Origin of the sequence: Enterococcus sp. DIV0970a (genome assembly GCF_051711265.1) — a bacterium.
GTDB classification, from domain to species: Bacteria; Bacillota; Bacilli; order Lactobacillales; family Enterococcaceae; genus Enterococcus_D; species Enterococcus_D casseliflavus.
The window spans coordinates 692056-807398 of the sequence record NZ_JBIOMF010000001.1 but is presented as its reverse complement, the minus strand read 5'-3'; the positions used below and the strand labels follow the sequence as shown (position 1 = coordinate 807398).

103 protein-coding genes, 1 tRNA gene and 4 pseudogenes (2 of these 108 only partly in view) are annotated in these 115343 nt (G+C 41.1%); 27 read left to right on the top strand and 81 right to left on the bottom strand.

Annotation, left to right across the window (positions count from 1 at the left end):
• Positions 1-625, top strand: the 3' portion of a protein-coding gene (locus IGK14_RS03795) for an AraC family transcriptional regulator (protein WP_060791726.1). 257 nt of this gene lie to the left of the window's left edge; only the last 625 of its 882 coding nucleotides appear in the window; the start codon falls outside the window, past its left edge; the stop codon is at positions 623-625.
• A 108-nt stretch (positions 626-733) separates the two neighbouring features.
• Here IGK14_RS03795 and IGK14_RS03790 read toward each other — a convergent pair whose 3' ends face one another.
• The 7 genes from IGK14_RS03790 to IGK14_RS03760 form a co-directional block, all read right to left on the bottom strand.
• On the bottom strand, positions 734-1588 hold the full coding sequence (locus IGK14_RS03790; RefSeq protein WP_081116834.1) for a GRP family sugar transporter: 855 nt from the start codon (positions 1586-1588) through the stop codon (positions 734-736).
• A gap of 102 nt (positions 1589-1690) precedes the next feature.
• Positions 1691-4276, bottom strand: a complete 2586-nt coding sequence (locus IGK14_RS03785) for a glycoside hydrolase family 38 C-terminal domain-containing protein (RefSeq protein ID WP_081116835.1) — start codon at positions 4274-4276, stop codon at positions 1691-1693.
• Between the two features lie 2 nt (positions 4277-4278).
• Positions 4279-5415, bottom strand: a complete 1137-nt coding sequence (locus IGK14_RS03780; RefSeq protein WP_438711614.1) for a PTS fructose transporter subunit IIC — start codon at positions 5413-5415, stop codon at positions 4279-4281.
• Positions 5405-5722: a PTS fructose transporter subunit IIB gene (locus IGK14_RS03775; protein WP_008380922.1), complete on the bottom strand. Its 318-nt coding sequence runs from the start codon at positions 5720-5722 to the stop codon at positions 5405-5407. The genes IGK14_RS03780 and IGK14_RS03775 overlap by 11 nt, the downstream gene beginning before the upstream one ends.
• A gap of 23 nt (positions 5723-5745) precedes the next feature.
• Positions 5746-6195, bottom strand: a complete 450-nt coding sequence (locus IGK14_RS03770) for a PTS sugar transporter subunit IIA (RefSeq protein ID WP_060791722.1) — start codon at positions 6193-6195, stop codon at positions 5746-5748.
• 1 nt (position 6196) lies between these two features.
• Positions 6197-8101 carry a BglG family transcription antiterminator gene (locus IGK14_RS03765; RefSeq protein WP_438711612.1) on the bottom strand — a complete coding sequence of 635 codons (1905 nt, stop codon included), beginning with the start codon at positions 8099-8101 and terminating at the stop codon, positions 6197-6199.
• Between the two features lie 303 nt (positions 8102-8404).
• Positions 8405-10234, bottom strand: a complete 1830-nt coding sequence (locus IGK14_RS03760; protein WP_081116836.1) for a lantibiotic ABC transporter permease — start codon at positions 10232-10234, stop codon at positions 8405-8407.
• Between the two features lie 319 nt (positions 10235-10553).
• Between IGK14_RS03760 and IGK14_RS03755 the strand changes: the two genes are divergently transcribed.
• Positions 10554-11741: an IS110 family transposase gene (locus IGK14_RS03755; RefSeq protein WP_010748508.1), complete on the top strand. Its 1188-nt coding sequence runs from the start codon at positions 10554-10556 to the stop codon at positions 11739-11741.
• 377 nt (positions 11742-12118) lie between these two features.
• On the opposite strand, the gene IGK14_RS03750 is transcribed toward IGK14_RS03755, so the two are convergent.
• From IGK14_RS03750 to IGK14_RS03685, 14 genes are all read right to left on the bottom strand, one after another.
• A complete protein-coding gene (locus tag IGK14_RS03750; protein WP_438711610.1) occupies positions 12119-12694 on the bottom strand; it encodes a GGDEF domain-containing protein in 576 nt (191 codons plus the stop codon).
• 15 nt (positions 12695-12709) lie between these two features.
• Complete coding sequence (locus IGK14_RS03745) at positions 12710-13294, bottom strand: hypothetical protein (protein ID WP_241508391.1); 585 nt, start codon at positions 13292-13294, stop codon at positions 12710-12712.
• Between the two features lie 4 nt (positions 13295-13298).
• Positions 13299-14006, bottom strand: coding sequence for an EAL domain-containing protein (locus tag IGK14_RS03740; protein WP_074932405.1), 708 nt, complete (start codon positions 14004-14006; stop codon positions 13299-13301).
• Between the two features lie 375 nt (positions 14007-14381).
• Positions 14382-14789, bottom strand: a complete 408-nt coding sequence (locus IGK14_RS03735; RefSeq protein WP_005237322.1) for a NusG domain II-containing protein — start codon at positions 14787-14789, stop codon at positions 14382-14384.
• A gap of 25 nt (positions 14790-14814) precedes the next feature.
• Positions 14815-15210, bottom strand: a complete 396-nt coding sequence (locus tag IGK14_RS03730; RefSeq protein ID WP_005225342.1) for a hypothetical protein — start codon at positions 15208-15210, stop codon at positions 14815-14817.
• A 37-nt stretch (positions 15211-15247) separates the two neighbouring features.
• A complete protein-coding gene (gene rpmF / locus IGK14_RS03725) occupies positions 15248-15418 on the bottom strand; it encodes a 50S ribosomal protein L32 (RefSeq protein WP_060792875.1) in 171 nt (56 codons plus the stop codon).
• 29 nt (positions 15419-15447) lie between these two features.
• Complete coding sequence (locus IGK14_RS03720; RefSeq protein ID WP_005237325.1) at positions 15448-15582, bottom strand: putative metal homeostasis protein; 135 nt, start codon at positions 15580-15582, stop codon at positions 15448-15450.
• A 15-nt stretch (positions 15583-15597) separates the two neighbouring features.
• Positions 15598-15867 carry a 30S ribosomal protein S14 gene (gene rpsN / locus IGK14_RS03715; RefSeq protein WP_005225340.1) on the bottom strand — a complete coding sequence of 90 codons (270 nt, stop codon included), beginning with the start codon at positions 15865-15867 and terminating at the stop codon, positions 15598-15600.
• Positions 15868-15883: 16 nt separating this feature from the next.
• Positions 15884-16036, bottom strand: coding sequence for a 50S ribosomal protein L33 (gene rpmG / locus IGK14_RS03710; RefSeq protein WP_005225339.1), 153 nt, complete (start codon positions 16034-16036; stop codon positions 15884-15886).
• A 299-nt stretch (positions 16037-16335) separates the two neighbouring features.
• A complete protein-coding gene (locus IGK14_RS03705; protein WP_060792876.1) occupies positions 16336-18315 on the bottom strand; it encodes a S9 family peptidase in 1980 nt (659 codons plus the stop codon).
• A gap of 90 nt (positions 18316-18405) precedes the next feature.
• Positions 18406-19350, bottom strand: coding sequence for a tocopherol cyclase family protein (locus IGK14_RS03700; protein WP_081117322.1), 945 nt, complete (start codon positions 19348-19350; stop codon positions 18406-18408).
• A gap of 118 nt (positions 19351-19468) precedes the next feature.
• Positions 19469-20302 carry a hypothetical protein gene (locus tag IGK14_RS03695; RefSeq protein WP_060792878.1) on the bottom strand — a complete coding sequence of 278 codons (834 nt, stop codon included), beginning with the start codon at positions 20300-20302 and terminating at the stop codon, positions 19469-19471.
• A 6-nt stretch (positions 20303-20308) separates the two neighbouring features.
• Positions 20309-20626 (bottom strand): PadR family transcriptional regulator, encoded by a 318-nt coding sequence (locus tag IGK14_RS03690; protein WP_008377296.1) that lies wholly within the window; start codon positions 20624-20626, stop codon positions 20309-20311.
• Between the two features lie 154 nt (positions 20627-20780).
• Positions 20781-21818 carry an NADH:flavin oxidoreductase/NADH oxidase gene (locus IGK14_RS03685; protein WP_081117323.1) on the bottom strand — a complete coding sequence of 346 codons (1038 nt, stop codon included), beginning with the start codon at positions 21816-21818 and terminating at the stop codon, positions 20781-20783.
• A gap of 263 nt (positions 21819-22081) precedes the next feature.
• On the opposite strand from IGK14_RS03685, the gene IGK14_RS03680 reads away from it, so the two are divergent.
• Entirely contained in the window at positions 22082-24223 is a 2142-nt protein-coding gene (locus IGK14_RS03680) for a HelD family protein (protein ID WP_081117324.1), read from the top strand.
• A gap of 149 nt (positions 24224-24372) precedes the next feature.
• On the top strand, positions 24373-25668 hold the full coding sequence (locus IGK14_RS03675; protein ID WP_249850485.1) for an ISL3-like element ISEfa11 family transposase: 1296 nt from the start codon (positions 24373-24375) through the stop codon (positions 25666-25668).
• Between the two features lie 237 nt (positions 25669-25905).
• Here the strand turns inward: IGK14_RS03675 and IGK14_RS03670 are convergent, their stop codons facing one another.
• The gene (locus IGK14_RS03670; protein WP_060792881.1) at positions 25906-27282 is read right to left on the bottom strand and encodes a CHAP domain-containing protein; all 1377 of its coding nucleotides are present in this window, start codon (positions 27280-27282) and stop codon (positions 25906-25908) included.
• 391 nt (positions 27283-27673) lie between these two features.
• Here IGK14_RS03670 and IGK14_RS03665 point away from each other — a divergent pair, with 391 nt between their 5' ends.
• The gene (locus IGK14_RS03665; protein WP_060792882.1) at positions 27674-29074 is read left to right on the top strand and encodes a metallophosphoesterase; all 1401 of its coding nucleotides are present in this window, start codon (positions 27674-27676) and stop codon (positions 29072-29074) included.
• 451 nt (positions 29075-29525) lie between these two features.
• Here the strand turns inward: IGK14_RS03665 and IGK14_RS03660 are convergent, their stop codons facing one another.
• From IGK14_RS03660 to IGK14_RS03640, 5 genes are all read right to left on the bottom strand, one after another.
• On the bottom strand, positions 29526-29879 hold the full coding sequence (locus tag IGK14_RS03660; protein WP_060792883.1) for a nuclear transport factor 2 family protein: 354 nt from the start codon (positions 29877-29879) through the stop codon (positions 29526-29528).
• A 496-nt stretch (positions 29880-30375) separates the two neighbouring features.
• Positions 30376-30576, bottom strand: a complete 201-nt coding sequence (locus IGK14_RS03655) for a cold-shock protein (protein ID WP_005225331.1) — start codon at positions 30574-30576, stop codon at positions 30376-30378.
• A gap of 247 nt (positions 30577-30823) precedes the next feature.
• Complete coding sequence (locus IGK14_RS03650) at positions 30824-32284, bottom strand: glycoside hydrolase family 1 protein (protein ID WP_081117307.1); 1461 nt, start codon at positions 32282-32284, stop codon at positions 30824-30826.
• Between the two features lies 1 nt (position 32285).
• Positions 32286-33728, bottom strand: coding sequence for a glycoside hydrolase family 1 protein (locus IGK14_RS03645; RefSeq protein ID WP_438711604.1), 1443 nt, complete (start codon positions 33726-33728; stop codon positions 32286-32288).
• On the bottom strand, positions 33725-35596 hold the full coding sequence (locus IGK14_RS03640) for a beta-glucoside-specific PTS transporter subunit IIABC (protein WP_081091758.1): 1872 nt from the start codon (positions 35594-35596) through the stop codon (positions 33725-33727). Before IGK14_RS03640 ends, IGK14_RS03645 begins: the two co-directional genes overlap by 4 nt.
• A gap of 107 nt (positions 35597-35703) precedes the next feature.
• Between IGK14_RS03640 and IGK14_RS03635 the strand changes: the two genes are divergently transcribed.
• The gene (locus tag IGK14_RS03635; protein WP_015509153.1) at positions 35704-36513 is read left to right on the top strand and encodes a MurR/RpiR family transcriptional regulator; all 810 of its coding nucleotides are present in this window, start codon (positions 35704-35706) and stop codon (positions 36511-36513) included.
• 245 nt (positions 36514-36758) lie between these two features.
• Positions 36759-37343 (top strand): polymer-forming cytoskeletal protein, encoded by a 585-nt coding sequence (locus tag IGK14_RS03630; RefSeq protein WP_010747631.1) that lies wholly within the window; start codon positions 36759-36761, stop codon positions 37341-37343.
• A 193-nt stretch (positions 37344-37536) separates the two neighbouring features.
• On the opposite strand, the gene IGK14_RS03625 is transcribed toward IGK14_RS03630, so the two are convergent.
• The 5 genes from IGK14_RS03625 to IGK14_RS03605 form a co-directional block, all read right to left on the bottom strand.
• The gene (locus tag IGK14_RS03625) at positions 37537-39201 is read right to left on the bottom strand and encodes a peptide ABC transporter substrate-binding protein (protein WP_010747630.1); all 1665 of its coding nucleotides are present in this window, start codon (positions 39199-39201) and stop codon (positions 37537-37539) included.
• Positions 39202-39429: 228 nt separating this feature from the next.
• Positions 39430-40038 carry a hypothetical protein gene (locus IGK14_RS03620; RefSeq protein ID WP_231435822.1) on the bottom strand — a complete coding sequence of 203 codons (609 nt, stop codon included), beginning with the start codon at positions 40036-40038 and terminating at the stop codon, positions 39430-39432.
• A 12-nt stretch (positions 40039-40050) separates the two neighbouring features.
• Positions 40051-40377: a hypothetical protein gene (locus tag IGK14_RS03615; protein ID WP_241508377.1), complete on the bottom strand. Its 327-nt coding sequence runs from the start codon at positions 40375-40377 to the stop codon at positions 40051-40053.
• Between the two features lie 108 nt (positions 40378-40485).
• Complete coding sequence (locus tag IGK14_RS03610; protein WP_179135483.1) at positions 40486-41325, bottom strand: Cof-type HAD-IIB family hydrolase; 840 nt, start codon at positions 41323-41325, stop codon at positions 40486-40488.
• Positions 41326-41481: 156 nt separating this feature from the next.
• Positions 41482-42105 carry a GNAT family N-acetyltransferase gene (locus IGK14_RS03605; RefSeq protein ID WP_081117210.1) on the bottom strand — a complete coding sequence of 208 codons (624 nt, stop codon included), beginning with the start codon at positions 42103-42105 and terminating at the stop codon, positions 41482-41484.
• A 73-nt stretch (positions 42106-42178) separates the two neighbouring features.
• Between IGK14_RS03605 and IGK14_RS03600 the strand changes: the two genes are divergently transcribed.
• Positions 42179-42967: a MerR family transcriptional regulator gene (locus IGK14_RS03600; protein ID WP_081117211.1), complete on the top strand. Its 789-nt coding sequence runs from the start codon at positions 42179-42181 to the stop codon at positions 42965-42967.
• A gap of 86 nt (positions 42968-43053) precedes the next feature.
• Here IGK14_RS03600 and IGK14_RS03595 read toward each other — a convergent pair whose 3' ends face one another.
• On the bottom strand, positions 43054-44826 hold the full coding sequence (locus tag IGK14_RS03595; protein WP_438711599.1) for an oleate hydratase: 1773 nt from the start codon (positions 44824-44826) through the stop codon (positions 43054-43056).
• Between the two features lie 244 nt (positions 44827-45070).
• Complete coding sequence (locus tag IGK14_RS03590) at positions 45071-46717, bottom strand: SH3 domain-containing protein (protein WP_438711598.1); 1647 nt, start codon at positions 46715-46717, stop codon at positions 45071-45073.
• 611 nt (positions 46718-47328) lie between these two features.
• On the opposite strand from IGK14_RS03590, the gene IGK14_RS03585 reads away from it, so the two are divergent.
• The gene (locus IGK14_RS03585) at positions 47329-47469 is read left to right on the top strand and encodes a hypothetical protein (RefSeq protein ID WP_005237363.1); all 141 of its coding nucleotides are present in this window, start codon (positions 47329-47331) and stop codon (positions 47467-47469) included.
• Positions 47470-47543: 74 nt separating this feature from the next.
• Here IGK14_RS03585 and IGK14_RS03580 read toward each other — a convergent pair whose 3' ends face one another.
• The gene (locus IGK14_RS03580; protein ID WP_081117214.1) at positions 47544-48422 is read right to left on the bottom strand and encodes a DMT family transporter; all 879 of its coding nucleotides are present in this window, start codon (positions 48420-48422) and stop codon (positions 47544-47546) included.
• A gap of 114 nt (positions 48423-48536) precedes the next feature.
• Between IGK14_RS03580 and IGK14_RS03575 the strand changes: the two genes are divergently transcribed.
• Positions 48537-49376 (top strand): AraC family transcriptional regulator, encoded by an 840-nt coding sequence (locus IGK14_RS03575; RefSeq protein ID WP_081117215.1) that lies wholly within the window; start codon positions 48537-48539, stop codon positions 49374-49376.
• Between the two features lie 256 nt (positions 49377-49632).
• Here IGK14_RS03575 and IGK14_RS03570 read toward each other — a convergent pair whose 3' ends face one another.
• The 4 genes from IGK14_RS03570 to IGK14_RS03555 all read right to left on the bottom strand — a co-directional run bounded on the left by IGK14_RS03570 (position 49633) and on the right by IGK14_RS03555 (position 53320).
• Positions 49633-50091: a GNAT family N-acetyltransferase gene (locus IGK14_RS03570; RefSeq protein ID WP_081117216.1), complete on the bottom strand. Its 459-nt coding sequence runs from the start codon at positions 50089-50091 to the stop codon at positions 49633-49635.
• A 72-nt stretch (positions 50092-50163) separates the two neighbouring features.
• Positions 50164-50463, bottom strand: coding sequence for a MazG-like family protein (locus tag IGK14_RS03565; RefSeq protein WP_081117217.1), 300 nt, complete (start codon positions 50461-50463; stop codon positions 50164-50166).
• Between the two features lie 152 nt (positions 50464-50615).
• A complete protein-coding gene (locus IGK14_RS03560) occupies positions 50616-51929 on the bottom strand; it encodes a PTS sugar transporter subunit IIC (protein WP_438711594.1) in 1314 nt (437 codons plus the stop codon).
• A gap of 11 nt (positions 51930-51940) precedes the next feature.
• Positions 51941-53320, bottom strand: coding sequence for a glycoside hydrolase family 1 protein (locus IGK14_RS03555; protein WP_154694189.1), 1380 nt, complete (start codon positions 53318-53320; stop codon positions 51941-51943).
• Positions 53321-53519: 199 nt separating this feature from the next.
• Between IGK14_RS03555 and IGK14_RS03550 the strand changes: the two genes are divergently transcribed.
• Positions 53520-54218 carry a GntR family transcriptional regulator gene (locus tag IGK14_RS03550; protein WP_034858220.1) on the top strand — a complete coding sequence of 233 codons (699 nt, stop codon included), beginning with the start codon at positions 53520-53522 and terminating at the stop codon, positions 54216-54218.
• A 65-nt stretch (positions 54219-54283) separates the two neighbouring features.
• Here the strand turns inward: IGK14_RS03550 and IGK14_RS03545 are convergent.
• The 3 genes and pseudogenes from IGK14_RS03545 to IGK14_RS03535 form a co-directional block, all read right to left on the bottom strand.
• Positions 54284-55602: pseudogene (locus IGK14_RS03545) on the bottom strand (glycosyltransferase family 2 protein).
• Positions 55602-56108, bottom strand: coding sequence for a hypothetical protein (locus IGK14_RS03540; protein WP_060792899.1), 507 nt, complete (start codon positions 56106-56108; stop codon positions 55602-55604). The pseudogene IGK14_RS03545 and the gene IGK14_RS03540 overlap by 1 nt, the downstream one beginning before the upstream one ends.
• A gap of 96 nt (positions 56109-56204) precedes the next feature.
• Positions 56205-56951, bottom strand: coding sequence for a YcjF family protein (locus IGK14_RS03535; protein WP_154694188.1), 747 nt, complete (start codon positions 56949-56951; stop codon positions 56205-56207).
• Positions 56952-57350: 399 nt separating this feature from the next.
• On the opposite strand from IGK14_RS03535, the gene IGK14_RS03530 reads away from it, so the two are divergent.
• From IGK14_RS03530 to IGK14_RS03510, 5 genes are all read left to right on the top strand, one after another.
• Positions 57351-57548 (top strand): hypothetical protein, encoded by a 198-nt coding sequence (locus tag IGK14_RS03530; RefSeq protein ID WP_016610551.1) that lies wholly within the window; start codon positions 57351-57353, stop codon positions 57546-57548.
• Between the two features lie 425 nt (positions 57549-57973).
• Positions 57974-58303 (top strand): hypothetical protein, encoded by a 330-nt coding sequence (locus IGK14_RS03525; RefSeq protein WP_128489035.1) that lies wholly within the window; start codon positions 57974-57976, stop codon positions 58301-58303.
• Between the two features lie 11 nt (positions 58304-58314).
• A complete protein-coding gene (locus IGK14_RS03520) occupies positions 58315-58605 on the top strand; it encodes a DUF5960 family protein (protein ID WP_154694187.1) in 291 nt (96 codons plus the stop codon).
• Positions 58606-58793: 188 nt separating this feature from the next.
• Entirely contained in the window at positions 58794-59048 is a 255-nt protein-coding gene (locus IGK14_RS03515; RefSeq protein WP_194186232.1) for a hypothetical protein, read from the top strand.
• A gap of 736 nt (positions 59049-59784) precedes the next feature.
• Positions 59785-60552, top strand: a complete 768-nt coding sequence (locus IGK14_RS03510) for a hypothetical protein (RefSeq protein ID WP_142962773.1) — start codon at positions 59785-59787, stop codon at positions 60550-60552.
• Here IGK14_RS03510 and IGK14_RS03505 read toward each other — a convergent pair whose 3' ends face one another.
• The 4 genes from IGK14_RS03505 to IGK14_RS03490 form a co-directional block, all read right to left on the bottom strand.
• Positions 60553-60711: a hypothetical protein gene (locus tag IGK14_RS03505; protein ID WP_154694185.1), complete on the bottom strand. Its 159-nt coding sequence runs from the start codon at positions 60709-60711 to the stop codon at positions 60553-60555.
• A gap of 144 nt (positions 60712-60855) precedes the next feature.
• On the bottom strand, positions 60856-61779 hold the full coding sequence (locus IGK14_RS03500; protein WP_218568741.1) for a peptidoglycan amidohydrolase family protein: 924 nt from the start codon (positions 61777-61779) through the stop codon (positions 60856-60858).
• A 53-nt stretch (positions 61780-61832) separates the two neighbouring features.
• A complete protein-coding gene (locus tag IGK14_RS03495; RefSeq protein WP_154694184.1) occupies positions 61833-62213 on the bottom strand; it encodes a transcriptional regulator in 381 nt (126 codons plus the stop codon).
• A gap of 45 nt (positions 62214-62258) precedes the next feature.
• The gene (locus IGK14_RS03490; protein ID WP_154694183.1) at positions 62259-63020 is read right to left on the bottom strand and encodes an N-acetylmuramoyl-L-alanine amidase; all 762 of its coding nucleotides are present in this window, start codon (positions 63018-63020) and stop codon (positions 62259-62261) included.
• A gap of 12 nt (positions 63021-63032) precedes the next feature.
• Here IGK14_RS03490 and IGK14_RS03485 point away from each other — a divergent pair, with 12 nt between their 5' ends.
• Both IGK14_RS03485 and IGK14_RS03480 read left to right on the top strand, forming a co-directional pair.
• A complete protein-coding gene (locus tag IGK14_RS03485; RefSeq protein WP_231435117.1) occupies positions 63033-63974 on the top strand; it encodes a DUF5067 domain-containing protein in 942 nt (313 codons plus the stop codon).
• A 103-nt stretch (positions 63975-64077) separates the two neighbouring features.
• The gene (locus IGK14_RS03480; protein ID WP_154694181.1) at positions 64078-65217 is read left to right on the top strand and encodes a tyrosine-type recombinase/integrase; all 1140 of its coding nucleotides are present in this window, start codon (positions 64078-64080) and stop codon (positions 65215-65217) included.
• Positions 65218-65301: 84 nt separating this feature from the next.
• Here IGK14_RS03480 and groL read toward each other — a convergent pair whose 3' ends face one another.
• On the bottom strand, positions 65302-66930 hold the full coding sequence (gene groL / locus IGK14_RS03475) for a chaperonin GroEL (protein ID WP_154694180.1): 1629 nt from the start codon (positions 66928-66930) through the stop codon (positions 65302-65304).
• A gap of 32 nt (positions 66931-66962) precedes the next feature.
• Positions 66963-67247 carry a co-chaperone GroES gene (groES, locus tag IGK14_RS03470; protein WP_005225291.1) on the bottom strand — a complete coding sequence of 95 codons (285 nt, stop codon included), beginning with the start codon at positions 67245-67247 and terminating at the stop codon, positions 66963-66965.
• Positions 67248-67464: 217 nt separating this feature from the next.
• Between groES and IGK14_RS03465 the strand changes: the two genes are divergently transcribed.
• The gene (locus IGK14_RS03465; protein ID WP_154694179.1) at positions 67465-68109 is read left to right on the top strand and encodes a CPBP family intramembrane glutamic endopeptidase; all 645 of its coding nucleotides are present in this window, start codon (positions 67465-67467) and stop codon (positions 68107-68109) included.
• A 42-nt stretch (positions 68110-68151) separates the two neighbouring features.
• Here the strand turns inward: IGK14_RS03465 and IGK14_RS03460 are convergent, their stop codons facing one another.
• The 12 genes from IGK14_RS03460 to IGK14_RS03405 form a co-directional block, all read right to left on the bottom strand.
• Positions 68152-69582: a 6-phospho-beta-glucosidase gene (locus tag IGK14_RS03460; protein WP_154694178.1), complete on the bottom strand. Its 1431-nt coding sequence runs from the start codon at positions 69580-69582 to the stop codon at positions 68152-68154.
• A gap of 25 nt (positions 69583-69607) precedes the next feature.
• Complete coding sequence (locus IGK14_RS03455; RefSeq protein ID WP_005225288.1) at positions 69608-70900, bottom strand: PTS sugar transporter subunit IIC; 1293 nt, start codon at positions 70898-70900, stop codon at positions 69608-69610.
• Positions 70901-71055: 155 nt separating this feature from the next.
• A complete protein-coding gene (locus IGK14_RS03450) occupies positions 71056-71793 on the bottom strand; it encodes a MurR/RpiR family transcriptional regulator (protein WP_010747610.1) in 738 nt (245 codons plus the stop codon).
• Positions 71794-71836: 43 nt separating this feature from the next.
• Positions 71837-72643, bottom strand: a complete 807-nt coding sequence (locus IGK14_RS03445) for an MBL fold metallo-hydrolase (protein WP_005231151.1) — start codon at positions 72641-72643, stop codon at positions 71837-71839.
• Between the two features lie 55 nt (positions 72644-72698).
• The gene (locus IGK14_RS03440) at positions 72699-73553 is read right to left on the bottom strand and encodes a two-component system regulatory protein YycI (protein ID WP_154694177.1); all 855 of its coding nucleotides are present in this window, start codon (positions 73551-73553) and stop codon (positions 72699-72701) included.
• Positions 73554-74864: a YycH family regulatory protein gene (locus IGK14_RS03435; protein WP_154694176.1), complete on the bottom strand. Its 1311-nt coding sequence runs from the start codon at positions 74862-74864 to the stop codon at positions 73554-73556. It abuts the gene before it with no gap.
• Positions 74861-76702 carry a cell wall metabolism sensor histidine kinase WalK gene (gene walK, locus IGK14_RS03430; RefSeq protein ID WP_005225283.1) on the bottom strand — a complete coding sequence of 614 codons (1842 nt, stop codon included), beginning with the start codon at positions 76700-76702 and terminating at the stop codon, positions 74861-74863. Before walK ends, IGK14_RS03435 begins: the two co-directional genes overlap by 4 nt.
• 3 nt (positions 76703-76705) lie before the next feature.
• Positions 76706-77410 (bottom strand): response regulator YycF, encoded by a 705-nt coding sequence (gene yycF / locus IGK14_RS03425; RefSeq protein ID WP_010747607.1) that lies wholly within the window; start codon positions 77408-77410, stop codon positions 76706-76708.
• A 132-nt stretch (positions 77411-77542) separates the two neighbouring features.
• Entirely contained in the window at positions 77543-78403 is an 861-nt protein-coding gene (locus IGK14_RS03420; protein WP_010747606.1) for a DegV family protein, read from the bottom strand.
• Positions 78396-78962 (bottom strand): DUF1836 domain-containing protein, encoded by a 567-nt coding sequence (locus tag IGK14_RS03415; RefSeq protein WP_010747605.1) that lies wholly within the window; start codon positions 78960-78962, stop codon positions 78396-78398. The genes IGK14_RS03420 and IGK14_RS03415 overlap by 8 nt, the downstream gene beginning before the upstream one ends.
• Before the next feature lie 495 nt (positions 78963-79457).
• Positions 79458-80645, bottom strand: a complete 1188-nt coding sequence (locus tag IGK14_RS03410; protein WP_223347065.1) for a tyrosine-type recombinase/integrase — start codon at positions 80643-80645, stop codon at positions 79458-79460.
• Positions 80646-80705: 60 nt separating this feature from the next.
• A complete protein-coding gene (locus tag IGK14_RS03405; RefSeq protein ID WP_010747603.1) occupies positions 80706-80942 on the bottom strand; it encodes a helix-turn-helix domain-containing protein in 237 nt (78 codons plus the stop codon).
• A gap of 78 nt (positions 80943-81020) precedes the next feature.
• Here IGK14_RS03405 and IGK14_RS03400 point away from each other — a divergent pair.
• The 3 genes and pseudogenes from IGK14_RS03400 to IGK14_RS03390 all read left to right on the top strand — a co-directional run.
• Positions 81021-81093: transfer RNA gene (locus tag IGK14_RS03400), tRNA-Lys, on the top strand.
• Between the two features lie 224 nt (positions 81094-81317).
• Positions 81318-82480, top strand: a protein-coding gene (locus tag IGK14_RS03395) for an IS3 family transposase (RefSeq protein WP_154694175.1) whose coding sequence is annotated in 2 segments (ribosomal slippage) — positions 81318-81594 and positions 81594-82480 — 1164 coding nt in all. Because the reading frame shifts where the segments join, the coding sequence is not laid out codon by codon here.
• 280 nt (positions 82481-82760) lie between these two features.
• A pseudogene (locus tag IGK14_RS03390) lies at positions 82761-83957 on the top strand (ISL3-like element ISEfa11 family transposase); the annotation flags it as partial.
• 501 nt (positions 83958-84458) lie between these two features.
• On the opposite strand, the gene IGK14_RS03385 reads toward IGK14_RS03390, so the two are convergent.
• The 9 genes from IGK14_RS03385 to IGK14_RS03345 form a co-directional block, all read right to left on the bottom strand.
• On the bottom strand, positions 84459-85997 hold the full coding sequence (locus tag IGK14_RS03385; protein ID WP_154694174.1) for a glycoside hydrolase family 43 protein: 1539 nt from the start codon (positions 85995-85997) through the stop codon (positions 84459-84461).
• A 17-nt stretch (positions 85998-86014) separates the two neighbouring features.
• Positions 86015-86914 (bottom strand): alpha/beta hydrolase, encoded by a 900-nt coding sequence (locus IGK14_RS03380; protein ID WP_010747595.1) that lies wholly within the window; start codon positions 86912-86914, stop codon positions 86015-86017.
• A gap of 21 nt (positions 86915-86935) precedes the next feature.
• Entirely contained in the window at positions 86936-88099 is a 1164-nt protein-coding gene (locus IGK14_RS03375; protein ID WP_010747594.1) for a GDSL-type esterase/lipase family protein, read from the bottom strand.
• 94 nt (positions 88100-88193) lie between these two features.
• Positions 88194-89294 carry a glycosyl hydrolase family 8 gene (locus IGK14_RS03370; protein ID WP_010747593.1) on the bottom strand — a complete coding sequence of 367 codons (1101 nt, stop codon included), beginning with the start codon at positions 89292-89294 and terminating at the stop codon, positions 88194-88196.
• Between the two features lie 12 nt (positions 89295-89306).
• Complete coding sequence (locus IGK14_RS03365; RefSeq protein ID WP_141873758.1) at positions 89307-91433, bottom strand: glycoside hydrolase family 3 C-terminal domain-containing protein; 2127 nt, start codon at positions 91431-91433, stop codon at positions 89307-89309.
• Between the two features lie 267 nt (positions 91434-91700).
• A complete protein-coding gene (locus tag IGK14_RS03360) occupies positions 91701-92309 on the bottom strand; it encodes a YesL family protein (RefSeq protein WP_081117184.1) in 609 nt (202 codons plus the stop codon).
• A 38-nt stretch (positions 92310-92347) separates the two neighbouring features.
• The gene (locus IGK14_RS03355; RefSeq protein WP_010747590.1) at positions 92348-93244 is read right to left on the bottom strand and encodes a carbohydrate ABC transporter permease; all 897 of its coding nucleotides are present in this window, start codon (positions 93242-93244) and stop codon (positions 92348-92350) included.
• Between the two features lie 18 nt (positions 93245-93262).
• The gene (locus tag IGK14_RS03350) at positions 93263-94228 is read right to left on the bottom strand and encodes an ABC transporter permease (RefSeq protein WP_080646945.1); all 966 of its coding nucleotides are present in this window, start codon (positions 94226-94228) and stop codon (positions 93263-93265) included.
• A gap of 89 nt (positions 94229-94317) precedes the next feature.
• Positions 94318-96015, bottom strand: a complete 1698-nt coding sequence (locus IGK14_RS03345) for a sugar ABC transporter substrate-binding protein (protein WP_154694173.1) — start codon at positions 96013-96015, stop codon at positions 94318-94320.
• A 219-nt stretch (positions 96016-96234) separates the two neighbouring features.
• Between IGK14_RS03345 and IGK14_RS03340 the strand changes: the two genes are divergently transcribed.
• Positions 96235-97065, top strand: a complete 831-nt coding sequence (locus IGK14_RS03340; protein ID WP_010747587.1) for a helix-turn-helix domain-containing protein — start codon at positions 96235-96237, stop codon at positions 97063-97065.
• 65 nt (positions 97066-97130) lie between these two features.
• Here IGK14_RS03340 and IGK14_RS03335 read toward each other — a convergent pair whose 3' ends face one another.
• The 3 genes from IGK14_RS03335 to IGK14_RS03325 are packed head-to-tail and all read right to left on the bottom strand — an operon-like array spanning position 97131 to position 100200.
• Positions 97131-98147 (bottom strand): Gfo/Idh/MocA family protein, encoded by a 1017-nt coding sequence (locus IGK14_RS03335; RefSeq protein WP_010747586.1) that lies wholly within the window; start codon positions 98145-98147, stop codon positions 97131-97133.
• 15 nt (positions 98148-98162) lie between these two features.
• Positions 98163-99356 (bottom strand): Gfo/Idh/MocA family protein, encoded by a 1194-nt coding sequence (locus IGK14_RS03330; protein WP_230209428.1) that lies wholly within the window; start codon positions 99354-99356, stop codon positions 98163-98165.
• Positions 99325-100200 carry a sugar phosphate isomerase/epimerase family protein gene (locus IGK14_RS03325; RefSeq protein WP_010747584.1) on the bottom strand — a complete coding sequence of 292 codons (876 nt, stop codon included), beginning with the start codon at positions 100198-100200 and terminating at the stop codon, positions 99325-99327. Before IGK14_RS03325 ends, IGK14_RS03330 begins: the two co-directional genes overlap by 32 nt.
• A 152-nt stretch (positions 100201-100352) precedes the next feature.
• Between IGK14_RS03325 and IGK14_RS03320 the strand changes: the two genes are divergently transcribed.
• Complete coding sequence (locus IGK14_RS03320) at positions 100353-101198, top strand: AraC family transcriptional regulator (protein ID WP_326848717.1); 846 nt, start codon at positions 100353-100355, stop codon at positions 101196-101198.
• Positions 101199-101283: 85 nt separating this feature from the next.
• Here IGK14_RS03320 and IGK14_RS03315 read toward each other — a convergent pair whose 3' ends face one another.
• Both IGK14_RS03315 and IGK14_RS03310 read right to left on the bottom strand, forming a co-directional pair.
• Entirely contained in the window at positions 101284-103053 is a 1770-nt protein-coding gene (locus tag IGK14_RS03315; RefSeq protein ID WP_154694171.1) for a family 43 glycosylhydrolase, read from the bottom strand.
• 92 nt (positions 103054-103145) lie between these two features.
• Complete coding sequence (locus tag IGK14_RS03310; RefSeq protein ID WP_081117181.1) at positions 103146-104627, bottom strand: GH39 family glycosyl hydrolase; 1482 nt, start codon at positions 104625-104627, stop codon at positions 103146-103148.
• Between the two features lie 174 nt (positions 104628-104801).
• On the opposite strand from IGK14_RS03310, the gene IGK14_RS03305 reads away from it, so the two are divergent.
• Positions 104802-105971: an ROK family protein gene (locus IGK14_RS03305; RefSeq protein ID WP_010747580.1), complete on the top strand. Its 1170-nt coding sequence runs from the start codon at positions 104802-104804 to the stop codon at positions 105969-105971.
• A gap of 227 nt (positions 105972-106198) precedes the next feature.
• Here IGK14_RS03305 and xylB read toward each other — a convergent pair whose 3' ends face one another.
• The 5 genes from xylB to IGK14_RS03280 all read right to left on the bottom strand — a co-directional run bounded on the left by xylB (position 106199) and on the right by IGK14_RS03280 (position 113992).
• Positions 106199-107695, bottom strand: a complete 1497-nt coding sequence (xylB, locus tag IGK14_RS03300) for a xylulokinase (protein ID WP_096742306.1) — start codon at positions 107693-107695, stop codon at positions 106199-106201.
• Positions 107696-107713: 18 nt separating this feature from the next.
• On the bottom strand, positions 107714-109243 hold the full coding sequence (locus IGK14_RS03295; protein ID WP_081117180.1) for a glycoside hydrolase family 43 protein: 1530 nt from the start codon (positions 109241-109243) through the stop codon (positions 107714-107716).
• A 465-nt stretch (positions 109244-109708) separates the two neighbouring features.
• Positions 109709-111652 (bottom strand): alpha-glucuronidase, encoded by a 1944-nt coding sequence (locus IGK14_RS03290; protein WP_096742304.1) that lies wholly within the window; start codon positions 111650-111652, stop codon positions 109709-109711.
• A 73-nt stretch (positions 111653-111725) separates the two neighbouring features.
• Positions 111726-113030, bottom strand: a complete 1305-nt coding sequence (gene xylA, locus IGK14_RS03285; protein ID WP_010747576.1) for a xylose isomerase — start codon at positions 113028-113030, stop codon at positions 111726-111728.
• Between the two features lie 329 nt (positions 113031-113359).
• Positions 113360-113992 carry a YitT family protein gene (locus tag IGK14_RS03280; protein ID WP_195907750.1) on the bottom strand — a complete coding sequence of 211 codons (633 nt, stop codon included), beginning with the start codon at positions 113990-113992 and terminating at the stop codon, positions 113360-113362.
• 87 nt (positions 113993-114079) lie between these two features.
• Here IGK14_RS03280 and IGK14_RS03275 point away from each other — a divergent pair.
• Positions 114080-114166 (top strand): annotated as a pseudogene (locus tag IGK14_RS03275) (resolvase); the annotation flags it as partial.
• Positions 114166-114339: a hypothetical protein gene (locus IGK14_RS03270; RefSeq protein ID WP_010747574.1), complete on the top strand. Its 174-nt coding sequence runs from the start codon at positions 114166-114168 to the stop codon at positions 114337-114339. The pseudogene IGK14_RS03275 and the gene IGK14_RS03270, both read left to right, overlap by 1 nt.
• A gap of 21 nt (positions 114340-114360) precedes the next feature.
• Here the strand turns inward: IGK14_RS03270 and istB are convergent, their stop codons facing one another.
• Both istB and istA read right to left on the bottom strand, forming a co-directional pair.
• Complete coding sequence (gene istB / locus IGK14_RS03265; protein ID WP_154694637.1) at positions 114361-115101, bottom strand: IS21-like element helper ATPase IstB; 741 nt, start codon at positions 115099-115101, stop codon at positions 114361-114363.
• Positions 115091-115343 (bottom strand): annotated as a pseudogene (gene istA / locus IGK14_RS03260) (IS21 family transposase) (it continues 985 nt past the right edge of the window). The gene istB and the pseudogene istA overlap by 11 nt, the downstream one beginning before the upstream one ends.

The window sequence follows — 115343 nt, the reverse complement described above, 5'->3', positions numbered from 1 at the left end:
TCTAGACTATCAGTACTACCGTACCGTTAGTCAAGAGCCCTGGGAAATGGACTGGATCCATCTATATGGCGCCAACGTCGCAGCGTTTTATGAGGAATTTTTCAAAAATGGCAGTCCAGTTTTTCACACCAATCCTGCCAGCAGTCGTCAAAATCCGATCCATTTGGTCTTACAAGATTTATTGATGTTACAGCCAGAACCAAATGCGAAAACTGCCTTCCAAAGCTCTGTTTTGATCCATCAGCTGCTCAATGAACTGCTCCTGCAAAAATATCATCTCGACTTTTCGGATAGTGAAATCCCGCCTTATATTTTGCAGATTCGTGACCAGCTAGAAGAAGATTTCCGTCAAGGGATCACATTGGAATCTTTGGAGGAAAGGTATCATATCAATAAGTATCAAATCGTCAAGGAGTTTTCCAAATATATGGGCTTGCCCCCCATCGAGTACCAGATCAGCAAACGCATCTCTTATTCGAAAGACCTTTTGCGCTATTCTCGCCTTTCCATCAAAGAGATCTCATTGGCGATCGGCATCGAAAACACCGTCTATTTCAGCCGTTTATTCAAGAAAAAAGTCGGCATTTCACCTAGTGATTATCGACAGACGGAGAATGGACGGTAAAAAAGAAACATGAAATCATTCACTGATTTCATGTTTCTTTTCATTTATTGATTATACTATTATCTGCTATTTTATTGGTCGCTAACTAAAATTGCTCAACTGATAAATTTATTTCAACCAACTCATCCCTAATACACCAACAATATAGAGCAAGCTACCAAGAGCAACAAATTGCTTTTCTCTGCCAACTTTTCGTTCCTTTAAGAAAATAATACTTCCAAAGGTGGCAACAAGTAAGCTCATTTGAGAAAATGAATAGGTTACGCCTACACCCAAAGAAGACGACACAGCGAATAACGAAGCATTCGCGAGAACCCAAGTGCTACCAGTACCTAAATTGCGGATTATTTTGCGGAAACGCAGTTGTTTCTTACTTTTCAAGGAAATCACGCTTCCCCCGAGAAACATCCCTACTGCCTGAGGCAAGAAAATCTGTGCTCCACTTATCTGAAACAGACCAGTGACTGTCACATATAGCATCAAAAAAGCTGAAGAACAACATAGATAAAGAAGTACTTGCTGTGATAAGCTTGTTTTCTGATGAGTTGTCTTAGTTACAAGGTAAACACCTGTTAGGATGACTCCTAGTGCCATGATTGAGAAAATTACCGTCGTTAAATCTTTCCATTCTTTGAGAAAGAAGCCAGATGCTAATGTAACAAATAATAATTGGGTACCGACGGAGACGGGCATTACTTTAGAAACCTCCGCTTTTTCCAAAGCGAGAAATTGGAAGTATTGTCCGCAAGCCCAAAAAACCCCAGATAATAAACTGATGAAAAATGGCACCATGGCATAACTCACTTGATTCAAAAAACCAAATACACTACCGAAAATCAAGGCTGCGATTGTTGTTCCTAGCAGTTGTTCCTCTGATTTCCCTCCCATCAATTTAGCGACGATTGGCATTAAGCCCCATCCTAGTGCAGGCAGTGAGGCAAGCAATAAAAGTTGTACGGACATAAAAACTCCTTCTAAACATTGTAAAAAGCGAGAACACAAAATCTTGTAGAGGAAAACGTTACAGAAGCAATTCCTTCTCGACAAATTTTGTGTTCTTTATTCCTATTTTTTAGTTAATAAATAGGTTGCTACCCCATAAGCATGGATGATATGATCCGCTTCAAGCGGTTCTTCTAATGCATTGATTCGTTGATATGCGTACCCATTAAATAATTTTTTTGGCTCAAGAGATCGTTCTTTGTTTGTTGAATTGACGAAACGGATAACGATTCCCTCAGAGTAATACGCATTATGAAGCGCACTGACTCCCACACCCGGTTCTAAGCTGCAGGACAGCAAAGAAAGAGACATGTCGGTCAGAGATAATGGATCAATGAGCTTTTGAATTTTATTATCTATGCGATAAATAAAGTAATTCAAATCTTGCAATTGATAAGAAATCGATGGCTGTTCTTTAACAGTTTTCCAAGTAGCCAACAACTCTTCAGAAATAGCTGTTGATGCAACTCGCAGGGAAAAATCGAAGACCATCTCATAGTTTTCCATTTGAGCAAGAGGCGTTTCCATCATAATATGTCCCTTTTTGGTTGTATCGCCAGAAGCGCGACCTGGTCGATACAACAAATCCGGTTTTCCAAGGGAGTCGGTTGTAGCTAGTACCGTTACATATAAGGAGTCGTCGAGATATTCATACTCTTTGCTCTGCTCGCTATAAAAAACGAGGGCGTTTTCTTGATCATAAACAACCACTTGTTTTTCAAATGGTTCAATATTGACGGGTTTTTCTGCATATTTTTCTTGCCAATTTTCCAGTGTTTGATTTCTTTTTTCAAGATAACCAAATTGAATGGCTGCAACCGCTCTTTCTATCGGCTTGTTTAGTCGAGCTTTCACTCGAATCCGATGATTTAAAAGCGTATTTTTAAAACGTAGCTTTGCGTTTACCTCACCGTTTTTTGTCAGTTGGAGGATCAATGTATAGGCGAATGTTTTGGTGGCGATCCCTTTCATCCGTTCTTCGATCGTATACGGTAGATGTAAACTTCCTTCCAAAACCAACGTTTCTTGCTTTCCTTTGCAGCTGGCAAAAGAAAGCGTGATCGGTTGATCATTCAAAATAGGCGAATAGTCATACGTATCACCGGCATTACTATCATCGATGATCGACAAGAAATCCACGATCTGTTGTTTTCCATCTGAATAAATCAGGTGGCCGTCTTCAAAGGAAAGCGTGTATTTCCCATTTCTAATCCATGGGTTTTGATCTAAAGACAATTCAGGAGTTGTCTCTTGCTCTTCAAATGTAAAGACTCGATAACCAAGACCTGAAAAGGCACAAGCCACTTGAACAGTTAACAGATAATACCCCTCTTCTTCAATAAAACGGTTGCCAGCAGGCGTTTCTTCCATAATATTTTTCCTGCTTGGGATATACACTGCTTGAAGAACAGATGAATCAGCTCCAATAACCTTGATATTGTTGGTTCTAGATACGATCTTAACGAATTTCTCCCCTTGAAATGGCACTGGTGTTGGATGAAGAATCAGAAATTGATTGGCTTGTAAAGCGAGTCCTTCACTGATTCTTTTTAAAATCAAATTTTCAATACTAGCACAAATCTCACTGATTTCTTTTAATCGATGACTGATATCTTGAGCAACACTATCTGATACACAGCCTGCCAAACTATCATGGGCTTGACATTCAAATAACTTTTTCCAAGCTTTCATTAGCAATCGATTACTTAATTCAATCCCTAAATCTTTCGCAATAACTAGCATTGGTTCAATTTCTAAAACTAATTTGTTTTCTAATCGAAAAATCTCACGTTTCAGATCCATTCGTACTGAACCAATTGTTTTGTGGACCCGAGCAAAAACCGGTGCACGAAACTCTCCTTGATAAACTTCCAGTTCTTTTTGACGGACGATCTCCATAAATGCTGGATAGGTGCTCAATTGATACTTGTATTTTCCAAGCTGATTGATTTTCGTTAGTTTTTCTTCTATGGCAGAAACAATGCCTAACTGATCATTTCCAGTTGGAATCAAGATTTCAGGTTCATTCGCGTAGCTCTTAATAAAATCGACACCTTTATCGAGTCTGCCATCTACATAACTGCTCGTTGGCTCCAATTGCTGCTGTGCACCATATCCTTGAGGAAAATTCACCGCATACAGTGAATCTTGCCCACTTAAACTCGTCCATTTAAAGTAAGGGGATTTGACCTGTTCCCCTAAATCGATGCCTCGCCAAAAGATAATGTTATCAAGTCCAACTTCGTTCAATATGGTTGGCATTTGAGCATTAAAACCAAATGTATCTGGCAAATAGCCGATCGGCATATAGCTGCCATATTTTTTGCTATCAAATATACCAATCATGGCATTTCGAATGATGGACTCACCAGAAGCAAAAAAGGCATCTGTTTGGGTGTACCAAGGACCGATGAACAATTGACCATTGGCGATCAACTCTCTGACCTCAGTCAAGCGCTCAGGATAGAGTTCTAAATAATCGTCTAGAATAGACATTTGTCCATCTAACACGAAAGAAGCAGTCGGTTGCCTCTTTAGTTCTTTTAGTACATCACTAAATAATTGATCACTCAAAACGACACAGTCCATTGAAGTAAAATACCATTCACGATCCCAATGGGTGTGGTTTACTATGTGTACATTTGTCATAGCTATGCTTCCCACTGCTCTTCCCAAGCAGCTTCGTCAAATTCTTCCATCGTGGTATCTGTTTCTTTCCCCGCATCTTTTGAACGTAGCAAGCTTGTACAAATCGCAATGAATAATGAGCCAGTAGCAATCGATAAAACATACAGTGGCCATTTTTCTACAGTGAACCAGCCATAAAAACCAGAGATTGGGGCTGTATTGACAGCTCCAAGACCTACAGCCATTGCAGAACCAATCGCTGAACCAATCATATTCACTGGGATCACTTTTAGTGGATTTTCCACCGCAAATGGGATCGCTCCTTCTGAAATGCCTACTAGACCCATAATGATCGACGATTTTCCTGCTTCTTTTAATTCGTTATTGTATTTACTCTTTGCAAAAACAGTCGCTAAGCCTAAACCAATTGGTGGAATAATGATTGCCACTTGCGCTGCAGTGTTTGGTGCATAAACGTTACTTGTCAATAAAGCCATCGCGGTTGTCACAGCTGCCTTATTTACTGGTCCCCCAAGGTCAAATCCAACCATTGCCCCTACAACTGCCGCCATCACGATCGCATTTCCGCCACTCAATCCGTTCAACCATGACTCTAAGCCCACATTGATAGCTACAAATGGTGTACCGATCACATAATTCACAAGTAGGACAGTGACTAAAGTACCTAAAACAGGAACTAAGAACACTGGAACTACCGATGCCATCGATTTTGGCAGCTTTATATGGTTTTTGATCCACAAGCAGATGTACCCAGCGATCAGCCCTGAAACAATTGCGCCTAAGAAGCCTGCGTTAATGTCTTTTACTAACATCCCTCCAACAAGACCAGGGGCAATCCCTAGCTTATCGGAAATCGAATAAGCAATAAATGCCGATATTACGGGAAACATCAATCCTAAAGCGATGCCACCGAATCCATCTAAACTATGGAGTAATCGGATGATCGTATTCGCACTTTCTCCATGAGAGGCGTCCCAAATATCGACGATCCCAAATATTGATCCGCCTACTCGAGAAATCGCCATGATAACTGCTCCGGCAATCACCAGAGGAATCATATAAGATATTCCTGTTAAAACATGATTTTTCATTTCACTTGCCAACTTTTTCATCTGATTTTCCTCCTCTTTATTGATCAATCAGCTTTAATGCATCTTCAATTACTTTTTCTGCATTTTTTATAGGGGCTGCTACCGGGACTTTAAGGATCTCCTTGCCATTGAAACGCTCTTCATTTCTCACTTTCGTATCAACGGCAAAAATCACGACTTCCCCAATTTGACAATCCCGCTCGTTCAATTCATTTTCGATACCTGTTGCTCCTTGTGTCTCAACCTTGATTAAATCCCCACGTTTCGCTGCTGCTTTTTTTAACGCCTGTGCCGCCATAAAGGTATGGGCAACTCCTGTGGCACACGCCGTTACTGCAATAATTTTTCTCTTCATTCTTCTTTCTCCTTTTCTCCGTTTTATTCGCTTAATAGTTTCGCGATAATCTCTTTATCTGTTTCGCTTTTCAGCGCTTCTGTGATGTCTTCATCCATCAATTTCATGGCAATTTCTGATAAAATCCGTAAATGGGTGTCTCCTTGATGTTCTTCAGGAATAGCAAGCATAATCACAACCGTTACTGGTTCATCATCTAAGGATTGCCATTCTAATGGTGCCTTTAACCGAGCAAAAACGATTGCGGGTTCAGAAACTGCACGACTTTTTCCATGGGGGATTGCTATATTATTGCCTATTCCTGTGGTCGAGTGATCTTCTCTTTCCATAACTGATTGAACATACTCATTTTCGGATTGAACGATACCTCCAGTTACCAATATTTTTGCTAATTGACGGACCACTTCTTCTTTAGTGGTTGCCTCTAGACCAAGAACAATATGTTCAAAAGGTAGTAGTGTTTCTATATTCATTTTATGTTCCCCCTTGTAAATACTTTTTTAATTCCTCTTTCGTCCCTTTAAGGAGGAAGGTTCGTTCATCTAATTCCATCACATTAAGCATCGTGTCATAGATTTCCTCAAGTTCTTGTACAGTTTCATCTTTGATACAGATGAAAAAGACATATTTCACCTTTGTTTCTCCCCAGTGGATCTCATTATTAAGACGTAAAAATACAATCGCTGATTTTTTCACGTATTCTGGTGTACCATGAGGTGTTGCGAATCGTCCAAAAGAAGTAAAGGAAAGCTGTTCCCTTTTTAGCGAAGAGTCAATCATTTCCTCGTTTACATACCCACGAGTAATCAATTGCTCCCCAATAAATGTAATCACCTCTTGATAATCTTCAAAATGATGATCTAAAAAAATCAAGTCCTCATGAATCAATTTCGCAAACTGACTGAAAGAACCATTTTGTTTTTCTTCGACTTTTCTTAAAAAGGCTTCTATTTTTCGCTGCTCATCTTTATTCAGTACAGGTGAAACATGGATTGTTGGAATCGAATCGATTTTTAAATCCACTGTCGATAAAATCAAGTCCTCATAAATATTGGTCTGAATCAACTCTTGAATTGAAAGAATCCTGGAAATATCGATTTGCTCATAATTTCTCCGAATACGAGCAGCTAGTAGCTGTGAAGTGCCTTTCCCACTGCTACAAACTAATAAGACACTCACTTTCTTAGGTTGTTTTTCTTCTCGTTGTTCTTTCATCACTTGGATGTGTACGGCCAGAAAGGCAACCTCATCTTCAGGGATCGAAATCGAAAAATGCCAATTTAAGGCATGAGCTAATCGAAGCGCTTCCTCAAAAGACAAAGGGAAATTCTTCTTCACATCATTTAGAAAAGGGTTATGAATGACTAATCCTTTTTGAATGCGATAAATAGCTTCTTTGATATGTGATACCAATCCTAACAAAAGACTTTCATTGCGTAGGGAGATCGTTTCATGAATCAATTTGCGTATCGTTTCATCAAGCAAATCATCGGAGTCATTCTTCTTCATCAACGAATCCCCATAGATATGAAGCGAAATATAATGAACTTCCGAAACTGGCAATGACAGAGAAAACGTTTCTTCTATTGAAGCAATAAAACGATAAAAAGCTCTGTTCTCCATCAAAGGATGTCTTCTTTCTTCGAAAGTCAGATAATTCTTCTCTTTGACCCGATCAATCATGATGATTAGATGAAGCAATAGTGAGTGATAGGCAGCATCATTAAGCGTAATTTGTTCTTTTTTCAAATACTCTTGTAAGAGCGTATCAACTAAAGAAATCTTTGTCAGGTCAATAAAATCATTAACAAACTGAGGAATTCCTTGAATCGAATGCAAATAGCGTTGCTGCTCTTGTGTTATTTTCCAATTTCCACCCCAGAAATAGTAGATCAAATCAAATGCTAATCGACGTTTTTCTTGTTCTGACAAATTCAAAAAGGAACCCTTCCCCGGTAAAACTTCAATCGTAACGTTAAAGTGACGAAAGATCTCGCTTACCTGCCCCATGTCATTTTCTAAAGTTGATTTACTGATGTAGAGTGCATCTTGCAGTTGTTGACGCGTAAAATACGTTTTTTGTTTCAGTATTTCAAAGCAAAGAAACTGAATACGATCTTTTTTGCTCGTCGGTAAGTTTGATTCCTCGTTCCCATCAAGATACTTTAGAATTTCAGCTGAATCGCCATCAAGAAATACCCCTACTCTAGGTTTGCGAACAAGCCTTATTGCTGTTTCCTGCAAAAATTCATCAATTCTCTTTAGCGATTGCGAAACTGTCTTTTGCGAAAGCGACATATGCAACCCAATTTTAGCAACCGTTGTTGGTCCATTTTCTAAGAGATATCGAATAATTGCTTTTTCCCGTTCACTGATCATGAAACTATCACCTCGTCTACATTTCTAATGGTAGCTTTTTCTTAAAAAAATGAAAACACTTACTTTTACTGCATTCATTACAGTAAATCATAGGCACTGAATATATTGCGCCGTTTTTTTCATGTGTACTTTTTCGTTTAATCCAGATTATTTACATGTCCCTTGGTATTTTCATAGTATAGAGGATATTACTCAGTGGGAACAGAAAAAAAATACCAATGAACAAACGAACTGTCGTCTGTTTCATTGGTATTTTAACTTTTGATTCTCTAATAACGAGATACGCTTGAGCAAATCCTTTCCTTAACGCCCCAACACCTCCGCCACCGAATAAACGCCTGGGGCAAAGGTCTTGCCTGTTAGCTTCTTCGTCATGGCATTAAAGGTATAGTGCTCTTCTAAGACGACGACTTCATCGTATTGCTTTAATAGCGTGCGAAAATCTGTATCGGATAAGAGGAAATTCTCTCGGCCATCGACATTAGGTGAAAACAAGTAATATTTTCCGACATAGCCAACTAAGTAGCTATCTACTGCTTCTTTGTTAGTACTGACCACCAAATATTTTTTCTCGTTTAGGTCAAAGTGATCGCCAGTAACGGCTGAAACTTGTGCTGGAATCGAAGCAGCATATTCACGATTGGTATAACGCATGCCATTATTTTCAGAAAGGATCAGCAATGTCGCAAAAAACAACAGAATCAAGGTACTGTATTGATAGATTTTTTTCGTAGTCAAGCTGGCAAAACTACGATAGTTTCGCCGATCGATCGCTTGTTCATGATACAAATGATCAATGCCTCTGACCATGAAAAAGGTCATTAATCCAAGTGCTAAAATCACGATACTTGAGGCATAGCGATCGAACCCTGCCAAAGACAATGCTTCATCAGTGGGCATCGAGAACAAGAACATGGCATAGATTCCTAAATAATACCCACCAATGATACCATCGATCAACAGCAGTTCTTTGAAAAATGGATTGCGTTTTTTCATGATAAATCGGACAAATAGCCAACTGCCCAACAGGATGACCTGGATCAAGAGAATCCCTTGCGTGGAGATCGTCGCAACATCCGTGATGGTTTTGACAAAAACATCCGTAATCTGCTGCAGTATCTGAGAATCCTTTTCACCAAAAATCTGTTTATAAGCGGTCACGCTGACTTCATGCTTCGATTTAGGAAAATTCGCTTTGACATGCAGGTTCCAAAGAATCGCCGGCAGGACAGAGAGCCCAATGGCAGCTAATCCTACAATCATCATGCCCAGCCGTTGCCGCCAACGAACTGATGCCTGCCACAAGCAGACTAGTAAATAGCCACCTAAAATCAGCAGAAAAAAGACGGCGCTATTTTTGACCAAATCAAGAGAGGCGCCAATCAAAAGAAAGAAACCGATCGACGGTAGTACGTTGCCTTTTAAAGCGAATAAGCCAGCGATGCCAGCTAAAGTCAACACTGGCAGGATAAAGTCCACTAACAAATTATTCATTCGAATCGCAATATTAAAATAATTGAAAACCGCCATACTGGTGAAGATCAGGGCAAAAGCCAGCTTTCTTTTCGGATCACGAATAATCGCAAAGAAACTATACAGACTACAGAAAATCAAAATCAATTGACCAATCAGCAAGACATTCTCATGATAGCCAACAATGATCGCTGTATAAGTAACAAACAGCGAGCTGCCTAAAGGATAGGAAGTAAAACTGATGATGGCATCGGCTGCCGTTGGCAATTGTCCCTGCGTATAAAGGAATTTAACGATCGTCGCCCAATGGGAGAAGTTGTCATAGTGGGTCAAATGACTGTGAAGCAAGGTTAAAACGAACAAAGCAAAATAGCCGTAAAACCACAGCAGGATGGGCTCTTGCAAGCCCCAACGTACCTGATAGCGCTCCTGCCAAAAACGCCAAACGCATAATAGTAAGCCAAGACCAAATAAAACCCATGCCCCCCAGATCAACCATCCTTTTGGACCATATGCGACAAAGGAAAGAACGAGGATCGGCAAACAGCAAGCAGCGATCCAGCTGATGTGTTTGGGAAAATGGCAAACTCGTACAAAAAGATAGACATAGCCAGCTAATGATAAACCAAAAAGACTAAATCGCAGCAGGATCTCGATCATCATCTTCCTCCTTGTATATTAGAGTTAGGGTTTTAACCTTCCGGTTTTGATTGGATAACCCTATGAACCATCGTTATTTTAATTTGGTATTAACTCATTCATTTTGAGATAATATATTTATTGGATTGAGAGGCTATGCCGTTGCCTCCTTGAGTTTTGAAGCTCGTAATCGAAAGACTGGCACCTCTCTCTGATAAGTGGATTACGTATGAGTTAGATGTTGAAAGTTTTTGCTTTACTCCGTATCTCGTACAAGGTAGTGACGCTTTTCAGTTGAGCGGGTTTCAATCCAAAATATTTTTTTAGAAAGGTCAAATGTATGTACTTCTTAGGAATTGATATCGGCAAGCGAACTCACGTGGCTTCTTTAATGAGTGAAGAAGGTAAAGTGATCCTAAAAGGTTTTTCTTTCCCTAACACTACTGAAGGAGCTGATTCCCTGATTGAGCGGCTTTCAAAATATTCAGAGACTCCCGCTGACTTTATTGTCGGAATGGAAGCTACGGGTCATTATTGGCTCTCCATCTTTTCATACCTCCACGAATCAGACTTTTTGATTCACGTTGTGAATCCTCTTCAAACCGATGGCTGGCGCAAAGGAACAGAAATCAGAAAACGAAAAAATGATATTATTGATTCTGTTTTGATTGCTGACTTGATGCGTTATGGTTCCTTTGTAGAAACAGTATTGTCTGATGAAAATGTTTTTTCGTTAAAACAACTTTCACGTTACCGAACCTATTTAGTAGGTACCGCAAGCGACTTCAAACGAAAAATCATAGCTGTACTAGATCAAGTGTTTCCTGAATATGCATCAATTTTTTCTAAACAAGGTATTTTCGGAAAAGCGTCTAAAGAGTTATTGCTTGAGTTTAGTTCTCCTATAGAGCTAGAAGAAATTTCGGCAGAAACGTTGGCTCAATACTTAGCTGAGTTAAGCAGGAACCGAATAAAGCCAGAGAAAGCAGATCAATTGAAGCAAGCAGCTTCTAACTCCTTTGGAGTGAAATTTGCTCAAGAAGCTTTTACATTTCAATTACGCTCCATGATTGAACAATTGAAATTCATCGAAAGCCAAGTAAAAGAAACTGAAAAAGAAATTAAGCGCATAATGAGTAATTTAGACTCTGTTATTCTCACAATCCCTGGAATCGGCCCTATAAATGGCGCGACAATTCTTGGTGAAATTGGAGACATTCGCAAATTTTCTAATCCGAAAAAACTGGTTGCTTATGCTGGCATAGACGCGTCTGTGTCCCAATCTGGGCAATACGAAGCAACACATAATGTTATGAGCAAGCGTGGATCTCCATACTTACGAAAAGCCTTGTTTTCAGCTGCTCTAGTTGCTTCTCAATGTGATCCTGTTTTTCGCGCGTTTTATCAGAAAAAAATTTCTGAGGGAAAGCATCATCTGACGGCCTTAGGTGCTGTTTCTCGTAAGCTTTGTTATGTGATTCATGCTATTTTAACTAAAAATGAACCTTATAAGATTGTTTCCGATTAGCTATTGAACAATCAAAAAAATCTAATAGTGAAAGGTCTATTTGTTGTACTCATTTTTTGGACTTAACTGTTATAAAATATTTTTTTGATTTAGCTAATTTTCACTTGACTCTATATAGTTAGTCTTTCTAAAAAAAAGAACCCTTACTTGCTGATTCGACGGGACAATTCCAGAAACATTTCATTGGAAAAGCGGACAAAGCATCAAGTAAGAATCACTATTTATTATTGACAGTTTTTATCACTCTTGATTTAGAATAATTTACCAGAAATTATACATAGTTTCAATCTTTTTGTTGATATGCGAAGATTCTCAAGATAAATAAAAAAAGCAAAATGTATATTTTTTAAATAAATAACTTTATTTCTTTATTATTACTAACTTTTTGTGCATAAAGATTTAATTCTTTGTGAATTTGTGCAAATCATTTTTTCATTATTTTTTAACGTCTCAGGTAAGGTGCACACCCGATTTCGACCACTTTGTTTTGCGAGATAGAGTGCTTGATCGGCTCTTTCGACGGCTGCCAAGATATCGCCATGACAAACGGTGCTCGCTTCAACGCCGCAAGACAAAGACATCGTCCCTTTTTCAAAATTGGCGACAGGAAACATACTGCTGGAAATAGTTTGACACAGCGTCGTCATCGCAGCTACGGTCTTTTCTTTGACATCCCCTTCGATCACGACACAGAACTCTTCGCCGCCATAACGATAAAAGGAAAAGGTCTCGGCAAAATGCGCCTCTAAAAAAATAGTTGTCCGTGTGGCAAAGGTTCTCAACAGCTCATTTCCAGCGATATGACCATAACGGTCGTTGACCTTTTTGAAGTGATCGAGATCGATCATGGCGATCGTCACAGTCTTTTTCTGTGAAACGGCTTGAAGCAGATCGTGGTTATAGGTCCCATAGTTGAAGCAGCCGGTCAATGCATCGATCTTACTATTCGCCAACTCTGCCAGTACTTGTTACTCTTCGCCTTCAATCAACCGATGCAGCCACATAAAGCCGCCCAACAGCACAAAAGAACCAACAAGTACTGCCAACATCGCTTCCCAGTCATAGGTCGTCGTATGATGGACCAACATCGAAAAACGCGGTGAGATCAGACAGGTCAAAAAATACATCAAATAAAATTGCTGTTGCGGACGCAGCGGCTTGATTTTTGATAAGAGAAAATCAAGGACAAAGACGCCGACACCTAATAGCGGTAAATAAAAGGCTTTGCCAATGTCAGAAAAACCGACAAACAGTAAATAGAAAACGACCATACACGGCGTTATCAAAATCAAGATCTTGCCACGATCACCATAGAAAAAATGACTCGCAATAAAAGCAGTTGTGTATTGATAACAGATAAACCCAACTGAATTCATTGAAAAAGAAAGAATAAAATACAAATGCGTAAACGTCAGAATACCAATAATAAAATACTTAAATGGACGAGAAACCGATATTTTTTGCACACTTCGTACAAAAACATCTGCGGTCACCAGTAAACTGGCAATCATCAGCGGCAAACCAAACGCCAAGAGCACGCCTCGTTCTAACATTCCATCACAATCGCTCTCCTTTAGACCATAAATATCCTTGTTGTAAATGAACCCCCATCTCAAGCAGCTGCGCCATCTTATCGCGGGTCTCGATGCCTTCAACGATCAACTCAAGCTGATACTTTTTGGCGACCTTCAACCAACAGGTCAAGAAACTAAACCCGATCTCCTCATCGAGCTGAATAAACGGCAGTAGTGAAAATTTCAAACAATCCACATTTTCAAGATTGGCAAAGACCAATGAGAGGGTATTTTGGCCACAGCCGATGTCATCGACAGCGATCACATAGCCATAGGCTTTGATTTTTGCAAGGGCAGTAGACAAATCAAAAGAATCATGCTGACCTTTTACAGGATGCTCTGTTAATTCGATCTGCAACTGCTCTTTGTGGGCAGTCATCCCCTCAAAAAAAGTCCACGTTGACTGCCACAGCAGCTGTTGTGGATGAATATTGACACTAAAGCGGGTTTTCGGCTTTTTTTGGCACAACCGTTGCAGCTCCTGGGCATACCACCCCATCAACTGCTGATTGCCACTTTCAGATTGAATCATTGCGCTGAATTCTTGTTGCGGAAAGCGGTTGTTTTTCTCGCTGCGCAGCAAGACCTCATAGCCGTTCACCTCTTGCTGACTTAACGATTCTACCTGCATGATTGGTTGACATAACAGATAAAAATTGTCTGTGTTTTCCCAAATTGTTTCATTTCCCATCTTCGTTAAGCCCCCATCTAGTAAAGTTATCACTTCCGAAAATTGGTCATATTCGTATCATCGCTCGTTCATAGTCCTTAGAAAAAGAAGCTTCAAAGGAACTGACTTGCCTAAGTATACCAAATAGAGCCGCAGTTCCCCAACTATTTTAGATGATTGGGGAGAATTTTTTGTGAACGATTGGACAGAGATTGTAGCTTTCACCCATAGTTCCTCTTTCTTCTGACGGTTGGAATTCTGCGCTTTTCTTGTATCAAAAACGCTGTTTCTTGCTGACTTACACGTTGGTCGATTGGCGTTTTTGACAGCTTCTTCGGCTCATCCTCATAAAAAAGCCAGCTGAACAGGAATTGTTCAGCTGGCTTCCTTTTTCTGTTAATAAATTAAATAGTCAGAGGCACCGGCTTGCTTGATCTCGATCACCAGCTTATGAGGCAGGCAAATACTCGTCTGCCCATTGCGATAGATCCAGCTGGTTTTGACAGCAATCTGGTCGGGACTATTGTCTTCACGAACTCGGATCGCGCCATCTTTGATCTCGACGATATTGTACTGACCTTCTGCTGGATAGTAGGTTTTTTCCATCGCATCGATTTCTTCTAAGTTAAAACGGTCAACCTCTTCTCCATTGATCCGCACGATTGCATACCGATCGCCGGTATCACTTTGAGCTTGTGCTTCAAATAGAAAAAGCGGTAAAAAAGAGCCGACAACTAACAGAACAAACAGCAGATAATCATAGGGCTTTAAAAGTTTTAAAAATGGCTGGATCGTCTTTTTCATCACATGTACGCCTTTCACGGTTCATTCACTGTTCCTTTTTAGAAGGTAATCGCTCTTCAAAAAAAGCAGTTAGGTCGATGATCTCTTCCTCTGTGAAGGTTTCTTGCTCCCATTGGGCAAGGATTTGTTCTTGCAAAGCCAAATCCATTTCCCAAAAATGCTCGATCTTCTTGAAATGCTTTGAGTCAAAGGAACGAAACACGGGGTAGATCATCAAAAATTCTTCAAAGGTAAGATCCCAGTCCTCAGTATAATCTTTAACGACCCCTTCTGACAAGGCTTTTTCCGTCGGATCGCCGTTTTCTTTGATCAAACCTGCTTCGTAAAAATGGCGATAGATTGCCTCTTTGGTGATCTCTGGATGAAATTTTTTACTGTGACGATAGGCTTCTTCAATCAATGACGGATAGATGATCTCCATTTTCCCCCTGCTTTCTGGAAGGCGTCATAAGACGCCGTTAATTCTTTTCGATTGGGTGCTGCGCTTTATAGTCTGCTAATGATACATGGTGGCTGCGCTTGAAGGTTCCTGTTGTCCCATCAAACGAAATCGCTGGTGCTTTGACGCCATAGTGGGTCCGGCGCTTATTCTTTTTTGCTTTTGATGTTTTTCTTGCAGGTACTGCCATGTCATTTCCAACTTTCTTTCACTTTCTCATTATGCACGCAGCTGCAATGCATTTTTCCTTTTATTTCGCTTAAATTCATGAATGATCTTTAATGCGCGTTTCCTTGTTTTGATGTTCGGGCTCTTTAAACGTCGATACGCACTAGACAAGTCCGTTTTTTCCATATTGACTCCTTTCTGTTACCAGCTTGCTTTTGTAACGCCGGGAATTTCTCCGAGATGTGCATGCTTACGGAAATTGATCCGTGACATGCCGAATTTATTCATGTAGCCGCGCGGACGACCATCGATCATATCCCGTTTTTTCAAACGAGTCGGATTCGAATCCTTCGGTAGTTTGGCCAATGCTTGGGTATCTCCTTGTGCTTTTAGTTCTTGACGTACTGCTCGGTATTGTTCGATGAGTTGTACTTGTTTGTTGTATTTTGCAATTTTTGATTTTTTTGCCATTCAGTTATTTTCCTTCCTATTTCTTGATTTCACGAAAAATCGCTCTGCGCCGCAACTTTGGTGAATATTTTTTTAATTCTAAACGTTCCGGCGTATTGCGCTGGTTCTTATTGGTCAAATAAAGTCTTTCCCCTGTCTCCACACATGCCAAAATAATATTGTTTCTCATAATAACCAGCTCCTTTCTCTTGCGTCACACCAAAAGAACACTCAAAGTGTAACGATTACGTTTTGTATCATATCACACTAAAACACAGGAAGCAAGCAAAACTATTTCTTCTTTTTTTTATTTAACACGTGAAGAAAACGTCATATGAATTTGTTTTCAACCGTCGCTGTCATTGGTGGCAAGATAACAGAAACCTATAGCTTTTGATCCCGCAAAAAATCACCTGATTTTTAAGAAATCACTGGTTGGGCTTTTCAAGCAGCCCAAGTCGTGATTCTTTGTCAGGTGATTTCATTCGGTTAATTTACTGATTGGTTCTCATGTGATGCAAGCCATTCACTGATCGCCTGCAAGCGTTCTATCCGCAGGTTCGGCAAGCCATTGCGCGACAAACCATGAGAGGATTGAGGAAACAGCATCAGCTTCGTATCGACGCCTTGACGTTGCAATGCCATGTAAAACTGCTGTCCTTGTTCTTGCGGACATCGCAAATCATTTTCTCCATGGAGGACTAGCGTAGGTGTCTTGACTTGGCTGGCATAGGCCAAAGGCGACATCTTCCAAAGTCCTTCGGTCTCATCAAGTTCCCGCAACAATTGGAATTTGACAAAGGCAGGTCCAATGTCACTCGTCCCATAAAAGCTGATCCAATTTGAGATCGAGCGTTGCGTAACGGCCGCACAAAAACGATCGGTATGGCCAACGATCCAGTTGGTCATAAAGCCACCATAACTGCCGCCAGCCACATGGATGGTGTTCGTATCGATTTCTGGATGGTTTGCCACCACGGCATCCACCCCCAACAGCAAGTCTTGATAATCTTTATTGCCATAATCACCTAAAATCGATTTGACAAATGTTTGACCGTATCCTTGCCCGCCACGAGGGTTCACCAAGATGACCCCATAGCCATTAGCGGCATGGACTTGCATCTCATGGAAAAATGTTTCCCCATAGCAGACCTGCGGACCGCCATGAATGTACAAAATCGCTGGATGATTCTCCTTTGTTTCGGTCGGGGGCAAATACCAGCCTTGAATTTGCCAATCATCTGCTCCTTCGTACCAAAACGCTTCGGGTTTACTGATCGCTAACTGTGACATAACTGCTTGGTTGGGATCATAGAGATCGGTTACTTCACCACTTGTTAAGTCAATCAATGCTAAGCGACTAGGGATCGTTGGCGTCGCATAAGCAACAGCAAGTTTGGCTTCTGAATAGATCGCCGCATCGAGGATATCCATTTTTTCATCAAGTAGTTTGGTCCATTCTCCTTGGGTCGTGGCACGGTACAATTGTAGCTTGCCATGTTCTGTTACGGGTACAAGGAATGTGTCATCCGTCAACCAGGTGATCGCTACGCCACGATTTTTTTGTTGAAAATCACTGATGATCGCATTGCCAAAGGCAACATCTAACTCCTTGGAAAGATTTTTGACTGCTTTCGTTTTTAAGTCGATCAAAAACAAATCATCCAAGGTCACAAATCCGTAAGAGAGATCATTGCCTAATAGTAACAGCTGATCATTGCGCGCAGCAGCAAAAGTGTAGGTTCCTTCTGGCAGGATGTTTTCTAAACTTTCTGTCTTTTTCGTCTGGCTATCAAGGAGACAAACCTTCGAGCCATAGTCCCATTCATCTTCTTCCTCTTTGTCAAAGGTGAGGAACAACGTCTTCTGATCATCCGCGATGCCAGAAAAAACAAAGGGAGAATCATGCTCAAAAATCAGTTCCGTTTCTTGTGTCGCGATCGTTTTTTTGACGATCGAATGTTTTTTTTCTTTTAAAAATCCGACGCCATCCGCCAAATAATTGACTTTCGTAGTAGCTTTTACTTCTGGAAATTCCTTTTGCTTGTCCGTCTTTTCTGTGTCGTCTTGATTCTCTGAGACCGGCTCTTCTTGTGCCAGCTTATAATAGACCGCCGTTGCGTCTTGCTTCCAAAAATAGTCCCCCAGACCCTTCTCAGTGACAAGTGCTTGGGGCTTGCCTCCGGACACTGGCATCGTCCATAACGTACTTTCATCTTTCTTTGGATCGGTCGTCACAAAACTGAGCCTTTGATCATCTGGCGAGACCTTTAGGTTGTTGTGGGTCGTCGCTTCGGTGCCCCACTCACGCCGTTCGTTGGTCTTTGGGTCAATACTATAAATCGCTGAATCATACGTATTAGTCTCTTGGTTGACTGCCGTTTCCAAGTAAAAAACCTGATTTTGCCCCACTGCAGGCTGCGCAATCGTTTTCAGTTCAAACAGTGTCTCATTCGTTATTTTTTCCATCCGTTTCCCTCCAAAGATACGTGTTTTCGCAGTAACTATCTACTAGTATATCAAAAGAAACGAATTTTTCTGCTTTTTTCCCGCCTTTTTTTAATAGTGAAATCTTCGCAGATTCGCTACTTCTTCAAAACCAGCCGACGTCCCTGTCTGCCGCAAGATCTCCTGCCCATTTTCTAAAAGGGTCAAGGCAATTTCCGTACTGGCGCTTTCGCGAATGATCCGATTCATTTGCCCAATAGAAGGTGCTAACAACGAATGGCCTTCTTTCGTCAACACTTCGATCGTCAGCAGCCACTGTTTTTGTTTGAGCTGGATCACTAAACGGTCTTCCGTACGTTTGACATCATGAATCTTTGCACCATGATAAGTAGCAAAACGATATTCTTGGCTGCCGACTTGCAGAACACAAATCGTTCCCAAAAAAGCAAAACCAGCAAAGGGAATGTCGGCTGCGGAGAAAAAGAACCGTATATCTGGTGCATCAAAACTGTTGCACTGAACCCAGATATAAGCTGCTGGAAAGGAGGTACCCCAGTCTTTTTCCAAATAACCGATCCCGTTCGTAAAATCGATTGGTTCTTCGTTCCAGTACAGCGTACCTTCTAAGGTATGACTCATGCTCAAGACACCGTGGTAGCACTCCATAAATGACAGGTACGAAAAAGGCCCCATGATACTCGGCGCATAACGTGTCCGCTGAATCGGTTTGTGGTCGTTATATTTTACTGCTCCTTGTACTTGGAGATCGTTATTTTTTAAAGAAACTTGAATGCCTGCTTCACTAAAGATATTGTCACCAATCGTTACTTTTCGCTCCTCTTCTGAAACCTGAAAATCAGTTTCTGGAAAGGAGAAGTAATGCGCGCCCTCATGATTGATCACTTGAATGAACACTTCTTTGGTACCGTCTTCTTGAATCGAAAGACCTGGAATAAAAGCATAGACTTCTTCACCGATTTGGTGCTTATGGTACCAGCCTTCAAAAAAAGCGGTCTGCTTATTGTGGCCGTGAAAGAACCGATCTGTTGTCAACATCTTGATTTCCCTCCGTTTCTTTTTTAAGTGTAGCATGAAGCAGAAAGATTCCTCAGGATAATGCCTTTGTCCATGTAAAAAAGCCAGAAACAAGCAACACACTTGTTTCTGGCTTTGCTTATTGCTTTTTCATCACTCGACGGGTCCACCAGAGAAAAATAAGAAACCCTACAACGAGCAGTGTCAAAAGTCCGCCGGTCATCCACGATGGATCCCCAATGTGATAAAATGCCATGGCTTTTTGCAGGCAACCAAGCAACACAAATACCCCCAGTAGAAAAACGATCGGATAAAAAGCTTTTTCTTTGCGTGATACAACAAAAACGATCGCCGCTACCAGCAAACTGCCAACCAATACTACATCAAAAGGAAATGCGATCGTCAGGAGCCACCAGTTTTGGGTCAGCAGATTGATCAACAGTGAAAGACCAATCCAGCCACTCACAACGAGCCAAAGGGAGCCGAAACGAATCACCTTGCTTGTGCCCTTCTTTTGATAGATGGTTTTGCTGATGATCGCAAAAATCCCGATGACCGCTACCACAGTTACCAATCCTGTTAAAAGATAATCCAGCAGGTTAAGAACCAGTGGTCCTTGATTTGTAAAATCAGCTATAAACTTGATCCCCCAACTGATACCAACCGCTAAATATGCCAATTTGAGACGCTCTTTGAAATTGCTCTTTGGCGTGTTTGCCAACAGTTCATCTGCCACCCCTTTCGGATCATTACCAAAATAGTGTTGCGCCTCTTCTCCATGAGTTTGTGCTTCTAATAAATCCATTGCAATCGCGTATACCTGCTCTGTGACTTTATGCTCATCGTAAAAAAGGCTGGAAAGTAAGAGGTAGCTTCGAAAATCATCAAAAAATTGGCGATTTTTCTCATTGAATTGTTGCTCGATCAGATTGGTTTGCTCTCGCCAATAGGTCGTCTCTTGTTTATTTGCCATGTTTCCTCACTCCTTAAATAATCCTTCGACTTTCTTCATTAGGTTCGTCCATTGTTCTCTAAATTGTGCCAAATAGTCTATGCCTTTCGGGGTGATCGAGAAGTACTTGCGATCAGGTCCTTCAGGTGATTTTTTCATCTCAGAGGTAATAAGTTCTTGTTTTTCCAACTTCTGCAGCAAAGGATAGATCGTGCCGCCAACGATCGTTTCAAAGCCTCTTTGCTTCAGTTCCTGTACCAGTTCATAACCATAAATCTCTTTTTGAGCAATCACTTGCAAAACACACCCTTCCAAAACCCCTTTTAGCAATTGCGTCTCTTTCACGATTTCCCTCCTTTGGTTCCCTTTATCTAGTTTGTTATACAAACTAGTGTTGTACCTAGTATACGTGTTTGACACTAGTTTGTAAAGCATACTAGTAGAATAAAAAAATCTCCTAAGAAGATTTTTCTTCTAGGAGATTTTTTTATTAGATGAATCAACGCTTCACCCCGCGTTGATAGGAATCATTGTAAGCTTGAAAGGACTTATCGTGAAGTTTCGCCGATGCATCTGCCAACCAGTTGACATTTCTGATCAATGCGCGGCCTTGTAACACCAAATCCACTTGATTGGTTTGCAAAAGATATTCGCAAAGATCAGGATTATCCAATAAACCGACTGCTGCTACGGGAATATCGACCACTTGCTTGATAGCTGCAGCAAAGGGCACTTGATAGCCATCATAGATCGGAATATTAGGCTTTTTATCCACCACACCGCCTGTGGAACAGTCAAGACAATCAATGCCATCTGCTTGAAGCCATTGGGCCACTTGCTGCCAATCTTCCAACGAATTTTGGCGTCCTGGTTCTTCATAGTCTGTCAGTGACAAGCGCATCCACAAGGACCCAGAAAAGACTGCCCGAACTGCTTGTACCGTTTCTTTTACAAAGCGATAGCGATTCTCTAAGGAACCACCATACTGGTCGGTGCGTTGATTGACGAGAGGCGAAAGAAATTGATCCATCAAGTAGCCATGAGCCCCATGAAGTTCGATCATCGTGACACCCGTATTGGCTGCTCGTTGGGCAGCCTGAACAAAACTATCTTGCACCCGTTTGATCTCCGACAGGGTCATTTCTGACGGTAATGGGTAGCGCTCGTTAAAGGCAACGGCACTTGGTGCCAAAGGATTGGTGGCATCAACTGCTTTTCGTCCTGCATGGCTTAGTTGGATGCCTACTTGCGCATCGAACCCATGCAGCAGTTCCACCAATTTCGTCAGCTCTGTTTGCTGCTCTTCATTCCATAACCCTAGATCATTGTTTGTGATTCGTCCGTCTGGTTCAACGGCAGTCGCTTCAATAATGATCAAGCCGACTTTGCTTAATGCTCGTGCCCCGTAGTGAACAAAATGAAAAGGCTCCGCAACACCGTCTTCTTTTTTTACTTCATACATACACATCGGCGACATAACGACGCGGTTGGCCAATGCTAAATTCGCTAGCTTCACTGGTGACAATAATTTGGACATGCTGACACTCCCTCAACGATTTTTCGCTTTGTATTTTTCTCTATATTCAGTATAAACAGCCCCTTCAAAAACACAAGCAATGACCCTTTTTCTCATTTTTAAAACAAAAAAATAGACGCATTCTGCTTGCTCCCATGACATTGGAACAATCAGCTGCCTCTTCCCACTATTATTATACCGCATCCAGAGTCAAAAAAATAGACTAGTATTTTTGGTGGATGCTCGTATAATTGAGATACTTTGGAGAATGGATGTGAGTCTGAATGAACGACCTAAAGGCTGAAAAGAAGCATCTCGCAGACACGTACCAGCAATTGCTGACACGAAAGACAATGCTGAGCACCTTCTTGACTGAAGGCAGAAAAAAAGATCGCCTTGCGATGCAAAGCATCGGCGAAGAGATTCGCTTAAACTTTGATAATTTTGCTGACCGTTTAGATACTTTTGCTGCCATCGAAAGTAAGAACCGTGAGATCGACCAAATGAACGCCGCTCTTCAATCTGCTGAACTTGAATTAGCTGCCATCGACCGTCTACTGGATAGTCCCTACTTTGGTAAAATCTCCCTACAGTTTGAAGATGAGGAAACAATAGAAGATTTTTACATTGGGATCAATGGTTTTGTTAATGAAAATAAGGAAGGGCTGATCTATGATTGGCGCTCCCCAATTGCCGAATTGTTCTATGCAAAACGCTTGGGCCCGGTCTCTTATCAAGTGAACAATCAGACGATTTCTGTCGCTCTTGAACATCGCCGACAATTTATTATCGAAAAAGATCAATTGAAGCAAGCCTTTGATACCTCAGTCGCGATTCAAGATGAAGTGTTACTGGCAGCCCTTGAGGCCAATAATAGCCAAAAAATGCAAGATATCACTGCTTCGATCCAACACGAACAAAACGTCATCATCCGTGACTTAGCGCATAAAAACCTACTGGTCAACGGTGTTGCTGGAAGCGGAAAAACGTCTGCTGTCATGCAGCGAATCGCCTTTTTGCTGTACCATTTTCGTGAAGAGATGACCGTAGAGAATGTCTTGATCCTCTCCCCGAACTCTCGGTTTATTGATTATATTTCGCAAGTGCTGCCTTCCCTCGGTGAAAAAAATCCATTGACGTTGACCATGCGCCAGTTTTGCCAAGCATTTCCTAGTGTTGACTTAGAATCGGAAGAGGCGTATTTTGACCGCATCCAGCAAACACCCAGTGAAGCAATCGACCTTTTGCGCAGTGCGGACTTCAGTCGCTTTCTTCAATCCTTGAGCAAACAGCTGCCAGAAGAACTTGTGCTTCAGTTTAAACCAATCAAAAGAAAAAACGTCGTCCTTTTTTCTGAAGAAACGATCGACACTTTCTTCCAAGAGACACCGAAACAGGCATCCTTGCGCGATCGCATCCAAGCAGTCAAAAAGAAATTGGCTTACGCTTGGGAGGATCGACTGCAAAAAAATGCCTTAGCAGCAAATGTTCACGATCAAGTTCGTTCTTTGACTGAAGACAAACAGCGCTCCCTATTAGGGACAGTTTTAAAGGATGATTCAGAAAAAACGATTCAGAAAGCAGCCATTCGCCTCCTGAAGAAAAAATACGCAAAAGTTTCCAAACAAATCAACGACCTTACTTGGTTTGATACGAAACGATTGTTAGCAGACAGTGCCGACTATTTTACTCATGGACAGATCACTTTGACGCAAACAACAGATAGTTTGGATTATACCGTTTGTCTATTGCTGATTCGTCATTTGCTCGCCGAAAAACAACCTGTCCCTGCGTTACGCTATCTGTTTATCGATGAAGTCCAAGATTATACGCCAGCACAAATTCAGTTTCTATTATGTCTTTTTCCTATGGCCGCTTTTACCCTCGTGGGGGATCAGCAACAGGCGATCTTTACAAGTGCCATCACCGTATCAGAAATCCAAACGTTATTTCAACAACAGGCGAAATTCCTCGAAACGTATCAGCTGACTACGAGTTATCGTTCTAGCGGTGCAATCACGCGGTTATTTGCCCAAATGCTACCAAAAAAAACCAATTTAAAGATCTCTGCCGTTCGACCAGAAGGAAAGTTGCCACAGTTTTATGCCAATCTGCCTGACGTTGCGTTAGTAGACATAGTAAAGGAACTTAAGCAACCAGTAACGATCATCACCAAAGATAGTCGTTCCAGTGAGGAGCTCAAACAGTTCTTCGATAAACAGGCCGTGTCATTTCATGGAACGGTTTTACCGATTCATCTTGCCAAAGGATTGGAATTTAAGCAGGTCCTCCTATATGATGTCTCAGAAGAAAATTATCATACCGATCAAGACCGGCGAATTCTCTACACGGCGATTTCTCGTGCAATGGAAGAACTGGTGGTAACTTCAAAAGGAACCTTTTCGCCGTTTCTCCCTCCTTGCTAGTAGAACGAAAAACGGCTCTATAATTTATGGGACTGATGAATCAGAATTGATTCTTCAGCCCCATTTTCATTTTAGGTATTAAAAAACATATCGTTCTCTAGTATGATTAAATCACCACAAAATAAACAACTGAGAGGACGATATGCTATATGAATGATTCTATCAAAAAAATGCTGAGAATAATAGAGAAAGATTTGATGATTACAGAGGTCTCTTACGAGACCCTTCAGAAGAAAAAGACGTTGGTCGTCGATGCTGTTCTCTCGCCTACTCCTCGTGCTTGTAGAAGTTGTGGTTCTACTGTGGTAGATGGAAACGGGAAAGCAATTATAGTGAAAAATGGGAAGAAGGAAACGATTGTCCGTTTTGAACAATACAATCATATGCCTTTGGTTATGCGCCTAAAAAAGCAGCGCTATACCTGTAAAAACTGCCGAACCCATTGGACTGCTCAAAGTTATTTTGTCCAACCCAGACATTCAATCGCAAATCATGTTAGATATAAAATTGCTTCTTTACTGACTGAAAAAGTATCTTTATCTTTTATTGCGAAAAGCTGTCAGGTATCTTTGACCACCGTTATTCGTACATTAAAAGAGTTTAAAAGCTATTTGCCAAAGCAGTCTAAGAAGATTCTCCCCAGAGTATTGATGGTTGATGAATTTCGTTCGCACACTTCCATAGAAGATAAGATGAGCTTTATTTGTGCAGATGGCGAAACAGGAAAATTAATAGATGTTTTGCCTACGCGTAAATTACCCCGATTAACAAGCTATTTCTTAGGTTGTACCAATCCAGAAGAAGTAGAATTCTTGGTTACAGACATGAACGCTGCCTACTTCCAGCTCACCAAACGTGTTCTGCCAAATGCGAAAATAGTGATTGATCGGTTTCATATTGTCAATCACATGAATCAAGCGTTCAATGAGTTGCGTATCCGTGAAATGAATGAACTTCGTAAAGCAGGACAGAAAAGCCAGGCAGAAAAACTGAAAAAGAACTGGCGCTTTTTGCTAAAAAATCGTGCAAGCATCAACCATTATGAGTACAAAACATGGAAAAGTTTCCGAGCACCAAAATACCCATTTCTCACTGAAGCAATGATGATTGATCGATTGCTTGAGTTTTCTGCGCCCCTAAAGGAGGCGTATCCCTTTTTTCATGAATTAGTCGAAGCCTTTCGAGACAAAGACCCTGACTTATTTTTCTCCTTATTGGCAGAACTTCCCGAAACGTTAGATGACGGCTTTCGGGAGAAGCTTCAAAACCTTCTGACCTATGAAGAAGGTATCACCAACGCAATGATCTATCCTTATTCCAATGGAAAAATTGAAGCGAAGAATACCCACATAAAGACAATGAAACGAGTATCCTACGGATTTAAATCATTCGAGAACATGAGAATTAGAATCTTTTTGATCAATCAATTAATCAATGTAAGATAACAAAAAATCTGAGCCAGAATGTGGTTCATTCTGACCCAGATTTGATTTTGCACAACTCATCAGTCCTTATTGACAAAGAGCCCGAAAAACCTCCTATTTTCTATAGAATCTTGATAAGATTTGAGAGAACCCTGTCTTGCCTCTCTGAGTAGTTCTCTTATCTGACTGATTTAGAAAGCTATCGATCAAATAAAAAAGCATCAACGCGATTGCGTTGATGCTTTGCTTTTGAATTGATTAGCGATGGATGTAAGTATATCCAGATGCGCTCATTGTTGCAGTGTTTGGTCCACCAGGACTGTCAAAGCCCATTCCGCCTTGAGAGATTGTGATGGTATTGTTTGATGGGTTGTATGATTCAACATAGGCTACGTGTCCATAAGTTGGATCAGCAGTCCATTCGCCACCAACTGATTGACCAGCGGCAAAGACTACAACGGCACCGGCTGCTGGTGTACCATTGACAGTGTATCCATCAGCTGCAGCTGACGCACCCCATTGTGCACCATTACCCCAGTAAGTACCTACCCAAGGAGCGCGGTTTTTCACGTACCAAGTACATTGACCCCAAGCATACATGTTACCTGAGCTTGAATGATCTTTTCCACCGCCAGTAGAAATACTTCCTGTAGAATTATTGTTTGATGAAGAGTTTGAATCTGAGTTACTTGAGCTTGAATTGCTTGAACCAGTGTTTGAAGAGCCTGCGTTCGATGAACTTGAGCTGTTAGAACTGCTGGTATTGCTTGAGCTTGTGTTGCTTGAAGAACTACTTGTTGCTGTTTCAGTAGAAGCTGTTGTATTCTCTGTCGTGCTTTCAGTTGATTGAGCAGCAGCTTCTTGTTGTGCTTCTTTCAAAGCAGCAGCTTGTCTTTCTTCTTCTGCTTTTTGAGCAGCAGCAGCTTCTTGTTGTTCTTTCAAGATACGTGCTTTTTCAGCTTCCGCTTCTTGTTTTTTCTTATTCAATGCATCTTTGTCTTTTTCAGCAGTCGCTTGTTCTGCTGCTAAGTTTGCTTTCAAGACATTTAAGTCAGCTTGTTTTGCTGCGATGGCATCTCTTTGTTGGCTAAGTTCTGCTTGGTTCGCAGCAACTTCTTGGATCTTGCTTTCGTTTTCTTTGACTTTGTCTTCAACATCTTGTTTGTCTTGTTTTTGTTGTTCAACTAAATCATTGTTTGCATTGACGATCGTTGTCATCGCTTGTACGCGACCGATAACATCCGTTAAAGAATCTGCTTCTAAAACAGCATCAATGAAATTGGTGCTTTGACCGTTAACTTGTACATCACGGGCTTGCTTTTGGATTGCTTCTTCACGTTTGGCAATACGCAATTTCAATGTTGCGATTTTGTCTTGCAATTTCTCAGCTTCTTGACCTAACTCAACTTGTTTCGCTTCTAATGAAGCAACTTTTGCACTCACTGTTTCAATTTCTGCTTCTAGAGAATCGATTTGTGATTGGGCGTCAGCTTGCTGACCTTTAAGAGAATTGATTTTTTGGTCTTGCTGCTCGATTTGATCATCAATGGAATCTGCAAATGCTAATGCAGGTGCTGCAACTGCTGTTAATGTTAGTGAACACACCATTAATGCTGATAACAAACTATTCTTCACTCGTTTTTCCTCCGACTAGCTGGTTGATTTGACAGATGAACTGCCTTTATAAAAACTTAATTTTGTCTAAGAAAGTTTAATGTTCGATTTAACGACAAATGAATTCTACCATAATGATATGACACACAGATAAAGGAAATGTTACAAAAATGTTTCAATCTAACACTCCCTTTATCTCAACGATAAATAACATGACAATTAAAGACCGTTAAATCAACGTTTCTGAATAAATTACCGCATTTTCTTTTCATTTTCATCATCTAAAATAAATTCAATTCATGTTATCTTTATCAAAATTAAGGCTAATTATTCAAGGATTATAACTTGATCACGATTATTTTATTAAGAAAAACTATGAAAACAAGAAATCATTCAAAAAAAGACCATTTATGTGACAAGATCCCTATTCCTTTCTATAATAAATAAAACAAGCGAGGAGGGAATCGCGATTCGTACACACAAAAAATGGTTTTGGCCATTGGCACTACTTACACTTTTTGTCACCTGTTTCCTGTTATTCTTTCAATTTCGTAAGGTGCATGAAGCCGATACTCCATTGCAACAGGCGAGCAACAGTGAGTTTTGGCTCTTAAGTGATATTCATTTTCTTTCCTCCACGCTCCATGATAACGGCGCAGCCTTTCAGACCTTCACAAAGGGAGCTGCTGGCAAAGAGATGACGTATCAAGAACAATCGATCGAGGCCTTCACCGCTCAAGCCTTAAAAGAGAAACCCACGGGAATTATTTTGACCGGTGATATGACGCTCAATGGCGAGAAAGCAAGTGCTCAAGAGTTGGCAAGATTGCTTGAACCATTGCAAGAAGCTGACATTATGGTTTTAGCATTACCTGGCAACCACGAGATTTACAATGGTTGGGCGCGAGCATTTAAAGGTGAAAAGGAATACTACGCAGATCAAATCAGTCCTGAGGATTTTCAAACGATTTTTGCTGAAGGTTACGAAAAAGCCAACAGTATCGACAAGTCTTCCCTTAGCTACAGCATTCAGTTAAACGACAAGTATCGTCTCTTTTTGCTCGATTCATGTATCTACGATTCTGAGGTTAATTGGGATGATCCTACTACGAATGGTGAGTTGAAACCGGCTACTCTAACTTGGTTGGAGGAGCAATTAACCCTGACGAAAGAAGCGGAGCAAGTACCACTGGTCTTTTTGCACCATAACTTGTTCGGTCATAATGAACTCTTACAAGACGGTTATGTTCTTGACAACGCCTCTGAGACTGTCGCTTTGTTGGAACGCTTCAACGTGCCAGCCGTTTTCTCTGGTCATATCCACATTCAAGACATTAACGAAGGGAATGATTCGCTTTATGAAGCAGTCACTGGGTCTTATTCAACGGCAGAATTAGGCTACGGCGTCCTTTCTCTTTCTGACAAGGAAATCAACTACGAAGCACGCCAGATTGATCTCGATGCTTGGGCGGCTGAAACGAAGCAAACTGATGAACAGTTGCTGAACTATCAAAACTACCAGAAAAGTATTTTTGAAAAAGACACCGACCAACTGGTCCGTGACCAATTGTCCGCAGTGTCTGAACTGTCAGATGCCCAGATGACAAAACTTTGTACGTTTGTCACGAAGCTGAACACTGCCCTTTTTACTGGCAATGATACTTACTCAGCCGAAGAAAAAGCTGCTATCAAAGACTCCAAGGAGTATCAGTGGTTAGCGACCTATTCTTACTTTTTGAAGCAATATGTCGATTCAATGCTGGACGATCAAACCGATGATCGCAAGCTGACGATCCCCCTCACAGCAGAATAAAGCCAAAAAGTGTCTTCTTCCTTTCTTTTAGGAAAAAGACACTTTTTCTTTTCTAATGAACGATAGCCCTCTCGTTTGGGTAAACGAGAAGGCTATCTGACGAGTCAATATTTATTCTTTGAAAGTGCAGCATACTATTACTACTATTATTTATTTCTCATTTAAACGATACAATCCCTAACCTCTATTGTATCCTTGTAACTCTGAAGTTACGCCAGGTTTGAATAAATTTCTTCAAAACAAGTAACGTGTGGTACAAAAATATTTGTCGCTTATCAATAACTATACCACGCAACTAGGCGCCGACGGAAGTAAACTAACTTATTCTTAATCATTACTTAAAACAAAAGGTATTGTTTTCAAACAGTGTTGCTCCTTTAAGAATTTTACGTGAAGCGATTAACCTTCCTGTCATGCATATCTGCTAACCATTCCTATAAGGGAATTCCTTTTATTCAATAGGCAAGTCGTGCTGTTTTAAGAAAGATAATTTATCCCAGTAGCCTCTTTGAAATAAAATTTTATCATTTACTATTTGAAAAAAACCGCAACCTCTCAAACCTAAGGGGTCACGCCACTCTAAAATTGCCCATTGTCCATCTTCGAAAATGTTCTCAACGATACAAACCATTTTTGCGTTAGAAAAATCTTGCTCAAACATCTGCTTGATCGCTTGTTTCCCAACAACTGGCTCATTAGCAACCTGGTGGTTTATTGCATTCTCATCATATAATTCTGAAATACATTCTACATCTGCCTGATTAAACGCATCAACCCATTGGCAAAGTATTTCTTTTGGCTTCATATAAATCTCCCTCGAAATGTAATCATCTTTGTTCCCATCTCCAATAAAAAAAGCAGCTAATTTGTACCAATATATTCTACTTTTACAATTCATTCAAGACAATATCGATGAAACGAATAAGAAATATCGATCTTTCACATCGATTACTCTTGTATAAGTACGGGGTACCATATATTGAATCGTAGCATGTTTCGCTTTAATGGTAGCAACGCCACTAAACCTATTCAACCACTTTATTAATTTATTGAATACGGTATACAGCCCCTCTTTCTTTTTATACGCTTATCATCGAATGAGAAATCATAGGTAAGTAAACCGCAACGCTTAGGGCTAGTTGAATAGTGAAATCAAAGATGTACTATTTACCATGTCAGGTCCTCAAAACCTGCAACTATTCTCTTGTAGCAGATCATCAAAACCCTATCCATTTCAATAATTATGTAAATTAAAGCAAAAAAAAGCGAGAACCCAATGGATTCTCGCTTGTTAACGTCAATTAACCTTTAACGATGTTTGTTGCTTGTAAGCCACGTTGGCCTTCTTCAACGTCGAAAGTCACTGCTTGACCTTCTTCTAAAGTTTTGAAGCCGTCGCCTTGGATAGCTGAGAAGTGAGCAAATACATCATTGCCGTCTTCACCTGTAATAAATCCAAAACCTTTATCTGCATTAAACCATTTTACTGTACCGTTATTCATAAACGTATACCTCCATATTACACATCGACTGTGTTTATTTGTTTGTAATAGAAAATGATGTGTAATTGAAGTGTGTATCAATAGAAAAGATAAACAAGTATTAACATATCAGAACTTTACCTATTCATCATAGCATGGTTAAAATAAAATAGCAAATAAAGTTGGCTTTTTTTCTTGATAAAAAGGTAAATTGTTAAGAAACCTTATGATTAAACCTAGCAATTGCTTTATCTGGAAGAATCAAAAATCAAAGAGTTGCGCCGTTTGAAGCAATTACTTTTTTGTACCAATCAAATGACGCTTTCTTGATGCGTTTCTTTGTGCCATTGCCTTCATCGTCTTGGTCAACATAGATAAAGCCATAACGTTTCGACATTTGTGAGGTTGAGGCACTAATGATATCGATACAGCCCCATGCCGTATAGCCAAAGACCTCGACGCCATCATGCAATGCTTCATTGATTTGTTCAATATGCTGACGCAGATAGTCGATTCGATAAAAATCATCGATGGTGCCATCTTCGTTTACGACATCTTCTGCTCCCAAACCGTTTTCGGCAATAAACAAAGGTTTTTGGTAGCGGTCATAGAGTTGATTCAATGCTGTTCGCAACCCTTTGGGATCGATCTGCCAGCCCCATTTACTGCTTGGCAAATAGGGATTTTTAATCCCACCAGTGATCAGATTCCCGACAGCACTTTCCAATCGTTCTGGATGTGCGCTGACTGCACTGGACATATAGTAACTAAATGAAACAAAATCAACCGGGTTTTCTCGGATGACTTCTAAGTCTCCTGGTTCGATCACCAATTCCACTCCTTTTTCTTCAAACATGCGGTTGGCATATGCTGGATAATAGCCTCTTGCCTGCACATCACTGAAAAAGAGTGAGGTTCGTTGACTTTCAACTGTTTTTTGGACATCGTCTGGATCACAGCTGTACGGCGTTAATAATTGATAGCTGATCATGCAGCCGACCTTGGCATTGGGAATCAATCGATGGCAATAGTCAGTCACGATTGCGCTGGCGACAAATTGATGGTGCGCCCCTTGGTACTTGTCTTGTTCAATATTAGGATGACCTTCTTCAATGATCCCGACACTAACATATGGATGGTGTTTGACACAATTGATTTCATTAAAAGTCACCCAGTATTTGACTTTCTTTTGGTATCGCTCAATCACCGTCTTGGCAAAACGGACATAAAAGTCGATCACTTGCCGGTTTGGCCATCCTCCATACTCAGTCACTAAATACAAAGGCATCTCATAATGGGATAGTGATACCACTGGTTCGATCCCATACTTCAAACACTCATCAAAGACTGCGTCGTAAAATGCCAATCCAGCTTCGTTTGGCTTTACCTCATCCCCCTTTGGAAAGATCCGTGTCCAGGCAATTGACATCCGATAGGCTTTGAAGCCCATCTCAGCAAATAAACGAATATCTTCTTTAAAGTGATGATAAAAATCGATTCCCTGTCTTTTCGGATAGTATTTCGTGCTGTTTGGATCCTGTGCTTCTGCAACTTGCTGATGAGTCATCATATGCCATTGGTCAGTCCATCGTTCTTTCGGCATTGAGGAATCGAATAGATAGACATCAGAAACCGACAAGCCTTTTCCATCGATTCCAGAACCTCCTTCAACTTGGTTGGCAGCCGTTGCTCCTCCCCAGAGGAAATCTTTTGGAAAATAACTTTTCATTTTACTTGCCGCCTTTCAAAAATGATTCGTACGCCAACGCTTCCCCATTCGTGGCGATCACTTGCTGATAATACGCAAAACTAGCTTTTTTCTTGCGGGAAAGATCTCCGCTACCATCATTTTGCTTATCGACATAGATAAAGCCGTATCGTTTTTCCATCTCTCCTGTCCCCGCAGAAACGATATCGATCGGTCCCCACCATGTATAGCCTAGAATCGTTGCGCCATCTTTGATCGATTCCGCCATTGCTTCTACATGGTCTTTTAAATAGGCCATCCGTTCTTCATCGACGATCGATCCATCTTCATTGACAACATCCTTTAAACCAATTCCATTTTCAACGATAAATAATGGTTTTTGATAGCGATCAGTCAATTCGCTGCAAACATAGCGTAATGCCAGCGGATCGATCGGCCATCCCCAAGCAGTTTCTTTTAGGTAAGGATTCTTTTTCCCTAGTAATCCGCCAGTATTGCCTAAAATTTTCATGCCTGCTTCATGCAATGAGCTGCGGTAAAAACTAAAGCCTAAATAATCGCAGGTCCCCGCTTTAATGATCGCTAGATCTTCTTCTGTAATGTCCAGCAACAGATGATTATCCTTCACGATGCGGTCGAAGTATTCCGGATAGGCGCCTCGCAATTGCACATCACTATAGAACAAGGAACGACGGCGCAGTTGATACGATTCAAAAACATCTTTCGGGTTGCACGTTGCAGGGTAAATCGGGCTCAGTGACAGCATACAGCCAATCTGATTGTTTTCATCTACTGCCTTCCCATTCAGAACTGCTTTGGCACTTGCAACAAACATATTATGACTTGCTTGATAAAGTGCCTGTAATTTTTCTTCTTCAGTCTCGAAAGAAAATACATCGATACCTGCTGCGAGTAACGGGATCGTATGGGTATGGTTGATTTCATTGAAAGTCATCCAATATTTCACTTTCCCTTTGTAGCGTGCAAAAACCACTTTTGTATACCGATCAAAAAAATCGATCAGTACACGATTTTGCCAACCACCATATTTCGTCACCAAATGCAGTGGCGTCTCAAAATGAGCTAATGTAACAACTGGTTGGATCCCTTTTTCATTCAAGGCATCAAATAAATCATCATAAAATTGTAAACCTGCTTCATTGGGTTCCGTCTCATCCCCATTCGGAAAAATGCGACTCCAAGCAATTGAGGTACGCAAACACTTCAAGCCCATTTCCGCAAAAAGTTCAATGTCTTCTGGGTACCGATGATAAAAGTCGATGGCTTCATGGCTCGGATAAAAGTTATCCTCTTCAAGCTGCAGTGAAACTTGCTCAATACGTTTTTCACCAACTGGTAAAATATCCGCTACACTTAATCCTTTTCCTCCTTCCAAATAAGCTCCTTCGGCTTGATTTGCGGCGATTGCGCCGCCCCATAGGAAATTTTTTGGAAATACACTCATGAAATCGCTCCTTTTAATAAATCATTTGCTACCAAAGCGGTAACGTCTTTTTTCGCTTGATCCACAACTGTCAATGCATCTTCTTTGATCACACTGGTAAAGACCAACATGGTTGTCGGATCATATCCTTTTTCAATAATTTTTGCTAAGTCAAAGGTGCCAATTTTTTGTCCCTTCACGACTTGATCCCCTTGTTTCACCGAAATCTCAAACACGCCTTTTGCTAAATCAACCGTGTCTAAGCCGATATGCACCAACACTTCCGTCCCAGCAGCTGATTGGATCCCAAAAGCATGTCCAGTTGGAAAAACTGTCACAACCGTACCAGTAAGTGGCGCATAAATATCGCCGGCTGATGGATAAACGGCTAATCCATCCCCCATTGCTCGAGAAGAAAATACTTCATCTTTGACATCATCAAGCGTGATCGTTTCACCAGCAACTGGTGTCATCACTTGCAGCCCTGCACCTTCTTCTAAAACAGGTTCTAGCGTTTCTTCAAATCCTAATACATAGGTCAAAATAGCAGTACCGAAGAACGCAAAGGCAATGCCGATCAAATAGTACACAAAGGTGTCCCCAAAGAAAGCTGGCAATGTCGTCAATGCTGGGAAAACATAGACGATGGCCTTGGTTTGCATCATTCCCATAAACGCACCAGCAAGGGCACCAACGATGGTTTGAGCAATCAACGGCTTTTTAAATTTTACCGAAAGTCCATAGACGATTGGCTCTGTAATTCCGCCAAGCAATGCTGGAAGCAAGGAAGATAGCGCCAGGCCTTTGGTTTCTTTTCTGCGAGAGCGTAAAAATACACCTAAAGCAACCCCAGCACTCGCAAATGTTGCTGCTGCGATCATCGGGCGCAGCGTATCATAGCCATATACCGCTAGGTTATTGACCATGATCGGTACAACTCCCCAATGGATCCCGATCATTACTAAGAATGTCCAACCGCCACCGATCAACAAGCCAGCCAACAGCCCGCTCTTGTCGCTGATAAAGTTCATGGCATTGCCTAAACCGTCTCCAAGCATTACACCGACCGGTCCAATGATCAAAACGGTCAAAGGCACCATGATCAAAAGAGCTACTAGTGATAGAGCAAAAATCTCGATACTCTTAGGAATGATCCGTTTGAGTAGTCGTTCCAAATGCGAGTAGATATAGATCGAAACGATCGCTGGAATCACGGTACCCGAATACCCCATCAACACAGCTGGGATGCCAAAGAAATCGACCGTCACACCGTTTTCCGTCACCATTGCTGTAAAATTCGGCTCCAGCAACGCCCCAACGATTGCTAAAGCAATAAACATATTGACTTTGAAAATCCGCGCTGCACTGATCGCTAAAAATAAAGGCAAGAAATAAAAGACACTATTGCCAGCAGCAGCTAATATTTTATAGGTGCTTCCTTCCGCATCCATCAAATGATAGGTTGTAAAAACAACTAGCAAAGCTTTCAACATCCCTGCCCCTGCAAGAGCAACAATGATTGGATTAAAGATCGCAGACAATACATTGAAGAATCGGATAAATACATTGCCTTGTTTTTCTGTTGATTCTTCGGCATCCCCATCACTTTCCAAAGCATTTTGGATCGAATACTTACTCATGATCGTTTGAAAAACATCCGCTACATGATTACCGATCACGACTTGAAACTGGCCGTTTCCTTCAATGACAGACAATACCCCATCAAGCTGCTGAATCTTATCCTTATTTTTTCGTGCCAACTCGACATCTTTCAACTTAAAACGCAATCTAGTGATGCAATGATACAGGCTAACGATATTTTGTTCCCCACCGACCTGTGCTATAATTTCACTAGCAAGTTTTGAATAATCTTTTGCCAAATGACTCACTCCCGTGTTTGATTTATAAAGCGCTTTATGGCGTTACTATAGCAGATTTTTTTCTCTCACCTGCGAAAGTTCGCAATTTGGAAACTGCTTACAAGAAAGGAAAGAAAATGGGCCTCTTAATCATTCGTTTATTGAATCTTTTAAATAATGCACCCACTGATTCCACCAACTACTATATCGGTTTGACCATGATCAACCATTATGATCAGATCCAAACTCTAAGCATTGGTGAATTCGCTGCTCTTTGCCATGTGTCAAAGTCAACCGTTTCAAAATTCGCTCGCACCTTGGGCTTTGATGATTATGGCGATCTAAAAGACAACGCTGCCTTTATCGAAAACCGCTTCAACAATCCCCTGAATTATCGTTCGAATATTTTGTCTGCCTTAGAGCAAGAGGGCGTAGACTCCTATTTTGACGCAGTTGTACAAGACATCGATTATCTGCGTCATCATCTTGATCTGCCAGCCATCGAACGGGTCGCAAAAGCCATTGTGACGCATAAAAATGTCTTTGCTTTTGGAATTTTATTCTCAGAATCGGCTGCTATTGATTTCCAGATCAAACTAGCATACAACGGCAAGTTCATTCGGACCTTCCAAGACGATCTTGTACAGGAAGAAATCATCAAGACCGCTGATGAAGAATCGCTGTTTATCATTTTTACCAACTCCGGTGACTACCTAACGAAACAGCAAATTCGAAATGGAACACCACGGAAAGATTTCTTCGATCGAACCAAAGCCAAAGTCATCGTGATCACCGCTAATCCACAGATCTCGGAACTGCCCTTTGTCCAAGAAGCAATCATCTTCCCTCACCAAACCCATTTTCAAACCCATGCTTTTATGTATCAGTTCATCATGGATTTGATCGTATCGAAGTTCAAGCAGTTGACGGATCGAAAGCGCATGTAGTAATGACCCTCCATTATAGAAGAAGGGCATTTCTTCCATAATGGAGGGTTCTTTGTGAATAAGATGTCTCATTCATTCGTAAGCGTCACTCATTTATTCCTAGTTTCTTTGAAATTTTTTTAATCCTAGGCTGCTATTTATTAAATTTCTCCTCATTTATGTTTTTTGTTTCACAAACTTCACCTCGGTATGGTATAATCATTTTGTTTTTAAGAAAACTATGGGAATACAAAGGAGAAGGAAACATGAAAAAAACTAAAATCACTTTAATTGCTGCATCATTGCTTATGGGAGGCACTCTTTTAGCTGCATGTAGTTCAGATAACGATACAGCTGCAAGCTCATCATCATCAACAGCAGCTTCAACTGCTGCATCAACTGAATCATCAGATGACGTTGTTTCAACTGCTTCTATCAGTGACCAAACTTCAGTGATCGAAAAAGCATTGAGCGCAGATGGTAACTGGATCGTTGCTGTAACTGGCGACATGACATTTGATAACGATGTAACCGTTGATGGAGAATTCCACGACAAAGGTGACGACTCTGCTGATATCTACCGTAAATTTGCATTGTACTCACAAGATGAAGACCGCAACGTAACAGCTGAATACACAGTAACTGTTCCTAAATTGATCGTTAACTCAGAAAACTTCAACATCGTTCACGGTGTAATCAAAGGTGACGTTGAAGTGAATGCTAACGGCTTTGTATTGAACGGTGCAAAAGTTGAAGGTAACGTAACATTCACTTCAAAAGAATTCCAAGATTCAGCAACACTTGACGAAGATGGCGCTTCTGTAACAGGTGACGTAACAGTTAGCGAATAATCTTTCACTGGATTTCTGTGAAATAGATGAACAAAAAACGAGGTTGGCAAGTCGATCGTTGATCCCTTGCCAACTTTTTTTGTTTTTTTATAAACAATTGCATCCGCTCTCATTACTAACATTGTGTAAGTAAGAACAAAGCCCAAGAAAAAAACTGGCTTGCTTACGCAAAACCAGTTTCTTCTTTAGGCGCTTATTCTTCAATAACTGCCCACTTGTAGTCATATTGCGCACCAGCACCGTGTGATACGACCCCTTTTACTTTTGGTGCACGTAAATGAGCTTCAACGTTTTGGTACACAGGGATGACCCCTTGTTGATCCATAATGATTTTCTCTGCATCTAACAAATCTTGCCAGCGAGCATCTGGATTGCCAGCGTTTGTCGTGGCAGACGATTTCACTGCTGCATCGTACGCCTCACTTGTCCAACGACCGCGGTTGTAGGAATTGTCGGTAACAAACAAATCAGTAAAGCTACTAGCATCCGCATAGTCAGCTCCCCAACCACCCATGACGACATCAAAGTCACCTGAGTTTGAACGATCTAAACGAACGGAGAAAGGAACAGGACTTAGGCTAACTTTCACCCCATCCAGCGTGTCTTGGATCGCACTTTGAATATACTCAATGGCCTTTTTGGTTGAATCTGTATCAGAAGCCAAAATTTCAAAGCTCAAGGAATCGATTCCTAACGCCTCTTTGGCTTTTTCCCAATGTTCTTTGGCCTTTTCTTGATCGTATTCAATGACACTTTCCGCTTCATCGACAAAATCAGTATTATCAGTTGGGTTAAAGGTCATTCCTTTTGGTATCAATCCTGTGGAAGCCAATGAACCGTCCCCTAAAATCGATGTCACTAATGCATCACGATCGATGGCATAAGAGATTGCTTTACGCAGATCCTCATTGCGGAATGGCGAATCTTCTTCGCGCTGATTCAACTCGATATAGGAAGTACGGGCTAATGGTTCTGACACAAACGCTTCATCATTGGCCATTTGCTGTGCCAATTCTCCTGTTAAGATGACGTCGTCTGCTTGCCCATCTTGGAATAGATTCAAGGAGGTCGATGATTCTTTTACGACACTAACATTGATGGTATCAAGTTTCACCGTCTCTTTGTCCCAATATTGGTCGTTCTTTTCATATGACCATTCTGTATCGGTTCCTGGCCCATCAAAGCCAGCCAACACAAAGGGTCCATTGTAAACGGCATTGTCGCTTGTTGAAGCATATTGATCGCCGTTGTCTTCTACGACTGCTTGGCTTTGTGGGAAGAAGGATGGAAACGCCAATAAGTATTGGAAGTATGGCGTAGGTGTCGTCAGCGTGATTTCTAATTCATAGTCACTGACTGCTTTGATCCCTAATTCTGAGGCATCTTTTTCACCTGCTGTTATCGCTTCGGCATTGGTTACGGGCGCAAATAAGTACGCATACTCAGAACCTGTTTCCGCACTTACAGTGCGTTGCCAGCCAAAGACATAATCCGCTGCTGTTACTGGTTCTCCATTTGACCATTTGGCATCTTCTCGTAATTTCAATTTATAGGTCAGACCATCTTCACTGACTTCCGCTAATTCGGCGGCACCTGCTGGTTCGGGCTTACTATCAGCATCTAAGCGGTACAACCCTTCATACACATTATTTAAAGCACTGAAACTGATCGTATCGGTGGCTAAGGATAGATCGGCACTCGGCATTTCTTGTTGAACCACAACATTAAAAATTTGTTCGGCAGCTGCTGTCCCACTACCACTTGAACTTTCACCTGTACTTGATGTCCCTCCTGTTGAGCAACCTGCTAATACGATTCCACAAACAGCGACAACACCATATCCCCATTTTTTCTTCATCTTACCTACCCCTTATGAAAATCCAAAATTTTCAGAATTATTACAAAACTCTGAATGTAAATAAGATTTTAATAAATATTAATTATAAAAGCAAGCTATTTTTCTCATTTTATTATTATTTATTTTTTATGTTAACACTGCATGTTATTATTTATGACACAAAAACAAAAAATACAAAGCGAAAAAGATCTCGCTTTGTGTTTTTTTATCTTTGGATAGAAACGTGGATTACTCCATTTTATAGCTTTGACGCGTCACTTTCCCCTCTCGTACCGTAGCGATAATAGTTGGCACAGCCCCAATCGCCGTAAATAGATAGACCAGACCTAAGTTCCCGTAATATTGACTCGCTTCCAAATATCCTTCACGAATCAAATCAGGTAAAATACGGAAGGCATAGAAGACATCAACGTCCGTGTAATAATTCGCTACACTGATCGACCAGTCGATACGATTCCCGACATAGACCATGATGATCATGACGATAATACTACTAATAATACCTTTTGTGCTGAGTTTTCCACCTAATAATTCATACCCTTTGATGGCACAGATCGCCATCGCGATCCCAGACAATGCAGCAACATACCCCAGTTGTCCTAATAAAATAATTGCGCCGGCACCAATCAGTGAGCCAAGAAACGCACCCACGGTTCCAGCTAACCAATTTTCTTTTTTCTGCCCTTTTTCCCGTTCTTGCGCAAGGACTGCTTCTTGTTGTTTCTTAAAGCAAGCTTCACAGGCAATGACGGGAGCGCCGCCAATAGCATATAGCGAAACCGGCTCAGTGACCGCGCCGCAGAAGGTACAAGCATTTTGGAAGCCTTTCGTCTTCAAAAAATTCGTCAACTAGTCCAACGCAGTACGTAACTTGTCCACGGTTTTCCCTGCAGTCATCGCTCCGCGTAATGTATAGGCAACTTGATATCCTTGGATCACACAGTCGATGATCTCTTTTGACTCACTTAGAACTTCTTTGACTTCTTCTTGGATGGGAAGTTCGCCATCTTTGCTAAGTGAAAAATGAGCCACTAGAGAATAACTATTGTTATTCTCTTGAACTAAAAAAAGTTTATAACTATGATACGTTCCATAAATCACCCCAGTGGAAGTATCAACGGAGAGCCCCAACGGCTCGGCAAATTTGGTCAATGTCTTCTCGATCTTCTTATTCATTTTTCTCCTTCTTTCCAACAAACACTTACCTTTTTAGGTATAGCTAAAAGTTTAAGGAGAGTAGAAATGAAAGTCAATCAATTTGTTCAAAAAACCTAGTTTTTTTATCTATTCTGTGACAAATCGCCGCAATGCATCAGCAACCCCATGGTCTGTATTGCTAGTCGTCACAAAATCAGCTTTTGCTTTGACCAATTCGGGTGCATTCTCCATCGCAACACCAATACCAGCTGAAGCAATCATTGGCAGGTCGTTAAAATTATCGCCGATCGCTAAGGTTTGCGCCAGCGGCACTTGAAAATAGGCCGCCAATTCATTTAGCGCCTTATCTTTTCCCACAGCTTGATGAGTGACTTCCAAATAATTCTCTTTGGATAAGTAAAAGGCGCTTTCTAAAAATCCAGCGTTCTGGCAGGCAGTATGAAGCGCTCGGATTTCTGCCGTTGTGCCGATCAAAAGAAACTTATGAACCTCAAAAGCTTCTTGTGCCAACAGTTGTTCTAATGAAGTTTCTACAGGAGTCTCTTTGGTGATCGCCGCTTCTGCTCGTGCCCATTGGTCCACTCTTTCGCAATACCACTGATCACCAGAGTAGACATTGATGGAAACACCTGGAAAATCAGTTTTGATGCGCGCAACCAAAGTTTTTGCTTCTGCTTTTTTGACCTCATGACTGAAAATCGGTACCAGTGTGCCCTTTTGATCGTACCCTCCAATCAAGGCACCGTTGTAACAAGCCAAGGGCCAGTCTTCTATCCCTAATTCTTGAGCTATCGGTAGCATTCCTTTCGGGGAGCGAGCGGAAGCCAAAACAAAAGGAATCGCTTGCTGCTTCAATCGTTTGATTTCTTCAATCAAATCCAGATCGATTTGATGCTTATGATCCAAGATCGTCCCATCAATATCACTTAAAATAAACCCTATCTGCTTTTTTTCCAAATAAACCATCCTTTCCCATTCCCCATCCTTTTTACGAAAGCGGATCGAGCCATCGCTTTCGGCCAAAACAAGCACCGTTTCCATAAAACGAAAACAGCTTCCTTGACCTTCTTTGCTTCCAGTTTACCATACTAGCCAATGAAAAAAGAGTGCATCGCTGCACTCTTAGGAAGTATAGATATAAAACTCGATTTCCTTCTTGATCGGTTTTTTGATCCAGCTTTTCACAGCAGCTGCCCGCTTCAAGCCCATATGCTCATAAAAACCGAAATTACAGGTGGTATCGGTATAAAGGAAAAACGGAGCCGTTTTTTCCTGCTGGACCATCGCTAAAAAGGAAGTAAAGAGCTGCTTGCCTACACCCAATCCTTGTGTTTTGGGACTAACGGCAAACAAACCAACTTCGGTCTGAAAAGGAGTTTGTAAGTCTTTCAACATCGCTTGATTTAACTCAGCCACCTCCTTGGCATAATGCAGCAGCGTGTTTCTCCCTTCTTTCATAAGCAGTAAGCAGCCAGCATGCCAAATCGTTTTCCCCCAATAGCGCGCTGGATGAAGCTTCTTCCCTCTCTTACTATCTGCTAATAAGATACCGACAGCTTCACCATTTAAAAGAGCCACCCGCGAATAGGTCGCACGGGCAAGTTCATAACACAAAAAGACATGAGCAAAGTGCTTGGCGGTCTTCTTGTCAAATTGCTTGTCGTAGTTCCAGCTATCAATAATCACTTGCACAAGCGCAGGCAGATCTTCTCGTTTAAATGGTCGATACGTTACTTTTTTATTCATTCTATCTTCCTCCCAGTAGTTGACTATCCTTAGTATAAAGTTTACAGTAACTGTAAAGTCAAGGAGGAACTTCATGAAAACCAAATTAAAAGTATCGGAAATGGCACGCTTAGCGCGGATCAATCCTCGGACACTCCACTATTATGACGAGATTGGGCTATTTCAACCAAACAGCAAAGACGAGAACGGGTATCGGTATTATTCCCTTGATCAACTTTTGGATCTCGGATTGATCCTGTCATTGAAAGAATTATCGATGCCCTTAAAAGAGATCCAAACAGCGCTGCAGGGGGATGCCGAGACCATGAGAAACTTATTGGAAGCCAAGCGGCAAACCATCGATGAAAAAATTCAGCAGTTGACCAACATCAAAAAAATCATCGAACGAAAAGCTGCGGATTTGCGCCTGGCTGCAGAAAAAACTTCCCCCTTCACCTTGAAGGAACAGCCAGAGGAATATTTCTCCCTCAGTCCTAGATTAAACGGCAGCTCCATCCCAGAGATGATCACCCAAGCCTACGATCTTTTGATGGCACAGCCTTATCTATTCTCGAATAACGAGTACGGTTCTATGATTCGGACGAACAAAGACGATACGCAAGACATCGACTACGTTTACGTGCGGCAAGAAGAGCCGCAAGGGACTTCCTTCGTGAAACCAGCAGGATGCTATTTAACCGCCATTTATCAGGGGGATGACGAAGGATTGAAGCAGTTCTATCAAAAACTCAAGCAGCTGATTGCGACGCACCAATGGCAAATCGATGACTACTTCTATGAACGATCGATCCACGAAACGACCCTTAGCAACGAGCAAGCTTATTTGACAGAGATCCAAGTTCGGATTTTATCTGAGGAATAATGATTCGTTCAAACTGCGCTAAAAAGCAAATAAAAAACGCAACGACAACGAGCAGCTTCTTTCGCCTCGTTGTCGTTGCGTTTTATTTAAATCAAATGGTTTTCTTTCAACAGATCGCCAATGTAGGTATGTTCGGTTTTCTTAACGAAGCCTTCCAAGAGTTTCCGTTCGATAAACGGCAGCTCCATTTCCGTAATTTTTTTCTTATCGGTCAGATAATAGACAGCTTTGGCCAAAGTACGTAGATCATAAGCGGAAGCAAACACTTCTGGTACCCCACGTTCCACAGCTAATAGCTGATAAACAGCCTCCATTGCAGTCCGAACGGAATATTCTGTTGTAAAAACAGTGTCTCGTTCAGTCTCTGCGAAATTACCGATAAAAGCTAAGTTTTTGGAGCCATTTGGAATAACCAATGGCCGATCCCCTGGTTCACGCAGCATGAAGTAAGAAGTGATAAACGGCATGTAGACAGGGACTGCCACACTTGATTCTTTTGAAATGCGTTGGATTTCTGCTTCTGGCACGCCTAAATGGTAAAGCAGTTCTTGCACGATTTCTTGTCCAGAACATTGTTCAATTGGTTTTTTGATGTAGTTCCCTGGTGTATTTGACAACAAGCCATACACCCATGTGATCGTTTGTTGGTCTTTTTGTTCTTTAAAGTGCGGTTGGCGATGGGTCGCAAAGCTCATCATCCAATTGGAATCTTTGATGGTGATGATCCCGCCAGTGACGATTCTGCCTGTTCGTAACTTGCGATGGGTCAATTTTTCTAAATAAGGTTCCACATCAAAATTCTGCCAAGTCACGGTTGCCGAAACAAACCAGCTTTCTTCAGGTAAGTTTTCATAAAAGACTTCTGGATGACCAAACTCAGGCGATTGCGCCGCCAAGTTTTTCCATAAACGCCAGCTGCCACCAGGTGCTTTTGAGATAGGCGCTGGAGTATAATGGTCCCCTTGCGTGGAACTTTCAGTGATCGATCCGTTGGTAACAAAGACCAAGTCATCTTCTGATAAAGGAATTTCTTCGATTGCCCCCGCTTTTTCTAGCACAAGTTTTTTAGCAACTTTTTCCTCGCCCACGATCCGAACATCGATATTGCTGACGGTGCATTCATATTGGAAGTCAACTCCTTGTTCTTCCAAATAAGCAAGTAGTGGTTTGACCAATGACTCATATTGGTTGTAACGGGTAAATTTTAACGCAGTAAAATCAGGCAAGCCATCGATATGGTGCACAAAACGCAACACATAGCGGCGCATTTCAATCGCCGAATGCCATTTTTCAAAGGCGAACATCGTACACCAGTATAGCCAAAAATTAGATTCAAAGAATTCTTCGCCAAAAACATCTTCGATTTTTTTCCCGATCAATTGATCTTCTGAAGTCATAAATAATTGGGTTAATTCTTTTTGTGCTGTAGCAGACAAGGTAAATTCTCCATCATCTGCTGCTCGTTGGCCGCGATTGCGGATGATCCGACAGTTAGACGAATTTGGATCATCGTGGTCCAACCAGTAAAACTCATCTAGCACCGAAGCATCTTCCACCTCCAAAGATGGAATCGAGCGAAATAGATCCCACAGACACTCAAAATGATTTTCCATTTCTCGACCGCCGCGGGTCACAAATCCATCATGGGGAATGAATTTTCCGTCTAATGAACCGCCTGATAAAGAAAGTTCTTCAAGGACGTGGATTTTCTCACCCGCCATATGGCCGTCACGGATCAAGAAGACTGCCGCAGCAAGTCCTGCTAATCCCCCACCAACAATATAGGCTTCTTTCTTTTCGACATCTTTCGGTTTTCTGCTTCTTGCAAAAGCTTCGTAATTTCCGTTCGTATATCTCATGTAGATCCCTCCTAATATTGGTACGTTTTTATGGTATCAGTAACTATTTTTTTTGACAAAAATTTGTACTAGTAAAAACAAGTGATTTTGACAAATCGGCCTTTTTGTCAAAAAAACAGGGCAAAGCCCCACCTTTTAAAAAGATCTGCGCCCAACCCAAAAAGCGCCCCTAAGAAAACTGATGGCAGCTTTCTTAGGGGCGTTTCTAACAAAGGACAAACCCTTTGCCTATTCAATGAAACATTTATTTCACTCGTAGAGCGAAGCTAGCAGTCGAAAAGCCTGATTGTGCTTCGGTGACTGTATAACCCGTGCTTGGCGCATGGATATAGCTTGTATTACTGGTAGCGATCGCTACGTGGTAGGTATTCCCTTTTTGACCCCAGAACAGCAAGTCGCCAGCTTGTGCTTGCGAGACAGGAATGATCGTCCCTGCGCTTTCTTGTGGGACTGTCCAATCACCGATGTTTTTGCCCGTCACTTTTAAGAAGACATAACGTGTAAACCCGGAACAGTCGAAGACATCTGGTCCTTTGCCTCCCCATTGATAAGGAGTGCCAATATGTTTTCTAGCTTCTGCAACGATCGCTGTTCCGTTCACGCTCATAGGAACATTGGTATTGCCTGCGTTGTTATTGTTGCCAGAAGTCGTTGCACTGACTTCCTTCACATACGCTGCAGATACCCAGCCACCCGTTGATAACTTATACCAAGTGGCATTGCCATTGACTGACGTACCTTGTTTTTGAGCGACTGCTTTGAAGGTAGCATTGCTGCCCAAACTGCTGACTACACTTGCAGAAGTCGATGCATTTGAGCGGACATTCATACCAGTGGTTGTTTGGAACGTTTTATTGATGGCTTGCTCACTCGCATTGTTTGAGCCGTTTGATGAACCAGTGTTGCTTGAACCTGTGTTTGAATTATTGTTATTACTTGTATTTCCAGAACTAGACGTGACGTCACGCACATATGCCGCTGTGATCCAGCCACCAGTCGATACTTTGTACCAAACATTGGTGCCGCCAACGGATGTGCCATTTTTCTGGGCAACGACCTTCACCGTCGTGCTGTTGCTTAGGCTGCCAACGACACTACCACTTGTTGAGGCACTCGAACGGACATTCAATGCCGCTGTTGTTTTCACGTTCTTGCTGATAGCCGTTTCTGCAGAAACACTTGTGTTGCCGCCAGAAGAACTATTTCCTGTCGAACTGCTGGAAACATCTTTGACATAGGCTGCCGTGATCCAACCGCCTGTGGACAATTTGTACCAAGTGGTCGTGCCATTCACCGACGTTCCACTCTTTTGTGCAACAACTTTCACCGTCGCATTGCTGCTTAGTCCACGTACGACACTAGAACTAGTCGTTGCATTTGAACGGACGTTCAATGCAGTGGTCGTTTTCACTGATTTCGAAATTGCTTTTTCCGATGAAGAAGACGACGACGAATTGGACGAGCCTGTATTGGCAGAAGAAGAGCCTGAAGTGCTTTTCACATAAGCCCCTGAGATCCAGCCGCCTGTTGATAGCTTATACCATGTTGTATTGCCATTCACTGAGGTACCCTTCTTTTGAGCCACCGCAGTGATTGTTGTATTTGCTCCTACACCACTTACGATAGAGGCACTTGTTAAAGCATTTGAACGAACATTCAGTGAAGCTGTTGTTTTAAATTGTCGATTGATCGCCGTTTCAGCTGACGATCTGGCAAGAGTAGCAGTTGTGTTGGTTGATGACGAAGCGTTTGTCGTTTCGGTCGCATGAGCAAGAGACGTAAAGACACCTGAAGTCGATGCTAACGCTGCTGTGATACCCAATCCTTTTTGTACGAAAAGGGACCGTTTTTGTTTCACTAAACGCTTACGTTTGATTTTCCGAGATTCCAATAAAACACCCCCTGTACCCCATTTTAACAAAAATTAATATTTTTTGATATTGTTTTCGTTTTGTATTTTTTTAATTTACGTTTAATAAAACGTGTCATTTATTTTCCTGCGTTATTCTTTTTGATCACTTTCTCTTTGGTGTTGCTCAATGGCACTCTATTTACAAAGATTTCTATAAACGACAGAAAAATGCTATTTCATTCAACGTTATTTTAATTCGCGAATAAAAACAGGATTTTTTTTGCAAACAAACCCACTTTTTGAAAAACAAGACTGTTATTTGAATAACATTTCTTTCCTGATCCCCTTTTTCAAAAATCGATACTAAAACCACCCATTTATCATTCCTTTTTTACACGAGGGATTCTGTGAAAAAATTGTTTCAAAAAGAACGCTGCTTTCACCTTTGTGATCGACGCTTAGATGAAATCCTGTTACATCGCTTCCAACCGCATGCGAATTTTTTAATAGAGAAGTCCCTCATCTCTGCCAAAAGAAATATTTTTACAATGTGTTTTACGAGAAAGATTATAACACCAAGGAGAAAACCAAGGATTTGCATAAGTTTGTGAAATCATGCTATACTTAAAAAAAGGAAGAGGTGACCGAGTATGAAAACAAAGACGAAAGAAAAAGTGTATGCTGAACGACAACATAACTATAAAACGAAAAAAGAAGAGATTTTCAAAAAAGCCCTAGATTCCGTACCGACCACAGACAAGAAAAAAGAAGAACAGAAAAAGAAAGCGTAGACTCCTGCGTTTTCTTTTTCTGTTGATTTATAAAAAAGACGAGACTTCACCGATTTTGGCGAATCTCGTCTTTTTCACAATTTTTTTTGTAAACACATGATGCTCCCTATAACTGCCATAAATCCTACTAGCTCCACCACTGTGAAGTGATCATGAAAAACAATGATCGATAAGAAAGCAGCCAGCAGTGGCTCAACTGCTGTTAAAACTGTTGCAAGTGTTGAGGATAAATAGCGTAAACTTGTTAAAAAAATCAAATACGCTAGTGCTGTTCCAAATAAAATGACCACCAGCAAATAAAGAATCACTTGAACGTTCAGTTGACTACCTATCTGCCACATTGGATGAACCACATTCCCCAAGCCTCCACCAATCAACATCCCCCAACCGACAACTGGTAAACTCCCATATTTTTGCAAGAGTTTACGCGGCTGTATAGAATAAAAAGCTAGTGATATCGCTGATGCTAACCCCCAGCCTAGCGCAGATTGGGAAGTCGCTAATTGCTCAATCTGTCCTTTTGATGCCACAGCCGTCACGCCAAGTAAGGTTACCAATAACCAGAAACATGTCTTTAAAGAGGGGAACTGCCTTTTGGCTATCGCAGCATAGAGTAAAACAAAGAAAGGTCCAGTATATTGAATAATCGTTGCAAACGAAGCATTGCTTTGCTCAATCGTTTTAAAGTAGGTAAATTGAACGAGAAACATGCCTAAGAAAGAAAACAAGAGCAGCTGAATGAAGTCCTTTTTCTCCCGAAATGGGGAAATCAATCGGGCGCGATCCTTTAACCCAATACTTAGCAACAAACACCCTGAAAGAACCAATCGTGTTGAAACGAGCCAATTTGCTGAAATACCATATTTTGTAAATAAAATTTGTCCAGCGATGCCAGAAACTGCCCACAAAGCTGCTGCTGAACAAGCATAAACAATCCCAACTGTTTTTTTCATAAAAACTCCTTTTGTCTTTCGCTTAACTTTGTTAGTATTATACCGAATCAGATAGTGAATTTTTGTCAATATCCTGATTGTTTTTAACACTATTAAGTAAAAAGGTGGTGCGGTATGTACTTTGAACGCACAGAAGAAAACGAAGAAACGACCAAACATACAACTACAAATCGCTCCTTTGCAATTTATCAACGTTGCTTGCAACAAAAGCGTGGCGACCAATTGCCTCTACATTGGCATGACGAGCTACAAATCGTATGGGTCGAAGAAGGTAGCTTCATGTATACGATTGACGACGAGCAAATTTTGCTAAATAAGAATGAGGCGATCATTATTAATAGCCGTGTACTCCATGGTGCTGTTTTAGCTTCAGAAAACGTCCGATATTGCTGCTTTGATTTTTCTTCAGGCTTTATTGCTGACCCTGTTTTTAAAGAAGCGATCGAACAATTAGTCCACGATCGCACCCGCAGCTATCGGCGCTTAACCTTAACCGCCCAACATCAAGCATTTGTTCAAACCGTGCGTCTGCCTCTGCTTATTGAACAACGATTTACTCTCTATGAATTGTTTTTAGCTGCCCTTTCACAGCTAATGGCTGCAAGGCCTGCTTCACCCAAGAAAGAAACTATCTACTTAATGCTGGCATTTGTCCATGAGCATTATCAAGAACCATTAACGGTTCCTGCGATCGCTAAAGCTGCTGCCATCAATACACGTACTTGTACCGCCCTTTTTCGGCAATACACGACATTGACCCCAATCAACTATCTGATTGATTATCGATTGTCTCAAGCCAAAAACCTATTGATCGAAACGGATGAGCCTGTCTCAACCATCTGCTACCACGTTGGCTTCAATCACTTGAGCTACTTCAGCAAAAGATTTCAGCGTAAATTTGGTTTAACGCCGCTGCAGTATCGCAAGACCTATCGCGAAGATGATAGAAATTAGCTGATCGGTACCAACAGAGTCTCTCATCTAGATAAATTTTGCTATATTCTATAAGCGTTTCAGTACTTTTTTCACTTTTACACTCATTGGTCCATAAGAATCTCCTTGAAATCCTTTTCTAAAAACCACACACCCAATATTTAGTAGGCGAAAACACGTTCCTACAATATATTGTGTATAAACCTGTTGAAACTGTGCATAACTAAAAAGCCTGCGATTTTTTTCGCAGACTTTTTTATTTATTGACAAGCTATTATTAATCTAGAGATAAATAATAGCTCACATTATCTGGTAGCGGTTTAAATCCATTCTTTTTGTAAAAATCCGCTGCTGGCATACTTTCTTCGGTATCTAACAGGATCGTTGGAATCTCTTTCTTGAGCAGATCCTCTTTGATCCTTTCTAAAAAAGTGGAACCCAAGCCTTTTCCTTGGTGCGTGCCAGTAATTAAAAAAGTATCGATCACATACTCTTTTCCTTGATACCAGGGCTTGATAAAGCCTAATGAAAGACCAATCAATTCATTCGATGCTCGGTCTGTTAGTCGATAACCAATAAAAGTATTCATTGCCATCATTGATGATACATAGTCGGTGATTTGCGGCACTGTCAATTGGTCATTCCATGGTTCTGCTGAAAATACGGAAATATAGTGGTCCACGACTTCTGCTAAATCCGCCGTGGTTAATTCACGCATGCTTACATTCTTTTCCATCCTATCTCCTGCTTCCATTTCTATTTCGGTAAGGGCCTATACTCGAGGAATCCACTAGTTTTTGTGCGTGTATCAATTATCGATTCGTTTGGCATAGCCATTGCCATAACTCGTATAACGACGCTTTTGGTTGACGGCCATTTTTTTATGAATCTCTGCTTCAAGATCGATGGAAAGGATTTCCGCTAACCCAAGAAGATAAATCGCCACATCCGCCAATTCTTCTCCTACCTCTTGTTGCTTCCGATACGCGTCAAAGGCTTCCCCTACTTCACCATATAAAGCCAAAAACTCTTTTTCAATATTTGTGACATTGAATTGGTGATCGATTTTGTTTTGATAAATCGCTTTTTGCATTTCTGAAATTTTCATAGTCGCTCCTTTTGGGATAGTATACCATTTAATTAAAGTTCAAAATAGAAACTTAGTAAAAAAATCACCTCAAAAAATAGTGACCCCCAAAACGTTAGAATTTTGTTCTAACTTTTGTAGGTCACTCTAGTATAGAATTCATCCTGTTTTGTTTATTCTGCCCGCTCCAATTCAGCAGATTTGATTGCAACCCGTTGAGCGATTTTTAAAAATGGAAAATAGATTGCTACACAAACGACGATGATGATCACTTGAACCAAAACAACTTTAAAATCCCCTTTTGATGCCAATAATGCACTAAGAATTGGTGGTGTCGTCCAAGGAACCATCACAGAAAGCGGCTCAATGAATCCTACTGCGGTAGCAAAGTAACCAATAAACGTCGCAACAATTGGACTTGCAACGAAGGGAATGATCATTGGTAAATTGAAGACGATCGGTAAACCAAAGATGATTGGCTCGTTGATATTAAAAATACCCGGAGCTAGGGATAGATTGACGACATCTCGAAAAGGTTGGTAATTGCGAACGAATAAGAGCACTGCAATGATCAAGCTGATCGTAAACCCAGTCCCACCTAGTTGAGCAAAAACCGTCACGAATGCTGAATTTAAGATATTGGGCGGCGCAGCGCCTTCTTGCACGGCTTGCATGTTTTCATTCATATTGACTAACAGCAATGGATCTAACAAGGTGCCATTGATGACGGTTTGGTGAATGCCTAAAGTAAACAGAAAATTGCCCGTTGAATAGATGATCAAGAACCCAAAAATCGATGTGTTCAATAAACGCAGGGGTTCTTGGATCACTGTTGAAATGATTTGAATCAGGTCGGTATCAAAGGTTGCTAGCACGGTCGCAACTACGGCAAAGAAGGAAATCACCAAAATAGCAGGGATCAACGTGCTGAAGGATTTGCTGACGGCAGGAGGAACTTGATCCCCTAAATTGATTTTTAAGTGCTTGTTTTCTGACAGTCGAATAAATAATTCCGTGGCAACTAACCCACAAATGATTCCAGAAAACATCCCTTTGGTCCCGACATCGTCAAATAGCATCACACCACTGATGGTCACTTCTGCTTGAGCGCCTTCTGGCATCACGGCATGAGCCATCGCCAACATGACCACTAAGCAAGTCGTTGCCACAAAGGTTGCATTGATGGCGCTCGGATTGTTTTTGTTGCGGCAAAGAAAATAAGCGATCATCGGGGCGATCAGCAGACCGGCGATATTCAATGTTCCATTGGTGATGGAATTGCCAAACACTTGCATTCGCGCCAAGGTAGCCCCTTCTAAAAACCATGGAAAGAAGACATTATTAAACAACACAGCGATCCCTGCGATAATAAAGGCAGGCATTAAGGTCGCAAACGCATCACGAAGACTTTTGAGATGAACCTGATTGCCGAGACGGACCGAAAACTCTGTAAATTTATCTAAAAACGTGCGCTTTTCTGCTGCCATTTTTGTTCCTCCTATTCTGTATATGGGTTTGTATAGATCGTACTACCATTCGTTTTGATCATTTCTTTGAACCATTCATACGATTTTTTCGGTACACGTTTCATATCTCGCAACTCATGATTGCCACGATTGACATACACGAGTCCGTATCGTTTCTCCATATCACCTTGCGAGCTCAAAATGTCGATCAGCCCCCAACCAAGATACCCAAGACAGACCACTCCATCTTCCACCATCGCTTCAAACATCGCTCGAATATGCTCTTGATGGTAGGCAATGCGGTAATCATCTTGAATCGGTTCTTTGCCATTCCAATGCTCTCTGACACCAATCCCATTTTCAATCGGAAACACTGGCAACCGGTACCGCTGATAGACTTTATTTAAGACATCACGGAAGCCGAGCGGATCAATTTGCCAATTCCATTCCGTCGTTTCAATATACGGATTGTCTTGTTTTCCAAAAGTCATGTACCGATTCGGCGGCGTTCCATCAGGAATTTTTTCAGCATTCAAGGTAGAAGAAGCATAATAGCTAAAGGCAATGTAATCATTTTTCTGCGTTGCGATCGCTTCTAATTCCCCAGGTAAAATATTCATATTGAGTTGATGATTTTTCACGTATCGGTCTTGTGCTGCCGAATACTTGCCGTGCGCATAGCAATCTAATAAAGTAAAGTTCGCAAATTCATCAAACTCTCTTGCTGCTTTGATGTCTTGTGGACGACAAGACGCTGGATACGCCTCAGAATACGCCAGCATGCCGCCGATCTTCGCATTTGTTGTTTCATGAAGATAATTACAGAGTTCTGCATGGCAAACCATGACATTGTGGAAAATCTGATACAATTCTTCTGTCGTTTCTTCCCCTTCTAAATAACCGCTGATCTTAAAACCATGGTCTTGGTAGAAAAGATTTTGTTCGTTAAAGGTTAACCAATAATGGACTTTATCCGCAAAACGATCTACCATTTCTTTTCCAAAACGAATGAATGCGTCCTTCACTTCTTTGCTGATGAACCCGTTATAGGTTTTCGCCAGATGCAGAGGCATATCAAAATGGTACAAACAAATCATAGGCTCGATCCCTCGAGCTAACAGATCATCAATAAAACGATCGTAATAGGCGATCCCTTCTTCATTAAAGGCACCATCTCCATCGTGAACGACCCTTGACCAAGAAATTTGGAAACGATACATGTTCATCCCCAAATCTTGCATATAATCAAAGTCTTCTGTATACGCATGATAGTTATCATTTGCTACATGCCAATCGCTAGCCTGTTCCGATGCTTCCCGTATATCATAAACGGATAAGCTTTTACCGCCTTCATTCCAACCACCTTCTGTCTGCATACTGCTGACACTGTTTCCCCAGTAAAATTTTTTCATATTGATTCCTCCATCATTTGTATTCGCTTACAAAACCTATTATAATTAGGCGAAACAGGCATGTAAATTTTTCAAAAACACATGTAAAGCTTTTTCTATACATGTGAATTTCAGCGGATTCTTTAGTGATATACCTTGTTTTTATCCCCTTCAAACAAAACTCAAGTCCATGAATTTCTTTACATAAGGAGTGATGACTATGACAAAATACAAAGAGATCGTTGATCAGTTGCGGACGGATATTTATGAAGGAGTTTTTCCAGCTTTATCAAAACTACCGGAACAAACGGCGTTAGCCAAACGATTTCAAACCTCGCGAATGACGATCCAAAAAGCGCTAAATCAATTGAAGCAAGAAGGCCTGATTTCTACCAAAAGAGGTCATGGCACCTATGTCAATTCAGCGACCTACCAAGGACAGATCAATGAGTATATCGGTTTAGTCAACCGATATGGCGGACGGCATAAAGTGCAAAGTAAAATCATTAGTTTCAATGTACGTTTTCCAGAAGCCAACGAAATGGATTACTTGTCTTTGCGAGAAAACGAACCTGTTTATGATATCGTACGACTGCGCTATGTTGATAACGAACCCTTTGAATTGGAGTACACGATCATGCCCATCAAAACCATTCCCGATATTGATATGGCGATCCTTGAACACTCGATCTATCGATACATCACTGATTCCTTACATCTCAAAATAGGTCCCGCCATACGTAAAATCCGTGCCGACAAAGCGGATTCCTATGATATCAAATATTTAGAAGTCGATCCCAATGATCCGATCTTAGAATTAGAACAAGTTGCTCGTCTCTCCGACGGACGACCTTTCGAATTTTCGCAAACTCGTTATCCATACCAAAATCGTGAGATTTACTATCTTTCTGAACCTTAAAGGCAAAAAAACAAGTCTGAAGAAAACTCAGACTTGTTTTTTATTATCCAGGGAAGGTGTATTCGTTAAGATTCTTCGGTTTTTTTCGCCGTTCGCTCTGGACTGACCCAAACGCCGCTGCCGTAGCCAAGGATGGTCTTGACGGCTGGAATAAAGGTAGTGACGATCGTTATGGCATTGATCATCCAGTAAAACAGCATGTAAAAAGGGGCAAAACGGAAATACTTCAGCTTGCTGCGGTTATCATCCGCCAAGAGGCTGGTAAATAGCTGCATGACCCCCGCAATCATCTCGAAACAAACGAAGAGAAAGGCCATCGTAAACATATGATAGATCCGTTCGTAATTCCCAGTTGCACCATAATAGATCAGATAGAAGACAAACAAGGCAGATGAAAGCCAGAAAAAGAATGACCAGATGATACTTAATGTTTGATCGACAAACATAGCGGTTCGACCAATGTTTTCAAAAGGATGCAAAAAGACCTTTTTAAAGTTGGTCAGCCATACTTCTGTACCGCCCTTCGCCCAGCGTTTCCGTTGTCGGTAGAGCATCTTGAGTGTTTCTGGCACCTCCATGAAAAACATCACTCGTGAAGCAAATAAAGACAGCCAACCTCGGAATTGGTGGTCCCAGGCAATACTGATGTCTTCTGTTGCTCGATTTTGTCGAAACAGACCCACGTCCATCAATGCCGCGCGTCGATACATCGTATTGGCACCGCTATAGGCATAGATGACGCCGAAAACGGCTTGCTGGGTCCGTTTGATAATTCCTACGATACTTGAAAACTCAACGGTTTGTGATTTCCCTACGATCGTTGTGCGATTTTGAACGTCCATATTCGCCGTAATGGCAGAGATATTGATGGAATCTTGGCGGATGAAATAATTGACATATTTCCATAACGCATCAGGTTCAGGAACCGTATCTGCGTCGTTGCTCAAGATCAATTCCCCTTTGGCAAACCCTACCCCAATATTAAAGGCATGGGCCTTTCCTTGGTTTTTTTCGATGCGCAACACTCTTAGATTTGGGTACTGTTCCATCAATCGGTCTAGTATCACAGGGTTTGATCCGTTGAGCCATCATCAGTCACCAACACCTCATAATTGCTGTAGTTCAGATTGTTCATTAAATAATGAATCGTGTCTTCAATAACGATTTCTTCATTGTGAGCTGGTACCATAATCGTGATCATCGGCTCGATCTCTGCGGAGATCGGTATCCACTCTAATTGTCGATAACGGAACAAAAAACGATTGCAGATCACCCCGATGAACCAAGCAAAGCCACCTAAAATCGGATACGTGAACAGAATCATTAAAACGACTGTTAAAAATGTGTCCAACCACGGGAACCCAGTATCAAAATTGACAACCATCAGCCCACCCCATTTCTACGGAAAAGTTCTTGGATCTCTCTTTCTCCGATGTTTTGCTCCGGTGCAACCGCGTAGTATTTTGCCCCGTGGCGTTCTTCTTTCGTCCCGAAGCGTTCTTCGTAAAATGCTTCTAGCAACTCTTTGCGTTTTTCCAAGGCAGCTTCATCATGCATCGATTGCTTTTGCAGCAATCGTTTGAAGCGGCGGTTGTTCCTCAAAGTTAATAAAGTAAACGTAAGAACTAAAATCAAAAAAGAAATGCCTAAAAATAACGCTAGAAATTCGAAAGTGACTGCTTCTTCTAAATAGGTCCGAAAGGCGATCCGATCCGCCAGATTCGGCAGCGTCAACGGAATGGCCAGCCAGACAAAGGGAACCAAGACCATCAGCCAAGCAAGAATCGTCAAAATCGTTTGGCGGGTCTTTAAAGCGGAACGACCTTTTTGAAAATACGCATCGGTGACCAACCGTTCTTTGACTTCTTCCCGTGTCACTCGTTGTTTCATTTTACTCACTCCTTAAAATTTTTTTTATTTGCTGTGAAGAAAAAGAAGCAACAAAAGCAAGTCGTCTGGACCTGCTTCGTTCTTCTTCTGTTTGTCTCACTTAGATTTCTTGCCAACTTTCAACGCATTGAACAGCGTGTGAAATTGGCCTTTAAAGGACATCACTTGCTCAAACACATCTTCCCCATCATTCAGCATCTTGACCGTCACCCAGCCTAATGCTTCGGTGATACCACTAGCCACACTGGCATTGATTGCAGCTCCAGCAACGGTGCCGACTGCTGGGACAAATTTCAAGATATTGCCAACGGCACTGCGACCAAAACTCACAACGACTAGCTCTTTCGAAATACTTTTCGCTAACCCTTCACGCCATGTTCGCCCAAAAATACGATACAAACGGGCCATCATTGTCATCTGAACTGGCACAAGTAACACTGCATCTGAAAAGGGAATCGGTGAACAGCCGATGATCCCCGCCGTCAAAGAAGCCGCATGGATCGTGCGGTGGGCTTTTTTCCGTGTTTCATCATCTACGCCAACCAAAAACTCCTCAAACACCTGATCAAATTGATCCTTGCTTTTCGCTAACACTTTTTCCGCCTGGGCTTTTGATCCGTCATAGCCTTTCATCACCAGGGCAGCCGATTTTTTCGGCATTCGCTTCATGACATCCGCAAAAAAAGAAGTAAACTCCGCTTCTTCTTGCAACTCTTCTCCCATTTGACTTTGCTCGACTTGAACGGACTGTTCCGTTAATAATTCATTTTCGTTTTGCTTCTTTTTGCGTTTTATCCATGGTTTTTTCAAAGAAATGTCTCCTTCTTTCGACTCGTTGTTCATTTAAAAATCAAAGTGAGCCATGATTTTGTTCCTCTTTCTATTTTAGCTCAGGTTTTTCAAGATAGCGAAAATGTAGCTTGAGAGAGCTTACACTTGCTGAAAAATGCAAATTTGCATTTTTAGATTATTTATTTATATTATCGTTTTTTTATGCTATGATACACAAAAGGAGTGGATCGAATGAAAAAGAAATTGAATTGGAAAGTCCTTTTTTATCTAGGCTTATTGACTTACTTTCTTTTAAGCGGGATCTTCGCATTCTTTGGCGTCGAAATACCGTTTCTTTATAAACGTTGATCTTCACGTTTTCTCAGAACCATATCATTCAACCCTTTGCTCTATGTTAAGATAATCCATCATTCTATCCCCCATTCAATCTAATCAGAAAAGGTGATTTTCTTGTCCATTTTATTTGATCTATTGCAGCTGCTTGCCGTTATCTGTATCGCGTATTTATTGTTCACAAAAAACCATTTCCTCAAACAATTAACTGCTGTTCAGAAAATGGTCTTTGTCGTTTTATGTATTTCGGTGATACTGCCGGCTCTCTACGAATTTATTACTGGTTTTGCGCAGGGATTTTGGGAACGGTTGTAATTGACGTTCCTTAGAAAACACGCTGCCTTTACAAGACAAATAGATAGCTTATATCTACCAATCCTTTCTCCTTTTATTCAAGCAATGAACCAATTCTTTGGTGCTTAGAATACTAAGAAGAAAGGTTTTTTGTCTTTTTCTGTGTTGAAGTATTTTTAGATCGCACAAAAAAAGAACCCCTCAAAAGAGGAGTTCTCAAGGCTTGCTTACATCATGCCGCCCATCTAAGATTGTCTGCCGCACTCATTTCTACCAGTATAGAAATGCCTATATAATAGCCTTTTGATCAATTTAAATTATAAAAATAAATCAACTAGTTCGAACTAATAAAGTTATTTTGCCCCTTTTTTGCCCCTTATTCTTTATTTAATCCCTTTACAAAACGAACAAACGTTCGTATACTGAAGAAGAAATAAACAAAAGGAGTGGTCAAATTGAAATATAATGATTTTAAAAACCTTTTGGAAAACCGTCTATCTGGTTACGAAGTATTTATGCAAAAAGCCGAGGAATTCCAAATTGCTAAGAATAAATTGCGTTCCGGAAAGGCTAAGTGGAACGATAAAAAAGTTAACAAAGCAATTAACGGTATGTGGGATCAAGCTGCACAAAATATCTATCAGACTGTTAAAAATATGGATAAGATTCCAAACAGTCGATCCTTAGACCCTTACAATGATTGGCTTAAATTTATGGAAAGTAGAAATCTATTTGAAGTACTGTCAGATTCTCTTGCTGATGTCGAAATGGAATAGGAGCGATTGATATGCAAATACCGTTAGCGCATCAAAGAACCTATGCACTCGAAAGATATTACTACGAGTTTATCGAAAGAATAGGTCCCGCCCACTTACTTTACGATCAGTTTGTTCGGACGATGGAAAACACCGGCAAACCTTTTTTTACCGTCCCTTCGAGCTATTCAAAATATTCTGAGGTGCTAGCTTTTGTTTTTAAAAAAGACGGAGAAAACTATCTATTTGATCATGTCAGAACACAAGATGAGATACTTAGGAAGTACGATCCTAATGAAAAATATAGACCTGGCGGTAACTGATATGAATCTTATTACTCAATACGAGCAGGGATACCTCTCTCTCTCTGAGTTTATAAATGAATTTCCCGACTCGGTTTCCGAATCACAAGAATGCTTATTCGGTTCAAAATGTGTCGAGTTTTATGTTGCGGTCACACTAGGTAAAACGGATTGTCGCTATTATGTACAAGCTTACGGAGGCGATCGTTATGAAAACGATGAAAGGTTATGTATCGAAGATACGTGTGTTGAAGGTGAGCAAGACCCCTTTGGTGCGGTTTTCGCTTAACGAAGTTAACTGCTTGATTGCTGCACACAATTTGATTTTCTTAGGCGATGTGGATGAGGGAATGCAAATTGTGGTTGCTGTTGAGTATAATAGTAGAAATCAATTCATAGTCCGGAAGTATTTGGTGATTGGTAAGACGAAGATTATGATTGAATTTGAAAATATCAATGTTTGATAAGCGTATTACTTTTCCTATTCAGTAAATTACTATATGATGATTGTTATGATGACGGAACATAGTTTCACTTGCACGGCATATGAGAATATGCTGTGCTTTTTTTACAAAAAATAACCACTCCCGGGTAGGAGTGGCTCAATTAGATAAAAAAGTTTTTTTATATGGTAAATTAATTATATGAGCAATCTAAAATTTATTCAAACCTTTTGCTCAAAAATAACCCACCCTCAAGGAGAGTGGGCCTGAAAAAAGATATAAAATGAAATAGCCCCGGTTAAGGCTATGATTTCATTCTACAAGAATATAGTTTTTATTTCAACAAAAAATCCACCCTAGCTATAATAGAGTGGATCTCGAAAGAGTAAACGAAAAAAACACTTGGTTATGAATCTAGATTACATCTTTTATTAATTAAACTCAACCAATTTATGACGGTTTTCTAATCAATAATATCTATTAAGTAGTAATCATGATAGAATATAAAAATCGAAGAGTACTAGGCACACTTCCCCAAGCATTACCGCCTAATACTCCTCGTAGAGTATTGCACGCACCTACTAATCTATAGGATAAACTTAGTTTCTGCAAGTATATTAACTTTTGAAGGAAATAAACAAAGGCTCCCTGCTCTAATTGAGTAAGGAGCTTTTTACGTTCTCTTTCTGTTCGTATGTGTAAAATATTATACTCTTATTATCAGTGTTACAGCACTGGAAGAGAGGAGGAATAGAAAATGAGAATAAATTGTAGTTGTCTAAAATGTACAGATAAACCTTCTTATATTAACGTAGAAATAAATGAAGCTTTCTTTTCTGGAAAAACAATTTCTTGTTCAGAAGGACACGAATTCTTTTTTATCTCAGCATCACCTAGATCACAGTTTTTAATTCAGCAAGGTGTTGAATCATTTTTGAAAGGATACTATTTTGAAAGCTTCCATACACTGTATTCTGCTTATGAGGCCTATAAAAAAGAGTTTGTAGCCGCTCATAGTTATAATGAAATAAAAGATTTAGAAAGTGTTAAAACTATGTTAACGAAACTAGATAGATCTGAAAGACTGGAAGGTGCTTATGTAACTTCATTTATAAGTCTTTCAAACGGTAAAGTACCTATCAGTTTGTCAAGGTCCGCAGTTGAACTAAGAAATAATGTCGTGCATAAAGGTATTTTACCCGATAAAGCTAGTTGTGAGAAAATCGGAAATGCTGTATTCAAATTCATTGGAGAAGGAAATCTTTTAATTGCAAAACGATGCATGGAAGAAACTGATAGATTTCCATTAAATCAGTTATATGAAACAGATTATGCCCAAAGTGAACTAAAGAAAAAAGGTTTTGACACTAGCATAAATTCTCCGGAAGATTTCTATAACAAAGACTTTATTTCCTACTCAATATCGCTGAATATTTTATCTTCAATGACATTGATACAAGATAAAGATATTACTGACCACATGTTTACTGACCAAGTGAAAAACGGACATTTCATTATTTCCTAATTAGCCATCCACTAATATCTTATAACAATCGTCAGCCTTTGCAATTTCCACATCTTTAATCAAGGTAGTTGCATTATTGTCTGATCCAACAGCAATAATCTTAATATCTTTGTCTTGATCTAATGTTTCCAGCAATTCTACAAATTGTTTAACAGTCAAATTAATCACCTCTTAATTGGGTGGTACTATAGCACATTTTTTTATACCCCCGCCGTATTGGGCTATTTATTTATAAAAAATACCACTCCTATTACGGAGTGGTATTTTTGTTATTCGAATATACTAAATGATCAACTTGAAATGTCATTTTTGAACATCAGTTTCATAGATCCATCCAGCAATCCCCTCAAGCTTGTACTTACGATAACTAGTTCCTGTACCAACATTCACTGGTGCAATATCTATTGTATCGACTTTTTTTACACTTTTTGATTTCTGATCAGATGTCAATAGTGTTCCTTCTACTGTTCTCTGTGCTGCTGCTTTGAATTTGACAATTTCACCATTAGAAATATAGGTAGTTGTTGGAGACCACTTCTCCAAATCACGTTCTAAGGTCCAGTGATTAATAATTGTAGGTGTTTGAACTTGTTTTACAAACACTAAGTTATGCTCACCATTTCGGCCGGTATCGTCATACTTAACACCCGTTACTTTTCCAGCAAGTTTCTTGTCGTTATCACTAATTAAGTCACCATTAAAGTAATGAGTAGCATTGTTTTTGATATAAACAACGTCATCCACTTTGTACTTAAATGGAGGGTTAGCGCCCTTTAATCGGTAAAAGTATACTGGCAATCCACTATAATCTCCCATCCAATTTGTAGCTGGCGTCGTTACGATTCCATTTTTTCCGCCTCCTAAGGTACAATGAATAATATTTGTACTATCAACAAAAACCCCAGTGTGTCCATCCGAACCGCCAGAGTTTCCCTTGTACCCTGCAACAAAAATGTCCCCCCGTTTCACTTCAGAACGAGTAATCGAAGTAAGCAATTTACCTTCTAACGCAAATAGTGAGTCTGTATTTCCAATCCCTGTACCCGAAGGTAAGAAACCTCCCGCAATCAATGAAAAGTACACAGCCGAACTACAGTCATAACTATTTGGTCCTAAACGTGAATTCATTGAATAAGTTACTTTACCTTCTCGATCCTTAAACCATTTGATCATATTTTCAATACTAGCCATTTTTAATTTCCCCTCTCTTTTTAACCATGCGTCCATGGTGAACGTACGTCCTTAATTAAATGTTAAACCATAATGGGTATAGAAAGAGGTCAAACCGATAGCCAGCCTAATCTTTTTGCGATTTCATTAATAAATTCTGCATCTCTTCTCTTTATAGTAGATTCGCTTAGAAAAGTTTCCGCAGCTACAATCGCTATACATTTCTTAGAATGGCCGTTGTAATACTTCACATAAAATATATCTCTAACATCAAGTGTTGAATCTTCTAGAACACCATTGACCACTCTTAAAAATGATTTGTAAAATAAAATTTGATTCATTGTCCAGCTTGGATTTTCTTCACCTAATGGATACTCCATATAAGGGTTCCTATCTGTTGCAATAATATCTGAGAACTCTTTAAATGTTTTTTCGATCTTTTTATATTGCCATAGTATGCTGCGAATGTGTGCCCTAGTTTCATTAGTCATGCTGACAACTCCTATCAATGGTTTGCAAATATATACAAAATAGTTCTAAGGTAATTTGTTAGTATTCAGTACTTTTTGCAATGCAGATACCACGTTTGAAACTGGACTGATAATACCATCTTGCGTAGTACCCAATCGCTTTTGTAATGCTTTGATTGTGGCTTGACCCATTAATCCATCTTGAGAGACTCCTAGCAATTTCTGCAAAGCACGTATTACATTAGATCCTCTCAGTGTTTGATCAAATTGTGCGGCATAAATATTCTGATTAAATTTCTGCTTATACTGATGACTGATGACACCGTCTTGTGTGGTCCCAAAATATTGCTGCAACCGCCTTGCAGTAGCCGGACCAAACTTGCCATCTACTGATAAGGTAATATAACTTGGCTTACTAGCTGGCGTGCTTGGCTTTTCTGATGAAGTGTTGTTATTACTAGAATTCCCATTCGAGCCAAAGACTGCATCTTTAAATCGTTCTAATTCGCTTGGCTTTGCTACCCAAGGAGCCGGACAATTCTTACCTGTTACGTCAAAGTGTCGCCAAATCTTTTCTCTTGTAATATTAGGATGGATAGCGATCAATTCTTTAACAGCCTTAACAGTGTTTTGGAAAGTTTTTTCAGTAATGTTTCCCTTCTTATCCAAACACATTTCAACCCCAATCGTGGAGTAGTTAGCATTTCCTAAGATACTTCTAAGTGGATAGTACGGTTGGCCATTTACATATTTTTGGATATCATTCGCATGATAAGCAACTTCATTCAACGGAATAATGCAGATTGCTTCAATATCATCAACGAACAATGAGGAAAGAAGATGAAAAAAGTCGTACCGTGCTTATTGTTTGTTGGTTTAATAATGACCGGATGTTCTAATAATGAAGAAAGTACAACTCCCCCAACTGATACAACTTCTCAAACGACTTCTGTTTCTGAAGAACAGAAAGCTGACTTCGAATATGGGAAAATCATTACTGACGAGTTTGAACTTACTTATAAAAATTCTGAAATAGTTAAAAGTCCGTCTGAAGATGGCTATGGGTTATATATAACGTATTCATTAAAGAATACTTCAGATAACAATATCACACCTATTGATATTATTAATGATTACGTTTTATTTAAACAAGAGAATGAAACTTCTGAGGTTGATCTCGATAATACCTACTATAGCTTAGATGCATTTGGATCAACAGATGATGTCGAATCATATAATGAGCAAGTTGATAAAGAAAACTCTCGTTCTGATGAACTGTTACCCGATAAAACCGTGGACATAATAGAGACTTACTCTCTGGATAACTTAGATTTCCCAGTTAAAATGATAGCTATGTATGAAGATAAAGAAATAGGTATTTATGAAATTGATTTGACTGAATTAGAAAAGCCTGAAGAAACAAAATCTTTAGCCAATACAAATAATCCCAATGAAGATAGTTCCTATAACGAAGGCCTTTCCGATATGCCAGCAAGCTGGCAAGAAGGTGAAGCTGAGTGGGAAAAAGCAAAGGCTGAAGGCTGGACAGCCGAGGATTGGGAAGAAGCAGTCAGAGCTAGTGAAAACGAAACTTATGTAGTAGGTTCCGGTCAATATGAAGATTCATTTAATGGTAGTCAAGCTGAGCAAACAACATTGCCTGAAGGAACTTCTGAAAATGCAAGACGTATATATAATGAAATAAAAAGTATTCGAGATAGAGAATTAACATCTGGTGAAATTCAAACATTAGAAGCTATCGAACAAGGCTATTACGAGTAAAGAAAAAAACACGCCCCTCCGACCAAAGACAGGCGTGCAAAACAAAATAAACGATAGGCTTATTTAGTCATGCCTATTGTAACAAAGAATTGAGGTACACACAATGTGGAGCGAATCTTTAGGCAACGGAAGATATAAGTTTATAGAAAGATACAAAGATCCCTATACCGAAAAATGGAAAAAGACAAGTACTGTTCTAACAAGTGATTCTTCCAGAGCCTGGAAGAATGCACAGAAAATATTAGACAAAAAAATAGAGGAAGCTTTGAGTAATTATGATAAATCTGACATCACTTTCAAGGAGCTTTACGAAGAGTGGTTTGTTTATTATCAACAACATGTAAAAAGAACAAGCTGGACCAAAGTTCCAAAGATGATGAAACATATTCAGAAAGTTATATCTGACGATGTTCTTGTTCGAAATATAGACGAGAATATGATTCGTAATATTACAGAAAAAATGTATACTTTCGGTGATCTATCCTTGAATTATACGAAACAGACCAAGACGACCCTTTCAATCATGTTGAATTATGCAGTTGAGAAAAAGTATATTAAACAAAATCTAGCGCTGAATGTCAAAATTCAAAGAAAAAAAGCTGAAGAAGAAAAAAGAAAAAAGAACATGGATGAAAAATACCTTGATCAAAGCGAAATGACAGAGTTGCTTGTATATATGAGAAAATCTACTAAAAGATTATTGCACGCTAACATTGCAGAATTGTTATATTTAACAGGCCTAAGATACGGAGAGTTACAGGCATTACAAGTAAAGGACTTTGACGGGAGTACTTTGGATATTAACGGCACATTGGACTATTCTTTCTTAAAAATGGCAGATGCTATAAAAACTTCACCTAAAAATATCTATTCTAAAAGAATAGTTTCTTTGCCTAATAGAGCAGTAAAAATTGTTAATGAAATCATAGAACACAACTCTTTAGTATTCGGCTCCCAAAGTAACGAGGATTATATATTAAAATCATCTAGAGGTACTCCGTTGTCTCTCCATAGCTTTAATATGGTACTGCATAGAGTTCAAGACGAACTAAAATGGGATAAAAACTTATCCTCACACATATTCAGACATAGTCATATTTCTTTACTAGCTGAATTGAATCTTCCTTTAAAAACCATAATGGAGAGAGTCGGACATTCCGATGCCAACACGACTTTATCAATTTATAATCACGTAACCAAAAAATCCAAAGAGCAGGTTGTCGATCGATTAAACAATTTGTAATTTGCCCCTTTTTTGCCCCTTTTGTATAAAATTGACATTAAACAAACAAAAGAACCCCTATAAATAGAGGTTCTTTTATTATAACTACATCATGCCGCCCATACCCATTGATGGGTCCATTGCAGGAGCTGCTGGCGCTGCTGGTTCTGGTTTGTCGGCAACGACTGCTTCAGTTGTTAACAATAATGCGGCAACAGAAGCTGCGTTTTGTAATGCAGAACGCGTCACTTTTGTTGGGTCAACGATCCCAGCTTCTAGCATGTTTACCCATTCGCCAGTTGCTGCATTGAAACCAACGCCTAAGTCAGCGTTTTTCAATTTGTCGATGATCACTGAACCTTCGTAGCCTGCATTTTCAGCAATTTGACGAACTGGTTCTTCTAAGGCACGTAAAACGATTTTGACACCTGTTGCTGCATCGCCATCTGTTTCGATTTCTGCAACTTTGTTGATGACATTGACTAAGGCAGTTCCCCCACCTGAGACCATGCCTTCTTCAACAGCGGCACGTGTTGCATTCAATGCATCTTCAATACGTAATTTCAATTCTTTCAATTCAGTTTCAGTTGGTGCCCCAACTTTGATCACAGCAACCCCACCAGCAAGTTTTGCTAAGCGTTCTTGTAGTTTTTCACGGTCAAAGTCAGAAGTTGTATCAGCGATTTGTTTTTTGATCAATTGAACGCGTGCGTCAATTGCTTCTTTTTCACCAGCACCTTCAACGATTGTTGTGTTGTCTTTATCCACAACCACTTTGCTTGCTTGACCTAAGTTATCGATGGTTGCATCTTTCAACTCAAGACCTAAGTCTTCAGTGATCACTGTACCACCAGTTAAGATCGCAATGTCTTCTAGCATTGCTTTACGACGGTCACCAAATCCTGGTGCTTTCACTGCGACAACATTGAATGTTCCACGGATTTTGTTCAATACAAGTGTTGGTAATGCTTCGCCATCAACGTCATCAGCGATGATCAATAATGGTTTTGATTGTTGTAAGATTTGTTCTAACAATGGCAAGATATCTTGGATGTTAGAGATTTTTTTGTCAGTGATCAAGATGTATGGATTTTCTAACGCTGCTTCCATTTTATCGTTGTCAGTTACCATGTATTGTGATAAGTAACCACGATCAAATTGCATTCCTTCCACAACATCTAATTCTGTTTCGATCCCTTTTGATTCTTCAATAGTGATAACACCGTCATTGCCGACTTTTTCCATTGCATCAGCGATGTATTGACCAACTTTTTCACTACCAGAAGAAACAGCACCAACTTGTGCGATTGCTTCTTTTGAATCAACGATTGATGAAATGTTGTGTAGCTCTTCTACAGCCACTTTTGTTGCCATTTCGATCCCACGACGAATACCTAATGGGTTCGCACCAGCGGTGACATTTTTCAATCCTTCACGAACGATTGCTTGTGTCAATAACGTAGCAGTCGTTGTTCCGTCACCAGCGATATCGTTTGTTTTTGAAGCGACTTCAGAAACAAGTTTTGCGCCCATGTTTTCAAAATGATCTTCTAATTCGATTTCTTTAGCGATCGTTACACCGTCATTTGTGATCAATGGTGAACCGTAAGATTTTTCTAAAACCACGTTACGACCTTTAGGGCCTAAGGTTACTTTTACTGTATCTGCTAATTTATCTACCCCACGAAGCATTGCTGCGCGTGCGTCTTCTGCAAATTTGATTTCTTTTGCCATGATTTCATCACCTCAAGTATTTTTTATTTTTCTTATTCTACTACTGCAATGATATCTTTTGCAGCAACGATCAAATATTCTGTTCCTTCATATTTCACTTCTGTGCCAGCGTATTTTTCGAACATTACTTGTTCGCCAACGTTGACAGCAACAGGAGCTTTTTCACCGTTTTCGAGCGTGCGTCCTTCGCCGACTGCAATAACGGTACCCGTTTGTGGTTTTTCTTTTGCTGCTGATGCAAGCACGATTCCGCCTACAGTTTTTTCTTCTTCTTTTGCGACTTCGATAATCACACGATCACCTAATGGTCTTAACACGATAAATCCCTCCAATGAATGTTATAGAATTTAGCATTAGCACTCTCTTGTATCGAGTGCTAACTTACAGTTTCAATATTACTCATTTTCCCAAATTTTTGCAAGCCTTTTGCTAAATTTTTTTTGCATTTCTAATTGATTGATAAATATAGTAGGATTTTTTGTTTCTAGAAGCAACCTAGTCTATAATGAAGCAAAGGAGTGTGAGGAAACAACTATGTCTTTATCAAAATATTCTTTGTCCACGATTCTTACTTACGGCATCGTCTTTTTTCTACCGATCGCCTTCGTCCCTAGCGGACATCAAGTAGCAGCAACAACGATCGGTTACTTAGCTGGTGCAGCGATCATGTTTTTCTTGTATTTCAAACAAACAGAACCGCTATCGTTTGAACACAAAAGAACCAAAGTCTCAGCGATTCTTATTTACGGGCTAACCGGCATTGTCGCAGCGATTTTGTTGCAAAATCTAGCCATCTTTATCGAATCCTTTTTCGGAGAAGTCAGCGCTTCGCAAAATACCGAAAACATCATTGCCATCGTGGTGCAAAACCCACTCTTTGCTCTCGCAGCAATGGTCGGTGGGCCAATTATGGAGGAATTTGTTTTCCGCAGAGCCTTAGTTGGCATCATTGGGAAATACAGCAATGTTTGGGTTGGTGTAGTGGTCAGCGCCGTAGCCTTTGCCTTTGCCCACAATGACAATCATCTCTTAGTCTATATTTTCTTAGGACTGTTCTTTTCTGGGCTTTATGCTTTGACCGGCAGTATTTGGACTTCCATGATCACCCATGTGGGAATGAACACTTTAGTTATTATTATTCAGTTATTGCTTCATTACGGCTATATCCAAATGCCCTAAAGAAAAAACGCTACGCAGAAATTTTGCGTAACGTTTTTTTCTTTAGACCTTCGTGCCATTGGACGCAATCACTTGCTGATACCATGCAAATGAATCTTTCTTCTGACGAGCAAGGGTTCCATTTCCTTCATTGTCTTTGTCCACATAGATCACACCATAGCGTTTCTTCATTTCCCCTGTCCCCGCAGAAACTAAGTCAATGATGCCCCACGGTGTATAACCTAATAAGTCGACGCCATCATAAGCTACTGCTTCTTTCATCATTTCGATATGGGCTTTTAGGTAGTCAATACGGTAGTCATCGTGGATCTGTCCATCCTCTTCCACCGTATCCACCGCACCAAAGCCATTTTCTACAATGAAAAGCGGTAATTCGTAGCGTTCGTTAAACCAGTTCATGGCATAGCGCAAGCCTACGGGATCAATCTGCCAGCCCCATTCAGAAGCATCGACATAAGGATTGTCCACCAGATCTTGGCTCTCATCATAGTCATAGGTTGGATCATTCTCCTTGCCTTTGATCGCAAAAGACATATAGTAGCTAAAACCAATGTAGTCAACACAACCTTTTGCCAAAGCTGCTTCATCTTCAGGGGTGATATCTAAATCAAATTGTTTTCTTTCAAAATAGCTGCGCATATAACTCGGATAGTGCCCACGGGCATGAACATCTGAAAACCAATAGCGCCGTTGCATGGCCACCGTGGCTGCCATCATGTCTTTGGGATCGCAAGAATACGGATAGATTGGGCACATCGCGATCATCGATCCGATTTGAAACGCAGGATTGATCGCATGTCCTAGCACCACCGCTTTTGCACTGGCAACGAGCTCGTAATGAGCTGCTTGGTACATGACTTTTTCTCGGTCTTCTCCTTCCGTAAAGAACAGACCAGAATTGGTAAATGGCGCAAAATCTTCTTTATAGTTTGCTTGATTATTGATTTCATTGAAGGTCATCCAATACTTCACTTTCTTTTGATAGCGCGTAAAACAAACTTCTGCAAAGCGGACAAACAAATCGATCAATTTACGGTTACGCCAACCTCCGTATTCGGTCACTAAATGATAAGGCATTTCAAAGTGAGACAGGGTAATGACTGGCTCAATGCCATAGCTTAAACACTCATCGAATAATTGATCATAAAAGGCCAGGCCTTCCTCATTCGGCTCGTGCTCATCCCCCTTTGGAAAAATACGGGTCCAGGCAATCGATGTTCGGAAGCACTTCAACCCTAATTCGGCAAAAAGCTTGATGTCTTCAGGATACCGATGATAAAAATCGATCGCTTCATGATTGGGATAGCTTTCGCCCGGTTGGATCCCTTCCGTGATTCGGCGAGGAATTCCGTTGCCTCCGACAGTCATGACATCAGCGACACTCACGCCTTTTCCACCCGCACGATAGCCGCCTTCCAATTGGTGAGCAGCGACTGCGCCACCCCATAAAAAATCGCTTCTTAGTTTATTCATTTCTATTCAACCTGCTTCCTTGGTATTAAACGATCTCTGTTTCTTGTTTATAGTTCAAACTATCGACCTTACGAATGAAAGGATAGTAAATAAAGAAGCCGATTGCTAAAACAACAAATTGTAAAATAGCGGTCCGAATGCCACCTACTAGAAAACCTGAAATGATCGGCGGAGTCGTCCAGGGAACTTGCACAGCAGTAAATAGCGGTACGATACCGGTATAAAGTGCAAAATACGTGATCACGCCTGAAACCATCGGTGTCAAAATAAATGGTAATACCATGATTGGGTTCATGACGATCGGTGTCGCAAAAATAATTGGTTCATTGATATTAAAGAATGCCGGGATCAAGGAAAGACGTCCTAATTGTTTGAACTGCGCCGAACGGGCAAAAGCCACCATGTATAGCACGATCCCAATCGTCATTCCTGCGCCAGTTACCGTCATAAATTGATCCAAAAACTGCTGGGTCACGATGTGTCCGCCATTTTCTAATGTCAATGCTTTACCAGATTCAAGAATAGCCGTATTGGCTAGTGAATTGGCTTGTAAAATTGGTCCCATGATCCCGCCCACGATCGTCGAACCGTGAACCCCAAAGAACCACAAGAATGGCACTAAGAAGCCTAGCATCATTGCACCACCAAGGGAATCCGTCACCCCTTGCATTGGACTTTGAATCACGGTGTAGATCCATTCGACCACGGTTGTTTGAAAAACTTTATCAAAGAAAATATAAATGCCTAATGCGATGGTCGTCAAAACAGCGGCTGGAATCAATGCTGTAAATGAGTTTGCGACATTGGTGGGTACTTGCTCTGGCAGTTTGATTCGGATGTCGCGTTTCAAGAACCACGTATAGCCCCAACCCACAAAAAGTCCCACTAAGATGGCACTGATCATTCCTTGTCCACCGGTCCACGTCTTATCAATGACATTTGCGATGGTCACATTTGCTTCAGCATCCGTCACACTTGACTCCATAGTTAATAAGAAAATAACTAAACCAATCATTCCTGCAGGGAGTCCTTCGTAACCTTCTGCTTTTACATACGAATAGGCGATGCCCATTACGGCGAAAAAGGCCATAATTGCAAAAGAGGCGCCATAGGCTTGGTTGAAGTATTCACCTAAGCCGCTATTCGTTACCCAATCCGCAATCGACTGGACGGGAAAGTTTGCTAATAGTAGGAAAATCGATCCTACGATTGAAAAGGGCATCGTATAGAGCATACCGTTTCTTAATGCAGTGATTGCTTTCGTATTGACAAATTTTAATATTGGGGGTAATAATTTCTCATTGATCCATTCGTTCATCTCACATCACTCCTAAAATAAAATTCCATCCACCGGCCAGTGAATTCGCTTACAAATAAATCTTAATAGATAATATTCCCCTTGCCTATAGCTTTTCTAAGTTATGAAACATGTTCCAACAAAAAAAACAGCCGAAGCTGTTTTTTTACGATCACTTAGATTTGCTTGTAGACTTGATGGGCTAAAAGTTCGATCAGTGTAATCACCGGGACTTGCGTCGTCAGATTCAAATCGACTTCTTTTCCCCCACTGACGACGGGCATATAGTAGGAAATATTGTAATCTGCCATTTGGGCGATCGTCGATTTTTCATCATTGGTGATACTGAGTACTTTTGCCCCATACCGTTTGAAGTCCTCCGTTTGCTTGATCATTTGAATGGTTTCCCCCGAAACTGATAAAATGATCGCTAACGTATTTTCCATCCCACGAGGCGGTACTGGCAAAAAGGGATCGACGATGCTATAGGCATTGATGCCTAAATTAGCAAAATAGCGACTGCCATAGGTGCCAAGAATGCCACTTGTGCCGATACCTGAAAACGCCACATGGCGTGCGGAAAGAATCAGCTCTACCGCCGGCTGGATAAACTTACGGTAATCTTCATTATTGACTTTTTTTAAGAATGTATTGACTTGGATCGTTGCATCATAGAAAAGATCAAACGCTCGTGCATCTTGTTCCTTTTTTTGACAGATCGCATACTTTAATTCTGAATACCCGCGATAGCCTAATTTCGTGATACATCGTAAAATCGTCGAGGTCGAGACATGGCATGCAGCTGACAATTCGCGGATCGTCAGCTGATCGATCTCTTCAAAATGCTGGACAATGTACTTATAAACAGCCATTTCAAGCTCGTTCAGACGCTTGATTTTTTCTTCATCAAACATACCTGCTGCCTCCACCCGACAATTTTATCCTTTGTTTGATCGATTAGATTGCAAATAATTCCGTCGCTTTGTCAGGATCAGTATCATAGACTTCAAATGTTTCTCCAACACCTAGATCATGTTCTTTCATGGTGTTGACCATCGTTAAGTGCGCCAACTCTTTCAAGTTGTTTTCTTTACTTAAATGACCAAGATAGACCCGTTTGGTATTGTCGGTCAAGATATCCGTCATGACCAGAGCGCCATCTTCATTCGATAAGTGACCACGATCTCCAAGAATTCGCTGTTTGAGGCTCCATGGGTAAGGGCCCATTCGCAGCATTTCTAGGTCATGGTTGCTTTCCACAAGGTACGCATCGGCGCCTTTGATAATGCCTCGTACATGATCGCTGCAATAACCGGTATCCGTCAACATCACGAATGATTTGCCGTCTTTATGGAAACGATAAAATTGCGGCGCTGCAGCATCGTGGGAGACACCAAAGCTTTCGATGTCCAAGTCACCCAAAGTCAGGACTTTTCCCATTTCAAAGATGTGTTTTTGTTCGACAGCGACGTTACCGATCATTGGATCCATCGCTTGCCATGTTTTTGTATTCGCATAGACATCAAGTTTGTATTTTCGCGCCAGTACGCCGACACCGTGGATATGATCTCGGTGTTCGTGGGTCACAAGAATGGCGTCCAAGTCTTCTGGTTTGCGCCCTACTTCATCCAATAATGAAGTGATCTTCTTGCCGCTCAAACCGGCATCCACTAAGATCCGCTTTTTATTGCTTTCGATATAGAGCGAATTTCCTGAGCTTCCGCTGGCTAGGATACTTACTTGAAAGGCATTTTCCTTCATCATGGTTTACGTGACTTCCTCTCTGGTTGTTTCAACGAGTTCCATTATACCCGCTTTTTTATGGATTTTCTACCTTTTGAACGGCATTATTCGTGATGATCCGATTGCTAAAGGCATTGACCGTTTCGATTTGGATGGTGTCATCGCCATCTAATTGGAACGCAATAAACCATGCAGGAATATACACATTTTTTTCCCTAACTTTCAAAATCATCGTATAGGCTAATTCCGTCCAGAGTATTTTCGAGTGACTTGGCAGCTTGTTGTTCAGATAAAGCGTATTTACTGCTTCTTTTTCTGAATAGACCGTCATCTTTTCCCTTAGAGGCGTAATATTGGAGATATGTGTTTGCGTATAGCGGGCAATCTGCAGTAAATCATCCGTTTGTTCTAAGGTGATATCGATTCGACTTGAGCTGTCATTGAAAGGAATGCCTTCATAGGATTGAACCGCCACCACGGTCGGATGATTGGCATTTAAGACAGAGAGGTTTTCCAAATAGTCATATTCATCCCCAAACAGGACTTGATCTTTTCGTTGCAAAAAACCATTGACGGTTTCTTCCGTTTGGGAATCATCACTGATGTAAAAGCCATTGGTTGAGACATGGATCAACTGCTGACCTTTGACCATCGACCCTCTTTTGAACTGCGTATTGAGTTGCGGATTTCGTAGCTCCACATCAAAATCCGTCTGTTCACCGCTCAAATAATAGCCACTCAAGACCTCATCTGATAATTCGCCAGAATACCGAATGTCCTCAGACTCGAGACGTTGTTCGATAGGAATCGTTTGGTTTGATTGAGAAACCATCTGATGCTCGCTGCGAGCCTCACTGTAAACATTGAATAAAAAGACGTTCAGACCAAGAAAAGCGAGGAAAAAAATCCATTCGATTCGTTTAAAATCCAATTAATTCTCCTCCGTTTCTGCTAATTTTGTCATTAATGCATCATAACTGATCCAAGACGAGTCATAATTGACATACCAAGCAGGCGTCAAATCAACGAGTGGTGCATCTTTGATCTCCCCCCATTGATAGCCAACGATGATCTGTTGCAATAATTCCGGATCAGCCCCTGCCGCAATCAGCTCATTTTTGACCGACAAACTAGAGGGCAATTCAATCTCGGTTTCAGAAGGAATCGGCACTTGAATCGCGTTCAAACTGGCAGAAATCGTCATTTCCCGACTGCCGGTCTGACCACTTTCTGAAAAAGCCACACTGATCACCCCTTGACCACCAGTACTAAAGACTGGATAGCCTTCAACGAAAACCCGATAATCCAAGTGCTTGTCTTGTTGATCAAAATAGCGGATCGTCCCAAAATTGTTGCCTAAACGAATAATATAATCCGCACTCAACATCGCCAGATCCGTTTCATCGGAACCATTTGTGGTGGTTTCAAACTTGACTTGCTGCTGATCTTGCAAGACCGTCATGTTTTGCCCACCTTCATAATAGTAGGTATCGACACTTTCATCATTGATCTTGACGTTTTTAGGATTGCTGAAAAAGGCTTCTCGAAACAAGCTCTGAGATTGGGTCGAAGAATAGTAGCTGTATTTTTTCAGCTTGATCGAATCCTGCGTATAATATTGCTTGCTGGATCGTTCTTCATCTGCCACCATTGTCGTCCATTCCCGAGGGTTGTCTGCTAGTAAGTGTTTTACTTGGCTTTTGTCCCAGTCGATTTTGCCTCGCACCACTCGTTGATGGGTAAAATCAACAAATTGGATCGTGTTTTCTTCAAGGTCAAACTGGATGCGGGAAAACGGAAAATCCTCTGTTTCACTTTCGTCCTCTAAGGACAGCTCTTTTTCAAAGGTTTTCTCATAATCTTTCAAGTAAAACGTCGTATAGTAGTTTAAGGACACCCCTTGATTGACTTCTTGGGCTTTTGAAAAAGCTTGTTCCTCGCCATAGGTCCGCAGCGTCAAATCACTGATCGTTGCCTCATTGATCACCTCTTGGATCTCTCGAATCACCGCTTCAGAGTTGGTTTCTTTGATCGCGTCCTCGTCATTCCAAGTCAAATACAGGGGCAAAAACAAATCGCTTTTTTGTTTGTAGGTTTGAACCGAAGGATTGACGCCGGTATCTGTTTCCGTGCTGGCATTGTTGAACCCAGTCGGATTCAGCCAAATCATATAGGAGAAATAAAAACTCAAGGCGATCATTACGATCAAACCTACACGAATGATTTTTTCTGAGATTCTCATACCCACCAATCCTCCTCATACGGTTCATACGGCAACATGATGTAAAATGTTGACCCGCGATTTTCTCGACTTTCCGCCCAAATCGCACCGCCATGAGCTTTGATGACTTCTCGTGAGATCGCCAATCCTAAGCCAGTACCTCCTTGCTGACGGGCACGAGCTTTGTCGACTCGGTAAAAACGATCAAAGATCTTCGTGAGATCTTTTTTCGGAATCCCTAGTCCTTGGTCATTGATGCTAAGTACGATGTTGTTATGGGTCTCCATCAATTTCACCGTAATGATCCCGCCATCTGGCGAATATTTGATGGCATTATTCATGATGTTATCGATCACTTGGATCATTTTATCGGTGTCGACTTCCACCCACAATTCTCGTTTAGTGAACTCCCGACGAATCAAGTATTTTTTGCTTTCATTCGTCACCATCATGTCAAAACGATCCAACACGAAATTGACCATCTCATTGAAGTTGATGTATTCCAGCTGCAGTTGCGAATTGCCGCTATCCATCCGCGACAGACTCAACAAGTCATTGATCATCCGAATCATTCGATCCGTTTCATCCAACGTCACTTTCAAAAAGTTCGGCGCAATTTCCGGGTCTTTCCAAGCACCCTCACTCAACGCTTCGATGTAGCTGCGCATACTCGTTAATGGTGTCCGTAACTCATGAGAAACGTTGGAAACGAACTCTCGCCGTTCCTGTTCATTTTTTTCTTGCTCTGTAACATCGTGCATCACCGCAACTAACCCAGAAATAAAGCCAGACTCCCGACGAATCATGGAGAAATCGATGCGCAAAATCATATTTGTTCCCGTCAAATCATTGCTAGGACGCTCCAACAGCATGTCTTCAGGATTTTCCAAAAGCTTTCGTAACGTGTATTCTTCATCGATTTCCAATAACGTCAAAATCGACTGCCCGATCGCTTCTTCGTTGCTGACATTTAACAAGGACATCGCCATCTCATTGATGGTAATGACTTTGCCTCGTCGGTCGGTGGCAACAACGCCGTCTGTCATGTGAGACAAGACGCTGTCCAAGCGGTTTCGCTCGGATTCCATCGCCTCTTGAGTCTCTTCGATTCGTTCTCCTAGTTGATTAAAGGTCTCCGCCAGTTGCCCCAATTCATCTTTTCCATGAATCGCGACCTTGCGGCTATAATCTCCTTTGGCGATGCGAATCGCTTGTTCGCGCATCTCCCCGATCGGTTGGGTGATGGAACGAGAGACCAATAGTGCCACAATGATCGAAATCACTGCCGCAATCAGCGAGGCTGTCACAAAAATGACCGCAGTCGTACTGACTTCATTGTATTTTGACTCAAGATTGCTCCGTAAATAAAGGGTTCCTAAAACGGTATCCCCTGTCGGTGATTGGATCGACTGCACGATATTGAACACCCGCTGGCCGCTGGATTCATCATAGAGGACTTCACTGCGGTTCGTATCGTAATCACGGTAATCATTTTTTTCTCCCACCGAGCCACGATCATTGATATTGGTGGTTGCACGAATGATCCCTTGCTCATCCACCACCCGCATCTCCAAAATTTCCGATGAGTTGGTACTCGTTAAGATTCGATTCAAGGAAGCATTCATGGAATCCCAATCTAAACCGTCATCATTATCCATTCGACTCAATTCAGAGCCTAACGTTACCACTAACGTGCTGGCACGTGCCTCCATGTCGCGTTTGAAGGCATCGACCGTTGTTCTTTCCAATTCGCGAATAAAATACGCCCCGATAATCTGGATCGCAATCAATAAGATCAAGATAAAAGTCAGGGCGATTTTGAAGTTCACCGATTGAAAAAAGCGAACTTTATTTTTCATAGCTTATTCCTGTTCTGGGTTCCGCAAGTAATAGCCCACTCCGCGACGAGTAACCAAATAATTTGGATGGCTCGGGCTGTCTTCGATTTTTTCACGTAAACGACGCACCGTCACGTCAACGGTCCGAACATCACCAAAGTAGTCATAGCCCCAAACCGTTTGCAATAAATGCTCTCGGGTCATCACTTGACCAAGATGTTTTGCCAAGTAGTGCATCAATTCAAACTCTCGGTGCGTCAATTCGATAGCTGCACCATTTTTAGTGACCATGTACGCATCAGGATGAATCGTTAAATCACCAATCGTTAATTCGCTGTTGGCGTTATCGTCTGCTTCCTTCGCAGCTGCCGAGCCGCGACGCAGATTGGCTTTGACACGGGCCACCAATTCCCGGTTTGAAAATGGTTTGGTTACATAATCGTCCGCACCAAGCTCGAGGCCTAGTACTTTATCGATTTCAGAATCTTTGGCTGTGACCATGATGATCGGCATGTCATGGGTTTTGCGCACTTCCCGTGCAACTTCCAACCCATCCATTTTTGGCAGCATCAAATCAAGCAAAATCAGATCAGGATCGACCTCGGCTACTTTTTCTAATGCCTCTTCTCCATCATAGGCGGTATATACTTCATATCCTTCTTTGGTTAAATTAAATTTGACGATATCAGAAATTGGTTTCTCATCGTCCACGACTAGGATCTTTTTCAAAAATGTCACCTCAATTTTTTTTGGTTTCTTACTTATTATACATTATTTAAACGGGCTTTTCATCTTTCCCAAAAACCGCGGCCTTATTCTTAAGGAAAGCACAAAAAAAGAAAGGCACGGGGCCTTTCTTTTTTACTCTTCTAAAAGCTGGATACCGATCCCTAACAACCCAGGTCCCGTGTGGACGACTAATGCGGGAGAGATTTGTCCAAATAAGATTTCTTTGACCTTAGGAAATTCGGCTTCTAATCGTGCTTTCATCTCTTTGGCTTCTTGCAGTGCATCACCTTGCGCCACGGCTAAACGCACATGGCGATGATCACCGATGAATTGCTTGATCAAGTCAACGGTTTTGTCCAAGCTTTTCTTCCGTCCACGAGATTTTGCGACCGTATAGTAGATCCCTTCTTCATTACAAGAGATAATTGGGTTCAATTTCAAGGCATTGCCTAAGATGGATGCAACCAGACCGATCCGGCCGCCTTTTTGTAAATACTCTAAGGTAGCTACGTTGAAAAAGACTTTGTTTTTCGGCACTTCATTCGTTAATTGTGCCCGCAGTTCTTCCCAAGTCACGCCTTTTTCTAACAGTTCTGCTGCACGAATCGCTTGCAGCCCTGCACCGATCCCGATATTTTTCGTATCAAGCACGAAAACCTCAAGATCCGTCCGTTGTTCACCTAACAGGCGAACGACGTTAAACGTTCCGCTCAATCCGCTGGAGATGGTTACGGCAAAGACTTTCTCATACCCATCGCCTTTGATCCGATCAAAGATTTCCCCGATCGCAGCACCGTCAGGTAACGAGGTACTAGGGATCTCTTGCGGCAAGCGCTCGTAAATTTCTTCCGCAGTAATATCAACTTTATCGGTATAGGTCCGATCCTTGTAGATAATTTGCAATGGCAGCATATACATGCCGTATTGCTCCATGATCTGTGCGGGAACATCGGTACCTGAATCAACTAATAGGGCAATTTTCTCTTTATTCATGGGCTTCTCCTTTATGTGTTTCTAAATAAATGACTTCTAATTCAATCGTTTTTTCTGCCAATAGTTTGTTGGCAAAGGAACGCGTCGCACCTTTCATGGCTACTAATTCAATTGGGATCGGTTCCGACGTCATTTGTTCGGGTTCTCCCATCGCTTCTTTGCCGACAAGGTGGATCGCTTTTTCTTGTTCTTCACAAAATACATTGTAGGCATTTCTGATGCCGACAACTTTCCCTTGAAAAAGGATCCCCGTCTTTATTTCAGGAATCGTCAGCACTTGCTTGAGCATCGTTATCGCAATCAAAAATGCGAGATGCTTTTGATTGTAACGTTTCTTCTCTGGTGCTGGAATCATCCCTTTTTTGACATAATTATTGACCATGGAAGAGGTCAATAGCGGATGCTTTTCCGTTTGGATCACCGGCGATAAATATTGATCGATCAATGTGATCACCTGATCCATATACAGTTCCAGCGTTGGCAATTCTTCCCATCTCGGCAGGTGGAATTTCAGCAATGAATTGCCCCAATTTTTCATGTCTGCTTGTAATTTTTCCATGTCATCCTCCATTTTGACGAACAGAAGGTTAGATTACCACAAACTAATCATCTAGTTTTGATAACTAGATACATTTTATCACGGTTTTCTGAGTTTTTAAAGCAATCTGATCAATCTTTTAAGAATTTCCTACCATTTGAATTTGGGAAACAAATGGTGTTTTATTAAGATAACGCCAGTTTCTCAACTGAAAAAAGCGCATATTTTTTTCAAAAGAATGATTGATTTTTCAACAATGGAGTGCTAAGATAATGAAGTACTTTTGGTACGGGCCGTTAGCTCAGTTGGTAGAGCAGCTGACTCTTAATCACCTGCCCTCTTATGTAGAGGTATGTTTATAAAAGTTGATATGTAGAGGTTTTAATGAGGTTTACTTAGTTGATAATCTTCAAGCCATTTTATTGCCAACAATTTGCCAACAAAATGACAGATTTTTTTTTAATAGTAATCGTTCAAAGACTTGCCATTCAATTTTGATCAAGTCTTTTTTGTTATTTATTTTTTGAATCCAAATGTATTAGCTAAATTTTCTGCAGAAGCATATTTAAAGCTTGGATCAAGGTGTGCGTAAAGATTAGCAGTTGTCGTATAAGAGGCATGACCAAGCCACTCTTGAACCTTCTTCATGTGCTCACCATTTCCAATCATTATAGAAGCGGTTGTGTGTCTCAAATCGTGGAATCGTATCCTTTTTATATTGTTTCTCTTGATTACCTTCGCAAATCGTTTGGAAACGAAATCTGGTCTTATGATATTGCCATTTTCCATGGTAAAGAGGTAATCGTCGTCTTCGTAATTATATTCAGCTCCGAAAAGCTTTTTATTTTTTTCCTTCCACCTAGCTAATTTCACTAACTCCTCTTCAACTGTTTCTATTAAAGGAACAGAACGATAGCTGGAAGCATTTTTAGTTCTGTCTTCTTTAAGAACAGTTGTTAAGTCTTCTTTATTTTCCAAAACTACATGTTTAATGGTAATCGTCTTATTCACAAAATCAATCGCATCCCATTTAAGCCCTAAAACTTCACTTCTCCTAAATCCATAAAATACTGTTAATAGAATTATTGGATAGAGCTTCTCACCTTTGAATATTTGAAGTAGTTTTAGCACATCATCCTTTGTGTAAAAGTTTGGCACGAAGGAGTCCTTTTTTGGTCTACGTACACGGTCAGCAATATTTTTATCTATCTGTTCTGTCATAAAAGCTTCCTGTAAAGCTTTTCTAATAAAGGCGTGATAGTGTAGAGCAGTATTTCCAGTGCACCCATCGTCTAATATTTTTTGATAGAACCTTTGCAAGTGGACCGGTTTTAAATCAGATAACATAATTCCACTTGGTCCAAAATAATCCTTTATCCTGATATCGATGTAACGTTTATAACTAAAGTAAGACGTTTTAGACAGTTGTGGTTTAGCAGTTTCAAGATAACTATATAGGTAATCGACAAAAGGTGTTTCGGTTCTTTCCTGTTTTAAAACAAGATAATCCTCTTGTTTCATAGCAATTTCTTGCTCAATCTCAGATATAAATTGGTCTTTTATTCTTTCAGCTCTTTTCTTATTTCCTTTCTTTTTTAGTTTGGTATCTCTCCATCGTTGAGAAGTTTTTCCAAAATCATCTTTTATTGTTACAACAACTTGGAGAGTTCCTCTTTTTTCTACAATATTCGCTCGTAATTTCAATTCAAATCCTCCTAAAACTGAAAAAAGCAAGCTATGGAAAACGCAATTCTAACACCTTTATTATACCATAGCCTGCGTATGCTCATCTGCCACATTTTGGGCATCTTGTAAGTATTCGATCACACACTTTTTAGGAATCTTGTAGTTGCTGCCTATCTTGACATGTTTTATCTTGTTCGCTTTTAGTAACCCATAAGCTTTATTTCTACCTATCCCTCCTAACATTTCTCTCAATTCATTTATTCCAACCAGATCTTTATAGTTCTCAAACATGACGTCATAAATGTTTCGATCCATTTTTACCTCCTAAAAAAACCATAGATTATTGTTGCCAACATTTTAAAATAGTGATACTATATCAAAGTAATAAATTTTGGGCCATTAGCTTAGTTGGTAGAGCACTTGACTCTTAATCAAGGTGTCGAAGGTTCGAGTCCTTCATGGCCCATTGGGTGCCAAACCCACGGAACAGGTAAATGTTGGTGCGAAAGCATTTCGAAAACATTTATGCTGTTCCTTTTTTTATTTTAAACATTTTCTAAACCACCTTGGAAAAGGTACACAGGAGTCTCCTCCTCCCCCTGTTCATCAGCGGGATGGATAGGCTACAATTAACTAGACAGAAAAATTAAGGTGTGTAGACTAGAAGAAAACATACCAGGAGGAATTTTTATGTCTAAGAGAACACGAAGAACTTTTTCACAAGAATTCAAGCAACAAATCGTCAATCTTTACTTAGCTGGAAAGCCACGTGTAGAAATCATTCGAGAATATGAACTAACGGCTTCAGCATTTGACAAATGGGTAAAGCAATCTAAAACGAGTGGTTCATTCAAAGGAAAAGATAATCTTACGCCTGAACAAAAAGAATTGTTAGAACTACGTAAAAGAAACCAGCAATTAGAAATGGAAAATGATATTTTAAAGCAAGCAGCGCTGATATTCGGACGAAGAGACAAGTAATCGATGCGAATAAGCATCTTTACCCTATATCAGCGATGTGCAGAATATTAGGTCTATCACGTCAGTCCTATTATTATCAATCAAAACCAAAGAAAGACGAATCAGAACTTGAAGAAGTAGTCGCTGAAGAATTTATCCGCAGCCGAAAGGCCTACGGCTCAAGAAAAATAAAAAAAGCCTTATCAAAACGAGGCATTCGGATCAGCCGACGAAAAATTAGTAGAATCATGAAAAATAGAGGATTAAAATCGAGCTATACTGTTGCTTATTTTAAAGTACATCATTCTACTTGCAATGAAGCCAAAACGACAAACGTATTGAATCGTAAATTCTTAAGAGACAACCCATTAGAAGCGATCGTAACAGACTTGACTTATGTACGAGTCGGGAAAAAATGGAATTATATCTGTTTCATTTTGGATCTGTTCAATCGAGAAATTCTCGGCTATTCTTGTGGAGAACATAAAGATGCCGTTCTAGTAAAAAAAGCATTTAGCCGTATCAAACAACCTCTGACAGAGGTTGAGATTTTTCATACTGATCGTGGAAAAGAGTTTGATAACCAAGCTATTGATGAATTATTAACAACTTTTGACATCAATCGATCATTGAGTCATAAAGGCTGTCCTTTTGATAATGCCGTAGCTGAATCAACTTATAAGTCGTTGAAAGTAGAATTTGTCTATCAATACACATTTGAAACCTTACAACAATTGGATTTGGAGTTATTTGACTATGTCAATTGGTGGAACCACCTTCGGTTGCACGGTACACTTGGCTACGAGACACCGGTTGGTTACCGTAACCAGAGATTGGCGCAGCGAATCCTTGATAATGAGCTCGGATGTGCTAACGCTAGCGAGGCAGTCTAACTTTAACTGTTAGCTCCTGCCGAAGATCGTCACATCCGAGGAGGCTCATTGTCAAGGACAATCGGAATAGCATACGGAAGGAAGTTCTGCACCTTATAAAATTTGTCAAAAAAACTGTTGCCATTCCAGCTGTATCTCTACACAGAAAAGGAAACTACTATATTACATTCCACGTTCACAGTGTGACCAAATAGAGAGAATCTTAATCGTTTTTGCTTGCTTCATCAACACTGTATACTAGACGGCGTTTGATATTGAGTTATCTTGAAAAGTATGGTAAGTCTATGCTGTTCTCTCGCCTACTCCTCGTGCTTGTAGAAGTTGTGGTTCTACTGTGGTAGATGGAAACGGGAAAGCAATTATAGTGAAAAATGGGAAGAAGGAAACGATTGTCCGTTTTGAACAATGCAATCATATGCCTTTGGTTATGCGCCTAAAAAAGCAGCGCTATACCTGTAAAAACTGCCGAACCCATTGGACGGCTCAAAGTTATTTTGTCCAACCCAGACATTCAATCGCAAATCATGTGAGATATAAAATTGCTTCTTTACTGACTGAAAAAGTATCTTTATCTTTTATTGCGAAAAGCTGTCAGGTATCTTTGACCACCGTTATTCGTACATTGAAAGAGTTTAAAAGCTATTTGGCAAAACAATCTAAGAAGATTCTCCCAAGAGTATTGATGGTTGATGAATTTCGTTCGCATGCTTCCATAGAAGATAAAATGAGCTTTATTTGCGCAGATGGCGAAACAGGAAAATTAATAGATGTTTTGCCTACGCGTAAATTACCCCGATTAACAAGCTATTTCTCAGGTTGTACCAATCCGGAAGAAGTAGAATTCTTGGTGACAGACATGAACGCCGCCTACTTCCAGCTCACCAAACGTGTTCTGCCAAATGCGAAAGTAGTGATTGATCGGTTTCATATTGTCAAACACATGAATCAAGCGTTCAATGAGTTGCGTATCCGTGAAATGAATGAACTTCGTAAAGCAGGACAGAAAAGCCAAGCAGAAAAACTGAAAAAGAACTGGCGCTTTTTGCTAAAAAATCGTGCAAACATCAACCATTATGAATACAAAACATGGAAAAGTTTCCGAGCGCCAAAATACCCATTTCTTACTGAAGCAATGATGATTGATCGATTGCTTGAGTTTTCTGCGCCCCTAAAGGAGGCGTATCCCTTTTTTCATGAATTAGTTGAAGCCTTTCGAGACAAAGACCCTGACTTATTTTTCTCCTTATTGGCAGAACTTCCCGAAACGTTAGATGACGGCTTTCGAGAAAAGCTTCAAAACCTTCTGACCTATGAAGAAGGCATCACCAACGCAATGATCTATCCTTATTCCAATGGAAAAATAGAAGCGAAGAATACCCACATAAAGACAATGAAACGAGTATCCTACGGATTTAAATCATTCGAGAACATGAGAATTAGAATCTTTTTGATCAATCAATTAATCAATGTAAGATAACAAAAAAATCTGAGCCAGAATGTGGTTCATTCTGACCCAGATTTGATTTTACACAACTCATCAGTCCTTATTGACAAAGAGCCATTTTAAATTGCCATTTTCCTACATTTTATCGTTGCCGTTAACACCTAGACGGACTTTATTTTTCCCCCTTGCTCTCTAACACAGATCAGCTTCTTTTACTCGGCATTTATGATGATGCCATCCCCAAAATGGACGATGGCCCTCTCCCAAACGGAAGAAGGCCATCTAACTACTCAATATCTTTACTCTAAAGTTAGATCAGACTATTACTTAAAATCAAGTATTTCTCATTTAAACAGTGTGTTCCCATAACCTACTAACACACCCTTGCAGCCCTGAAGCTGCGCCAGTTGGATCAAATTTCTTAAAAATATCCTTGTATTTCTCGCGTAACAATATCTTTCGTGTAAGATACAGTATAACATATTTCCACCAAAACAGCAATTGGCCTAGAGCTTTTCTAACAAATCCCGCTTCTTAAACTTGGTAATCAAAAGACTGAAACGACGCGGTGCCTCCAATGGTTTTCCTATTATAGATAAATAGCCCGAAACGACAGCCGCTAAAATGATCCATTTTAAATGCCACCGGATGTGCCTCTCCTAATTGCAAAAAAGTCCCTTCGTTTTGGTAATAAAACCGGGTCAAATCCGTCATTTCATGAAAATCAGCGGCTACCTTTAGCGTGACTTTTCCACTTTCCCACAAAATACGAGTGGATTTACCGTTAGTTGCCTCTTTAGGCATTGCTTGCAAACTGGAATCATCTAGTTCACGGGTCTCCATGACAAGATAATACTGGCCTTCCTCTTTGGATAAACCAATAAAACCATAAGCGGATTGAAAGGCAGCTAATCCGGCACAATCCCCATCTTTCATTTTTGTCCCATCGATTGTCACGGTGGCTGCACATTTTGGATAGCGCATCCGCTGTGTTAAGACGTTAGGCGTCGTTGTCACAGATTGTGCAAGCCGTGTCGTCGTTAATTCCACACAGCCACGTTTTGGATCCAATAAGAAGCCAGACAAATCCGGTTCGTGATTAAATTGCCATTGCGGTTTTATTCGGTAAGGCGTTTTGGCTAACGTTTTAAAATCATCACTCCCTACAAGAGGCGAATACACATATTCCGGTCGATTGTCGGTAATAAAAAATTGCTGTGGCGTCTTTTCTTCTTCACCAAAAACTGGAAAATCGTCTTGCCAAGTTACTGGTAAAAGTATGGGTAACCGTCCTACTGCACCATAATCTTGAAACAAGATCGCGTACCAGTCTCCCTTTGGCGTATCCACGATACCACCTTGGGCAATGCCTTGATTGCAATACCCGTTATCATCATTAAAGACATCACCGCCGACAAATTCACCTTCCAAATCCTCCGCCACAAAGCAAGCCTCAATCCGTCGCCAAACCTTTGGATCTGAGTGAATCAAGAAAATGTAATACTTGCCATTGATTTGATAAAAATGAGCTCCTTCATAGCCTAACCGAGGATTTTTTTCTGAGACAATCACACGATGGATGCCCCCAGCTTTCGGGCCACTGAGATCGGGTTTCAATTCCGTCAACCAGACATTACTGTTTCCATAGACGATAAAAACACGTTCCTTTTCAAACAGCACGGAACAATCATGATAGAAACCTTCAATGATTTTCTTATCCCAAGGTCCCTCAATTTTTTCAGCAGTATAACAATAGGTCAAGCCGGTATCATTGGCGACAAAAAAGACATAAAAACGTCCTTCATGATATCGTAAACAGGCCGCCCACATTCCTTTGCCATAACTGTCTTTCCCCTCTGCTAAGCGCTGGCCTGCCGTACTGTCCAAGCGCTCATAGACAAATGCCGCATGTTCCCAGTGCAATAAATCGTAAGAACGTAAAATTTCACAGCCAGGCATAAAGTGCATCGTAGTGGTGACCATATAATACGTATCTTCCACCCGAATGACGTCTGGATCTGGATAATCCAAGGGAATAATCGGATTCTGAATTGTTTCAAGGCTTTTCTTCATCTGTTTTCCTCATTCTTTTAAAATTCACCGAAACGCCGGTGTAAAAAACGTAAAGCTAAATTTTGCCACTGAGCGACATCAGCATTTTGCAACGTGGGATCACCAGATGCTTGGTAGGTTCCCAACGAGAGGCCATGCTGCCCTTCTTCAAATAAATGCAACTCTACTGGCACACCTAGTTCCATCATTTTATTAGCATAACGCAAACATTGTTGTGGGTAGACAAGATCATCTTGGGCTGTTGTCCAAAGGAATGTAGGCGGTGTTTTTCCTGATAAGAAATAATAAGGGCTCGCCTCTTTCATCCGATTTTCTGTATACTCTTTGCCTAAAAAGACTTTATTGGCATGATGCATAAAATCTCGCTTCGTGGTATCGGTATAGCTGAGACTTAGGTCAATCCGAGGATCTAGATTGGCATATTTTTCTTGGACAATGAAGTCCAATAACGGATAAGCGAGAATAACAGCATTGGGTTTCAGAAGCTGATTATCGCCGGTTCCAACCCCTTCTGCTAGCCAACGATTGTGCCAATGGGTTGCTAATTGAGCACAAAGATTGGCTCCTGCTGAAAAGCCGATAATGGCAATTTTATCGTTATCAATCTGCCACGTTTCCCCTTGCAGGCGAATTTGTTTCATCAACATCGCCAAATCTAAAAGTGGATTCGGATATTGCGCATTACCAGTGGCTTCTGTTTGATAATCCAATACAAAGACTTGAAAACCGGCTTGCAGATAATGCAAGGCCACCGGTTCTTTTTCGCGATCAGAAATCCCTAGATATGCTCCCCCACCACAAATAATCATGGCCGGAAATTGCCGGTCTTTATCAATTTCCTCTGAGCCTTCATGAAGATAACTTGTATAGGATACATTGGGTTTGTTGTCATATAGTAACGTAGTAAAGACTTTCATTTGAACCCCTCCATTTTTCGCTTAATCAATACCAAGTAACGTAGCCAACTGCTGGAAATCAACCGCAGCCGCCAAATGATTCCCACCTACACTGGAAATATGCAACCCGTCGCCACTATCAAATAATTGGTAGAGTTTTTGAGAATCTTGAGGATCTCCGGCGACTTGATCAAAGTCCCATAGTGCCTCAATTGGCGCTTTATTACGCAGCCAATGATTCAATCCTTGACGCAAACTTTCGGCCTTTTCACTGTAAAAGGCTGATTGATTAAAAGGAAGAAGTGTCACTCCAATCACTGGTACTTGCCGCAAATGGGCTTCCTCAATCATAAACCGAAAAGCCGCGGTTAATTCGGCTAATCCCTCAGCGACAGGTCTCTCGCCAATCGTCAAACAATCATTAATACCATGAAAAAGGATCAAGCCACTAACTGGCCCATCCGCAAAAACGTCTGACAAAAACCGCTTCACCCCAGCTCGCCCATGACGGCTAAAGTCATCGGCTGTAGCATCTGTATCTAGCAATACCCGGTTTCCCCCAATGCCACGATTTACGAGTGCCACTTGTGAAAAGCCCTCTGTCACCAGGCGCTGTTTGAAATGATCCGTCCAAAATCCCTGTTGTGTCAACGAATCCCCAAAAGCTATCAGGGTCTGACTGTTTCCTTGCAATTGTAGGCCCGAAATACCATAGATAACGTACATTCGTGGATTCCACAACGCATTTTGAAAGAGCTGATAATTATCCAAGGGATGGGTCCAGAAATTCTCAACCCAACGATAATTCAGCACTTCCTGTTGCAAACGAGCATAACTCACTAGAAAACTAGTCAGTTGCACCGGTTTGGCTAGATAAGTAGTGATTTCTAACACTTCTCCTGGTGCAGCTGATAATAAAATAGGATCACTTGCCAACTGCTCACAACCAGGGGCTAGCTGTATTTCCGACTTTCCATGAAGAGTCAGGGGAACTACCGGTGTGCGTGCAATGAGCTCTGCCGATTTCACCTGTGCAGTCACCTTATCAAACACTAACGGCCCTCTACCATAAAGGTTAGAAAACAATACACGCCATTGATCCCCATAATGATTTAACCGAATTCGCACTACTTGTACTTGTTGTTCAATCTCGCAAGGAGCACTGCGGTAATCCTGTTCCTGATATTCCCAAATTCGTTGCCACACGCCATTTATTCCTCCTAAATGAAATTCCCTATGTAAAAAACTGGTCAGCCTAGTCTGAGATTTTCCTCAATACCTCTGCTGACCAGTCAAAAAATTAGTAAATACGATAGTTACCACTCAAAGCCATAAAGGCAAAAGCATACAAAAAATTATCATAATATCGGCGCACGCCTTTACGAAGGGGCGTTTGCCAGAAACGTGTCACAAATTCTCGGGCGATTTCTGTTTCAGGATTTGCAAGGGAGGCCGCGGCTAAGGTTGCTAGCAAGCCTACTGGATGTAAGATTTCTTCTCCAGTATTTTCCCCTTCCACAGTATAAATGTAATTTTCTGCCCCAGCTGGTAGTGCATGGAAAAATTGTTGCAAATGAGCCAACCGATCTTTGAGTACAACATCTTCACCATACCACTGCATATCAAGCGCCACATTCATGGCTGTCCGATAGGCATCACTAAAGAAATGCGGATGTTCACTTTCCAATTGTGGACTGCCATCGTACCAACTGTATTCTGGATTCAACCCAGTTTCTGGATGAATGGCCTTTTTCAAATACCTTCGACTAGCCCTCGCCGCCTCTTTCCAAAACGGCCGGTCGCTAGGTTCTGTATAAAGAGCAAATTGTTCATAAAAATGCGGTACATGATAAGAAGGATCGGTAAATTCTACTTCTGGGATGAACTTGATTAATTTATTTTCATTGTTCCACATAGGCATGCCAGGAAATTCAGTCCCTTTATGAATACAATAGTTCAACAATTCTCGGGCATGATGAGAGTAATTGAATATCCCTTCTCCATCCCCCCAGCGATTGGCTGCAAAAAACAGCGCCAAGGCAAAGAATTCTTCCCCATCCGGAGCGGGTCCATATGCATTTTTCTGACCAGAAGGAGCGACCGACCAAGCGAAATAATGGGCATGTTCCCCGCTATCCATATACATATAAGTCATCACCCAGCGCCAAAGCCGGTCAAAGACTTCCTTTTTGTCGTACTGAACCGCCATCAACATGCCGTAACTCATGCCCTCTGTCCGTACATCATCGTTTCCGGTATCCACTAGATAACCTGCATCTGCTGTTTCAAAATAAACCTTATCCGGTCCGACAAAAATTTCTTCCCAGATTTGCGTTAAACGGTCTTGGATTTCATTTTCATCATAACCATATGTTTTAAAAAGATTCGTATATGTTTTCATCCGTTTCTCCTACTAAATTACTACGGTTTCCACAAGTGGGACTGTTGCCACAAGTGGTGCCGGTTGGCCTAATTCTTGAGCCCGTGAACATGGCGCGGTTGTCCCTAACGTAAAGGTAATTTGTTCGCCATCAAATAATCGTTCCCCCGCTTCATTAACCACAGTAAGATTGATTTTGGCAACAGGTACCGTCACCGTTTTTGTTTCTCCGGGTGCCAATGCTACACGTTTATAGGCCACGAGTTTACCATTTAACGTTTCATGTTTCGAATCGGTTTTACCGTAAACTTGTAGTACTTCTTCCATAGCGCAATCGCTGGTATTGGTAATGGTTCCCTTGATCAAGTAGTCTTTTTCTTGCGTCTCTACTTGCAGATCAGCCAAAGCAATTTGGCCATACGTCAAACCGTAACCAAATGGATACAAGGGACTTTCCTCCAAGTAACGATAAGTCCGATTTTTCATGCCGTAATCTTTGAAATCCGGTAGATTGTCAGTGGTCCGATAGAATGTCACTGGTAATTTACCACTTGGGCTAATTTCGCCAAACAAGACTTTCGCTAACGCTTTTCCACCCTGGCTACCAGGATACCAAGCATGAAGGATGGCATGAAGATTTGGATGCTCTTCTCGACCATACAGAGAAATTGCTGAACCAGCTGCCACTACCAAAATCACTGGTTTATCCAATGCTAAAATTTGATCTAACAAGCGAATCTGTTCTGCCGGCAAGCCCAACGTCTCTTTGTCACCAGAACCGTAGACATTACCGGAATCTCCCTGTTCTCCTTCGATTGTCGGATCCAAACCAAGGCACATCACCACGGTATCAGCATGTTTGGCAGCGATGATTGCTTCTGATGCTCGCTCATGAGGACGAGACAAGGTCGATTCTGCATATTCTTGGAACAAGTGACAACCTGGCGCATAATACACCCGTGCATCATCTTCCAGATAGTCTTGAATGCCATCTAAGAAAGTCACATTTCGCGAAGCAACACCAAAATAATTGCCTTGCAATGCTTCGATACTACGAGCATTTGGGCCAATGACTGCCACATTTTTTACGCTTTCTTTTTTAATCGGTAAGATGCCGTCATTTTTCAACAAAACTAAAGCTTTTTCGGCAGCCTTCAAAGATAGTGCCATATGCTCCTTACTATCATTGGCTTCATAAGGAATAGCATTATAAGGATTGGTCTCATCAAACATGCCCAAACGAACGCGAGTTGTGTAAAGTTCTACTACTGCTTGCGTAATTTCTGCTTCTGTCACCAAGCCTTCTGCTAACGCTTGATGCAAGCTATCAGAAACATTCCCTGCACATAGATTGCAACCAATCTTCATCGCCAAGGCCATGGTTTGCGCCGCATTTTCAGTATAGTGATGGTGCTCATGAACATCTTCCAAAGCGCCAAAGTCTGAGACAACATGCCCTTCAAACGCCCATTTACCACGTAAAATATCTTGTAACAATTCGGGGTGCACACATGCTGGAATCCCGTTTACTGCATTGTAGGCTCCCATGAAACTTTCCACATCGGCTTCTTTTACAGCAGCTTCAAAAGCAGGTAGATAAGTTTCATACAAATCTTTATCATTCACTACCGCGTCGAAAGAATGGCGATCCGCTTCTGGTCCACTATGAACCGCAAAATGCTTGGCGCAGGCCGCTAATTTCAGATAAGGGCCGTCCCCTTGCAAGCCTTTGATAAAAGCCACACCAAGTCGAGACGTCAAATAAGGATCTTCGCCATAAGTCTCTTGCCCGCGACCCCAACGTGGATCCCGAAAAATGTTGATATTAGGCGACCAATATGTCAACCCTTTGTAGATATCATTGTCTCCTTCTGCGTGGTACTGGTTGTATTTTGCACGGCCTTCTTCAGCAATCACCCCAGCAATTTCTTCCATCAACTGATCATCAAAGATTGCTGCTAAGCCAATCGCTTGCGGAAAGACGGTGGCAACCCCCGCCCGCGCCACGCCATGAAGGGCTTCATTCCAATAGTTATAATCCGTAATGCCCAAGCGTTGGATGGCTGGGGCGCGGAAATTGATTTGACCAATTTTTTCGTCTATGGTCATTTGTGCCACAATTTTTTGTGCTTCAACTTTTGCCTCTGAATGGGTAATCATGTTTTTTCCTCCAACATTCTTTCAACTTTACAATAAGAAACAATCCGACAATACTCTGCTACGATCAACTGGGATATACTACAAAATCATGCAGCTGATCAAACAAGAAGAGTAGTCGTTTCTGCAAGAAAAATATCCGAACTAAATTGGCATTGCTGCTACAGCCTGTAGGATTTACCGGACAGCTTCTGGAAACAGTGGCATTACAATGTATTTAGCTCGAATATTCCCGTGTTTCTGAATGTGATTTATCTTGATAATTAATCCTTATGATGCATTTTCAATGGTACAAAATCCAAATAAGCTTTCACAAATGGGTACTGTTTTTTTCACTACAACAGGTAATAACACCAGAGCAAAAACTGGTAATAGCCAAATCCCTACGATCACTACGGTATACAAGACGAGCATTTGGATCATTTTTCCAAGATGGGTTAGCGCTAAAAGACCGCAATTGCGTAAAATTATTCTTAAAGGATCTTCAAAACGAGCAATATAAGCCAATACCAACACCACCAAGGGCAAGAGAACCAACAAACAAATCCCTAAAACAATTTGGATAGCATCTGAAAGCAAGGAATAACTCCCAGCAAGTTGTTGACGATTTAGCAGAAAAGAACTTGCCAACACCAGATACCCCGTCCAAATCAATGAACTTTGGAAAAAGGACTGTTTAAATGCCTTGAAAAAAGTCCCTAAGACATAGCCTTCTTTTTGGAACATGCATTGATAAACCGTGCGATACATGGCACTAGTTGCTGCCCCCGTCGTAACAAGCGGTACTGAGCAAAGTAGCCAGAGCACGCCTACCAATAAGTAATCGGCTACCAAACTCAACTTGTCCATAATCGCTTGACTATTTCCAGATTTTCTCATAATAAACACCTTTTAAAACCTTTCTTTTAAGCCTTAAATTAACCCTTAACCCCACCAATAGTCAGACCACTGATAAAGTATTTTTGCAAGAATGGATACAGGCAGACGATTGGCAAGGCTGTGACGATTGTCGTAGCTGCCCGTACCGAAGTTGGGGTCACCATGCCGCCACCACCTGCTTGAGCGGCATTTTGCATATCATTGGCGTTGGCCCCTTGACTTGTTACAGAAGACAAGAGTTTCATCAATTCGTATTGCAACGTACTAAGTTTTTCATTAAAGCCGTTGTACAACATCGCATCAAACCAAGAGTTCCATTGACCAACAGCGATAAATAAAGCAACGGTTGCCAACACTGGTTTACACAATGGCAAGATAATGCTCCAGAAAATCCGGATATGACTGGCCCCATCGATTTTGGCACTTTCGACTAAACTTTCAGGGATTCCATGGATATAAGTCCGGATAACCAATAAGTTAAAAGCACTGATCATCCCCGGCAAGATATAAACCCAAAATGTATTCGTCAAACCGATTTTATTCAACCACATGTAATTAGGAATTATCCCAGCATTCAAATACATGGTGAAGATGAACAATAAAGTAACCGGTGTCCGAAAGATAAATTCTTTTCGGCTAAGGATATAAGCCAACAATGATGTTAAAAACAATTGTGATAAAGTAGCAATCACCGTTCGAGCCACCGAGATAAAAGCTGCGTTTAGTAACGATTGTTTGGCTAAAACAGCTTTGAAATTATCCAAGGTAAAAGTTCGTGGCCACAGATAAATCCCTCCACGCAAAGCATCTAGTCCGTCGTTAAAGGCGACTGCTAAGGTGTTTAAGATTGGATACAGGGTTGCCAACGTGAATAAAATTAGAAAAATCCACTTAAATATATCGAATAGTCGATCTGAAATCGCAACTCGTTTCATCTTTTTTTCCTCCTCTGATTAGAACAAACTTTCTTCGCCAGCAACTTTGGCAAGTTTATTACCTAATGTAATCAAGATGATACTGATCACACCATTGAAAATCCCGGCTGCTGTGGCAAAGGAGTAGTTGTTCAAGCTAATCCCATATTTCAACACGAAAATATCAATAGTTTGGGAAACTTGTTGAACTAAGCCATTCCCTAACAAGTATTGCACTTCAAACCCAGCATTTAGGATATTTCCGATATTGATTAATAAGAGGATAAAGATTGTTGGTTTAATTCCTGGTAAAGTGATATGCCAGATTTTCCGCAAGCGGCTGGCACCATCCATTTCGGCGGATTCATACAGTTCTTCGTTGATAGCTGACATCGCAGAAAGGTAGATGATACTTCCCCAACCAGTACTTTTCCAAACATTAGAGAAACCAACAATCCACCAGAAATATTTCGGTTCGGAAAGGAAACTAATCGGCTTGTCTACAAAGTTAAATTGCATCAGTAGTTGGTTAATAATCCCCGTTTCAGGACTCAGCACATCCAACACGATCCCTGTTACAATAATCCATGATAAAAAGTAAGGCAGATAAGAGACAGTTTGCATGATTTTCTTTAAATGTTTATTTTTGACTTCATTCAATAAGACCGCAAAGCCAATCGAGAAAACAAAACCCAAAGTCAAATTGATTAAACTCATTGCCAAAGTATTGCGGACAACCCGTAAAAAGTTTGGATCAGCAAACAACATTCGGAAATTTTCAAGTCCAATCCATTCTTGATCAAAAAGACCAGTACCAGGACGGTATTTTTGGAAAGCCATCAACCAGCCAGATAACGGTGCATAATTAAAGAAAAGAATGTAAATGACAAATGGCAGACAAAGTAAACACAGATCTTTTTGAGCCCAGACACGTTCCCAAAATGTTTTTCGTTTTGCTTTTGGAATACCCTCGTTTGAATCTAACATCGTTGAATTTCCGCTCATTTCTTATTCCCCCAAATCTTCGAGTATGTAGCAAAGCAAGATTGTGGGAGTTGTTATTTTCACAACTCCCATCACCTCGCTACAGCAGACTATTTGTCAACTTTTGCTTCTAGTTCTTTTTCGATTTCTACCCGACGTTTCACTTCTTTAGTCAATGTATCTTCAAAGGCTTTGTAATCGATTTGACTATCATAAGCAGTCATATAATCTTCCCAGTTTTGTTCGTAAGCTGCTGGTCCGCCCATGATGACTTTTGGTAACCATTGCATTTTCACTTCTTGCATGTTTTGACTAGCAATCCCAGCTGGATCAGAAGAAGTCCATTTGTTCCGTTCTGTATAGATTGGGAACCATGGTTGAATTGGATCTTGCAAGCGTACCATTTGAGTCCAGTTGTCTACTTTATAAGCATCCAACACTTCTTTATCGATATCAGACAATGTTTTGCGGAATTCAGAGATTTGTTCAGAAGGCAAAATTGTATTTTTTCCATCTGGCAAGTAACCACGGTAACCAGGCATATAACCAAACGCTACACTATTCTTTTGAACATAATCGGTATCTTTCCAATTTACCCATTGTTCGTCAGTGCGGTAGAACATGCCGTCGTCGTCAACTTCATAGTCAACGCCTTTTTCGCCCCAGTTGCGTAGGATCATCCCTTTTTCAGAAACCATGTCATCCCACATTTGCAATACGCCATCAACATCTTTACAGCTAGTGGTAATCCCAATCCCACCTTGAGTAGACAAGACGCCACCTTCTCGGTATTGTGGTTGAACATTTTCATCCAAAGTCAAATCAAGAGGTGCCCAAGTTAATTCATCTTTCCCTTGAGAAACCAATGAATCTCTTGCAGATTGGAAGTTCCAACCTTGGTCGATCATCCCCAACACTCGACCAGAAGATAATTTTGCAATATACTGGTCATATTTAGCAGTAAAGGTTTCAGGGTCAATCGTTCCTTTTTCAAATTGTTCAGACAAAATCTTGTAGTATTCTTTGGCTTCTGGAATTTTGTCATATACTTTTGCTTTCATTGTGTCTGGATCGACAATAGCTGCGCCATCATTTGGATATCCCGCTAAGAATTGCGGTGGGTTTTCCAAACAGAAGTAACGCCAGTCATCAGATAAGATTTCAAAACCGATATTTTTTTGACCATCAGTATCAGGATTTTCAGCTAAATACTTATTGATCAAATCAAAATACTGTTCGACAGTATTAATTTCTGGATAGTTCGCCCATTTGAGGACACGTTTTTGAATCCAGAAAGCTTCGCCACCATAACTAGTTGCCGTATCCACGGTACCATCTTTTTGAGCAAATTGTGGAATCGTATAAATATGGCCATCATTATCAGCTTTAATTTTTTCCCATTGAATATCACTTAATGTGGCTTTCAAATTCGGATAGTCATCTAGCTTATCCTCTAAGGGAACATAAGCTCCAGCATCAATCATCGCTGAACGACCATCGGAAGCATCCACGATATCTGGATACTCGCCACCAGATACCATAACCCCAATCCGTTCTTTTGCAGTTTGACCCGTCAGCCAGCTAACTTTCACTCGCCAACCAAATTCTTCTGCAAAAACATTGTTTAAACGAGAATCATCGGGAACTTCAGAACCAGGTACCGCCATAAAGGCTGTATATTTTTTATTGCCATCACTATCTGTGGCTTGCGTGCCACCATCTTTGTCTCCTTTACCATTTCCACTACCGCACCCAGCCAATAAGGCTAGTGCCATTGCTGTCACTGCAACTTTTCCAAACTTTTTCATGTGTTTCCCCTCCGTTGGTATGTTTAAATAACAAACATTGATGCATAAAAAAACCTTGCGACACAACTTCCTTCTAAACCCTGATTCAAATAAATTAATAGCGCTTACTTCTCTTCCTTGATTCAACTTTACTCTGAAACGCTTGCAAAAACAAGACAATTTCAGTACACTAATAGACGTAATCAGTTGACTATGATTTCTTAAATGGGAGGGTTAAAAATGACTGAATTGGAATCCTATCACTTCGGGGAAAAAATTTCCCACGTGGAATATCATCCGGAGAATCTCAGCTATCCTGAGCATCTTCATCGGAGTTTCGAATTATGGTTTGGTGAAACTGGCGAATTTCTATTGACAATCGATTCTGAAATTCACACCTTAAAAGCTGGCGATATCGCCCTAATTCTCCCCTATCAAACCCATCAAGTAGAAGCTGAAATGGAAAACTCTGGTCATATTTGGATTTTTTCTCCCGAGTATCTAGAAGACTATCTTCCATTAATTAAAGGGAAATCCTTCTTAAATCCTGTCATTCCGGTGGGACGCACTAAATCTAATCAGCTCTACGATTCATTATTTGAGAGCAACTCATTTTTTAGACACAAAGCCGCTTTATATGAAATCTTATATCTATATGAGCAACATACCAAGCTAGTCAAAACACGAGGCAAAGAGAATATTTTAGAATTAATTCTATTGTGGGTCTCTTCTCATTTTCAAAATGAAGTTACTTTGAGTCAGCTGAGTGAAGATATCGGCTATAGTAAAGATTACGTATCCAAGGTCATTACCCAAAAACTTGAGTCCACCTTTCCAAAACTAATCAACCAGTACCGCATCAATCAAGCTTGCTATTTACTAGCAAACTCCGATTATTCTATAACAGAAGTCGCTAGCTTATCTGGTTTTCAAAACACGCGAACCTTCAATCGTAATTTTTTGCAGAAAATTGGTCACTCCCCAAAAGATTATCGGAAAAATGCCCGTAGCGGACGAAAGGAGCCGACATTGATTCGCTTTGACAATCTCTACTACCAACAATTGTTGTAGTAAATTGAATGCACCTCAGCAAAAAACCATGAAGCACTAGTCCAACTAGTCTCCATGGTTTTTTACTATTTATTCAGTTGAACCCACTGCCCACTACGATCCGACTCATAAATCCCACAAACCATCTTCAAAGAATCCAACGCATCCGCAACGGCGAGGTACTCTGCGTGAGGATCTGGCAAGCCGACTAACTGATTGACAAAGGCTCGTACAAAGCGCAGGTGTCCTGCTCCCCAGTAAGCTTTAGCTACTTCGCTTACCATGCCTTCTTCAAGAGGTGCCGCTACGTCATTGACTACCAGTTTGTCAGCGGTCAACACCACTCTGGCTTCTTCAAAATCAAAGGTGACGGATGGGGCGGGATCTGAAGAGTAGTTGTTGGAGGCATGAATGACCACCGGCACGTCATCTGGAAGCACTGCTGTCGCCATCGCCGCGTCTTCTACTTCGATGGTTTCCTCCAAAAGCGTGGTCATTATCTTGCCTTTGATTTTCTCTGGTAACTCAATCATCCAAGTCACCACATCTAAGGTATGGATGGCTTGATTGATCAAGGTACCCCCACCTTCTTTTTTCCAAGTACCTTTCCATGATGCCGCCTCATAATACCCTTTATCCCGATGCCAGGTTAGCTCGCATTTGATTCCTTTTAACTGCCCGAAAGCTTGTTGGGAAATCATCGTTTTCAGTTGGGCATAGGAAGGGTTGAAGCGATTTTGATAACACACGGCATAATGCAAGTCTGGCTGTTCCTCCCATTTGGCTAAAACCTGTTCAGCTTCTTGGACCGTTATGGCCATCGGTTTTTCACATAGGACATGTTTCCCGGCTTCAAAAGCTTGCAGGGTCATTTGGCCATGGAGATAATGCGGCGTAGCGATGATTACTGCGTCAATCTCACCATTTTTTAGCATGTCTAGGTAATTCCCATAAAAACTACAGCCATGTTTTTCCCCAAAGCGTCGCCCTTTTACTTCATCTATGTCGCAACAAGCCGTCAACTGGGCTTCTTGAATTTTCTGAAGGGCTTCTGCATGGGTACCGGAGATATTGCCACAGCCCACAATTCCGAATCGTATCATCTTTTCACACTCTTTTTAGTAAGTATTTTCAGTATCCAAGACTTTTTCTTTCACATCTTTGTCTTTTGAGCCCGCAATTTTCTTGTTTAACTCTTCCAAGAACAACTCCTCGTCAATCGGCAACTCAACCCATTGGCCTAACCAAGAAGAGAGGTGAATGGCGTTAGAAATGGACAAGCCATAAATCCCATCTGTCGCTGGTGCCACCAGTTTTTCGCCAAAGAGAATATTGTTGACAAAGTTTTGCGTCACTCGCAAATGGCCGGTGCTGCCGTCAAATTCAACAGGAATCTTGATTTCCCAAACTTCCGGTTCGCCAAAGCCGCCGGTGTAAGTATCGTTCCATTCTTTTTCATCGGTAACGGTCCGCCAGAATTTCAACTGTTCATCTTCAATCACGATTTTTCCTTGAGAACCCACGATTTCAAAACGATTGGTCCCAGGCGTTTCCGTAGTGGTTGTCACAAAGACCCCAGTGGCCCCATTTGCGTATTCACAATAGGCCGTTACTTCTGTTTCCACTTCCACATCCCGACGTTTGCCATAATAGGCAAAGGAGAAAATCCGTTCCGGCATGCCACAAATCCATTGCCACAAGTCCAATTGATGGGGATCTTGGTTTAAGAGGACACCGCCACCTTCCCCTTTCCAAGTGGCCCGCCAGCCGCCAGAATTGTAATAGCTTTGGGACCGATACCAGTTGGTGATGATCCAGTTGGTCCGACGCAATTCACCGATTTGACCGGATTCTACGAGTTCTTTGGCCTTTTGATAAGTCGGGTTCATCCGTTGGTTATACACCAAAGACAAGGACAGTTCTGGATGTTTTTCTGATTCTTCAATCATTTCCCGAACTTTTTTCGTATACACCCCAGCCGGTTTTTCTACTAAGACATGTTTGCCTGCTTGCAAACCTTTAATGGCAATCACAGGATGATCATAGTGGGGCGTAGAGATAATGATTGCGTCCACTTCTGGATCTGCCAACAAGTTATCCACATCATCATATAATTTGAATTGATCCCCGTATTGTTCCTGGATACGGTCCAATTTTTCTGGATTGTTATCACACAATGCCACCAATTCAGCGTTTTTTAATTCACCACCTAAGACATTGCGCATATGAAAGGAGCCGATATTACCGACGCCGACGATACCGATTTTTACTGTTTCTATATTAGTTCCACTCCTGACCCATGTTTTCCACAAGGATTTTTTTCAATGCATTACTAGCGACAGTGAACAGTTTTTCACCATCGGATTTTGTTTCTTCAATGGAGACGCCCTCTTTTTCCAACGCCGCAAAGCCATCAAAAATTGACAAATGGGGTTCCAAGGAAGCAAAGCCTGTAAAGCCGTTTGCCACAAGTGCCCGCAAGACAGCTTCCACTTGCCCATCGCCAAGTCCAGCCGGTGTGACTTTATGATCTGCGAAATGGGCATCTTTAATGTGCATATAGCCAATTTCATCTTTTAATAATTCATAGGCATGGGGATAGACTTCCACATCACATTGGACAAAGTTGGCCGGATCAAAGGCCGCTTTGACTTGTGGATTGTTCAGTTCGGTCAAAAGTTTGGCACAACGTTCTGGAATATCTCCGTAAATGTCTTTTTCATTTTCATGAAGCAAGGTAATTTGAGGATAATCTTTGGCTACCTCTAAAAATTGGTTCCATCGCTTCACCACTTCTTCGTGAAAGTCGTCGGCAGGTTTGCCTTCTGGAATGAAGAAACTAAACATCCGGACATAGGGACTTTCAAAAGCTACTGCTACATCGAGAACATGTTTGAATAACGCTAAATGCTCTTCAAAAGGATCCTCAATACTGATTTTACCGATGGGAGAGCCGATGGAAGAAATCTTGATCCCGTTTTCATGGAGTGTTTCTTTGTAAGTAAGTACTTGATCCAGCGTCAATTCACTGACATTGACGCCATTGATGCCTCGGACTTCGATATGGGCAATGCCGTTTTCTTTCAGTCCTTTGATTTGTGTATCTAAGTCACTTGCGATTTCATCTGCGAAACCGGTGATGGTGAAGTTGTTCATTAAATGAACCTTCTTTCTTGTTTTGTTACGGCTATTATACGTACATTTATAAATAATAAAAACGCTATAATGTGACCCATTTCATGCTAGATGTGATATCATCAGAGAAACTTGCGAAAAAGGAGTGACCCCCGACGAAACCAGTAGCAACGATTCAAGATCATCTTCATTCAAAAGATTTCGATTTTTATTATAAAGATTCCTGTTTCGAAACCCCCATCACATTTTTACCAGAGTACCACTACCATGATTTTCATGAGATCTATTGTCTATTAGATGGGGAAGTGGATTACTACGTGGAAGATTGTGTCTATCATATGCAACCAGGAAATATCCTGTTAATTCATCATCATGATATCCATCACATGATGCTAACCTTACCTTCTGCCCGTTATGAGCGCGTTTTCTGTTATTTTGACGAATCTTATTTACACCGTTATTCTTCCGCTAAAACAGATTTGACGTTATGCTTTTCCCGTATCAATAACCGCCAAAGTCATTTTTTGCCTACAAGTTTAACCGAAGTTCGACCTTTTATTCAAGATTTACAAAAACATAGTGCCTCTGAAGAATATGGTAGTGACTTGCGCTATACCCAATGTTTTAACGAGTTTCTGCTTTTTCTCAATCAACGCTTTTTAGCTTTGCAAAAAGAAAATACTCCCTTGACGAATAGTAAAGAAAATCATGTTGTTCGCCACGCCATTCACTATATCCAAGACCATTTATCAGAGCCCGTCAAAGTCGAGACCCTAGCCAAAGCCCAGTTTATTAGCCGCGAACACCTTACTAGGGAATTTAAGCGTCATACCGGCTTTAGTCCCCATGCCTACATCCAAAAACGGAAACTGCTCTATGCCAAAGAGCGTTTATTAGAAGGGACCACAATTACGATTGCCTGCAACGATGCTGGTTTTACTAATTATTCTCATTTTATTAAAGCCTTTAAAAAGGAATTTGAGCTGACTCCTCGTCAATTTCAACAACAAAACCTTTAACAATCTGATTTTGATTGATCCTTTGCAACCCGTGATTCAAAAAAACAGCCCGTGAGTATTTAGTCTCACAGGCTGTTTTTACGCTTTATTTTACCTTTACTTTTACTTGCACCAAAGATAACTCAGGATTGACATCCATTGCTTCCGTCATTCCCAAAATTGGCTGTCCATCTACATCAAAATGTACCCGCCGGATACCTGAAGAACGGGGAGCATCGATACCTGGACGTGCATGATAAGTGTTCCAGATATTGCCTTCTTCATCTTCTACATAAGCATTGTGTCCAGGTCCAAATTCTCCTGGAACATTCAGAGAAGTCAACAATGGGTAATTTGATTTTTCCCAGACCGCTGGATTGAGCAAGTCACTGCCAACTTTGGCTTTTAGATACCCCACACAATAGCTACTGTCGACAGCTGCGCCGGAAATGGTTAAATAGATGTCTTCTCCTCGATACAAGGCATAGGGACCTTCATCGACAAAGGTATGATTATTGTCCCATCCATAATCTGGTTTTGCTAAGACTACTGGTTCTGTCAATAATTGCCACGGTTGATCAGGATTGAGCTCCGCAAAATAAATCCACGCACCTAAATCCACTGGAAAAAACTGACGTTGCGACCAAGCGGCATAGATTCGGCCACTATCTTTAATCACCGTCATATCCAAAGTGATGCCTCCTGTAATCAAAGGCGATCCATCTGCTTTTACGACTTTTTGCGGTCGCTGCCAATCTGCTAGCACCAAGGGATTGCCGCCTTCTTTCAAAGCCATTACGTGGGATTGTTCCTCTTCAAAAGGACCTGGTGTTGCACCGTGGAAAATATACAAACGATCATTAATAATATGAAATTCTGGTGCCCACAAGAGATTGGCAATTTCAGGGTACATCTCGCTATCCAAAATCTTCATCTCTTGGGCAGTAACTAACTCAGCAATCGTCTTGGCTTTACGGATATAGAGACTACGGTTATCATCATAATCATTCGTGGCAATAAAGTAGTATTCCCCTTGCCATTTGCCGATACAAGGATCCGCGCGATAAGTCGCAATCGGGAAAGAAAAATGTTCCTGATGCACTTGACCCTTTGCTACAAAAGCTTTTTCAGTAGCACTTGCTGGTAAATCAAACCAATCAATTTCGGCTTGGCGACTCGAGCCATCACTATAGCGCAAGGTTGCTTTCATCGTGGTAAGTTCTTCCATGTTTTCAACAACGACTTCATCCGGTAAGTCCACAGTGATATGATGGGGTGTTATCAATTTTTTTTGTAAATAATCTCCTTGTTCCTCACTAATGGTCAAACTATTCCTCGGAATTGCCCCTTCAATATCCGTTGCTACTTCCAAAAGTGGTTGCCACTGAATGGCAACCTTTTTAGTCTCATCCACATGATCTAAGCTTGGGGTCGTCACTTGATAAGCCTGATCACAGCTATCTAACCACCGGATTTGATACCCTTCATCCGTATAAGCCAATTGAACATCCATCAGAGGCATTTCACTTAGGTGGAGCAAAGGTAGTTCTTGATACTGAATAAAGTTTTCCGTTTCAAAAACTAAAATGCTACCCACACTGGTTTCATCCAACGTTCCATCGGCATTTACCCGAATCCCGATGATGTAAAATTTCTCTTTTCCCTGACAAATCCAAGTTTTTTTAAGGGCTTTTGCTACTAAAAACCCATCTGGTAAAGAATGTGCTTTGGCAAACAAGACCCCAAAGTTTTGATTTAATGGCTGAAACACTCCTGATTCATCTGCCAATGCTAAATGCATCGCCAATCCCAGCCGAGTATCATAAAGCTCTGTTTCTTTAGCTTCTCGTTGATAATTCAATAATTGATAACTCATAGTAGCCTCCTAAATATAATAATTGCGAGTAGTTTGATTAGTGGTCCACACACCAATTTTCAAACCCATCAAATCCAAATAAACAAATTTTCTTATCTACCAGCCAAGACTCGTTGATAATCATAGCCTCGATCAGATGTTTGCTTTCTTGGCCGCGCCTCGAAATAATGAACTCCATGAGGCTGTACAGTAAATGAATAGCTGTTAGACGTGACCGTGGTAGTCACTTTTGGCTGAGCAATTTGCTGCAAAAGCGCTCTTTGTTCAGCACTCAAATTGGCTGGCTCTCCCAAATCATGCCAACTTTGCAATGGGTTGGTTGTTTGTTGATCCACCACTTCTGAAGTGATACACCATTTTTCAACCTCTTCTGGGAAATCTAGTTGGAAAGACATCGCTTCAGCTGTTAAATTCCAAAAAACGCCAGCAAAGCGCTCCTTGCCATCTGAAGTTACTATGCCGTGTTCCCCTTTATAAAGACAGTTCTTTTGTAGTTTTTTATAAAAAGCAAAGGTCCAAAAAGTTGGTTTAGGAATATTGCCATTGGCGACTAGCCCAAAACCTCCATGAAACGGTGTGAAGGGAACCCCCATTTCTTCAAAGATATCCCCAAACGTCCAATAAGAATACGAGGCACTGGTTTCTCCTAATCTTGAAAGCAACTGAGCGATATAGGCTGCGTTCAAATTCGTATCATGCAAAGGGCTATCCGGCCGATAAGACGTATTGAACTCCGTAATATGCATCGGCAAGCCACGATATTCTGGATAGTCATCGATAATACTACGGGAAATATCCAACTCAGTCAGGGATTCCTGTGCTTCTCGCAAAGTCACATAGCTATAATGTCCGGCGGTCTCTGGATCAGAAATGGTGTAAAAATGGCGGGTCACCGTATCAATCGCCAATTGTTCCTCGTGACAAAAGGCCATAAACTGTTGTAGCCAATTGATATCATCTACCCCACAAATCGCTGGTCCCCCAACTTTGAATTGGTCATCGACAGCTTTCACCGCCAAAAAAGTTTCTTTGAATAACTTAAAGTATTCGGTCATATCAGCATCTTGCCAAAAACCTGGCAAATTCGGCTCATTCCAAACTTCCACCGGCCAAGTCACTACCTCAGCCCGACCATAGCGTGTGATTAAGTGTTGTAAGGTCGCTTGGACTAATTGGCACCAACCTTCGTATGAGCGAGGCGGGGTCACGTTTCCCTGCCAATAAAAGACCGTCTGATCCCCAGAAGCTAGTTTTTGTGGCATGAAGCCCAACTCTAAATAGGGTTTTATACCCACTTCTTGATAAAAATCCATCACCATGTCCAAGTAGGTAAAATTATATTCCGCGACTTTTTGTCCCGTTTCGTCTTCGTATTCTTGGTAGATTGCCATGTCATCGCTAAATAAGCCATGACCGCGAATATACTTGAACCCAATTTTTTCTTGTACGAGACGTAATTGTTCTTGGTATTGCCGCTGTAGAGCCAAGCCCATCCGGCCAGTACCAATACAATCATCCGCAAAATTGTGAAATGAGCTAACTGTCATATTTTTTGTCAATTGAATAGTTTCCATTTTTTCTTCTCCTCGTAATAGTTAGTTAAAAAAACAACCATTTTGGCTAGTGGTTTTAACTATAATTGGCTAACATTTGTTACAAAACCTTATGAATCCCCCTTTTTTCAGTTGTAATCAGTTAATTTGCACAGTATACTAACTCTAAGACGTACTTTAAAAAGGGGATTGTCCATGATTATTAATAAACTTGACATTCGTGAGCAAAATGAAGCGACTGTACTAAAAGCGATTATTGAAAATAAAAATATTTCCCGAGCCAACATCTCCACTTTAACCAATCTAAATAAGGCCTCGGTTTCGCAAATTATCAAAAACCTAATTGAAAACGATATCGTAGAAGAAGTTGGTATCGGTAACGCTAGTTCGATGGGGGGGCGAAAACCGATTCAGCTGCACTTTAATGGACGCTGCGGATTGGCGCTTGCTTTTGATGTGGGCTATAACTATGTGGCAGGGATGTTGGCTTATCTCGATGGGGAAGTGATTCGCCTCGAAGAAAGAAAAAATACCCCAATCAATAGCGAAAATATCTTGCCCACTGTTCAAAGCATTATCACCAATTTTTTAAGTCAGGCCCCAGTGACGCCCCATGGTCTAGTGGGGATTTCATTGGCCATCCACGGGATTGTCAACGATAACCGCATCACCTTTACTCCTTACTACGATTTGTCTGGCTTGGATATCAAAGAACCCCTAGAGCAACTTTTCAGTGTGCCGGTCTTTGTAGAAAACGAAGCCAACCTTAATGCTGTCGGGGAATACTGCTTTATGACAACTGGCGACTACCAAAAAATTATCAGTCTGAGTATTCATAGCGGAATTGGCGCTGGCACAGTAGCCAATGGTTCTTTACAATCTGGCTCCCATGGCTTCTCTGGAGAATTAGGACACAGCACGCTTTTCCCTAATGGCAAATTCTGTCCTTGTGGTAATAAGGGCTGTCTCGAACAATATGCCTCCAACAGAGTGTTATTTGATACTTTTGCCAAATTAAAAGACTTGGATTTTGTTAATTCTGATATTTTTGCAGCCGCCTATAATGCCGGTGATGTGGATGCCATCCGTCTAGCCCTAGAAAATGTTGACTATTTAAGTATCGGCCTAAACAATATCATCGTGGCAGAAGATCCTGAGTTATTGATCGTCAATAGCTCTGTCTATCGTAAAATTCCCGATCTTCTTCCCCGGATACGTCGAAAAATGGTCTCTCGTTTTACGCAAAGTATCACCATTCAGACGAGCCTGTTAGGGGATCATGCCCCGCTATACGGTGGCATTGCCCAGGCTACTTCCCACTTTTTAAAAATCCAAAACTTAAGACTAGGAATGCTTAAAAAGTAGGCTTCTTCCAATTGCTCATGGCGAAACCCATGAGCAATTTTTACGATGTTAAGTGGCTATAAGTCTTTTTGTCCCAAGCTTACTAGCTACCATTCATCATGAAACTTCCGCTATCCAGGGCAAACGAATACGGTTCCATCGTTTTTTTAAAGAAAGCAATCGAGTAATCAGCCGACTTGCTGATTATCCGATGTCTTATTTACCTTTCAAGGCAATGAGGCATTTTTTTACTCTTCTGTCAGTAAACGATGACAGATTGGTGCAGTTTGGGGATAAACATCTTGATAAATCTCATAAATTTTCGCATATTTCGCTACTTGTTGTGGATCAGGCATGATGTGTTTGTCATAGTGCACAAAAACCTCGGCACAACTTTCAGCATCTGGGAATAATCCCGCTCCGATAGCTGCTAACATGGCAGCTCCCATGCCTGGACCTTGTTCGGTAGTCAACGTTAAGATTTCAGCATCGAAAATATCTGCTTGTATTTGCAGCCAATCAGGGTTTTTCGCCCCACCACCAACGGAGACAATCTGTTTAAAATGGCGCCCCGTCGTATCTGCCATGATTTGTTGAGAATCCTTTAAAGAAAAAGTGATGCCCTCCAAAACTGCACGGCCAAAATGGCGCAATCGATGATGAGTGTCAATGCCAATAAAACTGCCACGAATCTTGGCATCACTATAAGGTGTCCGTTCCCCTACGATATAAGGAGTGAACAACAGCCCATCTGAGCCAGCTGCCACAGTCCCCACATCCGCTAATAAGGTCGCAAAATCTTCTTCTGGCGCAAAGGTATCCCGAAACCAGCTCAATGAATTTCCGGCGGCCAAAGTCACGCCCATCCCATACAATTTGTCTTTGACGCTATGATTAAAGAGATGGAGTTTTCCTTGATAATCCACTGTTTCATCTGCTTCATAAGACAAGAAGACGCCGCTTGTTCCGATAGAGGCCATCGCTAAGCCTTCTTTAATAATCCCAGCTCCCAATGCAGCACAGGCATTATCTGCCCCACCAGCAAAAATCGCTACTTCTTGGGTAAAACCAAATTTCAATTGCAATTCTGGTACTATCTTGCCGACTAATCCAGCTGATTCATGTAGTGTTGGTAAGACCGCTTCATCGATATCAAACTGTTTCAAAATAGCCGCTGACCAAACTTTTTCTTCTACATCCAATAACAATGTACCGGCTGCATCAGAGTAGTCCATCGAATATCGGCCTGTCAGCCAAAACGCCAAATAATCCTTTGGCAACATCACATGAGCCACTTTTTCCCAGTTGGCTGGTTCATTTTTTTGAACCCAACGAATTTTAGGCAAGGTAAATCCTTCGAGAGCCACGTTTTTCGTAATGGCTAACAATTGGTCCCCAAAAGTTGCCATGATTTCTTGACATTCTTTGGTTGTTCGTACGTCATTCCACAAAATTGCTGGACGAATAACTTGGTTGGCATCGTCTAATAACACCAAACTATGCATTTGACCGGAAAAACTAATCCCCACCAACGCATCCTTCATATCTGGACGAAAATCCAACAGTTTTGTCATCACAATTTCCGCTGCTTTTTGCCAATGATTCGGATTTTGTTCACTGTAACCAGCTTGTGGTGTATCTAAAGGATAAGCACTATCTGCTGATGCTAGCAGGTTCCCGCCCTCATCAAAAAGGAGTCCTTTTAACGCGCTCGTTCCGAGATCTAAGCCTAAAATTTGTTTCATAGCGATTATTCCCTTCTCTTAATTGACCTGGTGTTCAATTTGATAAGCATCCACATATCCTGTAGCCTGTGGTGCTGTTCTGGTAGCATATAGACCCATTGTACAGCCTACAAAACCACCAGCAATTTCTGTACTTAAATAATGAATAGCCACCGCTTCTGCGACAAGATGTTCTTCTTCAGCTACAATTACCTTGGCTGTCAATTGTTGCAACGCACCGGTAAATTGCAATACGAAACGATCACCGGTAAAGGTCGTCCTCCCTAGTGTTTCTTCTACGCCAGCTAGAGTACGGATAAGCTGGGCTAGATAGCCATTTTCTGTTTCGGTAATTTCCAAACGTACATGGTAGTCATTGCTTTGAATCAACGCCAAGCCACATGCTTCCCCTTTGGCCAAGGATGGTTGGATATCGACACGAAAATGGTAATTCATCGCTTTTTGTCGTAACCCAATATAAGTGGGTGAAGCCACATCTGATAAAGTCGCTTCCCCGGGTGTCAATCGCAACCAGCCTGGACGAACAGTCCGATTGTAATCAGCAGGATGCGGATTACGCAAATAGACAAAGGCAACGTTTTCTTCAGCCAATGAAAACTGGCTTGTTTCTGGGACTGGACTGAGGGGCAGTGCATGTTCTTGGACGTCTAACAGCTGCCCATGACCTGGATTGACTACCGGCCAGCCGTCTTCCCAGACAACTTCAGCGAGAAACGTTTCACGTCCAAGATTGCTGTAACCTTCATAGTTTCGACTAGCCAAACAAGTCATATACCACTTGCCTGTTGTCGTTTCTACTAAATCCCCATGCCCGACATTGCAAACAGGAAAATCTTTACCCAAATGTCGATGAGTCAAAATAGGGTTATTGGGATTTCCCAAATAAGGCCCTGCCACTTGTTGACTTCGAGCAATCGTCACACAATGGTTAAAGCCAGTTCCCCCTTCCGCAATCATCAGATAATAATAGCCGTCTTTTTTATAAAGATGTGGTCCCTCAGGCCAAACTACATCTCGCATAGCACCTTTCCACAAAGAAGTACTCACACCAATCAGACGCATGGTATTTAGATCAAGTTCTTGCAACCATACTTCCCAATCACCATTGTAAGTGACACCTTTTGGATTCGGGCGCGTGCCTACATAATAACAACGTCCATCTTCATCAAAGAATAGACTGGGATCAATACCTGGAGCATCTTCTAAATAATAGGGATCAGACCACGGCCCCTTGGGATCGGTTGCTGTCACCACAAAGTTGCCACCATGGGTAACATTGGTGGTAATCATATAGAAAGTTCCTTCATGGTAACGAAGACAAGGTGCAAATATCCCTTGGGAATGCCCCGCCTGGTCTAAAGGCAACTGGCTATCCCGCTCTAAGACATTGCCAATTTGTGTCCAATTTACCAAATCTTTGCTGTGATAAATGGGAACACCTGGAAAATAAGCAAACGTCGAGGTCACTAAATAGAAATCTTCTCCTACCCCGCAAACGCTTGGATCTGGAGAAAAGCCTTTCAAAACTGGATTAGTAAAAGTATTCATGGTTAGCCTCGTTTCTCATTTTTAATTGCTAAGGAAGAGGGACACCAGCTAGCATCCCTGAAATAAGGCGCTATTAAAATGAGTCAGCTAGTTCAGTTTGTATGCTTTACTAACTTTCTAAATGATAAAACACCTCTTGACACAAGTCAACCGCTTACAGAACAATTTTTTTGTTTTTTTTGCTACACCACTATCCGTCTATTAACCACTAATGAACAACTATGCACGAACCCTTTACTCCTTAAAAAAAGTCGGTCTCGCCCCCCAACAACTTCATCAGGTTATAGCGAAACCGACAGACAAAAAATTCGTTTTTCTTTTGACAGGGCTAGTTTAGCTACCGTCATACTATTTTCTAAAGACTAAAGTTCTTTTTTACCTCAAAACCTTCGTATATCCCGCGTCAGATGGCCTCGTATTTATTTTTCAAGGCTTGAAAGCGTAGAACCCTTTATAAGCGTAACTTTATGGATATACTTTACGCCCTGCTTGATCGGCAATACCCGATTTTCGCCAGAAATAAGTATTGATTTGATCTCGCCACTCCACTGCCAGTTCTCGTTGCCATTGCAGCAACTCTTTGACATTTTGATAAGAATTCTGGTCAACATGAGGACCGATTTCTTCCCAAACAGCTTGATAGTCCTCAACTCGTTTAACACCTTCAAAATGCGTATCATAGATGTCTTGAATCAGGGTTTTGCTATTGTGTAGTCGATGCGTGTAAGGTACATGGTGAAACCATAACAACAACTCATCGGGACAAGTTGTTAAGTCATTAAAGTAATCTCGGATAGCTGGCGCATATTGTGACACGTAATCCGTTCCTGAAGTTGTTCGATCATTGCCAATACCCAGATGGTCAGCAAAATGATACGTTCCCCACCGATCATATTCATAACCATCGATATTGGGCCCATCGTGGGTTCCTGGCGTCACCATAAAACCGACACCTCGAGGGGCTGTATACATGCCATAGGTTTCCCGAGAAGTCACCAAAAGATCTGCCAACTTTTTCGTTTGATCCTCAGCTAAATCGAAAGTTAAGCCAATCCAACGTTGGGCACAGTCTTGGGTGGTCAGCTGATTGTTCCAACACAGTTTGCCATAACCATAGAGATTGATTTGCATCAGCTTATGGCCAGTCCAGTTTTCTGACATGCCCACCACTCCTACGGCACAAATACCACTGTAAGCTGGTTGTGGTGAAGTGTTTTTCAATAATTCCTTCACTTGGCCTGGTACGTCTTCATTGCGACAATCAAAATCCAATGCTTCTTTCCACACGGGCAATTGATAATAAACGGCTTTTTGATGCCCCGTATATTCCTGAGTCAATTGAAACTCAATGATATGATTGGTCTTTCGCAACCCACTCAACAAAGGAGAAGTGGGCTCTCGCACTTGGAAATCCAGTGGGCCAAGCTTAATTTGTAGGCTAACATTTTCAACAAATTTCCCATCCAAAGGCATAAAATGATCATACGCTGCTTTGGCACGGTCAATGCTACGGTCCCGCCAGTTTTGCTGATGATTATAAACAAAACAACGCCATACCAAATGTCCACCATGAGGTTGCAATAGCCTGCCAAACATATTGGCCCCATCATCATGCCCACGACCATAAGCAAAAGGCCCTGGTTCCCCTTCTGAATCCGCTTTCACTACAAAGCCCCCAAAATCAGGAATATAACGATATAAAGCATCAATTTTTTCTTGCCAGAAAGCGATGACTTCTTTAGCAAGAGGATCCGCTGTTTCCAAACCACCAATCGCTTTAGGGGCGGCAAAGTTCACACTAAGGTATAGCTTAATTCCGTAAGAGCCCAAAATTTCATCAATAAGTCGCAATTCGCCAAAATGCTCCTCGCAAATGAGGGCTTTGGCTGCACCACGAACATTCACGTTATTAATTGAGATAGCATTAATTCCCACAGATGCTAAAAGACGAGCGTAGGACTCAATCAGTTGGTAATCCTTACGAAATTCATTGTCTTTAAAGAAAATGGAATCTCCGGCATAGCCTCGTTCAATTGTTCCATCCATATTATCCCAGTGATTAATCATCCGTAGCGCTTGGTCTGGCACACTTGTAAAAGAAGTGAAAGCTTCTCCCAATATCAATTTTTCATACAAGGCAAATAAGCCATAGAGTAAGCCTTTTGTCGTATTACTCTGAATAGCAACATGATTTTGCTCCCCTTTTACTCGATAGCCTTCCCTTCCCAAACACTCTTCTGTTACAAGTGAAAAGGCCAAGTCCCCTTCACTTGCTACTTCTTTTGTCAAATTCAGTAATGTGCCTACTTCTCGGCGAATACTTCTTGCCACTAAATCATCCGCAGGCAATGAGAAATGTTGAAAATAATGACTGGCTACTTTTCGTAACCAACATAAATCGCGAGTCATCAGTCCACCTAACCTTCATTAATTTTTTGTACAAGAAAAGGGGCCTAAGAAGACCCCTCATCATTTAAACGGCTTATAAATAATCGTTCAAGATATTTTTCACATATTCGATATGGCTAGATTTCAGGACTGGATCTTCATGGCTAACAGCATAATCGTATAAGCTTTCCAAGTCTTCTTCATCCTTCATGATTTTTTCGCCGAGGCCTTCGTTAAAGGAAGCATAGCGTTCTTCTTTCAAATCATCGAAGAAACGATCTTCTTTTAATTTCGCTGCATTTTTCAAACCGCGAGCGAAAGTATCCATCCCAGCAATATGAGCCAAGAACAAGTCTTCTGCTTCGAAAGCGGAACGACGTACTTTGGAGTCAAAGTTGATCCCACCAGGAGCGATACCGCCATTTTCCAAGACTTCGTACATCGCCAAAGTCACGTCCATGACATTGGTAGGGAATTCATCCGTATCCCAACCTAATAAAACATCCCCTTGGTTGGCATCCAATGAACCCAATGAATCGTAGCAACGTGCCACTGCAATTTCGTGTTCAAATGTATGACCAGCTAAAGTAGCATGGTTCGCTTCCAAGTTCAACTTGAAGTCGCCTTCTAAACCGTAATGTTGGATAAAGGCCATCGTAGTCGCTGCATCAAAGTCATATTGATGTTTTGAAGGTTCTTTTGGTTTTGGTTCCAACAAGAACTGTGGTTTGTGACCAATTTTTTCACCATAAGCAATCGCCATTTTGAAAAGACGAGCTATATTGTCTTGTTCAAGTTTCATGTTGGTATTCAGTAAAGTTTCGTATCCTTCACGGCCACCCCAGAAGACATAGTTTTCACCGCCAAGTTTTTTGGAGATGTCTAAGCCTTTTTTCACTTGTGCTGCAGCAATCGCATAAACTTCAGCGTTATTTGTTGAAGCCGCGCCGTTAACAAAACGTGGATTAGAAAACATGTTGGCAGTGTTCCAAAGCAATTTAATCCCTGTTTGATCCATTTTTTCTTTGATCAAGTCAGTAATTTCATCAACATTTGCAAAGAATTCTTCTAAGCTATCGCCTTCTGGTGCGATATCTACATCATGGAAACAGAAGTATTCTGCGCCTAATTTTTCGCAAATTTCAAAGAAGGCTTCTACCCGATTTTTGGCAGTTTCCATTGGCGTTTCACCAAACCAAGGGCGTTGGTTGACTGGATTACCAAATGGATCCGAACCATCTTGAGTCATTGTATGCCAATAAGCAATGGCAAAACGAAGATGATCCTTCATTTTTTTGCCCATCACTACTTCATCTGGATTGTAGTGGCGGAATGCAAACATATTTTTTGTGTCTGTGCCTTCATATTGAATCTTGTCGATACTTGGAAAATAACTCATTGAAAATCCCTCCATCAAATAGGTTGTTTAGTTAAACTAACTAACTCTATTAAAGAATAGCGCAACCTTTTTTTAATGTCAACCGCTTTCACGTATCTTTTTTTCAGTTTTTTTAAAGAAATGCGCTACTCCCATAGCTACCTTCATCCCCTCCTATTAATTAGAAAACAAGATTGCCTTGCTACCGGAGAATCAGCCGGATTGTAGACTTGGTATTATGGAGTTTTCACTTGTGAAAACTTTATAATACCAAGTCTAAAAAAAGGCAAGCCCTCTTTCAAGGTTGCTTGCCTTTACGCTTTTGTATTTAAGCTTGCTAGAAAAGTTGATTACTCCACCTTAGCCGGCTTTTCCTGATGCATCCAAGCTGGCAAATGAAATTCTTGTACGATACCGATGAGTTGTCCTGAAAGTATGACTGTCAGCAATGAAAAACCAATGCGATTCAAGGGAATATAGCTCAAAGACAATACCAAGACGACCAAATCACTAGCAAGGTAGGCCCACTGAATTTTCATTTTAAAAACTTTGGCAATACTCATGGCCATAGCATCATCTCCACCCGGGGCACCACCTGCTCGAACACAAAGCCCACAGCCAACCCCGACAAAGATAGCTCCTACTACTGCTGCCAAAAGGGGCGTATCACCGATATGGGGCCAAAAAGGTCCGATTGCTTCAAAAAGACTATAGCTAGCAGAAAAACCCACAGAAGCGACAATGGAATAAAATATGAACTCTCTCCCTAATATTTTCCAGCCAGCCGCATAACATAACATATTGAAGATGAACCCAGTGATTGCTGGTGACAAATGAAACCAATGATCTAGTAACAGGGTCAGCCCCAGACCACCACCTTCAGTCACACCACTGAAGGAATGGATATTAAATAAGCCAAAAGATAAGATTGTACTCCCCAAAATCACCATCGCTAGTGCGCGGGGTTTAATTGTTTTTAACACAGTATTTTCCTCCAAAACAGATAAGTTATTTTTGTTGATGAATGTAACCAGCCTTATTTCACCAATTTGTACTCTTCACAAAACTGAATCAATCGTCGAACGTTTAGAAGGTATCGAGCAAGATATAACGTGACAGTAGATCAAAGAAAAAACAAAGAAAAGAGGGATAGTTAATGAGTACGGTTATTTTAGCTGAAAAACCAAGCCAGGCATTAGCCTACGCAAGTGCTTTAAAACAAAGCACCAAAAAAGACGGTTATTTTGAGATCAAAGACCCACTATTTACAGATGAAACGTTTATCACCTTTGGTTTTGGGCAGAATAAAAATGTAGGTTTTCGGCAATAGGAATTGTCGGCAATCGCCAGTTTAGATTTTATTTCTCATACGATAAGACTTGCCGGTAATCTTGAACACTTTGACATGATGAACCAGTCGGTCAAGGATCGCTGCCGCGATTTCTGGGCTTTGAAACAATTCACCCCATCGAGATAAGACGATATTTGTCGTAATAATCGTAGAGCGGTGTTCATAACGCATGGCCAGAAGCTGGAAGAACAAATCGGCTTCTTGTTTTTGTATCGGTAGATGGCCAATCTCATCAATAATCAACACATCATATCGTGCATATCGGTTTAGTACTCGCTCAAGCGTGCCTTTCTCATAGGCAGCTCGTAAGCGTAAAAGAAGCTCATGACAAGGGATGAATAAAGTCCGGTACCCTTGATGGCAGGCTTCAATTCCTAAGGCAATCGTTAGATGCGTTTTCCCAACTCCTGGGCTCCCAATAAAGACCAGGTTCTCATGCTTTTCTACGAAACCCATGTGCTTTAAATCCAGCAGTTCACGTTTATTAATACTTGGCTGGAAGGTAAAATCAAATTCCTCTAGACTGGTCCGTTTAGGAAAGCGCGCTCGCTCTATCACGCGATTCATTTTCTGGTTATGTTGATGATTGACTTCCTTTCGCGTTAATTCCAGAAGAGCTTCCGTCAAGGAAAGCTCCTCTCGATTGGCAACCTCGATATAATTGGGAACATACTCCCGCATGTGATTCAAACCGAGCGTTTCTAGGTTGGTCATCAGTTCTTGATAATGGCTATTCTTCATCAGCAATCTCCACCAAATCATATTGTTTTAGACTTTCGCGAGTATAAGCTCTGATGTCATCGTCCTCTTTATGGCTCATGACATCTGACTTTAGGATTTGGAAATAGTCCTCCTCATGATAGTTCAATTGTTTTTTCGTTAAGGGATGCGACCGGATCAGTTCTCCGTTATAATGAATTTGTACTTGGTCTTCCTTGTCGGAGAGCTCGATTTCAACCTCTTTACCGATATAGCGAGGATCT

Excerpts from the sequence above, each read along its gene's own strand:
- IGK14_RS03450 (WP_010747610.1), bottom strand. The coding sequence starts at position 71,793 with ATGTTTGATGAAGAAAAAATCAAGCGTCTGAACGAGCTTGAAATGGCT.
- IGK14_RS03675 (WP_249850485.1), top strand. The coding sequence starts at position 24,373 with ATGAATGATTCTATCAAAAAAATGCTGAGAATAATAGAGAAAGATTTG.
- rpsN (WP_005225340.1), bottom strand. The coding sequence starts at position 15,867 with ATGGCAAAAAAATCAAAAATTGCAAAATACAACAAACAAGTACAACTC.
- IGK14_RS03295 (WP_081117180.1), bottom strand. The coding sequence starts at position 109,243 with ATGAATACTTTTACTAATCCAGTTTTGAAAGGCTTTTCTCCAGATCCA.
- IGK14_RS03365 (WP_141873758.1), bottom strand. The coding sequence starts at position 91,433 with ATGATTACCCATTCAGAGGCAAAAGTTGAAGCACAAAAAATTGTGGCA.
- IGK14_RS03335 (WP_010747586.1), bottom strand. The coding sequence starts at position 98,147 with ATGATACGATTCGGAATTGTGGGCTGTGGCAATATCTCCGGTACCCAT.
- IGK14_RS03560 (WP_438711594.1), bottom strand. The coding sequence starts at position 51,929 with ATGGCAGCAGAAAAGCGCACGTTTTTAGATAAATTTACAGAGTTTTCG.
- IGK14_RS03730 (WP_005225342.1), bottom strand. The coding sequence starts at position 15,210 with ATGGAGATCATCTATCCGTCATTGATTGAAGAAGCCTATCGTCACAGT.
- IGK14_RS03340 (WP_010747587.1), top strand. The coding sequence starts at position 96,235 with ATGACTGAATTGGAATCCTATCACTTCGGGGAAAAAATTTCCCACGTG.
- IGK14_RS03700 (WP_081117322.1), bottom strand. The coding sequence starts at position 19,350 with ATGTTGACAACAGATCGGTTCTTTCACGGCCACAATAAGCAGACCGCT.
- IGK14_RS03720 (WP_005237325.1), bottom strand. The coding sequence starts at position 15,582 with ATGGAAAAAACGGACTTGTCTAGTGCGTATCGACGTTTAAAGAGCCCG.
- rpmG (WP_005225339.1), bottom strand. The coding sequence starts at position 16,036 with ATGAGAAACAATATTATTTTGGCATGTGTGGAGACAGGGGAAAGACTT.
- IGK14_RS03570 (WP_081117216.1), bottom strand. The coding sequence starts at position 50,091 with ATGGAAAAGAATGTAAGCATGCGTGAATTAACCACGGCGGATTTAGCA.
- IGK14_RS03310 (WP_081117181.1), bottom strand. The coding sequence starts at position 104,627 with ATGGAAACTATTCAATTGACAAAAAATATGACAGTTAGCTCATTTCAC.
- IGK14_RS03685 (WP_081117323.1), bottom strand. The coding sequence starts at position 21,818 with ATGTCCAAATTATTGTCACCAGTGAAGCTAGCGAATTTAGCATTGGCC.
- IGK14_RS03420 (WP_010747606.1), bottom strand. The coding sequence starts at position 78,403 with ATGAATAAAGAGAAAATTGCCCTATTAGTTGATTCAGGTACCGATGTT.
- IGK14_RS03655 (WP_005225331.1), bottom strand. The coding sequence starts at position 30,576 with ATGAATAACGGTACAGTAAAATGGTTTAATGCAGATAAAGGTTTTGGA.
- IGK14_RS03600 (WP_081117211.1), top strand. The coding sequence starts at position 42,179 with ATGAAAACCAAATTAAAAGTATCGGAAATGGCACGCTTAGCGCGGATC.
- IGK14_RS03350 (WP_080646945.1), bottom strand. The coding sequence starts at position 94,228 with ATGAGCGGAAATTCAACGATGTTAGATTCAAACGAGGGTATTCCAAAA.
- IGK14_RS03445 (WP_005231151.1), bottom strand. The coding sequence starts at position 72,643 with ATGATGAAGGAAAATGCCTTTCAAGTAAGTATCCTAGCCAGCGGAAGC.
- IGK14_RS03495 (WP_154694184.1), bottom strand. The coding sequence starts at position 62,213 with ATGACTAATGAAACTAGGGCACACATTCGCAGCATACTATGGCAATAT.
- IGK14_RS03765 (WP_438711612.1), bottom strand. The coding sequence starts at position 8,101 with ATGATCAGTGAACGGGAAAAAGCAATTATTCGATATCTCTTAGAAAAT.
- IGK14_RS03485 (WP_231435117.1), top strand. The coding sequence starts at position 63,033 with ATGAAAAAAGTCGTACCGTGCTTATTGTTTGTTGGTTTAATAATGACC.
- IGK14_RS03415 (WP_010747605.1), bottom strand. The coding sequence starts at position 78,962 with ATGGAAAAATTACAAGCAGACATGAAAAATTGGGGCAATTCATTGCTG.
- rpmF (WP_060792875.1), bottom strand. The coding sequence starts at position 15,418 with ATGGCAGTACCTGCAAGAAAAACATCAAAAGCAAAAAAGAATAAGCGC.
- IGK14_RS03705 (WP_060792876.1), bottom strand. The coding sequence starts at position 18,315 with ATGGAAAAAATAACGAATGAGACACTGTTTGAACTGAAAACGATTGCG.
- IGK14_RS03745 (WP_241508391.1), bottom strand. The coding sequence starts at position 13,294 with ATGTTAGAACGAGGCGTGCTCTTGGCGTTTGGTTTGCCGCTGATGATT.
- IGK14_RS03650 (WP_081117307.1), bottom strand. The coding sequence starts at position 32,284 with ATGAAAAGTTATTTTCCAAAAGATTTCCTCTGGGGAGGAGCAACGGCT.
- IGK14_RS03680 (WP_081117324.1), top strand. The coding sequence starts at position 22,082 with ATGAACGACCTAAAGGCTGAAAAGAAGCATCTCGCAGACACGTACCAG.
- groL (WP_154694180.1), bottom strand. The coding sequence starts at position 66,930 with ATGGCAAAAGAAATCAAATTTGCAGAAGACGCACGCGCAGCAATGCTT.
- IGK14_RS03755 (WP_010748508.1), top strand. The coding sequence starts at position 10,554 with ATGTACTTCTTAGGAATTGATATCGGCAAGCGAACTCACGTGGCTTCT.
- xylA (WP_010747576.1), bottom strand. The coding sequence starts at position 113,030 with ATGAGTTATTTTCCAAGTATCGACAAGATTCAATATGAAGGCACAGAC.
- IGK14_RS03455 (WP_005225288.1), bottom strand. The coding sequence starts at position 70,900 with ATGAACGAATGGATCAATGAGAAATTATTACCCCCAATATTAAAATTT.
- IGK14_RS03540 (WP_060792899.1), bottom strand. The coding sequence starts at position 56,108 with ATGAAACAACGAGTGACACGGGAAGAAGTCAAAGAACGGTTGGTCACC.
- IGK14_RS03380 (WP_010747595.1), bottom strand. The coding sequence starts at position 86,914 with ATGAAAGTCTTTACTACGTTACTATATGACAACAAACCCAATGTATCC.
- IGK14_RS03535 (WP_154694188.1), bottom strand. The coding sequence starts at position 56,951 with ATGAACAACGAGTCGAAAGAAGGAGACATTTCTTTGAAAAAACCATGG.
- IGK14_RS03515 (WP_194186232.1), top strand. The coding sequence starts at position 58,794 with ATGAAAACGATGAAAGGTTATGTATCGAAGATACGTGTGTTGAAGGTG.
- IGK14_RS03315 (WP_154694171.1), bottom strand. The coding sequence starts at position 103,053 with ATGAGTTATCAATTATTGAATTATCAACGAGAAGCTAAAGAAACAGAG.
- IGK14_RS03790 (WP_081116834.1), bottom strand. The coding sequence starts at position 1,588 with ATGTCCGTACAACTTTTATTGCTTGCCTCACTGCCTGCACTAGGATGG.
- IGK14_RS03585 (WP_005237363.1), top strand. The coding sequence starts at position 47,329 with ATGAAAACAAAGACGAAAGAAAAAGTGTATGCTGAACGACAACATAAC.
- IGK14_RS03405 (WP_010747603.1), bottom strand. The coding sequence starts at position 80,942 with ATGGATCGAAACATTTATGACGTCATGTTTGAGAACTATAAAGATCTG.
- IGK14_RS03610 (WP_179135483.1), bottom strand. The coding sequence starts at position 41,325 with ATGGTTTATTTGGAAAAAAAGCAGATAGGGTTTATTTTAAGTGATATT.
- IGK14_RS03345 (WP_154694173.1), bottom strand. The coding sequence starts at position 96,015 with ATGAAAAAGTTTGGAAAAGTTGCAGTGACAGCAATGGCACTAGCCTTA.
- IGK14_RS03605 (WP_081117210.1), bottom strand. The coding sequence starts at position 42,105 with ATGAATAAAAAAGTAACGTATCGACCATTTAAACGAGAAGATCTGCCT.
- IGK14_RS03480 (WP_154694181.1), top strand. The coding sequence starts at position 64,078 with ATGTGGAGCGAATCTTTAGGCAACGGAAGATATAAGTTTATAGAAAGA.
- IGK14_RS03360 (WP_081117184.1), bottom strand. The coding sequence starts at position 92,309 with ATGAGAAAATCTGGAAATAGTCAAGCGATTATGGACAAGTTGAGTTTG.
- IGK14_RS03615 (WP_241508377.1), bottom strand. The coding sequence starts at position 40,377 with ATGAATAAGAAGATCGAGAAGACATTGACCAAATTTGCCGAGCCGTTG.
- IGK14_RS03635 (WP_015509153.1), top strand. The coding sequence starts at position 35,704 with ATGGGCCTCTTAATCATTCGTTTATTGAATCTTTTAAATAATGCACCC.
- IGK14_RS03465 (WP_154694179.1), top strand. The coding sequence starts at position 67,465 with ATGTCTTTATCAAAATATTCTTTGTCCACGATTCTTACTTACGGCATC.
- IGK14_RS03370 (WP_010747593.1), bottom strand. The coding sequence starts at position 89,294 with ATGAAAACATATACGAATCTTTTTAAAACATATGGTTATGATGAAAAT.
- xylB (WP_096742306.1), bottom strand. The coding sequence starts at position 107,695 with ATGAAACAAATTTTAGGCTTAGATCTCGGAACGAGCGCGTTAAAAGGA.
- IGK14_RS03760 (WP_081116836.1), bottom strand. The coding sequence starts at position 10,234 with ATGATCGAGATCCTGCTGCGATTTAGTCTTTTTGGTTTATCATTAGCT.
- walK (WP_005225283.1), bottom strand. The coding sequence starts at position 76,702 with ATGAAAAATAAAGTTCGCTTTTTTCAATCGGTGAACTTCAAAATCGCC.
- IGK14_RS03740 (WP_074932405.1), bottom strand. The coding sequence starts at position 14,006 with ATGGGAAATGAAACAATTTGGGAAAACACAGACAATTTTTATCTGTTA.
- IGK14_RS03325 (WP_010747584.1), bottom strand. The coding sequence starts at position 100,200 with ATGAACAACTTCACCATCACCGGTTTCGCAGATGAAATCGCAAGTGAC.
- IGK14_RS03660 (WP_060792883.1), bottom strand. The coding sequence starts at position 29,879 with ATGAAGCCAAAAGAAATACTTTGCCAATGGGTTGATGCGTTTAATCAG.
- IGK14_RS03290 (WP_096742304.1), bottom strand. The coding sequence starts at position 111,652 with ATGACTCGCGATTTATGTTGGTTACGAAAAGTAGCCAGTCATTATTTT.
- IGK14_RS03575 (WP_081117215.1), top strand. The coding sequence starts at position 48,537 with ATGTACTTTGAACGCACAGAAGAAAACGAAGAAACGACCAAACATACA.
- IGK14_RS03460 (WP_154694178.1), bottom strand. The coding sequence starts at position 69,582 with ATGAATAAACTAAGAAGCGATTTTTTATGGGGTGGCGCAGTCGCTGCT.
- IGK14_RS03595 (WP_438711599.1), bottom strand. The coding sequence starts at position 44,826 with ATGAGATATACGAACGGAAATTACGAAGCTTTTGCAAGAAGCAGAAAA.
- IGK14_RS03775 (WP_008380922.1), bottom strand. The coding sequence starts at position 5,722 with ATGAAGAGAAAAATTATTGCAGTAACGGCGTGTGCCACAGGAGTTGCC.
- IGK14_RS03580 (WP_081117214.1), bottom strand. The coding sequence starts at position 48,422 with ATGAAAAAAACAGTTGGGATTGTTTATGCTTGTTCAGCAGCAGCTTTG.
- IGK14_RS03630 (WP_010747631.1), top strand. The coding sequence starts at position 36,759 with ATGAAAAAAACTAAAATCACTTTAATTGCTGCATCATTGCTTATGGGA.
- IGK14_RS03500 (WP_218568741.1), bottom strand. The coding sequence starts at position 61,779 with ATGGACGCATGGTTAAAAAGAGAGGGGAAATTAAAAATGGCTAGTATT.
- IGK14_RS03385 (WP_154694174.1), bottom strand. The coding sequence starts at position 85,997 with ATGAAGAAAAGCCTTGAAACAATTCAGAATCCGATTATTCCCTTGGAT.
- IGK14_RS03695 (WP_060792878.1), bottom strand. The coding sequence starts at position 20,302 with ATGGCAAATAAACAAGAGACGACCTATTGGCGAGAGCAAACCAATCTG.
- IGK14_RS03565 (WP_081117217.1), bottom strand. The coding sequence starts at position 50,463 with ATGAAAATTTCAGAAATGCAAAAAGCGATTTATCAAAACAAAATCGAT.
- istB (WP_154694637.1), bottom strand. The coding sequence starts at position 115,101 with ATGAAGAATAGCCATTATCAAGAACTGATGACCAACCTAGAAACGCTC.
- IGK14_RS03270 (WP_010747574.1), top strand. The coding sequence starts at position 114,166 with ATGAGTACGGTTATTTTAGCTGAAAAACCAAGCCAGGCATTAGCCTAC.
- IGK14_RS03435 (WP_154694176.1), bottom strand. The coding sequence starts at position 74,864 with ATGAGAATCTCAGAAAAAATCATTCGTGTAGGTTTGATCGTAATGATC.
- IGK14_RS03770 (WP_060791722.1), bottom strand. The coding sequence starts at position 6,195 with ATGAATATAGAAACACTACTACCTTTTGAACATATTGTTCTTGGTCTA.
- IGK14_RS03555 (WP_154694189.1), bottom strand. The coding sequence starts at position 53,320 with ATGAAAAAATTTTACTGGGGAAACAGTGTCAGCAGTATGCAGACAGAA.
- IGK14_RS03305 (WP_010747580.1), top strand. The coding sequence starts at position 104,802 with ATGATTATTAATAAACTTGACATTCGTGAGCAAAATGAAGCGACTGTA.
- IGK14_RS03785 (WP_081116835.1), bottom strand. The coding sequence starts at position 4,276 with ATGACAAATGTACACATAGTAAACCACACCCATTGGGATCGTGAATGG.
- IGK14_RS03510 (WP_142962773.1), top strand. The coding sequence starts at position 59,785 with ATGAGAATAAATTGTAGTTGTCTAAAATGTACAGATAAACCTTCTTAT.
- IGK14_RS03550 (WP_034858220.1), top strand. The coding sequence starts at position 53,520 with ATGACAAAATACAAAGAGATCGTTGATCAGTTGCGGACGGATATTTAT.
- IGK14_RS03645 (WP_438711604.1), bottom strand. The coding sequence starts at position 33,728 with ATGAGTGTATTTCCAAAAAATTTCCTATGGGGCGGCGCAATCGCCGCA.
- IGK14_RS03520 (WP_154694187.1), top strand. The coding sequence starts at position 58,315 with ATGCAAATACCGTTAGCGCATCAAAGAACCTATGCACTCGAAAGATAT.
- IGK14_RS03625 (WP_010747630.1), bottom strand. The coding sequence starts at position 39,201 with ATGAAGAAAAAATGGGGATATGGTGTTGTCGCTGTTTGTGGAATCGTA.
- IGK14_RS03735 (WP_005237322.1), bottom strand. The coding sequence starts at position 14,789 with ATGAAAAAGACGATCCAGCCATTTTTAAAACTTTTAAAGCCCTATGAT.
- IGK14_RS03355 (WP_010747590.1), bottom strand. The coding sequence starts at position 93,244 with ATGAAACGAGTTGCGATTTCAGATCGACTATTCGATATATTTAAGTGG.